The organism is Segatella copri (genome assembly GCF_026015625.1).
GTDB lineage: Bacteria > Bacteroidota > Bacteroidia > Bacteroidales > Bacteroidaceae > Prevotella > Prevotella copri_H.
The window spans coordinates 3,246,199-3,361,541 of record NZ_JAPDVG010000001.1 but is presented as its reverse complement, the minus strand read 5'-3'; the positions used below and the strand labels follow the sequence as shown (position 1 = coordinate 3,361,541).

Below are 115,343 nucleotides of genomic sequence, written 5' to 3'. Positions count from 1 at the left end.
TACGCTCGATAGATACTACTTCACCGGTATCCTCATCAACGAAGTCCTCATTCCAACTCTTCAAAACACGAGCAGCAAGCTTACGACCAATAGCAGCCTTCATATTCTTCTTGTTAACCTTCACCTCCTCCGCAAGATCAAAAATCTGAAGAATATCCTTATCCTGTTCGTAACCAATAGCACGCAACAATGTGGTTACAGGCAACTTCTTCTTACGATCGATATATGCATACATTACATTGTTAATGTCAGTTGCAAATTCAATCCAGCTTCCCTTGAAAGGAATGATACGAGCAGAATAAAGCATGGTACCATTTGCATGAACCCCCTGGCTAAAGAACACACCAGGAGAGCGATGAAGCTGAGAAACAACAACACGCTCAGCACCATTAATCACGAAAGTACCATTATCGGTCATATATGGGATAGTACCAAGGAACACATCCTGAATAAATGTACCGAAATCCTCATGATCAGGATCAGTACAATACAGTTTCATCTTAGCCTTCAAAGGTACACTATATGTAAGACCACGCTCCAAACACTCATCAATAGAATAGCGAGGAGGGTCGATATAGTAATCCAAGAACTCAAGAACGAAATTGTTACGTGTATCGGTAATAGGGAAGTTCTCAGAGAACACCTTATACAAACCGTCATTCTTGCGTTCCTCAGGCGGAGTATCCAACTGTAAGAAGTCCTTGAAAGACTTTAACTGCACATCGAGGAAATCCGGATATGGATACGGATTATGCACGCTGGCAAAATTTACTCTGTTATCAACAATTTTTGTAGCCATTAGAAGTTATTAAATGGGTTTTATTAATAATATAATAAAAGACACAAAAAGGTTAGGACTCACCTACTTGGAGAATCCTAACCATTTATATAAAAAATGTATTACTCTAATTACTTGAGCTCTACCTTAGCACCGGCCTCTTCGATAGCCTTCTTAAGGTTCTCAGCCTCGTCCTTAGCTACACCTTCCTTGATTGTAGAAGGAGCACCGTCTACGAGATCCTTAGCCTCTTTCAAACCGAGACCACAAGCCTCCTTAACAGCCTTTACAACCTGGAGCTTAGCGCCACCAACCTCAGCGAGGACTACGTCGAATGTAGACTTCTCCTCAGCTGCAGCTGCACCACCAGCAGCAGGACCAGCAGCTACAGCTACAGCTGCAGCAGCAGGCTCAATACCATACTCGTCCTTGAGGACTGTTGCCAACTCATTAACTTCCTTAACAGTAAGATTTACTAACTCTTCTGCAATAGCTTTGATATCTGCCATTTTATTCTAAATTTTATTTTTGTTTATACTATAATTAATGATAACATTGTGATTGATTACTCAGGACGCTCGCCCAATGTCTTAAGCACACCATGAATAGTGTTGCTTCCTGATTGAAGAGCTGAAACAACGTTCTTTGCAGGTGACTGGAGCAAAGCAACAATCTCTGCGATAACTTCGTTCTTGCTCTTGAGAGCTGAAAGCTCTGCAAGTTTGTCTGCGCCAACGTAGAAGCTTTCCTCTGCATAAGCAGCCTTCAATGTTGGAACATCTTCCTTGTCATATTCCTTCAACAACTTAGCTGGTACATTAGCTGTATTAGCAAACAATACAGCAGTAGTACCCTTCAAGCAGTCATAGAGCTCAGAGAAATCGATATCTGAAGCCTCGAACGCCTTGTGAAGCAAGGAATTCTTAACAACAACCATCTTAATCTCGCTCTGGAAGCACTTACGACGGAGTGCACTTGTCTTCTCTGCATTCAATCCTGTAACATCTACAAGATAGAAATGAGGAAACTCCTGCAACTTCTGTCCAAGTTCAGCGATAATAGTATCTTTAACTTCTTTCTTCATTTTACAAAACTTTTAGAGTTATTCAACTGATTTAGGATCAATCTTGATACCCTTACTCATAGTGCTAGAAATAAAGATACTCTTGATATATGTACCTTTAGCAGCAGCAGGCTTCAGCTTGATAACTGTGTTGATGAACTCCTTAGCATTTCCATAGATCTGCTCAGAAGTCATTCCAACCTTACCGATTGAAGTATGGATAATACCAGCCTTATCAACCTTAAAGTCAATCTTACCTTGCTTAACTTCCTTTACTGCCTTAGCAACATCCATAGTTACAGTGCCACTCTTAGGGTTAGGCATCAAACCACGAGGACCGAGTACACGACCCAAAGGACCAATCTTACCCATACAAGAAGGCATTGTGATGATGACATCAATATCTGTCCAACCACCCTTAATCTTCTCAACGTATTCGTCAAGACCTACATAATCAGCGCCTGCTTCCTTAGCAGCAGCTTCCTGATCAGGAGTACAGAGTGCGAGCACACGAGTAACCTTACCTGTTCCGTTTGGCAATGAAACAACGCCACGAACCATCTGGTTAGCCTTACGTGGATCAACACCTAAGCGTACATCAATATCAAGAGATGCATCAAACTTGGTAGTGGTAATTTCCTTTACCAACTCTGAAGCCTCCTTCAATGTGTATGCCTTCCCTGCTTCAACCTTATCAGCTACTGATTTTTGATTTTTTGTCAGTTTACTCATTTTTCTAATTGAAGTTTTAAATTATTTACCAGGGAAGTCCCCTTTTACAGTAATACCCATACTTCTTGCAGTACCAGCGATGAGCTTCATAGCTGATTCTACAGTAAAGCAGTTCAAGTCCTTCATCTTATCCTCAGCGATTACCTTTACCTGATCCCAAGTAAGAGAAGCAACCTTCTGACGATTAGGCTGAGCAGAACCTGACTTGATTTTGGCAGCCTCTTTCAATTGAACTGCAGCAGGTGGAGTCTTGATAATAAAATCAAAAGACTTGTCAGTATAATAAGTAATAACTACTGGCAACACTTTACCTGCTTTGTCCTGGGTACGGGCGTTGAATTCCTTGCAGAATCCCATAATATTAATACCCTTAGAACCCAATGCAGGTCCTACTGGAGGTGAAGGATTCGCAGCGCCACCTTTAATCTGTAATTTGATTAATCCAGCAACTTCTTTAGCCATTTCTTTGTTAATATTTAAAATTGAAACTTATAAGGAATAACAATCTCGTAACAGAATCCTATTCCTTTTCTACTTGCATAAAACCTAATTCCAACGGAGTTTTACGTCCGAAGATCTTAACCGTAACTTTCAGCTTATGCTTTTCAGCATTAACCTCTTCAACGATTCCGCTGAAACCACTGAATGGACCTTCCATAACCTTAACGGTATCATTAACCAAGTAAGGACAATCAAGATTCTCCTCGAACTCAGTCTCCTCAGCAGAACCCAGCATACGATTGATATCGCGCTGTGGAACTGGTGTTGGTTCATCCAAACCTCCAAGGAAACCCAAAACATTAGGGAGGAAACGCAACGTATGCGCAACATCTCCCTTCAGTTTGGCCTCCACAAAAACATAACCTGGAAGAGAGACCTTTTCTTTAACGACTCTCTTTCCATTACGCACAGTTGCATGCTTCTCAACTGGTATCAATACCTGAGAAACATTTGCTGCTAGTAAGTCATTGTGCTTCATTTCAGCTTCGATGTATTCTTTCACCTTAGCCTCTTTACCACTAACGGCTTTAAGCACATACCATTTATTTCCTGCGTCTGCCATTTCCTTAAAAAATTAACCTGGATAAACTACACCCATAAAGGCTTTGAAAATAGAATCCATCGCGAACACAACAAGTGCAATGACTAGGGAAGCAGATAATACAACCATTGCACTATGAGTAAGTTCGGCACGTGATGGCCAAGTAGTCTTATGCGCAAGTTCATCGTAACATGCCTTGCAATAATTTACTATTTTATTCATATTATCTTCTATTTAGCACGGGTTGAAGGGCTCGAACCCTCGACACCTGGTTTTGGAGACCAGTGCTCTACCAACTGAGCTAAACCCGTAGAAAGACTCCCACTCCCTTAGGAGGGGAGTCTGATATATATAGCAAATTAGATAAATCTAAATTACTTGATATCGTCGAGAATTGTTGTAATCTGACCAGAACCTACTGTACGACCACCCTCACGGATAGCGAAACGAAGACCCTCGTTCAAAGCAACCTTGTAGATCAACTCTACCTCAATCTCTACGTTATCACCAGGCATTACCATCTCAACTCCCTCTGGAAGCTTGATTTCACCTGTACAGTCCATAGTACGGAGATAGAACTGAGGACGATACTTGTTACCGAATGGAGTGTGACGGCCACCCTCTTCCTTCTTCAATACATAGATAGAAGCCTTGAAGTGATCGTGAGGAGTAATAGCACCTGGGTGTACAACTACCATACCACGCTTAACCTCAGCCTTATCGATACCACGGAGAAGCAAACCTACGTTATCACCAGCTTCACCCTCAGCAAGGATCTTACGGAACATCTCAACACCAGTAATAACTGACTTCTTGTCCTCACCAAGACCGAGCAACTGAACTTCGTCACCTACCTTGCAACGACCTGTCTCAATACGACCTGTAGCAACAGTACCACGACCTGTAATTGAGAATACATCCTCGATAGGCATCAAGAATGGCTTATCAATCTCGCGCTCTGGCTCCTGAATCCACTCATCAACTGTATCCATCAAAGTCTCAACAGACTTAACCCACTTCTCAACACCGTTCAAAGCACCGAGAGCAGAACCACGTACAATTGGAGTATCCTCCTCGTAACCATACTGCTCGAGGATCTCACGAAGCTCCATCTCAACGAGCTCAAGCATCTCCTCATCATCAACCATATCGCACTTGTTCAAGAAAACAACCAAACGAGGTACGTTTACCTGACGTGCAAGAAGTACGTGCTCACGTGTCTGTGGCATAGGACCATCAGTAGCAGCACAAACCAAGATTGCACCATCCATCTGAGCAGCACCAGTAACCATGTTCTTTACATAGTCAGCGTGTCCAGGACAATCAACGTGTGCATAGTGACGCTTTGCTGTCTCATACTCGATGTGAGCAGAGTTGATAGTGATACCACGCTCTTTCTCCTCAGGAGCATTATCAATCTGATCGAATGACTTAACTGCCTCAGATGTACCGAGCTTCTCGTTCAATACCTTAGAGATAGCAGCGGTCAGAGTAGTCTTACCATGGTCAACATGACCAATTGTACCAATGTTAACATGCGGTTTGGTACGCACGAATTCTTCTTTAGCCATAGCTTTTCTTTTTATTTATATAAATGAATAATCTGTTCCTCTACCATCCTAAGCATCTAGAACGATAGAGCTGTAACTGAGAGTTGAACTCAGGACCTCTTCCTTACCAAGGAAGTGCTCTACCACTGAGCTATTACAGCAAGTTAATAAATTGAGCGGAAAACGGGGCTCAAACCCGCGACCCCCAGCTTGGAAGGCTAGTGCTCTATCAACTGAGCTATTTCCGCTTATCAAAGAAAGTGGGTAGTGATGGATTCGAACCACCGAAGGCATAGCCAGCAGATTTACAGTCTGCCCCATTTGGCCACTCTGGTAACTACCCAATTTTCTTTTTCTGAGCCTCTTGTCGGATTCGAACCAACGACCCCGAGATTACAAATCACGTGCTCTGGCCAACTGAGCTAAAGAGGCAATCTTTACAGCCGCAATACGGCTAAATTTCCATCTATCGGAAAACGGCTGCAAAGATACAACTATTTTTTGAATCAACAAAATTTTTTCGAGTTTTTTTTATCGATTCCTTGATTTTTCTTTAAATTTGGTCAATTGAACCTTCATTGAGTCCACTGCCTGGTCAATTCCTTCCTCAAAAGTGTCACATGTCTTTTCTACGAACAACTTGGTTCCAGGGACAGCAACTTCCAGATGAACTTCCTTATTCAAGGCAGTAGCAGGCTTCACGACCTTTAATTGCACCTCTACTTTCTGTATGTCTTCAAAAGTTTTTTCTAACTTGGCGACTTTCTTTTCGATAAACGCCTGTAACTTCTCGGTAGCGTCGAAGTGAATCGACTGAATCTTAATTTCCATAGTTACCTCCATTTTTTTTAAAAGGTTACGCCCGAGGATGGGCTTCAATATAAACTCGTTTCAACTGTTCAAACGTTGTATGCGTATAAATCTCGGTCGTCGAGAGTTTCGCATGTCCTAACAGTCTTTTCAAACTTTCAATTCCTGCACCATGATTCAACATTGCAGTAGCAAACGTATGCCTCAACACGTGCGGACTTTTCTTTTTCAACGAGCAAACCCTTGCGAGGTTCTCCTTCACGATTTCTCTGACTTGAGCCGGACTCATCCGTCCGCCCTTATCCGCAAGCAAAAGAGCTCCAGACTTAGCCATCACCCTTTGTGCTCTTAGAGCCAAATATTCTGAAAGAGCATTTTTAAGCTCGTCACCAAAAGGAACTATACGTTGTTTGTTTCCCTTACCCGTAATCTTTATCTCTTTTTTGATAAAGTTCACATCGTCAACATCAAGTCCTATCAACTCTGACAATCGCATCCCCGTCTCATAGAACAATATTATAATAGTACGTGCGCGTACATTATTATAATCATCGCCCCACATTTTCCTGTCAAGCAACTCATCCATCTCATTTTCTTTCAAGAATTGAGGTAGCGGTCTACTTTCCTTAGGTCCTTTGAGGCTATGAGCGGGATCCGACTCCACATAATGTCTGACTAAAGCAAACCGATAGAACATTTTCAAAGCACTCAACCGGCGATTAACCGAGGTTGCCTTATTTCCTGCATCTATCATATGCTCCATCCAGTTGCGAATCATATCAGAATCAACAGATTCCCAAGTGAAGGATTCAGACAAGTTCCTAGCATACTGCTCAAAGAGTTTCAAATCTTCGCGATAGTTTTCTACCGTCCTCTGCGACCTGTTCAGTTCAGAGCGCAAATATTCCAAGAACTTATCTATACTCAACATAACGTCGTACCTTTTTCATTTCGGCAACGAAGTTACGAAAATTATTTTAAACTACCAAATTTTTTGAGGATTTTTTACTTTTATTCCTCGTTTGCACGCAACTGCTGTACGTAGATGGCGTGTTCCATCTTGAGACGCTTCAAAACAGAAGGCTTGTCATACTGCTGACGAGCACGAAGCTCCTTAACAACACCTGTCTTTTCGAATTTTCTCTTAAACTTCTTGAGAGCTCTCTCGATGTTCTCACCGTCTTTAACTGGTACAATAATCATTTTTTTGCTTTTAATTTATTATGTTAAACTTATGTTATTCAATGCGAAATATGGCAATGCCACAATTTGCGGGTGCAAAATTACATCTATTTTATCAAACTACCAAGTTTTTCTTCAACTTTTTACTCTAAAATGTTCATTTTATGGGTTTTGTAGCATTTTCAAGCCATATTTTCTCCTCTTCATCAAGGAAAGGAGACAATTTTTCATAAACAGAATGATGATAAGCATTGAGCCAGTCAATCTCTTCAGGCAACAACATATCAACATCTATAGGAGTGGTATCTATAGGACAAAGAGTAAGAGGCTCTATCTGCAGGAATTTACCGAACTCAGTAGACATGTAGTCTGAAATCAGCACCGTATTTTCTATTCTTACGCCGAACTTACCTGTCAGATACAAACCAGGCTCATCCGTCAAGGTCATTCCAGCTCTCAAAGGTGTAGGCATCCACTCCATTCTTATTTGATGAGGGCCTTCGTGCACACAGAGATACGAACCTACTCCATGGCCTGTACCATGCAAGAAATTATATCCTTCACGCCACATACACTCTCTTCCTACAGCATCCAACTGTGTTCCTGATGCCCCATCGGGGAATTTAACCAATTCCAACTGAATATGCGCTTTCAGAACCAAGGTATAAACATGCTTCATCTCTTCAGATACAGGTCCCAAAGCAATGGTACGGGTAATATCAGTAGTACCATCCTGGTATTGAGCCCCAGAGTCTATCAGGATCAAGCCTTCCGGTTTCAGAACGCCATCTGTTTCAGGAGTTGCCTCATAATGAACAATTGCTCCATGCTGCGCATAGCCGGCAATCGTATCAAAAGAAATATCTCTGAACAGTTTCTGTTCGGCACGTAGCGACGTCAATTTCTCATCAATGGAAATTTCTGTTTGTCCGCCAGCCTCAACAGCAGGTTTCAGCCACTTCAGGAACTTAACCATAGCAACACCATCTTTAAGCATCGCACTACGGTAGCCCTCTATTTCTGCTTTATTTTTCACAGCCTTCATAGCCGGAATAGGAGAACCTGCAGCAACAATTTCCTGGCATTTTACAGCTTTCCACAGATAATAGCTCGTTTCATTTCCATCTAACAGGATATTATATTCCGAATATGATTCAAGGCATTTTTCCACCTTATTATATTTATAGAGAGAAACCTGATTGTCTTGAAGATACTGTTTTACTTCAGGAGATAATTTATTATCATCCACGAAAAGAGAAACTTTATCGCTCTCAATCAACAAATAACTTACAAATACAGGATTGCAATGAACATCCGTACCACGAAGATTCAATGTCCAAGCAATATCATCCAAAGCAGAAACGAGCATACCATCTGCATGAAGTTCTCTCAAAGACTTACGGATACGGGCCACTTTAGAGGCTAGCGTCTCTCCAGCATATTCCAATGGTTGAATTTCTACAGGATTTGCAGGAAGCGAAGGACGATTCTCCCAAATCTGTTCCAAAGGGTCCAAATTAGTTCTAAGCGTAATTCCACCGAGTTTACGGAGAGAATAGCTTAAATCTTTAACATAATTATAAGAGTTGACCATGCCATCAAGTCCAACCTCAGGAGATTGTACATTCTGCAATTCTTTTCCCAACCATTCTGCGATAGTAGGCGTGCCTTCCATTTTCAGCCTCATCAGCTGATATTCAGTACCTTCCAACTGTTCTTCTGCAGCCAGGAAGTAGCGGGAATCAGTCCATAAAGCTGCCGATTTCATTGTAACGACAGCAGTACCAGCCGACCCGTTAAAACCAGAGATCCACTCTCTTCCTCGCCAATGGTCGGCAACATACTCGCTCTGATGAGCATCTGTACTAGGGAAGATGAAAGCAGAAAGATGTTCACGCTTCATCAACTCCCTCAATCTAGCTAAACGTAATTCGATTTCATTCATAATTGTTATGCAATTTAATGTTTAACTTAACTCAAAATAATGCATTTTGCTAATTAGAGATTACAAAGATAACATTTTTAAGAATTAACAACAAATTTAAGCGCAAAAATATGCACGATTTACATTACTTTTTATTAATTTTGCGGTCGGAAAGTAAAAAGAAGGAGTTTTACAAACTTTATTCCAGATACATTCCGCTATTTTTCAGAGAAAAAGATTATAAACATTTAAATAAGAATTGTAGTTATGAATTTTTTAACAAATGACAAACTCGTTATCGTCGGTGCAGGCGGTATGATCGGTTCTAACATGGTACAGAGCGCTTTGATGCTCGGTCTTACTCCAAACATCTGTCTTTATGATATCTTCGAGCCAGGTGTACATGGTGTTTTCGATGAGATTCAGCAGTGCGCATTCCCAGGTGTTAACGTAACTTATACTGTTAACCCAGAGGAGGCTTTCACTGGTGCTAAATATATTATTTCTTCTGGTGGTGCTCCTCGTAAGGAGGGTATGACTCGTGAGGATCTTCTTAAGGGCAACTGCAAGATTGCTGCTGAATTTGGTGACAACATCAAGAAGTACTGCCCAGAGGTTGAGCACGTAGTTGTTATCTTCAACCCAGCTGACGTTACAGCTCTTACTGCACTTATCCACTCAGGTTTGAAGCCAAACCAGTTGACATCACTCGCAGCTCTCGATTCTACTCGTCTGCAGCAGGCTTTGGCCCTCGAGTTCGGTGTACAGCAGGATAAGGTTACTGGCGCTCACACTTATGGTGGTCACGGCGAGCAGATGGCTGTATTTGCTTCTCAGGTTAAGGTTGACGGCAAGCCATTGGCAGAGATGGGTCTTTCTGACGAGCGTTGGGAAGAGATCAAGCACCACACAGTACAGGGTGGTTCTAACATCATCAAGCTCCGTGGCCGTTCTTCATTCCAGAGCCCAGCTTACAATGCAGTTAAGATGATCGAGGCTGCTATGGGTGGCGAGAAGTTCACATTGCCAGCAGGTTGCTATGTAAACTGCGACAAGTGCGGTTTCAAGAACGTAATGATGGCTATGCCTACTACTATCGACAAGACTGGTGTTCACTTCACAGAGCCTACAGGTACTGAGGAAGAGCTCGCTAGCCTCGCTAAATCTTACGAGCACCTTTGCAAGATGCGCGATGAGATCGTAGAGCTCGGCATCGTTCCTCCAGTAGCTGAGTGGAAAGAGATGAACCCTAACTTGTAATTCTCCGCTTCGGATTTTTAGAAGTTAACTCGATAAGGGCTGAATCGTGAAAATGCTTCATGATTCAGCCTTTTTTCATTTATTTTTCCCCTATAGCGACCATTTATCCCCAAATACGCCATATCGTTACATTTTTCTGTAAATCAGGTTATACGAATTTGGCATTATTTTTGTAATTTTGCACACAGAAATAACAAATAAAAAAGGATAATAGAAAATTATGGAATTGATAAAGAACAAATCATTCGGGGGCGAGCGCCCTCTTTTCGGTGCTCACGATGTACGTTTAGAAGATATTACGATTACAGATGGCGAATCGGGCATCAAGTGCTGCCAAAACATAGAATGCCACCATTCCAAGTTTTATGGCAAATACCCTTGGTGGCATGTGGACGGTTCCCTTATCACAGACTGCTACTTCGCCCCAGAAAGCCGTTCGGCCATCTGGTATAGTGATAATATGGTGATGAAAGACTGCACCATCGATGGACCTAAGTTCTTCCGCGAAATGAAGAATCTGGATTTGGAGAACGTAAACATCACAGATGCTGATGAGACTTTCTGGAAGGTAGATGGCTTGAAACTGAAGAACGTAAAACTCCACGATGGAACTTATCCATTCATGTTCTCCAAGAATATCTATGTAGACGGACTTGAGAGCGACTCTAAATATGTATTCCAATACTGCAGAAATGTGGAGATTCACAACGCAAAGATTACAACCAAGGACAGTTTCTGGGAATGCGAGAATGTAACCGTCTATGATTCGGAACTGAATGGTGAGTATCTGGCCTGGCACAGCAAGAACATCAAGTTCGTACGTTGCCACATCAGCGGCGAGCAGCCTCTCTGCTACATGGACCATGTAACTCTGGAAGATTGCACCTTTGATAAGGAATGCGACCGTGCCTTCGAGGATTGCACCAACATCGATGCACAGATCAAGGGAAGCATCACCAATATCAAGAACCCTATCTCCGGAAGAATCGAGGCAGACGAAGTGGGAAGCGTAACATATACTGAGTTTGCCAAAGCGCCAAAGGGTGCATGTGAAATCACAGATAAATCGAAATAGTTTAAGAGGTAATTACAGAAATGACAACAATCAAGTAAATTACTTATTGTTCCCATAACTAATTATTCTTACACTTAACTGAAATCTCCGTTCATAGACATTGAACGGCCGTTCAAAAGCTTTGAATGTACGTTCAATGTCTTTGAACGGAGATTCAAAGTCTATGAACGAAGATTTCAATTAGGAGGAAAAGAGAATTATCCTATATAGATAGAAGAAACAACATAGATAGAAAACAAATATGAAATACAATTTTGATGAAATCATCGAACGTCGTGGAACCAACTCATACAAATGGGATTTGGTGAAGGAAGACGGCGTTATTCCGATGTGGGTAGCAGATATGGACTTCCAGACAGCTCCCTGCATCATCGAAGCCCTGCAGAAGCGTGTAACTCATGGCATCTTCGGCTATACCCTCGTACCTGATTCTTATTACGAGGCTATCATCAGCTGGTTCTCCCGCCGCCACCAGTGGAAGATAGAGAAAGACTGGATTCTCTATACTTCAGGCGTTGTACCAGCCATTTCTTGCTGTCTGAAAGCCATCTGCATGCCTGGCGAAAAGGTATTGGTACAGACACCTGTCTACAATTGCTTCTTCTCCTGCATTACAAACAGCGGCTGCGAAGTAGTAGAAAACGAACTGAAACGTGTGGGCAACTGCACTTATGAGATAGATTTCGAAGACTTCGAGCGTAAATGTGCCGATGAGAAGACCACAGCCTTCATCCTCTGCAATCCTCACAATCCAGCCGGAAGAGTGTGGAAGAAAGAGGAACTTGAGCGAATGAACGACATCTGTCTCAAGTACGGGGTAAAGGTCATCGCAGATGAAATTCATTGCGAGCTCATCATGCCAGGCTATCAGTATACTCCATTTGCCAGCATCAGCGAAGCTTGCCGTGACAACTGCGTAGTATTGAATTCTCCATCAAAGTCATTCAATATTGCAGGACTTCAGATAGCCAACATTATCTGTCCGGATGCAACATTGCGCCGCCGCATCAACCGCGCCATCAACATCAACGAGGTTTGTGACGTAAACCCATTCGGCGTTATCGCTCTCCAGGCAGCTTACAATGAGGGAGAAGAATGGTTAGATGAATTGAACCAATATCTCTACGAGAACTATCAGGCAGTAAAGGAATTCTTCAATACCGAATTGCCACAAGTTCGCGTTACCCGCCTTGAAGGCACCTACCTGGTATGGCTCGATATCCTGCCATTCGAACTGTCAAGCGACGAGGCTTATGAAAAGCTGATGAACGATGGCAAGGTATTCGTCAACAGTGGTACGATGTATGGCAGAAAGGCTGGTCAGGGCTACCTGCGCCTCAACATCGCCTGTCCTCGCAAGACCCTGATGCAGGGCCTGATCCGCATTGCTCGGGTTCTCAGCCAGTATATGGATGAAGAGGATTTAAGCGGATGCCCTGCATAAAAGAACGAGGAAAGAGAAAAGATTTCTAAATAAAATGTTTAAAACAAGATAAGATGGAAAATGAAGTTTTGAAAGCCATTAAGGAGAGAAGAAGTATTCGTCGCTTCAAGGCAGATCAAATTACCGACGAAGAGTTGAAGACGGTATTGGAAGCCGGCACATGGGCAGCAACAGGTCATGGAACCCAGGAGCCTTTCATCATTGCCGTTCAGAATCCTGAGATTTGCGCCCAGCTTCGCAAGATGAACGCAGAAATCATGGGTGTAGAAAGCGATCCTTACTATGGAGCGCCAACCATCGTTATCGTTCTGGCACCAGAAAGCAACGTTAACGGTGTGAAAGATGGCAGCCTTATCTTAGGAAATATGATGCTTGCTGCCCACTCTATCGGTCTTGCATCATGCTGGATTAACCGTGAAGACGGCATGTTTGCATCAGAAGAAGGCAAGAAGCTGATGAAGGACTGGAATCTTCCAGAAGGTTTGATGGGAGTAGGAGCCTTAGCCTTGGGTTATGCTTCTGCGCATCCTCATACCGTAAAACCAAGAAAAGAGGATTACTACCGCATTATCAAATAAAGGCAGGATGCCTGGTTTACGGCACATACATTTACAAGAAAAGGTCTCATGAAGAAAAACATTCATGAGACCTTTTCTTGTATAGGATACTATAAATTACAACTTTACACTTGCCAAGACCTTATCTGTAGCGCCAGCCAAATGAGCCACGAAGGCACCAGCCTTATCGCCAGCCTGTTTCAGGAAGGCCTCATCATTCATCAGAGAACCCATCAAGCTCGAGAAATCTTCATAGGTATTGATTTCAAAACCTCCACCCGACTTCAGTAAGCCCTGAGCCTCCTGAAACTTTTTGTTGTTCGGACCAAAGATAACCGGCATATTCCATACGGCAGCCTCCAGGGTGTTATGAATACCTACACCAAAGCCACCACCGATATAAGCCACATCACCATAGTTGTACATACTGCTCAACAATCCGAAACAATCGATGATCAAGACATCAGCCTCCGCTGCTTCTTCAGGAGTAGTTTGCGTATAGCGCACCACCTTCTTGCCCTTTATCAGAGAAAGAATCAACTTCAGATGCTCTTCAGCGATGACATGAGGAGCAATCAGCAGGCGCCAATCCTTATGCTCATTAAAGAAAGGTATAAAGATATTCTCATCTGGTGGCCAAGAACTACCGGCAACAAATACCTTGAAATCATGATGAGGTACATCAGCAGACTGAGATGAAGCTACTCCTGTTCTGAAAGCCTCGCAAATCGGCAATTGCTTGGCAGCCTCCTTTATCTGGAGAACACGGTCGAAACGGGTATCGCCTACCACATCCACAGCCGTGATGCCTATACCTTCGAGCAATCGCTTACTCTCTTCGTTCTGTACGAAGAAACGGGTAAAGCACTTCAGCACTCCAGCATAGTTTCTGCCATACCATTTGAAGAACACCTGATCCTCGCGGAAGATACTGCTCACGCTATAAGTAGGAATGTTGCGATGCTTCAGGATATGAAGGAAATTAGACCAGAACTCATACTTGATGAAGAAAGCCATCACAGGACGTACCAGTCTAAGGAAACGGATGGCGTTCAACCGAGTATCCACCGGCATATAACAGATGATATCAGCTCCCTCATAGTTCTTGCGCACCTCATAACCTGAAGGAGAATAGAAGGTAAGCAAAATCTTATACTGAGGATAGTCCTTGCGGATACGTTCCATCAAAGGTCGTCCCTGTTCAAACTCACCGAGCGATGCAGCATGAAACCAAATGTACTTAGCGTTAGGATCCACCTTCTGCTTCAATATTTTGAAAGCCTCACGCTCACCACGCCACATCTTGCGCACCTTTTCATTGAACAGACTTGCAATGGCTATGCCCCAAAGGACGAAATATATTACGATATTATAGATCATAATATTTCTTTATATTGGTTACTATCTATAAATACGTGAACTCTCTGAATAGCCTTCAGCAACATGCTGCAGAAAGCCATTCAGAGAGAAATTATTGTGAATTAACCCAAAACTTCGATTGCCTTGCGAAGACGGCGCAGAGTTTCCTCCTTGCCAAGGAAGGCAGAGATATCGAACATTCCCGGGCCCTTACCCTCACCTACGAGAGTCAGACGGAATGCGTTCATCACATCACCCAGCTTATAGCCCTTATCCTCTACCCATTTCATCACGACAGGTTCCTGACCTTCGATAGAGAAATCCTCAATACCTTCAAGCACATCAGCAAGTTCTGTCATCTGCTGTGCAGAATATTCCTTCCAGCGCTTCTTGGCTGTCTTAGCATCATACTCTGTAGGAGCAATGAAGAAGAAAGAACACAATGGCCACAGTTCATATACAAAGTTCACACGATCCTTCATCATGTGTACCACCTGCTTTACGCGGTCCAGAGTTTCCTCTACACCATTGTTGGCAACAATAGGGGCAAAGAGGTTAGCTATTTCATCATCGCTCTTCATCAGAATGTATTCGTGGTTGAACCAGATTCCCTTCTTGAAGTCGAACTTGGCACCAGCCTTAGAGCAACGTGAAATATCAAAAGCCTTCACCAGTTCATCAAGAGAGAAGATTTCCTGTTCTGTACCAGGATTCCAGCCGAGGAGCGCCAGGAAGTTGACTACAGCCTCTGGGAAGTAGCCACTCTCACGATAACCGGAAGAAACCTCGCCAGTCTTAGGATCATGCCACTCCAGCGGGAATACCGGGAAACCGAGGCGGTCGCCATCACGCTTACTCAGCTTACCTTTACCTTCAGGCTTAAGAAGCAAAGGAAGATGCGCAAAACGAGGCATGGTATCTTCCCAACCGAAAGCCTTATAAAGAAGTACGTGCAAAGGCGCACTAGGCAACCACTCCTCACCACGGATTACATGAGAGATTTCCATCAGGTGGTCGTCTACGATATTTGCCAGGTGATAAGTTGGCAATTCATCAGCACTCTTATAAAGTACCTTATCATCCAGGATATCACTCATTACCTTCACATCACCACGAATCATATCGTTCACGTGAATTTCCTGTCCCGGTTCAATCTTGAAACGTACAGTATACTGCTTTCCGTCAGCAATCAGCTTATCAACCTCTTCCTTAGAAAGAGTCAGAGAGTTGCGCATCTGCATACGAGTATGAGCATCATACTGGAAATTCTGGATTTCGGCACGTTTTGCTTCCAACTCCTCAGGAGTATCAAAAGCAATATACGCCTTATCATTATCCAAGAGCTGCTGAACATACTGCTTATAGATATCACGACGTTCACTCTGGCGATAAGGTCCATGCTCTCCACCGAAACTTACACCCTCGTCAAACTGGATACCCAGCCACTTGAAAGATTCCAGGATATATTCTTCGGCTCCAGGCACGAAACGATGAGAATCTGTATCCTCAATACGGAACACCAGCTCACCTCCATGTTGGCGAGCAAACAAATAATTATACAGAGCGGTACGAACACCGCCAATGTGCAATGCACCCGTTGGACTAGGGGCAAAACGCACCCTTACTTTTCTATCTGCCATGTCTTTTTATAGCTATTTTCAAATTTTTCTGCAAATTTACATCTTTTTTTGCGATTTTAGCCGTTTTTTTTCGTATTTTCGCACTGTAAAACGAAATAAGTAAGAAAAAAGTAGGAAAATGAGCATATTTAACAACCCAGAAGAGAACTATTGGCGCAATTTCGCCACAAAAACGGTTTTGATATTAATTACCGTTGCTATCATTGTTTGGTTCCTTCCTCGCAACGAAGGAAGGATGTTCAGGTACGATGTTGGAAAGCCATGGATGTATGGTTCCGTCATCGCAAAATTTGACTTTCCGATCTATAAGACCGATGAAGCCATCAAGCGTGAACAGGATTCGCTGATGAAGCAATTCCAACCTTATTATACTGTCAATGAATCCATCGGCAGCGAACAGGTGAGCCGTTTCCTGCACGACTTCAGCCAAGGTGTACCAGGTTTGCCAAAAGAATATGTGGGACTCATAGCCCACCAGCTTCAGCGCCTTTATCAGACCGGTATCATCGCTACCACGGAATATAATCGTATCTACAAAGATTCTACCAGTATGATACGAATTATCAACGGAAAGAATGTGAAGAGCGTACCTATCGGTTCGTTCTACTCTACTATTGCCGCTTACGAACGCATCTTCTACGATGAGAAACTGGCAACCCAGCGACAGCTTTTATCCCGTTGCAACCTCAACAATTATGTTGAAGCCAACGTCATATACGATAAGGGAAGAAGCGAGGCAGAGAAAGCCGACATGATGAGCAGCATTCCACTGGCAAGCGGAATGGTGATGAGCGGACAGAAGATTGTGGATCGTGGTGAAGTGATTACGAACAACACCTATCGGGTGCTCAATTCATTCGATAAGGAGATGAAGCGCCGCAGCTCTACCCAGGAAGAGCTGACAACCACTATCATCGGACAGGTACTGTTTATCTTCATTCTTGTCATGCTGTTTACCTCTTATCTCTCACTTTTCAGAAAAGACTATTTTGATAAGCCGCGCAGCATTACCATGCTTTATGCGATGATTACGCTGTTCCCTATCTTTGTGTCACTCATGATGAAACACAATTTCTTCAGTGTCTATATCATCCCATTTGCCATGGCGCCTATCTTCGTACGTGTATTTATGGACTCGCGTACAGCCTTTATCAGCCACGTTACGATGATTCTTATTTGTGCAGCAGCGGTAAAATACCAATACGAGTTTATCATCGTACAGCTGGTAGCAGGTCTTGTTGCTATTTACAGTTTGCGTGAACTCAGCAAGCGCTCGCAGATATTCATCACAGCCCTGTTGGTAACTATAGCCAGCAGTGTAGTATATCTTGCCCTTCAGCTGATGCAGGACAACCAGGTGTTCAACGTAGATGCCAGCATGTATACCTACTTTACCGTAAACGGCATCTTCCTGCTACTCTCTTATCCGCTCATGTACATTATAGAAAAGATGTTTGGATTTACATCTAATGTTACACTTTTCGAGTTGTCAAATACCAACAAGGGATTACTCCGCAACCTGAGTGAGATTGCTCCAGGCACCTTCCAGCATTCTATCACCGTAGGTAACCTGGCAGCAGAGATTGCCAACCGCATCAGAGCTAACAGTCTCCTGGTACGTACCGGAGCACTCTATCATGATATCGGTAAGATGACTAACCCTGTTTTCTTCACAGAGAATCAGGCGGGCGTTAATCCTCACGACCAGTTAAGCGACCTTGAGAGCGCACAGATTATCATAAGCCATGTTTCAGAAGGTCTGAAGATGGCAGAGAAAGTTGGTCTGCCAGGCATCATAAAGGATTTCATCACTACTCATCACGGAACGGGCATCACCAAGTATTTCTATATTAATTACTGTAATGCTCACCCTACAGAGGTGATTGACAAGTCGCAGTTCCAATATCCTGGTCCGAACCCATTTACCCGCGAACAGGCCATCCTGATGATGGCAGATACGGTTGAAGCGGCTTCGCGCTCTCTGAACGAATATACTGAAGAAAGCATCAGTAACCTCGTCAATAAACTCATCGACGGACAGGTGGCAGATGGTTTCTTCAAGGAGTGCCCTATCACGTTCCGAGACATTGCTCTCGCTAAACAAGTACTCATCGAACGACTCAAGGCTATTTACCATACCCGTATTTCGTATCCTCACTTAAACGTAAGACAGAATGCCGGCAAAAAGACGAGTCAGGAGTCTAAAGAACAAGAGTAAAGATACAATTCGTGAAGTTCTTATGCCGTAAAGCGTATAAACGGATATACAAAAAGGTAAAACATAACCGATAAAAGCCCTTTTTCTTGCACAGTTTTTTAAATCTGTGCAAGAGAAAGGGCTTTTTGCGTTAATATGTTTTAAATATTTAATAAAACCAATAGCGAAATAGAACATTATAATTACCTTTGCGGACGTTTTTATTTAATATTATTAAGATGAAGAAACTAAAATTAGTTGGTTTGGCCATTGCGATGGCTTGTGCAACCCCATCTTTTGCAGGCGGTTTGCTCACCAACACCAATCAACATGTAGCATTCAACAGAATGATGAGCCGTGAGGCTTCAATTGGTATCGACGGTGTTTATTATAATCCAGCCGGAGTTGTATTCATGGGTGAAGGTCACCATCTCGCCATCAACTGGCAGTTGGCTTACCAGACACGTAGCATTGAAAATGATTATGCTCTGTTCACAAACAATGTGAACAATCCTATTACTCCTCGTACTTTTAAGGGTAAAGCTTTTGCGCCTGTCATCCCTTCATTCCAGTATGCTTATAATAAAGGTAGATGGTCACTCCAGGCTAGCTTCGCCCTCACGGGTGGCGGTGGCAAGTGTACCTTCGATAATGGTCTTGGCTCTTTCGAGAAGATTGTAGCTGAGACAGCAATGGCTGCTTGCGATTTGGCAGGTGCTGTGGATAAGGTTGCAGCAAAGTATGGCGTACCAGCTGTTTTTACTAGCGATAAGAATTTCGGTAAAGAAGGCAAGTATAGCTACAACAGCTATATGCACGGCCGCCAGTACTACTATGGTCTCTCTCTGGGTGCAGCCTATAAGTTCAGCGACAACTTCAGCGCATTCGCAGGCGTACGAGGTGTCTATGCATCTACTAACTACTACGGATATGTAGAAGATATCAAGGTAGGCAACATGCCTCTCTATAAGGTGCTCGACCCAACCAAGGAAACAGCTGCCAACATTGAGTTGAGCTGTGACCAGAGCGGTGTGGGCTTCACTCCTATTATTGGTGTGGATTTCAAGACTGGCAAGTGGAACTTCGCTGCCAAATATGAGTTTAAGACTCGTATCCGCCTGAAGAACAAGTCAGTAAACCAGGTACCTAGTATCGGTAACCTGCCAGACAACCTCCGCAACGCCTACATTGCAGGTGGTGTACCAGAGGCTGCTGCAAATGCCATCATCGGCAACCCAGATATTCAGGGAGCCATGGGACAGTTGAAGACCGAGTTCGACACCAAGCTCGAAAAAGCTATCGGCGAATATGAAGATGGCAAGAAGATTGCGGGTGATATTCCTGCTTATCTGGCACTCGGTGTTGGCTATAGCCCTGTTGATGCAGTTAGAGTAAACGTTGGTTTCCACTGGTTCGATGACAAGCACGCTACATCTTACAACAACCGACAGGAGAAGTTAAAGCGTGGTACATTGGAGTACAACGCAGGTGTCGAGGTAGACGTAAACAAGAAGATTACCTTGAGTACTGGCTGGCAGAACACCAACTATGGTTTGCCTGATGAGAACCTTGACACACCAGCTTCAAAAAGATACATGGACGACAAATCATTCGTTGTCAGTTCAAACTCTGTAGCAGTTGGTGGTGTATACCACATCAACAAGAAGATGGATTTGAACGTGGCTTACTTCCACACCTTCTATCAGCACAAGAAGACTTCAGAGAATGTAGAACTAATAGGAAAGACCTACAGTTCTGACTACACACGTAACAACAACGTATTCGCAGTAGGTCTTGACATCAACTTCTAAACATAACTACAAATATCATAATTAAAAGGCTACCCGTTCTTGCAACAAGTAACGGATAGCCTTTTTCATTTTATTTACCAATCATATTTTCTTCCATTCTGCCAGAGAAAAGGATGTCCAGGAAACTACAATGGGTCTACATCATAATAAATCTGCAGAGCTCCATATCTCGGATCCTTTCCCATCTGCTGTTGAGCAAACTTCAGATATTCTCTTACCTTCTGCTGATCAATACCATTTTCCAGTTTGATAACAATCTTTCGGATGTTCATCGTCTTAACCCTTGCCACAGCAGGTTTATCGGGTCCCAACACACGCTCGCCAAACCAGCTTCTCAGCGTTTTGCTGAGCTCATGGCTAGCCTGTTCGCATACCTTATCATATTTATGTTTTACATACACATTAATCAGGTGGAAGAAAGGTGGATAATGAAAAGTTCTTCTCTCCTCCAGAATACCCTGATACAAGCCTTCATAATCATTATGCACCACCTGTCCGATGACAGGCAAGGTAGGATTCTTGGTCTGTAGAATCACCAAGCCACGTTTACCTTTTCTTCCAGCTCTACCACTCACCTGTGCCATCATCATGAAAGCATGCTCGTAGGCACGGAAATCGGGATAGTTGAGCATCGAATCAGCATTCAGGATGCCTACTACACTCACCTTATCGAAATCGAGACCCTTAGAAACCATTTGCGTACCTATGAGAAGATTCGTTCTGCCTTCAGAGAAGTCTGCGATAAGACGTTCGTAGGCATTTCGTGTACGTGTTGTATCCAAATCCATTCTGGCAATCTTGGCTTCCGGAAAGATTTCCGCTATCTGGTCTTCTATCTTCTCGGTACCAAAACCGCGTCCCATGATTTCCGTACTGCCACAGTTAGGACATTCCGTAGGAACCGGATAAGTGTAACCACAATAATGGCAAGTCAGCAGGTTGATACTCTTATGCAACGTAAGCGAGACATCACAGTTCTTACATTTCGGCACCCAACCACATACCTTACATTCAACCATCGGCGCAAAACCACGACGATTCTGAAAGAGGATTGCCTGTTGCCCATTCTTCAAAGCCTCTCTTACTGCAGCCAAAAGCTGTGGAGAGAAAGGACCGCTCATCATCTTACGGCGGCGCAAGTCTTTTACATCTACCACCTGAATTTCCGGCAACTGAATACCTTTGTATCTTGTCTTCAGTTCTACCAGTCCATACTTACCTTGCTGCGCATTATAATAACTCTCCATCGAAGGCGTAGCCGTACCCAATAAAGTCTTTGCCCCATACATTTTGGCAAGCACAATGGCAGCACTTCTGGCATGGTAGCGCGGAGCGGGATCCTGTTGTTTAAAGGAAGTCTCGTGCTCTTCGTCTATGATGACGAGTCCCAAATTCTTAAAAGGCAGGAAGACGGCACTTCTTGCACCCAGGATTACATCATAGGGATGATCAGAGAGTTGTTTCTGCCAGATTTCTACACGCTCAGCATCACTATATTTAGAGTGGTAGATGCCCAGCCGGTCACCGAAAACTCTATGAAGGCGCTCCATGATTTGTACGGTCAGAGCGATTTCCGGCAGAAGATAGAGCACCTGCTTATGCTCCTCTATGGCTTTTCTGATAAGATGAATGTAGATTTCCGTCTTTCCGCTGGATGTCACACCATGAAGCAATACAACATCCTTTTTCATCATTTGCATCAGGATTCCATTATAGGCATCTTGCTGAGCCAAGGAGAGAGGTTTAATCAAATCAAGATGAGATTCTCCATTCGTATTCAATCGTCCTATTTCCAATTCATAAGTAAAGAGAATTCCCCTGTCGATAAGCGCCTTGACAACAGCAGCCGTACAATGGCTCTCGTTCATCAGTTCTTCCTTGGTCACTTTTTTTATGCCTTCTCTAGGCGTATCTCCATCAAGACTGTCCCAATGTGAGAGACTCAGAAAGGTGGTTAATGTTTTGGCTTGCTTCAAGGCTCTTTGCACCAGGTTGAGCGCTACATGAAGTGCCTGCTCACTACGGTACGTACTGGCAAGTTCTACATAGAGTTCCATCTTGGGCTTGAATTTCTCTGTAGACTTCAGACCACCAGGCATAGCTGCATTGTAGACATCGCCTAACGGAGCCATATAATAATAGCCAATCCATTGCCACAATCTCATCTGCTGAGGCAACAGCGAAGGCGTATTGTCAAGTATCGCCTCGACAGGTTTGCAGGAGAATGCAGGCTTATCATCATGCAGCCGGGTAGCCATTGCGATATATTTCTTACTTTTCCCAAGAGGAACCAGCAAGCGTACCCCAGGCACAACTTTCCCTTCTATCCCATCAGGGACAGAATAAGTAAAGGTTCCGTCGAGCGGAAGGGGTAATATCACATCTACATACTTCATATCTAATATTCTTTAACCTTGAAATATCCACCATTCAGACTTTCGACTTGCAAAGTTAGCAAAAAAAAAGCAGATACCCATCATCGGATACCTGCTTTTATATATTTTAAGATGTACTAGGCGAGACCATACGATGTTCTCACACATAATCTGTCCTGTTCTTTTACAAGATTAGAACCAATAACCCAAAGCAATCTGCCAACTGTTATTCTTACTGTTACCATTCACAATCTTTTCGCTTGTTTCCTCCCAGGTAACATCTGCAGTCTTACCGCAAGCGATGTTATAGTTTGCAGAGAGCTGGAGATGGCTCAGCAGGGTAACACCCAAACCTACGTTTACACTGAAGTTTGTTTTCTTCAGAGAATAACAGCCTGATTTATTCCACTCGAAGTTCTTGTCACCAACGTTGATACCCCACTGTGGACCAGCGAAAACGAAAACATTAGCCAAACTGCTCAAACCGAAGCCATAACGTACGTTTACTGGGATATTAAGAGATTTCTGAGTCATCGTTGTCTCTGCATCATTTACAGATACCTTAGCTTCCTTCTGATCGTACAAGGCAGCAGCATCAAAACTCAAGCCAACAACAGGGATAGTAACCTTTACCATTGGACCTACAAAGAAACCAGTCTTGTTAGATGCATCGAATACATCGTTACTCAAAGACATGTTAGTAACATCCAAACCGCCCTTCAAACCAAACTTAATCTGGGCATTTGCATTTGTAGCAAACATCATGGCTGCTACAACCATTAATACTGATAAAACTTTCTTCATTCTATATTTACTTTAATTCTAATATAAATTAATGACGCTCTCTACGAACCGTTACCCTAGCTGAGCCACCAGAAGAAACATAGCTTCCTCCTGATCTGCGTTTTTTAACAGTAGAAGTCTTAGCTGGTTTAGATGCAGAACCACTTCTTCTGTTACGGCTTTTCTTCAGAGTCTTGGCATCCATATTCTTTTCTGCCTTGGCAATACTGTCAAGAGAATCCTTCCGAGCCTGATTACCCCAGATATTCTTCTCAAAGGCAGCCAACTCAGCTTCTATGCGTTTCTGTTCCTTCGCCATGGCAGTATCCGAAGGACAGTATTGTGCCAGGGTATTGCCCTGCATATTATTGGTCTTGTAGATTTTACCCTGATACAGATTCTTGGTAAAATAATCTTCTGCGCTCATCACAGCAGCATTGTTCACATTACTGGTCATCAGCTGCTGCTTAGCCAGGAAAGGAGCCAAATCATCATACTTCACCCAGAAGAGCGGATACTTGTTTCCTACATCTCCAAAGTCATCATTACGGGTCATGATAGGGCACAAAGCCAATACCTTGGTATGGAAAGAAGCTGTTTTCTGGTCATAATAAGAAGTCTCCTTCACATAGTACGATTTCACTTCTGCTGACGGAATATCGCTGTCATCAATATGCACCTTTCCATTATCAGTCTTCTCGTAGTAGATATGATAATTATCTACGAATGCTTTCGGAGTAAGACGGTTGGCGGCAGAAAAATCTTCATTACCATCCATACGATACTGATAAACAGGCACTCTACCCGTAAACATCAGTTTAAAGATATAGGTAAAGAGATTCATCTTACCATCTGTTGGCTCTACAGGATAATACAAGGCAGCATTGGCATCATCTGTGAGATTGAGTTCACGATAGATGTCTCTTCTCCAAACCACGTCCTCATCCATCGGAATGGCTGTAGGGAAATAAAGTTTGGCACGCAAGGTCATATTATCAGCATTCGACTGTTGTGCCTTTTGCTGAGCCTGCTTTCTGCGAGCCGCTGGCTGTGCCATGATGCTCTGCACCATTCCCAAAAGCATGAATATGAATAATATCTTTTTCATTACATTGAACTTTGAACATTGAACTTTGAACTTTATGATAAGTAAAGCCGTTGAACTCTTCACTTACTTCACTTACCTGACGATAACTTCCATTGCTGCCGGCAGATTTCGGGTAATTCCATCAGGACCTACAGCCTTGATATGCGAGATATAGAAGCGTCGGTTTCTTGACAGTTTTCTGAACTCTTCGCGCTGTCGTTCTGAGAAATTGGAACCCGCCGAAGCCAAAGGTATGGCATTTCCCATATTATCGAAGAATACGGTTTCGAAGCCCAGTACCTTAAACGGAATATCAAGGAGTCCGTCATCTATGGCTGCATGAATGCCTGGAGCACCCATCAGAGCACCTTTCGATAGAGCACCACCTCTAAATCTGTCTGTACCCATCGCAATATAAGCTGTTGGGTCAGGAAGTTTTCTTACATGGAATACGAATGGAGGCAGACTTCTCACCTGTCCCTTATCGCGGGCTGTCACATGGATGGTAACATCCTTACCCACCGCTGAAGGTGTAGCCACGAAATGACCATTGCCCTTAGCTACGAAAGAACCGCCTGTCATGGTTGCAGAGATAGCATTTGCCGGAACACCAGGAACGCTGATGCTGATAGGATTGGCATAGCCTGCATAGAGCACATTCATCAGGTCGGCAGCAACGGTAGCTGTATTAGGAACAGGCAATACGGTGTATTTCTGAACGAAATTGCGTCGCATCATCTCGCCATTCTTGCCTCTCATCAGAATGTAACCGCCAAACTGATGCTCACCTACGCCACCTGCCACAAAACTGTATCTGCCATTCTCGGCATTAAGCCTACTACCATTCACATAGATTTCCGGGCGCTGTGTACTGTCTATTGCAGCCATCACCACATGCGAATTGAAACGTTCACCGGCATAGAGGGTTGTTTTCTCTGGAATAACGAATGCATCGAGTTCATTCACATTCAGTTCTACCAGATCTATATTTTTCTTCTCCTCATCCGATTTCTTCCCATCATCGGCAAGACTTTTCTTGATTTTCTCGACAATAGACTTGCCTTTGACACCGAATTCCTCATCTGTAGGAGTATTCAGCGCCAACATAGCCATCAGGATGACATACATCAGGTTAATCATCTTCTGGCGAGGCGAAACCGGTCTTTTCTTGATTGCCATGGATATAAATTTGCTTGATTCTATTTATTTTCTTCGTCTTTACTCTTCACTTGTTACATGAGGAGCCGCCACACGCATATTGATGGTCATGGCATCAATCATACGGGTATAAATTTTGTTCAACTGTTCTATCTGCTTTGCCATCATCTTGGTCTGCTCATTGATCTGGTCAATGGTACCAATCTGCTGGCTGGCACTTTTCAGCTGCATCTCGTATACCCTGCTGATACCTGTCAAGGTACGGTTCAGATTCTCCATCTCCTCGCTGTCACGAGTCAGTCGGCTACTCTGTTCGTTTACCTTACTCAAGGTTTCTACCAGGCTCTTCAACTGTTCTACGTAGCTGTTCTGAACTTCCACCACCTCAGGATTAAGTGGAGTCAGTTCTGGCGCAGCAGTCATTACAGGAGAGACAGGAGAAGAAACCTGAGGTTGAATGGTTTCAGAACGATTCTTGGCAGTCATCATTTCTTCAGCCGACACCTTTCCTTCCAGATACTCCTCTGTAGCATGGGTAGGCAGGTCTCTACCTTCGGCTGTCTTGTCGAAAGGACGGTCGAAAGCAGAAAGGAAGAACACGAGAATCTCCGTTCCCATACCTAAGAAAAGCATGAGATTGGCACCAGGAAGATGGGTCAACTTAAAGAGGGTACCAGCGATTACGATAGAGGCACCCCAGCTGTAAGCATAGTTAAGGAATGTCTGACCCGGCACACTATCCATCCACTTCTGTAAGCGGTATACGATATTGAATTTGCTATAATAGCTCATATTATTTATCTCCTATTCTTATTCTTCAATGGTTTCTGTTTTCCGCTAGCCGTAGTAGCAAGACTTCTCACACAACGGAATCCGATGTATGAGCGAGGCTGATTCTGGTACTCGAAAGTGCGCCATGCCGAACGGATAAACGACTCTGGGTCTTTCCAGGAACCACCTCTTACACTCTTCTTCTTCAAACGGTAAGGATCTTCTATGGCAGCATTATACTGTAAAGTTGGGTTAAAATCGCTCATTGCGTCAACACCCGCCTCTGTATAAACGGTACTTGTCCACTCTGCCACATTACCAGCCATATCGTAAAGTCCATTAGAATTTGGCGAATAGATAGCCACCTTGCTGGTTATCAGGTTGCCGTCTTTGGTATAGTTGCCCCTGTCTGGTTTGAAATTGGCGTAAAAACAACCATCCCCGTTCTTCACATCCGCATTGTCCCAAGGAAATTCATTCTGGTTCTTGCCTCTTGCAGCATATTCCCATTCTGCCTCGGTTGGCAGACGGTAACGCTGCACATATCTTGCTTCAGGACCTAAGCCCTTCAACAGATAGTCTGTTCTCCAGGCACAGAAGGCATTTGCCTGTTCCCAGGTAACACCGACTACCGGATAGTCATTATACGCAGGATTGCTGAAATAACTTCTCAGATAGGTTTCATTCTCTGCATTTCTGAAGTCGTTTACCCAACAGGTAGTGTCAGGATAAACATTCACGATATAGGTATTCAGGAAGTCCCATGGTCCTGAAAGCGGACGGTTGATGGTCTCACGCACCACTCTACCCTCATCATCATAATAAGCGGTATCTTTTGAAATCATCACCACCTCGTCCGGATTTATCTTCACATCGGTGTTGAAGGTACGTTCCTGGGGATTCAGACGGAACTTACGCTGAGCCGCAGCTGTATAATCATAGATTTCGTATTTATAGTTGAGCTGGCGCCAGTCGATGAGTTTTTCTCCTGTAACCGGATTGGTTTCATACAAACTTTCAAAAGCTCTCTGCTCATCCTCATTAGGTTTCTTAGGCAGCGCTTTCTTCCAGTTTACATGAGGTGTAACCGGATCGCCATTCTTATCTTCAGTAATCATGTAAGTCTCGTCGCCTCCATAAGCAGGATCAGCCAGACGGGTACGAAGAATAGAATCGCGCACATAAGCCACAAACTGCTTATATTCTGAATTGGTGATTTCGGTATCATCCATCCAGAATCCATCCACCGACACATCCTTGCGTGGTGTTTTCATTCCCCAGAGTGAGTCTTGGGTCTCCATTCCCATTTTCAGGAAGCCACGGTTTATCTTTACCATACCATAAGGGGCTGGCTCTACAAAGCTTCTACCGCTCACGCCAACCACCTCGCCACCTCTGCCTGCAACAGAAGCTTGCTTGGCACCGAAGCAGCCGCTCAAGGTGAGCAATATAGCGAATGCACTAAGGAGCAATATACTTTTCTTCATTGTTTTATGATTCTACTATGTTCTTATTTCTATTTACATTATAATATTCTGACGCTCTGATGACGTTTTCTGCCTTTCTTGGTCAGGTTGATATCGGTCTGATACCCTACAAAGAGTTCATGACTGCCATTTCCGGCACTGAGTTTAGAGGTGTATGCCTCGTAACTGTAACCAAGCACTACCCCATGGAAACTACCGCCTACCAGCACGGTTACCGATCTGTCCGGACTATAGGTTACTCCACCATACAACATCCGTTTTTCATATTGGTAAACCAATCTTCCTGTCAGGTCGCCTCGCCATGTGGTACCATCTGTTGTAACAAGAACAGACGGCTTTATTGTTAAGAACGGATTTCTCAGTCGAATATTGTATCCACCTGTCAAATAATATGTGGCATCTATTTTCAATTCGTTGGTCTCACCTAGATTTATCGTAGGCGATGTAAGATGCTGGGCAGAAAGTCCTACATACCAGGCCTTATGCTGATAATACAGACCCAGACTCAAATCCATTCCGCTTCCATTTACGTCTGAAGTAGAAAAGGCAGGGTCACCACTTTCTCCCAAATCCACCTTGCTTCCATCAAACTTCTCACTCAGCATACCTCCTTGTACACCCACGCTCAGCGTTCCACCCAGGAGTTTATTCTGCAAAGCATATTGTAAAGCCAGCCGCTGATGAGTAAAAAGACCAATCTGGTCATTCTGTAACGATAAGCCTACTCCATGCCGGTGATTGAGCAAGAAGAAAGGCATGTCAGCCGCCACCTGAAAGGTACGGGGGTTATGTTCGAATCCAGCCATATCAAGTGCGTAGGCCGCCGCAACATTAAGTTTCGACTGCTTACCCACAGCAGCAGGATTGAATGATGGTTCCAGGTCAAAATAATGACTGAAGGAAGGATCATACTGTGCCCTCATTTCGAGCACCCCCACTAGCAGAATCCATATAATGATAAATCTTTTCAACACAATAAGATAACGGAATTTCTTACACATTATTATATATAAGCAAGAAACAAAAGATGAAAAAGGCTACCCTCTTATAAGAGAGCAGCCCTATCATCGAGATTAATACTCGTCATCATTCCAGAGGAATATTAGGGCTGAATACCAAGCACTTATAGTCTTCCAACTTTTATATTGAACATTTTATTAAGGAGTAAAAGTCGCTAAAAGGCTTTTCTAAACCTATCTTGCAACTCCTTGATTCGCTCTAAAAGTTTTTCGAAAGATAAAGTCTGACCATAGATAAAGTGGTTACACATCTCTGCATAATCACCCTCCCAATCCTTCATCAACTCTTGCCTAGGAACGAAATCAATCTCACTCGGCATCAACTTAGAATAATCTACATAACCTACAGCATAGTATATGGAACGATGCTTAACAATACGCTCATACAAGTCCATATCCTGCAGGGCTTGTTTGCCAAATTCTGTATCCATCAAGCGTTCTAAATCATAAAGATGCCTAGACATTCGGACATAACGAGGAGACTGTTTCTGAAACTCCTCACATAGCAAGAATGCCTTCTCCAGGAATGTTCGTGTAGGCACAACTGTCCTTATAGTAGCTGTAGCCGCCTCATCTTCTCCAGGGAAAGTCTGCTCAATATATGATGAAATCAAACGGTCTTCCGTAGGCTCGTTCATAGACAAGCAACTAATCTCTATCTTTACTCTTGGCGGAATATACTCTATCGTATGACCAAGCATAGACTCATAATGAACGAGAATGACAAATGGATCCTTATCACTTGCAACAGGACTTGCCTTACCATCCTCATCAATTTCCTCTACTACATTTTCTATATGGTATCCTTCCACACCAAGTTTCTTTAGATTTTCATCCAACTCTGCAGAAACTGTATCAAGAAAATACCTACGTGCCTTCTTGCGAAGTTTTTCACGCTGATTCTTTGTCGTCTTCTCTATACCGAAGAATTCATGGTTTACAGATAAGTCTATATCCTCACTGAATCTTTCTATCAAATTCCATCCTTTACTGAGACTTGTACCTCCCTTAAAGATGAGTTGATCTGCACATGAACATTTGAAAAGAGCGTTGAGCACCACAGTTACCCACCAGTCCTTTTCAATTGCAACCTGATTAATACGAAACTTCTCTTCCGCACGTTGCAACATTGCTATTCGTTCATCTATTGTGTGATTTAACCAAAGTGTCATAATGCTCGTTTTTATCTATTATATCAGTTATCAGCTTTCTCATCCATACTGGCATGAGAGTAAGATCTTGTACAAACAAGTCTTTATGTTCCTCTTCATTGACCAATTTTCTAATGGTAGAGAGTTCTTGATTACCTACATTCTTTTGTCCTAATGTTCTAAGAGCTTGAACAAGAAGCGCTGCCAACACTGTCTGAAAAGCAAAGTTCTTAGGAACACTTCTTTTCAACACTATAGTTCGATTACCAAGAGTCAAGACTCTTCCACTTCCCGAGGTCAGATAAGTATATTTGGTAGGCACCTGTGTTGAGAGTCCAAGTTTGTTGAGCGCTGTAACTCCTGAAGGTTGTATTTGTACCTTATCTCGCTGGGCTATAGCCATCACCATTTCATCTATAGATGGATAGACTATCCCAAATCGGGTATTCTTAGGGCGAAGATAAACCCCATTAGCTAATCGAACTATATTTCCCTTTTTTTCTTCTACAGAAAGTGCACGACTTACCACCTTCTCATTATCATTGATGTCAGAGAAGTCTGAGATGAAGAGAATCTGCCCTTCACTTGTCTCGTATATACGGTTTGCTATTTCTGCCATATCGTTTTCTTTCTTTAATGGTGCAAAAATACAAAAAATCAGCGATATGTGTAACACCCCGCCGATTTAATTAACTTTTTTTATGTAGAAAACTTTGCAAATATTTTCCACAATCACTTATTTTTATTCACTCTTAGCTGTCTGTGGTACTCACGGCTCTTGCATTGTAGTTCTTCCTTATGACTGGCATAATATCGACGTTGATACTCTTTTTTCGTGGCAGTTTTTCACTCTTTAAGAGACATACAGGCAAATTCTCCGAATGAATCTGGATACTGCTTGATTATTGCAGTAAAGACTGCGGACAAGACCTGCACGACAATGGAGTTTCCGGCTCGCCAATATAGAGAATAGTCAGAAGTCTTACGATGACGACCATTTATAAACATAAGTTTCGCTATTTGTTCTTTTGTGTAACCTTCTTTACCTCAAATCCGCAACCTATAGGTTTTAGTGGGATTTTGCTTGCAAAGCGACAAAATTCATTTTATTGTACATATTTCTTGCACAACAGAAATGTCGCAGACACAAAATCCCCTTACCCCATAAAGCGACTTGAGGTAATACGCTGGTTTAACCAGAAAAGCATGGTCTTTAACCAAAGTCTGTCTTGAACAGGTTGGCATAAGCATTGTTGTCTGAGTAAATGTTCAATACATGCCTACGTGATGTCTTAATCCATTTCGCAGGAACAGAGATGAACTTGAAAACAAAGGTCTTGATTCTGCTGGTGGCACGCAATCCAAATTCATGGGTTTTCAATCTCTGCATAATAGCTTTGTAGAAGTTTCTGATGAGAGCTGTCATAAGCAGGAATACAGTATTCTGTGCCATGAACGATTTTGGCAATCGATTCCAGCCAAAGTCATTGTTCATGTCATCGAAGATGCGTTCCTTGCCACCACGAAGATTGTAGAATTCCACGATGTCTCTTGCACTCGACTTGTAATCGTTAGTCAGTATACATCTGTAGGTATATTCGCCTTCCCAAATGTCAAGGTCTCCATCTATTCGCCTTTGTCTCTGTATGACAAGACGATACGGTTTTCCTTTCCATTTCTCAACAAGGATAGAATTCAACTCAAACTCAATACCGTTGATTTCAACAGTTTTCCATCCAGTTAAGGCAAACATGGAATCGTAGAAAGAAGAGCATCTGTTGGCACGAATATAAAAATGCCTGCAATGAGCCTCTACCATATCTACGATTTCCTCCGAACATGAGCCGCAATCCATGCGGGCACGAGAAATATATATTTCCGAAGCCTCCAATCGCTTGAAGATTCTTTCCAAAGTTTCTTTTTGGTTGAAGCGCACGTTTGTGTTGCCGTCTCTATTTTCAATACCAACAATCATGTCGTTAATGACAGCTACACCTGGACTATAGCCCAAGAACTTCTTGTAGGTTGGTTTTGCATCATACTTCTCTGTTTCAATGAACTGATGGTCAAAGTCAAAATCATACTCTTGACCGGATTTCAATTGACCAGTAGCAAGCAGGGCATTGACCAGTAAGCAGTTCATCTTGTCTGCAGTATTGAAATCATAGGATTTGCCAGAAGCAGACTTATAGGTGATGCTCTTAAAAGTCAGTTCTTCGATAGCACGTAATATGGTGTCTGCGCTGCAAGTGCGAAGAGTTGGATGAAGAGACAAATGTTTCATCAGGTGAGTTGTAACATCCTCAATACATGAGCCACCACAAAGATATACGCACATCAGAGAGCGTAGAATCTCGCTATATTGATAACCAAACATAGTGCATCTCAATCCCAAGGTGGAATCTATGGTTTGAGCTAAAAGAGCATCAAATTGCTCCATAATCGAAAAAATTCCCCCAAAAGGAGTGAGTTTCTCAGATTTTATTTGTATCTTTGCCATGTCATATTAGAGTTTTGCTTGTCTTCTTTTCGCAACACTAAGGTAAGTGAAAATTCTGACATGGCAAAATCCTGGGCAACTTTTTGTTGCTCAGGCACTTATAAATAATGTCAAACTATAGTGTTGCGGAATTAAGGAATATGAAAAAAACAGAAAAAAGCAAATCGTAGTTTTGTGTATAGCTTTAGTTTGCATCTTCATCTTGGTGTTCTCATTGTCCCATAAATCAGCTACAAAAGGTAGCGCGAATCCTCCATTAACAGATGTTTTGACTGATAGCATTTCTCAGATTGTCTCGGCTTGTCCTGGTGAAATTGGTGTGGCGGTTATTATTAATAACACAGATACGGTTAGTGTTAATAATAAAAGCATTTATCCTATGATGAGTGTATTTAAGGTTCATCAGGCATTAGCTCTTTGCAATGATTTTGACAAAAAAGGCCTTTCCCTTGATACCTTGGTAAAGATAAATAGGGAAAAACTTGATTCAAAGACATGGAGCCCTATTATGAAAGATTATTCAGCACCAGTTATATCGTTGACAGTAAGAGATCTGTTGCGCTATACTCTTTCCCAGAGCGACAATAATGCAAGCAATATCATGTTTAAGAATATGCTCAATACTGCACAAACAGACAGTTTTATAGCGAAACTCATACCACGTTCGAGTTTTCAGATAGCTTATACAGAAGAGGAAATGTCCGCTGACCATGACAAAGCTTACTCTAATTACACATCTCCTCTTGGTGCTGCAATGTTGATGAATCGTTTGTTTACAGAAAGTCTTATCAGTAATGAGAAACAAGATTTCATTAAGAATGCATTGAAAGAATGTAAAACAGGTATAGATAGGATAGTAGCTCCACTTCTTGATAAAGAAGGGGTTGTAATAGCACATAAGACAGGTTCTGGTGATGTCAATGAAAATGGTATTCTTGCAGCTCAGAATGATGTAGCCTATATATGTCTGCCTAATAAGGTCTGCTATACCTTAGCTGTATTTGTTAAGGATTTCAAGGGAAATGAATCACAAGCGTCACAATTTGTTGCGCATATATCAGCGGTAGTATATTCTTTATTAATCAATACTGCGTTAAATTAATATTTAATCGTCTGTAAATCAATAACTTATATTAAGAAATGCTTATGAAAACTTAACTGTAAAAAGTTGGTCAAGTCGCTGATTTTCAGTAACTTTGTAGATCACGACAAATACAATATTACATGAATACAGGACTTGACCAATATATGGATATCTTTAAAGATGCAGTTGAAGATTCAGCTGCAAAGATAACAAAAAGTTTCGAGAAAATACTCATCGAGGTGATAATTTTGTTCATGGTAATACCAAGAAAGATAAATTTCACCCAAATGGGGAGGTATGGCTTGCATGTTGAGCAAACCTATCGCAACGCATTCGGCTTGAAAAAGTCGAAGTGAATTGATTGGCTCAAACTTAATGTCTCACTTGCCAAGCGCTTCTTGGGTAAACAGGGAAGATGGGCTATTGCCATTGATCCCAGCTACATCAGTAAAGCTGGCAAGAAGACTCCACATATCGGTCGTTTTTGGTCGGGATGTGCACAGTCTGTTAAACATGGTCTCGAAATCATGGGTATTGGCCTCATTGATATTGATGCCAAAGACTGCATGATGTTAAAAGCACACCAGTCGCTAAGTAATAAAGAACTGAGTCTTAGAAACAAGACTATGGTAGATTTCTATATCGGCGTCATTAAGCGTTATCGCAAGGAACTTCTCAAACTCTCAACCCTCATAGTTGCAGATGCTTACTTCTCTACAAGTACATTTGTTAATGGGATAAAGAAAGAAGGGTTCTCTATGATAAGCCGCTTTCGTGACAATGCTTGTCTCTTTTATGTCTATGCTGGTCCACGTACTGGAAAACGTGGTCGCCCAAAGACCAAGGATGGCAAGATTGATATGAAGAATCTTGACCTCACTCGAATGGAGAAGATGGAGATGAAAGATATAGAAGGAACAGCTTATACTTTGATAGCCTATTCCAAGGCACTCCGGTGTAAAGTTAGACTTGTCATCTGGCAGATGCCGAATGGCAAGAAGAAACTATTCTTCTCTACAGACACCTCACTTTCGGGTGAAGAGGTACTTCTTTATTATAGAACCAGGTTCCAGATTGAATTTTGCTTTTATGACAAGAATAACATTATGAGAAGTGAATGGAAAAGTATTATTGAAGATCAGAACTTTAGGAGAATGCTTCTCCGTTCGACTTCTCATAATGATAACTATTTCTTCAGACCTCTGAGCCAATCTCTGAGATTTTTATTGTTTTCCCAAGATTTATCAGCCTCTCGGTTAGGTGTGAGATCTGTATACGCCTTTTCGAACGCCTCACGTTTTGCTTTAGAGTCTGCACGAGCATAAATGTCCGTTGTTTGAATAGAGACATGTCCTAGCAAATCTCTAATATAAATAAGGTTGACTCCAGCCTGTAGAAGATGCATAGCTCGACTATGACGTATAGAGTGACAACTAATCCTTTGCGGAATAAGTTCTGGAGACACCTTCCTTGCCATGTTTGCATAAGTACAAAGAATGTATGTGATACCCTCACGCGTTAGCTTTTCATTTCTGCCATTATAGAAAAGTGGAGACGCAGCTTTGTTGCAATCGTTAAGATGATTCTCTTCCATATATTCACATAGAATTGACACCTGTTCCTTTACAAGCGGTACTATTCGTGCTTTGCGTCCTTTTCCGAACAGACGTATGGTATATGGCTCATGGGTTATGCGCACACTATCCACAGTAAGATCTGCTATTTCAGAGACTCTTGCTCCCGTATCATACATTAGTGAGAGTAAAGCGAGATTTCTTCGGCCTCTCCAAGTTGATGTATCAGGCTGAGCCAGCAACAACTTGATACCTTCTATTGTCAGGTAGTTAAGTGTTGTCCCTGATGTTTTTATGGCTTTAATAGTTAGGATCTTTTGCCATTCTTCTATCATTTCTATGACGCTATATTGCAAGTAATGACAAAAAGAATGAATGGCAGCAAGCCGATAGTTACGTGTCGCTGCAGAGCATTTTCGCTTGTTAAGTAGCCATTCGAGATACTCGGTTACACTTACTCTCGTGAGATGTTTCAATTGCAATTTTTCAACTGTGATTCCTTTAATATCTTTCATGAAGTCAATAAATTGTACAAATGCATCTCTATAGGAGGATATGGTGTTAGGGCTTACATTACGCTCATGAGGCAGGTATTCTACCAGAAAGCGGCTTAAATGTTTGGCAAAGTCAGTCGTCGTAGTCATAGGCTTTACATATCTTTGGATAGACAAAAGCGTTGATTTCAGAACATTGCTCTTCCAATTCTGGATACATGTTGCATGTGAGGCGAACATACTGCTCTGTCGCTTTCAGCGAGTGATGTCCCAGGCATGTTGAGAGAATTGGCAAACTGGCATACAAGTCCATTCCTTTGTGCCCCATCTGTACAAGAGCATGTACTGCATTCGTATGTCGCAGGTCGTGAACGCGTGGTCCATGATGATTCCCCTTATGGGGAATTCCGCATGTGTCCAGCAATTTGCGCAGATGCTGATATACACTATTAGCCTTGATGCTAGTCCCGTCCGATTTTACAAACAAAAAACCATTTCCTGCAGCTATGTCTTTGATGGGCATATTGTTTCTATACTCCATATAAGATGTAAGTACCGTCTTCATCGACTCACATAAAGGTACGATCCTTTCACTTCCGTTCTTGGTTTTATCTAAGCGAATGTAACCTTCATCCAGATGAACATGTTTGTTGCGGATGGAAAGAGCCTCAGATATACGCATTCCTGTACTATATAGTAAACGAAGAAGAGCTGGCATGGCTATGAGAGCTGTACCCATGCGTATGTCATATAGTCTATATTCGTCCGCTGCAGAAAAGATTGCGCCAATCTGCTCCTTTGTGAATATATACGGAGTAAAATCAGACTTCGGTTGCTTGGGCATTCGTGGAATGAAGCATACACAGCCACACCTGCACATCAGTCTTGTCAATTGACACCATACGGAACATTTGGAATATAAAGTTCTGTCACAGTCCGCCACACGTGTAGCTCTCCACTTTTTGAAGAACACCTCTTTGATATGAGGATCCTTTAGGCACTCTGCATTGGCAAAGTCGTCAATCTCTTTCAATATCCATCTGGTACGCAACGCACTGATTCCTGCAGATATTTTAATGTCAAGAAGATGATTCATATATGAGGCTAACACGCTGGAATATTTAAATTGCTCAGCCATAGAACGCACCTCCTCTCTGTTTGTAAAAGGCATCTGGAACTGGCGGTACAGGAATGGCACACTCTATCAAAGACTTTATGTCAATCTTAAGATAAGTGAGAGTTGTTTCCGTACTGCGATGCCCTAGCGATTCGGATATGACAGGTAACGTCGTGCCTTTCTCAAGCATGACGCTTGCAAGAGAATGACGTAGAGAATGTGGACCATGATGCTTGGCCGATACATCTATTCCGGATTTACAGATGATGTTGTTTATTGCAGAGCATACCATACTTTTGGTTGCTGGCACATAAGGTGCCTTGCAAGAAAGAAATACATTCTGTGAAACTGTCTGAGGTCTTCCATGCTGCAAGTAATCTATGATGGCATTACCAACATCCGCAAGCAATGGCAACTCTATGACCTTTCCGGTCTTATGCATCACAAGGGTTAGTACATTGTTGTCCCAGTCTATATTAGAGAACTGTAGGTTGGCTATGTCCGAAGCTCGCAACCCCAAACGTGATGCAAGTAATAACATTGCATAGTTTCTCTTGCCAACGCCGCTGCTTCTATTCACGGAGTTCTCTACTATATTTACCTCTGCTGCTGTGTAAAACGAAGGAATACGCTCTTTCTTGCGCAGCTTATATGTGTCAAACAGACCATCAAACCTTCCATCTACAATATGCTCCGCTTTCCAGAAACGAAAGAGGACACGCAGGGCAGAAACTATGTTTACCTTGTTGGTCGGATGGGACGAGACAAACGACAAGATGTGTTTATCCGCAATCTCGGACACACTGTTGACACCACTGAGATTGAGATGAGTTAAGAACTCGCTTAGATACAAACGATAGTCATTTATAGTCACCAGACTTCTACGAAGAGAAGTAAGATGGATGATGAGTTTTTCCATCTCCATGCCAATCTTCCCATCGAGGGTATGGAAAACAGGAGTGAAACAACGCTTACGTATAAGCCCTAACGAAAGCATATCGTCAAGGACTTGAATACTGCGAATCATTTCACGCTCCTGGTGACGAATCTCACCATAATGATGACAGGTTGACAGGAACTCTTCACCAATAGAAGGGGAATAATTCTCAATGTCGTGAGCCGACATGTAGTGGACGATGCCTTTACGCCATAGACATTTATACACAGATATTCTATTCTCTGTGTAACAATGGTCTTCAAAGTACTTGATGCATCGATCCATTAGGACTTGAATCTTTACTTCTTGCATAATATATAATATTTAGTTTTGGGGCTTATGCCCTATACTGTAATATAACGTTATGAGAAGTATTTATGATAAGTTTTTGCTGTAAAATTCATATAATCAACAATTTTTCACAGGTCAAATCTGTCTAACTTGACATAATGATATTCTTGTCATAAAAGTAATTATGAGAAGCTTTACATAATTACTTTCGTGACGCCAAAGGCTATACTGGTCTTATGGACTGCCAGGCTCGCGATAAGTGGAAACTCGATTTTGCTTTCAATGCTTCGTTCACATCACTAAATGTTGCCAAGGTAACTATGAAGGAGATGGGAATGGAATATTCTATGTCTTCATTCAAGTCACTGATGACCAACATTTATCTGGTGAAACGAATTTTTAAAGCATGCGGGTACATCCCGAACCGAACTTTAATTAGCAAGATTTTCAAAGATCTCTCGTGCTTACAGCGTATAGCTGCTTAGCACATTATTGAATTATTAACGAACTATTGTACAAAATCAAGTCCGTTTCATTGCAAAATACTGCATAAAAGACTATAATTCAACTGTTTCAAAGATCGAATTGCCCTTTTTTATTGGACAGTAGTGAAATCGATTGACAAGACATGGAATCAGATTTAGCTATCTTTGCATCCCAAATGCATAATATAAAAGTACGCTACCACATTGTGGGAAAACAAGAAGAGTTGCAAGAGATATATGACCTCTATCAGACTTTCATACAGAAAGAACGCCCTGCTATGGAAGAAGACGAGGCCGATGATTGGGAAGGAAACATCATCTTAGCTCTTGGTGTGGACTATGGGACTTGCAATCTCTGTGGTAATATCAAGAAATGCGAACTTTCAGAAGGCTTTCTCTATATAGAAGCGGAAGAACTCGCATTGATTACTGACTTCCGCGTTCTTCTCAAAAATCGTTTCAAGGATTTGGAAATCTATTTCGCTACAGAAGATCCAGAAAACGAAACATATGTGACTAATGATGCAGATGGCAAGTATTTTCACGACCTGCCTGATGATCATTTCATAGCTCCATTAGATTATTGACGTATGGGACCAAAAACATTTCTAGCAGCTCTAATGTGCCTAATCATCGTAGCCCTCATGTGCTCACCCATTTTCCTCGTATGGCACGGTTTTACTATGGGCGGTTCAGTAATAGTCAGAATAGCATTTATCGTGATAGGGCTCATTCTATTGCGTTTATTCAAGCCAATTTCTAATCTTACTGGCAAGGACTACAAGATATTCTGATAGTTTCGACTATAAAGGCTACAAATTTGATCGAAGGTGGTATCACTCTGTTTAGCGTGATACCACCTTCTTTTGTTTGGCATTCATATCAGGAATGAAGCAGAAGCCAAGTTTGCTTACTACAGTCGCAAGGTTGTCTGGCAAGAATTCTGCATAAACTCGCTCTGTGACGCCTGTTGAAGCGTGACCTAACAATCTGCTTATCTCACTGATTTCAGCTCCGTGTGCAAGCGCTAAAACTGCCCAGGTGTGTCTTGATACATGGAAAGTCAAGTCTTGATTCCATTTTAAATCATGAGATATACAGCGAAGCGAAGTATTGATGGTATTATTCCAGGAATTTCTACGACGGTATATCGCCTCATGGTCATTTATATCGAAGTTCTCTGGCAATAGATCAAAAACAAAGACTTTGTTTCTACCCTTCCATTTTTCAAGAATACGAATGAGTGGTTCACTCAAAGGTATGGTGTTTCGGTTTCTCGTCTTGACTTGTATTTTACTGATGAAATTCTTGTTGAAATCAATGTCTTTCCATCGGAGCGTCATCACATCAACCATTCGCATACCGCAAGCATGGAAGGCAAACAGCCACATCTCCAAAAACTCTTTTCGTCGAGGCTGTTCGATGGTATTATAAACGGAAACTAACTCAGCAAGTCTCTCTTCAGTGAGATACTTGATATTCCTCTCTTCTTCATCAAGCCGGTCCTCTTCTTTCATATACAAGTCCTGGAGAGATACATTAAGCTGATGAGAGATATAACCTAACTGACAAGCATATTCACACGCCTGAAGAATCGGACATAGAGTCTTGTTGACTGTTGTTGCTTTCTTTTTTGCCAAGAGTCGATACTTACGGAAGTCAAGCAATAAGTCTTCACTAATATCTGAGACATAAATGAATTCCTTATGCTCACCATATGTACCTTTGTGTTCAAGCAACAGGTATTCCTCAAACTGATTGAGATATGAAATACCATTCTTGCAAGTACTGAAACCTATCTTACCTTTCTCATAACGTTTTTCCATCAACTCTTTAGCAAACTCTATGAAGTCTTTTCCTTCATCAGGTCGCAAAGCATTGTCATTGTCTTCGAGAAAAGATCGAATCACATCACAAGTAATATGTTGATGCATTTCATAATACTTATGTATCTTCACATCTATGTCTTCGATACGCTTATGAAGAGCATGATTATAATACTTATAGTCAATATCAGTCGTGGCACGTATTTCACCAATACCGCAATAGCCTTTCTCATTCCATTCCTTTACTGACACACTTATACCAGTTGATTTACGAATAGAATCAGCATGCCAATTGTATTCTATATACAATGGATACTTTTTACCAGACTGCACCATCTTTGGTATACGCAGTCTCAATCGTCCTTTCGGATAAAGTCTTGAAATTCTTCCCATATTAAAATACCTTTTTATTAATTATGGCACTATGTACGCGAAGATAGTAGAAAAGTTTATCATATCACTCCTTTTTTATAAACTTCAGATGATTTTAGTATGAAGTAAGGAGAATAATAAGAGAAGAAAAGATGAAATTAACCGATCAGAAAAGAAAGAATTTCAGGATATACCGATTATTGATCATTTAATTATGTAAAATAAGGCCATTAGAACGGTAAAATTGGCGGTAAAAGACGGCAAAAAGCCATATAGGAATTTCATGAGAAATCACCTATATGGCTCATTTCCATTATCTTATACTGATAATCGTAATCGATGAACGATTAGTACTCGTCATCATTCCACAAGAAGTCATCCTTTGAAGGATAATCTGGCCAGATGTCTTCGATGCTTTCGTAAACATCGCCTTCGTCTTCTATCTCCTGCAAATTCTCTAGAACTTCTAGAGGCGCACCAGAGCGAGTTGCATAGTCAATCAACTCTTCTTTTGTTGCAGGCCATGGTGCATCTTCAAGCTTTGAAGCCAATTCAAGTGTCCAATACATAGCTCTATAATTTAACGTTTCTATTATTTTGGCTGCAAAAGTAATACTTTTATTTTAAATTCCAAATATTTATGGAACAAATTTACGCACAAATCAATAATTTACATTAAAATTCTGCTTATATTTGGTTTTATCGAAGAAAACTATACCGCAATCAACCAAATTAAAGGTCAAAATCGTACGATTATCTGTTACAAGTCGGAGCCATACTTTCCCATATTCTGCATCGAGATTGATGTCTGTAACTACTAAAACCGTATCATCAGACACATTCCAGAGAAACTGCTGGAAATCCTCTCTCTTTAGCAGGGAAGATGCAGAGAGTTCTACTACATTAGGATAAACAGTTCTGATGCGGAAGAGAAGACGTTTCTGTTTGGAGGCATCTTGGGGATAGGAGGAGGAGATTTCAGAATGAGTCTGACAATAGATTCTGAGAAATCCCTTTTCGTTAACCACCTTGCGCAGGAAAGAATAGGCTGTAGGTGATTGTACTCCGAATCCTCGGGTACGAGGCATCCGTAGCATACGCTGACCTAAACTAGCAAACTTCTTTTTAATTCTTTTCCTATTCATGCTGCAAAGATAATAAAAATCTGCGAAATTCCAGACCGAACAGGTCTAAAATCTGTGAGCATCTGTGAAATCTGTGGGAAAACAAAAAAGCCTCAGAAATCTTTCGAAATCTGAGGCTCTTGATAAAAGGAGGCGGCTACCTACTCTCCCGCATTGCATTGCAGTACCATCGGCGCAAGTGAGCTTAACTTCTCTGTTCGGAATGGGAAGAGGTGGGACCTCACCGCAATAACCACCTGATAATGGGTTATGACGTATTTGCACACAAGCAAAACAAGATAATGAACTGAAAATACAGTTGAAACTATGAACTTTCTAAAGAAAGTGTTCGGGCAATTAGTAATGCTCGGCTTTGACATCGCTGTCTTTACACCTGCATCCTATCAACGTCATCGTCTCTGACGACCCTCAATGGAGTTCTCATCTTGCGGCTGGCTTCGCACTTAGATGCTTTCAGCGCTTATCCAATCCAGACTCAGATACCCAGCGGTGCGCCTGGCGGCACAACTGGTAAACCGGAGGTCTGTCCATCACGGTCCTCTCGTACTAGTGACGGCACCACTCAAAACTCCCACGCCCACGATAGATAGAGACCGAACTGTCTCACGACGTTCTGAACCCAGCTCGCGTGCCACTTTAATGGGCGAACAGCCCAACCCTTGGGACCTTCTCCAGCCCCAGGATGTGACGAGCCGACATCGAGGTGCCAAACCACCCCGTCGATATGAGCTCTTGGGGGGGATCAGCCTGTTATCCCCGGAGTACCTTTTATCCTTTGAGCGACGGAGTTTCCATACACATCCGCCGGATCACTATGCCCCAGTTTCCTGCCTGCTCGGCATGTCTGCCTCCCAGTCAAGCGCCCTTATGCCATTGCACTCTTTGAGGTCGGTTACCAATCGACCCGAGGGCACCTTTGGAAGCCTCCGTTACGCTTTTGGAGGCGACCACCCCAGTCAAACTACCCACCAAGCAGTGTCCGCGTATCACGCGTTAGACCTCAGACAGCCAAAGGGCCGTATTTCAAGGATGGCTCCACGAAAGCTGGCGCTCCCGCTTCAAAGCCTCCGGCCTATCCTACACATCGGATGACCAAGGTCAATGCTAAGCTGTAGTAAAGGTTCACGGGGTCTTTTCGTCCCATCGCGGGTAATCGGCATCTTCACCGATACTACAATTTCACTGAGCTCATGGTTGAGACAGCGTCCGGATCATTACACCATTCGTGCAGGTCGGAACTTACCCGACAAGGAATTTCGCTACCTTAGGACCGTTATAGTTACGGCCGCCGTTTACCGGGGCTTCAATTCAATGCTTCCTCTTGCGAGTGACATCTCCTCTTAACCTTCCGGCACCGGGCAGGTGTCAGGCTGTATACGTCATCTTTCGAGTTTGCACAGCCCTGTGTTTTTGTTAAACAGTTGCCTGGACCTATTCTCTGCGCCTCGCTCATCACGAGGACCCTTTATCCCGAAGTTACAGGGTCAATTTGCCTAGTTCCTTAACCATGAATCTCTCAACGCCTTAGTATGTTCTACCCGACCACGTGTGTCCGTTTGCGGTACGGGTGCCGCATGGGTTAAGCTTAGCGGATTTTCTCGGGAGTATGATTACCCACACTATTGGATTCTTCCGAAGAAGACTCCATACTATCAAGTTCAGCTCGGACGGTGGATTTGCCTGCCATCCTCAACACCTACACTCTTCAACGGGGACTTCCGTCGCCCCGCGGTGGTTTCACTGCTCCGTCTCCACGTCGCCCCATGCGGCAGTGACGGAATATTAACCGTCTCTGCCATCGCCATCGCCGTTCGGCTTAGACTTAGGACCCGACTGACCCCGGGCTGATTGGCATTGCCCGGGAAACCTTGGTCTTACAGCGGGAGGGAATCTAACCCTCCTTATCGTTACTTATTCCTACATTTGCTTTACTCACCGCTCCAGGATAACTTACGTACACCATTCGACGCTGTGAGTATGCTCCCCTACCGATACTTTCTTAAATGCTATCCCGCGCCTTCGGTGTCTGCCTTATACCCGATTATTATCCATGCCCGGACCCTCGACTAGTGAGCTGTTACGCACTCTTTGAATGAATGGCTGCTTCCAAGCCAACATCCTAGCTGTCATAGGGACCAGACTTCGTTAGACTAACTCAGGCAGAACTCCGGGACCTTAGACGGCGGTCTGGATTCTTCTCCTCTCGGGGACGGACCTTAGCACCCGCCCCCTTACTGCCGGACTGCAAACCGTGAGCATTCGGAGTTCGTCAGGACTCGATAGGCGGTGAAGCCCTCTTGTCCTATCGGTCGCTCTACCTCTCACGGTGACCATCCGACGCGGCACCTAAATGCCTTTCGGGGAGTACGAGCTATCTCCAAGTTTGATTGGCCTTTCACTCCTACACTCGGCTCATCCAGAAGCTTTTCAACGCTTATTGGTGCGGACCTCCATCCCGTGTTACCGGGACTTCATCCTGGCCAAGTGTAGATCACTTGGTTTCGCGTCTACCCCCACTGACTATGCGCCCTATTCAGGCTCGCTTTCACTGCGGCTACGTGTCTCATGACACTCAACCTCGCCAGTGACGGTAACTCGTAGGATCATTATGCAAAAGGCACGCCGTCACATCGTAAGATGCTCCGACCGCTTGTAGGCGTATGGTTTCAGGAACTATTTCACTCCCCTGCTCGGGGTTCTTTTCACCTTTCCTTCACAGTACTCGTTCGCTATCGGTCTCACGGGAGTATTTAGCCTTACCGGATGGTCCCGGCAGATTCGCGCAGGATTCCTCGTGTCCCGCGTTACTCAGGATACCGCTATGCTGCATTTCGCTTCACATACTGGACTATCACCGTCTATGGTCACATTTTCCAAAGTGTTCTGTTCACGATTTGCATACAATGTTGCGGTCCTACAACCCCGCTGGCGCCTTGCGACGTCAACGGTTTGGGCTGTTCCCCGTTCGCTCGCCACTACTGGGGGAATCATTCATTTATTTTCTCTTCCTGCAGGTACTAAGATGTTTCAGTTCCCTGCGTTAGCTCTAACACTTAAGTGCTAGTAACCGTCCTTCAGACGGCTAGGTTGTCCCATTCGGAAATCTCCGGATCAAGGGTTATTTGCACCTACCCGAAGCTTATCGCAGCTTATCACGTCCTTCATCGCCTCCGTGAGCCTAGGCATCCGCCATACGCCCTTTCTTACTTTCTTTACGACTGTATTCTTGTTACTCGTTTCCGAATAACGAATAAGTAGCTCATACTTTCAGCTGTATTCTAACAAAGTGAAATCTCATCTTGCGATTTGATTTACTTTAGTCTGAACTAAAGTTCATTACTTACAGTTTTGCTTGTGTCAATATGTCAAAGATCTTCTTGCCTTAAAAGGCATGGTGGAGATTGTGGAGTTGAACCATTTTGCTTGAGCCATCCCTATATATAACGTATAAGGAATCCCAGTCTCCTGTATTTGATTAAACAGATGGTGCGTACAAGAAGAGAAGCGAACTTTTAAGTCCTGTTCCTAAATCTTCTATAGGAAATCCGTCTCTCCAGAAAGGAGGTGTTCCAGCCGCACCTTCCGGTACGGCTACCTTGTTACGACTTAGCCCCAATTACCAGTTTCGCCCTAGGCCGCTCCTTACGGTCACGGACTTTAGGCGCCCCCGGCTTTCATGGCTTGACGGGCGGTGTGTACAAGGCCCGGGAACGTATTCACCGCGCCATGGCTGATGCGCGATTACTAGCGAATCCAGCTTCGTGGGGTCGGGTTGCAGACCCCAGTCCGAACTGAGACAGGCTTTAAGGATTTGATCCATTTTGCAAGGGACCGTCTCTCTGTACCTGCCATTGTAACACGTGTGTAGCCCCGGACGTAAGGGCCGTGCTGATTTGACGTCATCCCCACCTTCCTCACACCTTACGGTGGCAGTGTCCCCAGAGTGCCCAGCTTAACCTGATGGCAACTAAGGAGAGGGGTTGCGCTCGTTATGGCACTTAAGCCGACACCTCACGGCACGAGCTGACGACAACCATGCAGCACCTTCACAGAGGCCCCGAAGGGCGTCATTGTCTCCAAATCCTTCCTCTGCAATTCAAGCCCGGGTAAGGTTCCTCGCGTATCATCGAATTAAACCACATGTTCCTCCGCTTGTGCGGGCCCCCGTCAATTCCTTTGAGTTTCACCGTTGCCGGCGTACTCCCCAGGTGGGATGCTTAATGCTTTCGCTTGGCCGCTGACCTGTTCAGACCAACAGCGGGCATCCATCGTTTACCGTGCGGACTACCAGGGTATCTAATCCTGTTCGATACCCGCACTTTCGAGCTTCAGCGTCAGTTGCGCTCCAGTGAGCTGCCTTCGCAATCGGAGTTCTTCGTGATATCTAAGCATTTCACCGCTACACCACGAATTCCGCCCACTTTGTGCGTACTCAAGGAAACCAGTTCGCGCTGCAGTTCAGACGTTGAGCGTCTACATTTCACAACACGCTTAATCTCCGGCCTACGCTCCCTTTAAACCCAATAAATCCGGATAACGCCCGGACCTTCCGTATTACCGCGGCTGCTGGCACGGAATTAGCCGGTCCTTATTCATAAGGTACATGCAAAAAGTCTCACGAGACTCACTTTATTCCCTTATAAAAGCAGTTTACAACCCATAGGGCCGTCATCCTGCACGCTACTTGGCTGGTTCAGACTCTCGTCCATTGACCAATATTCCTCACTGCTGCCTCCCGTAGGAGTTTGGACCGTGTCTCAGTTCCAATGTGGGGGACCTTCCTCTCAGAACCCCTACTGATCGTCGCCTTGGTGGGCCGTTACCCCGCCAACAAGCTAATCAGACGCATCCCCATCCATCACCGATAAATCTTTAATCTCTTTCAGATGTCTTCTAGAGACGTCATTGGGTATTAGTCTTACTTTCGCAAGGTTATCCCCAAGTGGTGGGCAGGTTGGATACGCGTTACTCACCCGTGCGCCGGTCGACGCCTATCGGAAGCAAGCTTCCAATATCGTTTCCCCTCGACTTGCATGTGTTAAGCCTGTAGCTAGCGTTCATCCTGAGCCAGGATCAAACTCTCCATTGTAAAATATCATTTTTACTTCATTTCTTCCGAAGAAGAAAGTCGGTGTTTGTTGTCTGTACTTAGGACGAATATCCTTTTTCGTTTATTGAAGCTTAGTAAACCTGACTTGTCAATTTCTTGACGGTTCGTTTCTTTTACCCAGTCAACTTTCTTATTTCTAAGAAGTTAACCGCTTCTTGTACTACTTGTCTGTTTATGTAAAATCTTTCAAAGAACTCTTTCTTTTGTTGCTAAGAGAAAGTGTATTTCTCAAAAGCGAGTGCAAAAGTACTAACTATTTTTCATTCCACCAAATCTTTTCGCAAAAAAGTTGCTTTTTCAGTTAGTTTTTAACATCTATAAAGACTTTATACAAGAGATTTTAGCTGCTTACATTATTGTATATATGCGCTTGCCTATGCACACACTTAGGCGTATACGCAAGCGTATACTATAATAATTGTTAATGATTGAACATTCGCAAGTTTGCACCACACGCTCTGAAAGGGCGTGTGAGACGAAACTTGAAGAAAAATTGCTAATGATTTCACATTAATTCACGTTTAGAAGTTTACGCTTACCCATAGCCATTAACTTTATTTCGCTGATAATATTTTAACGGATTATACATCAGGGATACCGATTAGGCTGGGATTTTAGGAGTTTCTGCAGAAAGAAATCATAAAAAAAAGAGGACTCTCTAAAAAAGATACCCATTTCGGAATCGAAAATAAACGCTTAAAATATGTAAAAACGGAGTGGATTCTTAAAATATGTTTATAAAAAAGCAAGAAACACCCTTCACCACCCTTCACCTATAACTATTTGACACATAAAACGTTAAATAAAAAGGTGAAGGGTGAAGGTTTGAAAACTCTTTTTTATATATACGCGCGGCAAGGGAAAATTAAAGGGGTACCCTAGGGTCAAAAATCGGAAAAACCCTAAAAAAGAATATAATATAAGATTTAAAATATACCCTTCACCCTTCACCTCGTTGCCACAACCCAGTTTCAATATCTTCGTCATCGGAGTACCTACATTTGTCATCTTGGTTTATCCTTCGGAGATATTCTGCTATCTTTCGGAGATATTTTCTTATCCTTCGGAGATATTTTGCTATCTTTCGGAGTTATGTTCTTATCCTTCGGAGATATTCTGCCGAATGATTCCATGATTTTTTCGCACTTTATTTCCCGAATCCACGCAAATCGCACAAATCGCATAGGTAGAAAACGGAAAAGACGTATCTTTGCATTCGAAATAAAACGAATAGCGTATGAGACTGGTAGAAGAAAGAGAAGATAAGAGATTAAGATGGCAATGGCAGATCAGTTTCAATCGCAAGGAGACTGACATGAAGTCAGACATCACCATTGTTCCTAGCGGCAACTATCATATCCAGATAAAGGGGCTGAAACAGAACGACATCATCAGAATATACGGAGCCTCAGGTGTCCTGGCGCTTCAGAAACAGGCAAAATCTGATACAGAACAGCTTCGCACACCAATAAATGGGACTGTAGCCGTAGAGGTAACACGAGGCGGAAAACAGATAGCCGTAAAGAAGATAGCCCTTAAACAAAGGAATGAATGACGTAAAATTACGGAATAAATGTTAATAAAGCGCAGAGATTATCGTTCGTTTCAATAATTGGCATTATCTTTGCGCTTATTATATTATTCAATAGACCATAAATAACAAAAGAAAATAGAATTATGACAGAAAAGGAAATGTACAATCTGATAAATAGTCAGAACAACCAGCAGAGCAATGGCTTTGCTGTTAATGAGAAAGAGCGAGGTATAAGCGGTGTTTTCTCTGCTTTGATGCGCAAAGTGTATACATGGATGACCTTAGCTCTCCTGATTACGGGTGTTACTGCCTATGGTGTGGCTAGCAGTCCTACCCTGCTGATGACCTTGATGACAAGCCGCGGCTTGCTCTTTGGCCTGATTATCGCAGAGCTCGCCCTGGTATTCATCATTACTGGTGCCCTACAGAGACTCTCCCTGACTACGGCCACCCTACTCTTCATCGTCTACTCGGTTTTGAATGGTGCCATGCTTTCATCCGTATTCGTAGTTTATACGATGACCAGTATTGCCAAGGTATTTTTTATTACAGCCGGCACATTTGGAGCAATGGCTTTCTATGGTTACACAACCAAGAAGGATTTGACCTCTTTAGGAAAAATACTCTTCATGGCGCTGATTGGTCTGATTATTGCTACCATAGTAAACATGTTCTTGAAGAGTTCGGGATTTGATTACATTTTGAGTTACGCCGGCGTAGCCATCTTCGTTGGCTTGACCGCTTGGGACAGTCAGAAAATCAAGCAGATGCTCCAGACACAATACGACATGAGCGAGGGCGCACAGAAACTGGCACTCATCGGAGCCTTGACCCTGTATCTCGATTTTATCAATCTCTTCCTCTACTTGCTCCGCATCTTCGGAAGCAGCAACAAGGAATAATGAAAACGAGAACCGGGAATAAAGTAAAAAAACAAAGAATAACATACATAACGAGAAAGGTTGGCTTGCCCTCAACGGGTTGGCCAACCTTTATTTTTTTTAATTCCTAGAAAAGGTAAATGCTAGAGTTATATTCTCTTCAAAAAGTTCTATGGTGCAAAGATAGAAAAAAATCGAGAACCATGGTTTCAAAATAGTAAAAATAAGTTTCAAATAGACAAAAAGTGTCTTTTGACATTTTTCAGTGTGCCGCTGATTTTTATAAACTACCTATACACCAACAACTTATGCATTTACTCTATATTTATTAGGAGAGCAACCAAAAGAGGCAAAAAAAATACTCTTCTAAACGTAGAAATAGAATTGAATCCCGATTTGATGGCGATTTCCGGCAAAGGATAGTTCGTTGACTTCAACAATTTCTCTGCATATTATATACGATAAGTATTCACATAATCATAAAACGTCTACCCATTCTGCCGGTTAAAATAGCGACTCAGATAAGTACGGTTCGTACCAGCAGCCAGCGCCACATCAGACAATTTCAGTTTCGGATTGAGATAGATTTAATCTTCCTCGAACAACCGCTGCACCTCAGCAGCCATCCCCGAAACATCAACTTCGTTCTGCTCTAACGGTACAATTTCAATATCGCTCAACTCTTCTATCACTGACTCATGCCTATAAACAAAATAATCTATCAGCATCCAGAGTATCAGAGAGCTTACCATATAGATATTGTCGTAATCCACTTTAATAACGAAACAGCTCAGCATCCATAAATGGCTCCCCAGACAGAAAGCACATAAAACCAGATGATATTATGGGTAAAAATATAGAACACCGGCAACAAGAGGAAAGGCAATTCCAGCATTAAAGCTTTCAGCCATCTGAACCAGCCCGGCTTCACCAGGTCCATCAACACAAAGCTGTAGAACGGAATAATCATCGTATCCAACGAAGACGTAAGATACCACGCATGCTCGTTGTCAAAACCATAAATCAGAAAGAAAACCATGTCCTTTACCAACTGCAGGTCGACCACGATCATGAGCCACATAATCATCCGAAAGAGCATCTCCTTTCCTTTTCTCCAAAACAGGAAAGCCATCATGGAGAAGAACATCATGCTCATACCATAAATAAAGCTCGTTACCGAATCCATGTCTACTTTCTATATAAATAAACAAAAAGGCACACCTATGGAAAGATATTCTAACATTCCAAAGGTGTGCCATGATATAAATTAATGCCTTATATAATAAGGTGTAGTATTAAATGAAATAACCTAATTAGTCGATTTCCTCATCGGCCTCGTAACCACCCATCTCACGGATAGCATTCTTCAGCATCGTGTACTGCTGGTAGAGATGGTTCACAGGCTCTTCACCCTTAGTATAATCGTGCATAGGTGCCTTGAGGAAGAAACTCAAGAAACGCTGGATTCCGAAACGGCCTGCACGAGCTGCAAGATCGCTCAACAATGTAAGGTCGAGCAGCAATGGAGCAGCAAGGATAGAGTCACGGCAGAGGAAGTTAATCTTAATCTGCATTGGGTAACCCATCCAGCCGAAGATATCGATATTATCCCAACCCTCCTTGTTATCGTTACGAGGTGGATAATAGTTGATACGTACCTTGTGATAGTACTGAGTATCTTCATCGTTACCATGACCATAGAGATCTGGCTGAGCTTCCGGTTTCAGGATTGTCTCAAGAGTAGAGAGTTTACTAACCTCTTTGGTATGGAAATTAGCTGGTTCATCGAGAACGAGACCATCACGATTGCCGAGAATATTGGTAGAGAACCAGCCATTCAAGCCGAGACAACGGGTACCGATTATAGGAGCGAAGCCACTCTTGACAAGAGTCTGGCCTGTCTTGAAGTCCTTACCGGCGATAGGCATTTTGGTCTTCTCTGCGAGTTCCCACATAGCAGGAATATCAACAGTTGTATTAGGAGCACCCATGATGAAAGGAGCACCCTCTGTCAAAGCAGCATAAGCGTAGCACATGGATGGAGCTACATGCTGGCGGTCGTCAGCCTTCATTGCAGCCTCAAGTGCTGCCAATGTACCATGAATCTCCATATCTACAGGAACGTAGATTTCGGTAGATGCTGCCCAGATAACAACGATACGGGCACAACCGTTCTTCTCCTTGAAGTCGCGGATATCCTGACGAAGAGCCTCTACCATCTCCCAGCGGGTCTTGCAATCCTTCACATTATCGCCATCAAGACGCTTTGCATAGTTCTTGTCGAAAGCAGCCTTCATTGGTACTACCTTCTCCAACTCCTCGCGTACAGGATTGATATCTTTCTCCTTCAATACCTCAGCATACATAGCTGCCTGATAAGCATTCTGCGGATAAACATCCCAAGTACCGAATACGATATCATTAAGGTCTGCAAGAGGAACGATGTCCTTATAGTGCAAATATTTCTTGTCTGCACCCTTGCCAACACGAATCTTGTCGTACTGAGTCATTGAACCTACTGGCTTAGCAAGTCCCTTACGAGTCATGAAAACACCGGTCATGAAGGTAGTAGCTACTGCGCCACAACCAACAACCAAGATTCCCAGCTTACCTTCTGCTGGTTTAACATTCATTTTTTCCATCTTCTAGAGGTTTATTTTATATTAAGTTGATTATAATCTAAGAATTGTGTCTGCAAAGATAACAAAAACTAATTGAACCGATGTGGTTTTCGTAGACTTTTTTTCAATAATTTACAATAATTAGCTTAAAATGGATAAAAAGGCTATTCTGCATCAAAAGCCAAGTGTAAAATATTTGTATGAAAGAAGGTAATACATGCATATTTATTCCATATTTATGCATAACAAAAGACAAAATAATGTTATTTTATGCATTTTTCTTTCATTTTATTTGGTTATTTACAAAATATATTGTAATTTTGCAGCCGTTAAACGAATAAAAATACAGCATATGAAGGCAAAGAATAGCAGATTGGAAACTTTGAAGATGCTTATATCAAGTCAGGAGTTGAGTTCGCAAGACCAACTTTTGGAGGCTCTTCACAAAGAAGGCTTTAAGATTACGCAAGCTACATTGAGCCGTGACTTAAAACTGCTCAAAGTAGCAAAGGCAGCATCTTCGAGTGGAAAATATGCGTATGTCCTGCCCAACGATACATTATATAAGAGAGTATCAAACCATATTCCAGTGAGCAAGATGATGGTGAATACCGGATTCCAATCAATCAACTTCTCCGGGAACATGGTCGTGATCAAAACACGTCCGGGATATGCAAGCAGCATTGCCTATAACATAGACAATAGTGATATTTCTCAAATTCTTGGAACCATCGCCGGTGACGACACGATCTTCCTGGTTAAAAAGAAAGGTACCACAGAAGAGGAAATCATCAATGCACTAGCAGAGGTAATTCCAGACGTTCACCATAAATATGTATAAGGTGGTTGAATTTTTATGCAAAACATGCACCTTATTATATATATAAAGAAAGAATATTAAAACAAAAACATTTTAAGATAGAAGAGAAAAAATGGAAGAAGCAGAAGTTAAAGTAATGGTGGCTGACGAAAGTCACATCAAGTACATCGACACCATTCTGACTACAATTGCAGAAGCTGCAAAGAAGCGTGGTTCTGGTATCGCCAAGCGTTCACCAGAGTATGTTGCCACCAAGATGCGCGAAGCCAAGGCGGTCATCGCACTCCAGGGCGAAAAGTTCGCAGGTTTCAGCTACATCGAAACATGGGGCAACAAGCACTATGTTACCACATCAGGTTTGATCGTTCACCCAGACTTCCGTGGTTTGGGATTGGCTAAGCGTATCAAGAACCTGACCTTTACGCTTGCCCGACAGCGATGGCCTCATGCCAAGATTTTCTCTTTGACATCCGGTTCGGCTGTCATGAAGATGAACACCCAGCTGGGTTATCTTCCTGTTACTTTCGCCGACCTGACCGATGATGAGTCATTCTGGCGTGGTTGCGAGGGTTGCATCAACGTGGATGTCCTCCATCGTACCAACCGCAAATACTGCATCTGCACCGCCATGCTCTTCGACCCAGAGGAGCATCTGCCTATCAAGCTTCCTCAGGAAGTGATTGAGAGAATCCGCAAGATTGACGGTCCTTCTGCAGAAATCTAAATCCTTATATATAATAAGGTGTTGGCAAGAATGCCATCTAAATATTATTCATCCATATTAAACATAAAATAAAATGGCAAATAAAAAAGTTGTAGTCGCTTTTAGCGGCGGTCTCGATACATCATACACAGTAATGAAGTTGACCCAGGATGGCTGGGATGTTTATGCAGCATGCGCTAACACAGGTGGTTTCTCTGCCGAGCAGTTGAAGACCAACGAGGAGAACGCATATAAGTTGGGCGCCAAGGCATACGTCACTCTCGATGTTACCCACGAATATTACGAGAAATCATTGAAATACATGATTTTCGGTAATGTGCTCCGCAACAACTGCTACCCTATTTCAGTATCTTCTGAGCGTATCTTCCAGGCTATCGCCATCGCTCGTTACGCCAAGGAGATTGGTGCTGACGCCATCGCTCACGGAAGTACAGGTGCCGGCAACGACCAGATTCGTTTCGACATGACCTTCCTGGTTATGGCTCCTGGTGTAGAGATCATCACATTGACTCGTGACAAGGCGCTTTCTCGTAAGGAGGAGGTTGATTATCTGAACGAGCACGGCTTCTTTGCAGACTTCACCAAGTTGAAGTATTCTTATAACGTAGGTATCTGGGGAACCAGTATCTGCGGCGGTGAGATTCTCGACCCAACCCAGGGTCTTCCTGAGGAGGCTTACCTGAAGCACGTTACTGCCAAGGAAGAAGAGGCTGAACTGAAGATTACCTTCGAGAAGGGTGAGATTGTGGCTGTCAACGGCGAGAAGTTTGATGATAAGATTGCTGCCATCCAGAAGATTGAGGAGATTGGTGCTTCTTACGCCATCGGTCGCGACTGCAACGTGGGTGACACCATCATCGGTATCAAGGGTCGTGTAGCTTTCGAGGCTGCGGCTCCTAAGCTCATCATCGAGGCTCACCGCCTGTTGGAGAAGAGCACATTGAGCAAGTGGCAGCAGTATTGGAAGGATCAGGTAGGCAACTGGTACGGAATGTTCCTCCACGAGAGTCAGTACCTGGAGCCAGTAATGCCGGATATCGAAGCGATGCTGACTTCTTCTCAGCGCAACGTAAACGGTACAGCTATCCTGAAACTCCGTCCATACAGTTTCCAGACTGTTGGTGTCGATTCACCAGACGATTTGACCAAGTCTAAGCTCGGTGAGTATGGTGAGATGCAGCACGGTTGGACAGCCGAGGATGCAAAGGGCTTCATCAAGGTAAGCTCTACCCCACTCCGTGTTTATTATGGTATGCACCCTAATGAGGAAAGATAATATGGTAAAAGTAGGTATTTTAGGAGCAGCTGGTTATACAGGAGGTGAGTTGATTCGCCTCCTTATCAACCATCCAGAGGCAGAGATTGTATTCGCCAACAGCGAGAGTAACGCCGGCAACCTGGTGGCTGAGGTTCACGAGGGATTGTATGGCGAGACCGACTTGAAGTTTACCGCCGAGATGCCTTTCGACCAGGTAGATGTTATCTTCTTCTGCTTCGGTCATGGCAAGAGCGAGGCGTTCCTAAAGGAGCACAATGTTCCGGAGAACGTGAAGATTATCGACTTGGCACAGGACTTCCGTCTGGCCCCAGAGACTGTGGTTGCCACCCAGCAGCCAACCCCAGCCGCTCACGATTTTGTATATGGTCTTCCAGAAATAAATGAATCAAAAATAGCCGTAGCTCAGCACGTGGCAAACCCAGGTTGTTTTGCAACCTGCATTCAACTTGGTTTGTTGCCTGCTGCTAAGATGGGCCTCATCAACAGCGATGTATCTGTCAACGCCATTACAGGCAGCACCGGCGCAGGTCAGAAGCCAGGCGCCACTACCCATTTCTCATGGCGCAACAACAACATGAGCATCTACAAGGCATTCAACCATCAGCACGTACCAGAGATTCGTGAGAGTCTGAAGCAGACACAGGGTTATCTCGATGCAGCCATCGACTTCATCCCTTACCGTGGCGACTTCGCCCGCGGTATCTTCGCTACAGAAGTGGTAAAGACCGACAAGCCTATCGAGGAAATCGTGGCAGGTTACAAGGAGTTCTACAAGGATGCCAAGTTTACTCACTATGTGGATAAGGCAATCGACCTGAAGCAGGTGGTGAATACCAACAAGTGCCTGGTTCATGTGGATAAGTATGGCGATAAGCTCCTGATTACTTCCTGCATCGACAATCTTCTGAAGGGTGCCGTAGGTCAGGCTGTTCAGAACATGAACATCATGTTTGGTCTCGACCAGACAGCAGGTTTGAAACTCAAGCCATCAGCATTTTAGATAAAAGAATTCGGAAGAACGGATGAAAAATCATTCGTTCTTCTATCATAAAAAATAGTTTGTAATAAGATAACTCTATGAGTTGTCTTTCTTAAAACATAGATTTAACATGAAACTTTACGACGTATATCCTCTTTTCGATATTAATATTGTAAAAGGTAAGGGCTGCAAGGTATGGGACGACAAGGGTCAAGAATACCTCGACCTCTATGGCGGTCATGCCGTTATCAGCATCGGTCATTGCCATCCTCATTATGTGGAGATGCTCACCAACCAGTTGAACAATCTGGGTTTCTATTCCAACTCTGTCATCAACAAGTTGCAGGTGAAACTCGCAGAGCGTCTGGGCAAGATAAGCGGTTATGAAGATTATCAGTTCTTCCTCATCAACTCAGGTGCCGAGGCAAATGAGAATGCCTTGAAGCTGGCTTCTTTCACCAACGGAAGAACCCGCGTGCTTTCTATAGAGAAGGCTTTCCACGGCAGAACATCCCTTGCCGTAGAGGTAACAAATAATCCAAAGATCATCGCTCCTATCAATGATAATGGTCACGTAACCTATCTTCCTATCAACGATTTGGAGGCTTGGGAGAAGGAACTTGCCAAGGGCGATGTATGTGCTTGTATCATCGAAGCTATTCAGGGCGTAGGTGGTTGCAACATGGTAACTCCTGAGTTTGCTCAGGGCTTGCAGGCAGCCTGCAAGAAATACGGCACCTTCCTGATTTGCGATGAAATCCAGTGTGGTTATGGCAGAAGCGGTAAGTTCTTTGCACACCAGTGGTTGGGCATCAAGCCAGATCTCATCACCGTAGCCAAGGGTATCGGTAATGGTTTCCCTATGGGTGGCGTATTGATTTCTCCAGAGTTTACTCCTGTATATGGTCAGTTGGGTACAACCTTTGGTGGCAACCACCTGGCATGTACTGCCGCTCTCGCCGTTCTCGATGTATTTGAGAAGGAGAACCTGGTACAGAATGCGCATGAAGTTGGTGAATATCTCATCGCCCAGCTGAAGGAGTTGCAGAAGCGCAACAGCCACATCACAGAGGTTCGTGGCCGTGGTTTAATGGTAGGCGCCGTACTCGACATTCCTCACAAGGAAGTTCGCAGCAAGCTCATCCACGAGCAGCACTGCTTCACCGGTTGCGCCGGCACCAACATCCTCCGTATCCTCCCTCCATTGGTATTGACCAAGGAGAATGTGGATGACTTCATCGAAAGATTGGAAACTGTATTGAAGGAAGTATAAACCCATTGAGATAAGAATATAAAGAAAACTCAACCCATAAAAGAAATAGGAATCACTCCTATCGTGAGCAGCAAGCCCTTTGCGGTTTGCTGCTTTTTTGTTCCCCTTATAGGAAATCATCTTAAATGTCTCTACTTTCGAATAAAAGTAATAAAAGATATTTATAGTCGATTCAGCTCTGCATTACCGACACCAGTTCCCTTGTACTTGCTACGTGTGGTATTGAACTTATAGCGAAGGGTGAGTTGCAGGTCTCTAGTACCTCGCTTAGATACTTGCAAGAGTTCCATCTTTTGGTTATAGAGCAAGTCGGCATCCCAACATTTATAAAGCAGGTCGTTGCCTTTTATTTCCAAGGTAAGGGCATCCTTTAGGAATGACTTACTGATGCTGACATCCAGTACATGCTGCTCTTTGGCAAGATATACGTTCATCGTGTTACCCTTGCTCTGATAGCGATAATCCACGTTAAGGGTGATGCCGCATGGCAAGGAGAAGGCATTGTTGAAGTTGCCCATGAAGATAGGACGGTTCAAGCGATAAGATGCCACATCAGTATGGAGGGTGAACCAGGGCTTCTGCATGCCCAAGTTGATTTGTGGCGCCCAAATGCCTATCTTTGGAGCGGCACTGATGTAGGCGGTCATGCTCTTGAGACTCTTCACGTTCTTACGACTTATCATGGTAATAGCTTCGTCCTCAGGAATTTGCTCTGCCCAATAGATGATGGCATTGCGAGAGTCCTTGTAGTTGACCATAAACTGGATGAACTTCCATACACCCGATAATTCCACTCTGTGATTGGTTTCGTTGTCGAGATAAGGATTACCAGTCTGGCGAGTAAATCGATTCATATAAGATACATTGTTGCTCAGTTGACTATATGAAGGACGAGAGGTCTTTACCGAATAGCTCAACTGTGCCATTACCTTGCCTATCTTCGCACCATAGCTGATGGTAGGAAAGAGGTTGCGGAAGGAGCGACTCTGCTCGGGCTGATAGATGCCTGCATCATAATACTTGAATCTTACATACTCGTATCGCAATCCTGCCGTGATGTTTCCTATCGGGGTGAGGTGCGCATATTGGATGAATGGACTTGCCGTCTGCTCCTCCAACTTGCTATAAGAGTTGGCGAGGAGGTCGGTGCGATTCACTTCGTAGTCATCGTTGCGACGGGTATGGATATACTCAGCTCCATAGGAGAGATTACCTCCTAAGAGAGGAGAGGTAATTACGAGTTTGGTGGCTACCATCTTATTGCTCACACGATTCTTGGAGTTGATGTTACGAGAATCGTGCTCCTGGCTCTGTTCATCGCTATAGGCATAAGCCCTGTTTGTACTGAAATAGAGGTCGGTATTCAGGTCAATAGTGGTCTTGCCCCAAATGCCGTTGTAGTAGGCATTCAATTGATGGCTAGGGTTGTTCTTGTCGACCGTCAGACCATCGGTTTTGATATAGTCGTAAAACTTACCGTCGGCAGTTACCTGACTATCGAAAAAATCTTTTGAGCGAGAATAGCCTGGCGAGGTCAAGGTGTATCTCGCACCAATGGAATGATTGGCATTGAAATCATAGCTAAAACCACTGATAAGACGATGCGATTCTATACGACCTGTTACTTCGTTGTTGTTATGCTGTTGCCAAAGCGTATCTACATGTACAGTCTGTTCGTAGGAGGCCTTTTGCATCCATGTTGCATCAGAGAACTTATAAGTGGCAAAGAGATTCAGTCCATTATGACGATAGTTCATGTTAACCTGTTGGATGGTATTGTCATGCTTATTGTACCAATACACAGAGCGAGTATCAAAGCCGAAGCCTTCGCCTTTCTTCTTGATGGTTTTGATTTTGATTACCGCATTTACCGAAGCATCGTAGGTGGCTCCAGGATTCTGGATGACTTCCACACTCTTGATGTCGGAAGATTTGATGTTATCCAACTCACTGATGTCTTGCATCTTCCTGCCGTTGATATATATAATAGGTGTACCCTTGCCGACCACCTCATATCCATCTTTCTTCTTCACGATACTCGGAACATGCTTCAATACATCTTCTGCCGTACCCATCTTGCCAAGCACAGTTCCTGCCACATTGGTCAGCAGTCCTTCGTGGGTCTTCTTATATTGAGGAAGATGAGCTTTCACCACCACTTCGCCAAGTTCTTTGGAGAACTTATCAAATAGGGTCGTGTCGGAAATCTGTTCGCCGTTGATGTTCTGTGCCATCATCTGTGTTATGGCAATGCCACAGAAGGATGCTACTAACGCAAGTCTTTTCATTTTTTTACTATTCTTTATGTTGTTACTATTCTTATTTGTTGCAAAATAGCAAGGCAACGGCTATGCCAAAAACATAAACGACTGATTATCAGAATATATAGAAAGAAAGTCCATAAAAGGACCTGTCTAAATACTTGACACGGCTGTCTAGTTATTAGACAGAAAACCCATCAAAAAGGTTACGATGCTACACCATCTCCTTAATATATTCATGGTATTATTATTGTATTCTAGCAGCAAAAGACAGAAAAACGATGAGATAGCAAAATATATCACATTTTTATGAGGGACTTTTTAGAAGATTAACACACTTTTATGAGGGACTTTTCGAGTTATCCATACACTTTTATGAGGGACTTCCTACTTTTTCTGTCTTTTGCTGTATCTTTTTGTATTTCAATTGGCTCTATTTCCAACTGATCAAAAATTATTTTATCTGAATTGCAAATTTCATTCTTGAATTTAGAGATATTTTTATTAGAAGCATTATTCAAATATACGACAATTCTATTTTGAATAGGTCTGATACCAACAGCAACCCACCCAATTTCGTCTCGCAATGCAGCTTTCTTAGCAAAAGATACTTGCAATTTAGCGTTTAATTCTTTTAATTCTTGAAGAGAATAAGTACAAGATACAAATGTCACATTTAAATCTGTGCCTAGTCTTTTCTTTATATCTTCTATTCCTTTTGGACTTCCATTTTTGACCATGACAATAAGTTTATTTGCCTTGACATATGAGCCTCCAAAATATTCTGGTGTTATTATGTCATCAGATGTTGTGTTGTTTTCCCTTACTGCAACATTTGCATAAGAATCATATAACTTTTCATTAAGTTGTTCTATGTTGCTTGCATAAGAAGGACTACACTTATTACTATTCTCTGCACAAGAAGAGATAAATCCTAAAAGGATTAAAGAGAAGATTGTAAAGTATAAATTCTTACTATTCATAGTTGATAAAATTTAATAATACTAAAGCATGGGTTAGTTCCACCCATCGAGTCGGACTCATCGTAAAAGCATTCGAGCCCGCTTCTTTCAGGGGGGCGAATTCGACCCCTTTAAAATTAGGGTTGTTCAACTGCTCTCAAAGTCCTAAGTACTCCAAGGTGTTTTTGGAACGCAACCAATTCTTTACCACATCTTTGGGCTCAACGGGATTCTTCTGCCTTGCTATATCGGTAATGCAGATGTAATCAACACCATCCTTGGTTAGCGTCTTTATCGTTTGGTTTCTTACTATAATCTTTGCCATAAGATATTTGTTTTTGCATTCATTTTTAGATTTTTGCGTTGTCGGTTTCCCGATTGCGAATGCGAATATACGAAAAATATCGCTAAAATGAGAACAAAAGAATAAAAAACGGATGAAATTTCGAAATAAGACTTGGTTTTTAACGGTTGTTATAGCATTGGCGCACGTTTATTGTAGTATTAAGATTGCAAAGACTATAAATATCCGCTTCAAGGGAAACGAGTAGCGTATAATGACAAGACCTCGCAGAAGGCCCTTGGATTGATTCACAACTATCGCATGGGACTGGGTTATGCCATTGCTGATAACCACCAGCTATCCCTGGCATATACAGGAAAATGGGATAGCAGCCATCTTCATCATGAAACGATGGGAACAAACACATCCCAGCAACAGGGCAATGAGCATATTTACCTGCACAATGTAGATGCCAGCTACAACCTGCCCTTTGGACTACAAATAGGCATATCCTATCTCAACTACCAAAACCCCAGCCAGCAATATCTGGAAGGAACAATGCTTGACGAAGAGCGTATTCTATACACAAACAGCAAGCAGGTAATAGACAAATGGCTTTTCACCGCCGATCAATCCCACTCTTAATGCATCGTGGAAAGCCAATCCTGGCAACAAACTCAACTTATCCTTCAGTTCCAGCTCACAGTTTCCTAGCTATTGGTCAACTATGAGCAGCATTTACTATGCCTCTACCTATATGGAGATATGGGGAAATCCTCATCTCAAGCCTTACTCTACATACGAGACCAACCTGATGTGGACAATCAAAAGTCGCCATACATTGATGGCATTTGCAGAGTTCCAACCCAACTATTCTGTGCAGTTGCCTTATCAGACTACCGACCACCTGGCAGTCATAATGAAGGAGACCAATTTCGACTATAACCATACTATAGGCATTAGAGCATCGACGACTTTCGGTATAGGCAATTGGATGAATGGAAGTGTTTCGGCAACAGGAATCTACAGACATGACAAGAGTAACGATTTCTTTGACTTGCCCTTCAATCGCAAACATATCTCTGCCATTCTTGCCGGAAATCTATCCGCCCAGCTTAGCCGAAGCCATCACATCCATTTCATACTTAACCCATTCTATCAGTCGAAAGCCATTCAAGGACTCTATGACATCAAATCAGTCTTTCTCTTGATTGCTATGTTGAGATGGGCTTCCGATAATGATAAATGGAGCATTGTGGTTAAAGGCAGCAACATCTTCAACGAGGGATTCTCTACAAAATCAGTACAAGGCAATCAAGACTACCACATGAACATCAAGCAAGATTGGGCATCTGCCTCCATCTCCATCATCTATAAGATAGGCAAGTACAAGGAGAAGAGAACCAAGGACGTGGATACTTCCAGAATGGGAGTAAACTAGCGAATTTCTTAAAAAATCGTCAGTAAACAAGCATACTTTCTTAAAAAATCGTCTATAAACTGCTCTTTTTTCTGATAAAATTACGCTAAAATCAGCCGAATAGCTAAAAATGAACTATTTATGAGTTTTTCACCTCAACAGAGGTAATGATTTAGCAACAGTTCTAAATTCTGCAATCTGCATACGTTTGCTGCCTAACAACTCTTTTCGGCTGCAAAAATACAAAAAAAATAATGAATCTAAGAATTTTATTAAACAAAAAATATCAAACAGAGTAATATGTTGCAAAAAGCACGGTCTTACTAGTAGTCTGTAAAGTCTAAAAGTTGAGTAAAACGTCGTTCGTCACATACTGATGATTGATGAAATATCACACGTGCCTTACTAAACTTTTAGACTTTACAATCTACTAGTTGTTTATTTTGCGAAATACGTATTTACAACATTTGTTGTTGTATTTTGCAATTTTAGCAACTTGTCGGTAAATTCTAAAACTTTAAACTTAACAGGGAAAGTTTTTGTACCCTTTCCTTCTGATGGAAAAATAACATAAAATGTTTCTACGTTTTCCTGCTGTATTAAGTATGGCTTCTCTATAGTATGAGTCTGTCCATTAAAGGAGAAACTAGTTGTGTATGTCGTATCTTTGAATATAAGATTCGAAGTATAAGACTTTCCTTTTGGCAATTGCAACTCCCATTTTTTACCTTTTAAGCTGTCGATTTTAAATGATTGTGCATGAACTAATTGCCCATTTAGGAACAATAGAGAAATAAAAAAATATTTAAAAATTAACTTCATATTTATTTAATTACTTTATACCTGTTAATACTATATTATAATCTTGTAAAAAATACCCAGCATTAACTGAGTACATACAAGCAAGCTCAGGGTCCATATAAATAGCAGCACCCGTATTGGAGTTATATCCTACACATAACACATTATGGGCAGAGCTTTCTATTTGGCTATTTACATCAGTCATGACGGGATGCTTGGCATCTATTGCAGACTTATAATTTGTAAATGTTTGAGTTTTAAAGAAATGTGTTACAAAAGGCTCGATATAATCCAAAGAAACACCATCAATCAAAGGATTTGAATTATATGTTTGTGTATAATATAGAATATACGCTCCCTCATTTACTGTTCCACCAAAAACTTTATTGTTTGCATACTCCATAATTGATGTTACGCAGGCATTAGGTATTTGCTTTGCCATTGTTGTTGGCAAACTACTTTTGACAAAGACATCACCTTTTTGTTTTGAATATTTTGTCGGGTTATAAATTATTTGAGTGGAAATCTGTTCTTTCGACACATTGTCTGGCTCGATTAAATCAGTCCCTTCACATGCGACCAAAAAAGTCACAGGAATAAAAAATAACAAATGTTTTATCTTCATATACATTTTCCTTTCCAAATGGTTTCGTCATTCAATTCTTGCACTTGTAGCAACCATTTTTAAACCTACAAGATTCTATATTTTTTTGCAAATTTACAAAAAAAATATTTTAAGTGTTGAAAAATTAAAATTATTTATCCTTTTTAACAATATATCTTTGTTTGCCTAGAAATATCTTTTTAAATTTTGACGCTACAAAGATAGCGTGATTTTTCTGACATATCCAAATCCTGAGCAACTTTTTGTTGCTCAGGTCTTTAGATTTTTTCTTCTTTATTTATCTTCGGATTTAAGGTTCTTCTATCTTTTGAGATATTCCATTGCTCCTTGAACCATTCAACAATAGGCTGTCTATTGATACACAGAAACAATTGGTTCGGTTTGGTAGAATCAGAGAACACCTTGATTTCTGCATTCTCCACATTGAACTTTCTTCTGTGCTTCTCGGAATAGAGTGAACCGCTAAAGTTGAGTGCCTTTCCAGCAAGGAGCACACTAATTTGTTCAGCCGTGAAGCCTATCCTCTTGCACAAACTTTCTATTTGCAAGTATGCCTCCAACATCGGGAACCAACGCTTGGCTTTGCGGATGATGTTGTTGAGCATCGTTACCTCCGTGGAGTGCTTGCTTTTCAAATCTACGACCTCTGCTTGGTGTTTCTGTTGCATCTCGCCGAGTTGTTGGGTGTGGCTGTCCTCCATTCGCTGTATTTTCTCATGGAGTTCGTCAATGTATTGCTCTCGGTTTGTCACAAGCTCGCACAACTTTCGGTTGTGTTGCTCCACCTCCTTCAATTTTCCACTACCTAAAAGAGAACCAATCTTCGACACAAAGGCTGTCTTGGCTTCCATCTTAGCAGCCTGTAGCTTCTCCGTGCTGATTTCACTCTTGGTTTGTTGTAGAAGTCGCTCTGCTTCCTCCACATCGGATTGCAGCAGTTTCATGCAGTTTTGAAGTCTCTCCGTCTCTCGCTTGATGTTACGGTAATACTGTGCCGTGGAGGTATGCCTCGCATCCGACCCACGGACACCTCGCTTCAAGCCATACTTGCCCATGGCTTCAGCATAGCTGTCGTGATAGCCAACCATCTTGTCACGGTTGAGCACATCATCGGCACACAACCTCACGACATTGGCTTTCTTGCGGTATGTCCGCTTGCCCTCTTCCGTTGTCTTGTTCTTCGCCTTTCTCCGTTCGCCAGTCACTATCGGAACGATGGAGGCGTGGAGATGTGGCGTGTGCTCGTCCATGTGGAGAACCACCGACACGACATTCTCCTTGCCGAACGTGTCCTGCAACCACTTCAAGCTGTCGTTGCACCAATCGTCAAGCTGATCATTGGCTGCGATGTTCATCATGTCCTCGTGCGTTCCAGACAGCACGGTTCTAATCACCCTCACCTGGTCATTGGTTATCTTGCGCTTGATGCCTGCCGTCTTGATGCGGTGGGCGATGGCTTCGTCACGACCATACACACCGCTCGGCATCTTGACAAGCTCACGGTTGAGGTGAGTTCTCGTAGGGTCAGCGTTGTCGGGTATCACCTTGCGCTCTATGTGGTCTGACTCCCTTGCGTCAGAGCTGCCCTTTGCCTTCTTGAAATCCAAACTGAAATGTCCCATAATAAACTTGTTTTTGAGTTGTACAAATCCGCTTGCCGCATTGCGTCCTGCGCATGGCTCACGGGGTTTCAAAAGGGGATGCCCCTTTGCTCAAATGGGTGTTTTTAGCGGTGGCGTGCCACTGCGTCAAGAAAACGCCCTATTGAGCTATGGCTTTTCCGTTCAGAATAGCCATTGGAGCAGGAACCGCCTACATACCTAAGGCTGCGCCTTTCTTCCGAGGTGGAGCAGTCCGCTTAACAGGCTGTACTTGGTGTACCGACTGTTTGGATTTCACTCCGCACAGATAGTCGTTCAAGTCGTTGTACTCGCTGTACAAGTGGGATGCATCCCTCACACGGTAGCTGAGGGCGTTCTCGATGGCAAGCGTTGCCTTCCGCCCTGCCTCGTCGTTGTCGAGCAGACAACTGATGCGCTCGTAGCCGTGGAGTGCGTCAACAGCCTTGTCCACATTGCTTGTGGAGTTGAGTATCACGTAGTCCTGCGCTTCCAATGACGGACAAGACGGAAACTTCTCCATGCGCAACGAGAGAAAGGAAAGATAGTCCATCATGCCCTCGAAAACATAGCAAGAGTATCTTGGCTCGCCTTGCTGTCGGATATGTGTGATGTCCTTGGGGGACATGCAACCCTTGAAGAATCGGTTACGAACCTCGTAACCGCCCGACTTGTTCTTGAAGCCGATGGCGAAGTAGTTCTTGCCATTATGCGAGAAGTGGAGTTCCACACATTCCTTTCGGGCTATGCACAGGTCAATATTCCGCTCGCTCAGATAGCGCAGGAGTGCAGGGTGGTTGAGCTCCCTAACCTCCAATCTCTCAAAACTCGGCTCGGAAGCTTGCTGAGGGAAAGAAAAGTCGGTCGGGCGTACATGGGGCGCTTGCTTCTCCATCTTGTCCAAGAGATATGGCAAGTTGTCTGATGCGTAAAGGTATGACGCAAGGGTGATGATGTTGCCGCCCTTGCCCATTCCGAAGTCGAACCAACTGTTCATCGTGGTGTTCACCTTAAAAGATGCCTCGCTTTCGTTTCTCAGCGGTGACTTGTACCAAAGGTTTGCACCCTGCTGCTTGACAGGGCGGTGTCCCAAACTTTGCAGATAGTCTGCAATCTTGATTTGCTTTGCTTCTTGAATGTTCATGTCTTACTGTGGATTAAGTGGTGTATATATTTCTGATGAATTGTTGAAAATAGTATGTATTGATATGATAACCAAAGGCTTATCTTCTCAACAAACTCTCAACAAATGGTTCTTTTCAACAAAATCACTGGGCAAAAGAGAAAGACAGGCATTAGCTGTCATGTTTTCTCTTTTCAACAGTCTCTTTCTTTTGTTGAGAGATTTGTTGAGAAAATGTTGAGCCTTAAATACTTGATATTCAACACTTTTTTCATCATATTCAACAATTCAACAAAATTATATGCTATTTAGCTTGTCCCTCGTTACAGTGTAGAACCTGCCCACACGTTTTGTTGGCGAGTAGTGACCGCTGTTGTTGTAGGTGTACTCGTATGAGGTGTAGGTGAGGGCGTTCTCTGAAGGTTGCAGCTTCCAATTGTCCTGCACTATCTTTCGCACAAGGTGCTTCTCCGCTTTCACGTGGTTGCATTGCAACAAGGCGATTGCGTCATTGAGGCAGAACTGCAAGCTGTCGGTCTGGGTGTTCTCCATGACCTCAAGGAACAGCTCCGACATTTCCACCTCAAGCCTGTTACGGTTGCAGCGTATGATTCTCCTCAGAGCATCGGTCGCTATCTGTTCGGGGGCGAACCACATTCGGCTCTTGTGCTCTGTGGATAGCGTTCTGCCTTGCAGATGGAACAGAAAAGCGGGTATCTCCGCCTTCAGTTTCTCCAAGAAGTCGGTATCGTCAGATTGCAACGATGAAATCTTCCTCACCCAATATCGGGTCTCGCCCTCGTCAATGATGACAGGGAGTGATTCGTTGTTGGAGCACAGCACGAACTTGGCAAAGAAGGAAATCTCGTTCCTGTCCTTGCCCTTGGCTTCCACCTTGTACGAGAGGGTGGTGCTGAGGTTCTTCAACCGCTCGGAATCCTCCCTGCGACTGAGCAACACCTCGTCCACGACAATCAGCAGCTTGCCAGCCCAATCGGAATTGAACTGACTGCGGAAGTCCTCGTTGGTGTTGAATGTCACGTTGTCTTGGAACAACGCTTTCAGAAAGTTCAAGAACGTGGTCTTGCCTGTGTTCCTCTCCTCTGATACGAGCAGCAGAATGGGCAACTTTTGCACAGGTTTGAGATAGAGTAGTTGCAGGTAGTCCATGCCAAGCTCGTATTGCTCACCAAAGATGTGACTTACCAACTTCTTGATGTTCGGAAAGTCCCCTTGCATTGGCTTGTGACTTATCGGCTCGTATAGATTGAGGAAACCATCTATCACCGTGCGATGGTTCACATGTTCTGGAACGGTACAGAAGCCGTCATACTTGTGAACGTACTTGATGAACTCCTTGCCGTAGTCCTGACGCAAGGTTTCCATGTTCCAAGGAATGCGCTTTCTTACCTTTCCACCACTGATGTTAGGTTGGTCAACCACCTTGTACAAGGTAGTGCCAACACGGATGAACACCTCGTTTGTCGGAGGTGCAGCCTGTGGCTGTTTGCTTCCCACAGCCACAGGCTGATTGTTGTCGTTTGTCTTGCTCATAATCTAACCTTTGTGAGTTGATAAAATTAAAGTTGCAAAGGTAAGGGCGGAAAATCAAAACGCAAAACACAAACCTACGCAGAATGGAGAAGTTTGCACCGGCAATGTTAAAAGATTGGAAATCAAGGTGCTTGATGTAGCCTTTCGGGATAAGATAGAACGAAAAATCCCGAAGAAAGGCTTGCTGGTAAACCTTTCCTCGGGATGAACAAAAATGTATTCCTGCATGTCATACGTTTTATATGTCATACGATAAAACTGTAAAACGTTTGACATCGGCAGTTCTTCGTTCTTCACAGAAATGCTTGATACGACAGTGAATCAGTACGTCAGCAAGTCTATACGACAGTGAATAACCGATGCCTCAAAGATGCGAGTTTTTCAGCTAAAGTAATTAGTCCCTCCGTAGAGTTGCAGGACAATGGCTGTTTTCTCTTTTGCTCCGTACAGCCTCTTGAAGATGGCATTACGAAGTTGCATAGCCCCATTAGAGGTGAGACGGAAGCAAATGGCAACAACCATAGGGAATCCATACAATGTTTGCCAAATACCCTTGGAAGTTTCTTGTCTTTGTTGGACTTCCGACATAGACAACATGCCTTCTTTATATATGACTTGTATCACAGAGTTGAGTTTTGGGGCGGTAACATGAAGCATATTGACCAATTCTCCCTCACTCATCCACAAGTTCTCCAAGTTGGACGGAATGGAAAGTATTCCATTTCCGTCCACGGTGATTACAGTCCTTTTCATACCATTCCTCCCATAACAGGCAAGTGCCCCTTGATTCGACTTTCAAAGACTGCTATGTCATGGTCAAGTTTGTTGCTTGTCACCTTGGCGTATATCTGCGTCGTGGTGATGTTTGTATGGCCAAGAATCTTGCTCACGCTCTCTATCGGCATACCATATTCCAAGGCTAAAACAGCCCAAGAGTGGCGAGACACGTGAAATGAAACCCGCTTCTTGATGCCACACATTGCAGCAACTTTCTTGATGCGCTTGTTGATGTTGCTAAGATTGCCGATATTGAATACGTGGCTTCCTTTTCTGAAAGACTTGTATCTCTCAATAATCTGCATGGGAATATCCATCAACTTGATTTGAAAAGGTACACCAGTCTTCTGACGCTTGGACACAATCCAAGGAGCACCGTTTATCATGCTGATGTTATCTTCCGTCAAGTTCTTGATGTCGATGAAAGAGATACCTGTCCAACAACCAAAGAGAAAGAGGTCTCTCGCAAATGCCATATTCGGGTCTTCCAACTTCATCTCTGTCATGGCGGTAAGCTCGTCCAAGGTCAAGAACTCACGTTCCTTGTGATCTGGGTCAACGTGGTACATGGCAAACGGATTTCTTGGTATCTTGCCGTTGTAGTGAGCTGCCGTTACGATATGTTTCAGTGGTATGGAGTAAATCCAAATAGAGGACTGCGCAAGTCCTACAACATTCTTCAAGTACAGACAATAGTCACGAATGAACTCCTCTGTAAGCTCATTCATGGACATATCGCTGCGCTTGTACTGATACTTGATGAACTCGGCAACATACTTTCTTACCGTCAGATACTTGCGGTAGGTGTTCTTGGCTCTGTCCTTGCCTACACGCTTGGCAAAGGCTGCGTTCTCCTTGTCAAAGGCTCTGAGCAAGGTCTCGTACTCTGTGCCTATGCCTTGGTAGGCATTTCTCACCATCTCAGCTGTAACGAACGCCTCACGGTCGGAAAGGCGTTGGTAATGCTTGGCGATTTGAGCCTTGATGTTGTCAAGCGCAAAGTTCACCTCCTTGGCTTCCTTGCTCTTGCCAATGGCTCTGTTGCCCTTGGCATCCCAGATAGCCTTGGTCACGCTCTGCTTGCAACTGAACTGTGCGATAGTTCCGTTGATTGTCACTCGTCCCATGATAGGGACAATTCCGTTTCTCTCCTTGCTTCCATTTATATAGAAGACTGTCTTGAAAGTGCATCTCATAATTCTTACTTTTTTGTTCGGTGCAAAATTAAACTATGAGAGCTGCATGACAAAACCAAAACTTACGCAGAATGGGGAAATATGAACCGTCACCGTTAAAAATGCTTATTAGGGCGTTTCTGCGAGGTAATGATTTGAAAGCGTTTCTATTTCATCAATCTGCGTTTTCCGCATTTCCTTGTCTGTGCCACTTAAAGCCAACGGCTGCCACAACCACTTGAAACTCAAAATAAAAGCATCATTCTGCTATTTTTTGCTTTTTTAGGCGTTATTTTCTGAAAAAAGTAGTATCTTTGCACCGTAATTGCATTTTAACTATAAGACGACAATGAAAATAACAATTATCGGAGCAGGTGCTATGGGCGGTGCCATGGCTGAAGGACTCTTGCAGAGCGAGAAGTTCACTCCATCAGATATTACGGTATCTGACCATAACCAACCAGTATTGGATCACTTCGCAAACGAAGGAGCCAGCGTAACTCTCGACAACCAGTTGGCTTGCCACGGTGCAGACATCGTATGTGTGGTAGTAAAGCCATGGTGCGTAGAGAAGACATTGAAGGGTATCAAGGATGCACTCAACTACAAGAGTCAGAAACTCGTAGTGGTAGCAGCCGGTGTGCCATCAGCCAACATCAAGGAGTGGCTGGACAAGGATGGTATCACCCCAACCTTCTTCCTCGTGATGCCAAACATCGCCATCGCCTACAAACAGTCGATGACCTTCATCACTCCTATAGATGCATCTGCCACAGAAATCCAGCAGATTACAGAAATCTTCGATGAATTGGGCGAAAGCCTCATCATGGAAGAACGTCTCTTCCCAGCAGCTACCGCTATGTCGTGTGCCATCGCTTACGCCATGCGCTATGTAAGAGCCAATGTAGAAGGCGGCGTAGAGATGGGCTTCAAGGCAAAGGATGCCCAGAAGATTGTCTTGCAGACCATCAAGGGTGCCGTAGAGCTGCTTCAGGAAACTGGCGAACACCCAGAGGCTGCCATTGATAAAGTAACAACTCCTGGCGGCTGTACCATCAAGGGCCTCAATACCATGGAACAAGGCGGCTTTACCAGCGCAGTAATCAATGGTTTATTGGCAGGAAAAAAATAAGAAAATGATACAATGAATGCTGCACAGATTACTTTATTTGTGCAGCATTTTCGTTTTTATAAGCACAAAGAGTTTTAAAAACGTAAGTTTTTTGAGCCGTTTTAAATATTTTTCGTATCTTTGCGCTTACATTTCGAAATTGCCCATCAGCAACTGTTCGATGTATTATCAAAGCAAACAATAAAAAGAATATTTTATGGACGAAGCAATCAAACAAATCGGTGAAAGGCTGAAAGGTCTCCGCGAGGTTCTCAATATTCCTGCCGAGGAAATTGCAGAACTGTGCGAAATCAGTCTTGATCATTACCTCAAGATAGAATCCGGTGAGGCGGATCCTTCTGTTTATCGCCTGTCAAAAATCTCTAAGCGATACGGCATCGACCTTGACGTATTGCTCTTCGGCGAGGAACCTCGCATGAAGGGATACTACGTTACCCGCAAGGGACAGGGACCGGAGATAGACCGCAACAACCAGTATAAATACCAGAGCCTTGCCGTAGGATTCAAGGATAGAAAGGTGAATCCGTTCATGGTACAGGTGGATCCGTTGCCAGGCGACAAGAAACCGAACAAGAACGGACACGACGGACAAGAATATGATTATGTGATAGAGGGACAGCTCGAAGTAACCATCGAAGAGAAGGTGATGGTGCTGAATCCGGGCGACAGCATCTACTTCGACAGTAGAAAGTCGCATTGTTTCCGCTCACTCAACAATGAGCCAGCCAAGTTCCTTTGTATAATTATCTAGAAGAGTAACTATGATCGAGAGATTTCTAAAACAGACAAAATTTACTTCAGAGCAAGACTTCAAGGAGCATCTGGAGTTTATCATACCAGAAGATTTCAACTTTGCCTACGACGTGATGGACGAATGGGCAAAGATCAAACCAGACCACGTGGCGCTGCTTTGGGCAAGTGAACGTGGCGAAGAAATCCGTTTTACATACAAGGACCTGAAGGAGCAGAGCGACAAGGCTGCTGCTTACTTCCAGAGTCTCGGCATCGGTCACGATGATAAGGTGATGCTCATTCTGAAGCGTCACTATCAGTGGTGGCTCGCCATGCTCGGTCTCCACAAGTTGGGCGCCGTAGCCATCCCTGCCACCCACATGCTTACCAAGCACGACATCGTTTACCGCAACAATGCAGCAAGCGTGAAGGCTATCATCTGCTGCGGCGATGATTACGTGGTAGAGCAGGTTAATCAGGCTATGCCAGAAAGTCCGACTGTCAAGACATTGATTAGTATCGGTCCGGATATCCCTGAAGGTTTCCACGACTGGATGAAGGAATGGAACGAATGTGCTCCTTTTGTTCGCCCAGAACATGTAAACTCTAATGAGGATACCCTGCTGATGTACTTCACATCGGGAACCACTGGCGAGCCAAAGATGGTGGCACACGATCACCTCTATGCCCTCGGTCATCTGACCACGGGTGTATATTGGCACAATCTCCACGAGAACTCCATCCATCTTACCGTAGCCGATACCGGTTGGGGTAAGGCTGTATGGGGCAAGCTCTACGGACAATGGTTTGCCGGAGCCACCGTCTTCGTCTTCGATCACGAGAAGTTTACGGCGGATAAGATCATGCGCCAGATTGAGAAGTATCACATCACCTCTTTCTGTGCCCCTCCTACCATCTACCGCTTCATGATACAGGAAGATTTCTCCAAGTATGACCTCAGCAGTCTTGAATACTGCACCACAGCGGGTGAGGCAATGAACCCATCCGTGGCAGAGACCTTCCAGAAACTTACTGGTGTTCAGATTTACGAGGGCTTCGGACAGACTGAGACCACGATGACACTCGGAACCTTCCCTTGGATCAAGCCAAAGCCAGGAAGCATGGGCAAGCCAAACCCACAATATGATGTTCACATCCTTCGCCCAGACATGACGGAATGCGAAGATGGTGAAAAGGGCGAGATTTGCATCCGCATCGGCGATGACAAGCCTATCGGCCTCTTCAAATATTACTATCGTGACGAAAAGCAGACCAAATCGGTTTGGCATGATGGTTACTATCATACGGGCGATATGGCTTGGCGTGATGAGGAAGGCTACTTCTGGTTTGAGGGCAGAATCGACGATGTGATCAAGAGTTCGGGTTACCGCATCGGTCCTTTCGAGGTAGAGAATGCCCTGATGACTCACCCAGCCGTAGTAGAGTGCGCCATCACCGGTGTGCCAGACCCAATCCGCGGTATGGTAGTCAAGGCAACCGTCGTACTGAAGGATGAATACAAGAGTATGGCGGGCCCTGACCTCATCAAGAAGTTGCAGGATCATGTGAAGCATGAGACTGCCCCTTATAAATATCCTCGCATCATCGAATTCGTCGATGAACTGCCAAAGACCATCTCCGGCAAGATTCGAAGAGTAGAGATTCGAGAAAAAGACAATAAAAAATAAAAAAGAATGCGCTGGGAGGGCAGGTTTTGTTTCCTGCCCTCACCCAGTATGTCAACATAAAAGAATTTATGAGACGAATAGTAGTAAAGGTGGGCAGCAACGTACTGACCCGAGAGGATGGACATTTGAACGTAACTAGAATGTCGGCTTTGGTTGACCAACTGGCTTGGTTGAGAAGGCACGACTACGAGGTGATACTCGTATCTTCTGGTGCCGTAATGGCAGGAAGAGGCGAGCTTCAGGTAGACCACCAGCTGGACAGTGTAGAACAGCGACAGTTGTTCTCTTCGGTAGGTCAAGGCAAGCTGATTAGATTGTATTACGACTTGTTCAGAGAATACAACATCAAGGTGGGACAAGTATTGACCATGAAGGAAAATTTCCTCGCCAAGGAACAATACCAGAACCAAAAGGCTTGTATGGAACTGATGTTGGAGAACGGCGTGCTCCCTATCGTGAATGAGAACGATACCGTGTGCCTCACCGAATTGATGTTCACCGATAATGACGAGTTGTCAGGCTTGATAGCCAGGATGCTGAATGCCGATGCCTTAGTTTTACTTTCCAATGTGGATGGCATCTACAATGGCGACCCTTCCCTACCGACCTCCCGCATCATCCCTTCAGTATATTACGACCGAGACGTGAGCGAGTATGTGAGTGACGAGAAAAGCAGCCATGGCAGAGGTGGTATGATCTCCAAGTTGAAGACCGCACAGGATGTAGCCAATGCGGGCATCAAGGTCATCATCGCCAACGGTAACACGCCCAACATCCTCATCGACTTGAAGGAGCATCCGATGGAAACCCTTCATACTGAGTTTGTGGCAAGACCGCTAAACAAGTAAAATCATTAGGGATAAGAAATACAGAAACCTAAAAAAGCAGCAAGCCTATTTATAGACTTTGCTGCTTTTCGTTTTTATTATGAATAGTTGATACGTTATTCCAATACCAATACGTGGCTCGTTCCATCGGTCTGGCTGAATACATTCAAGCCGACTTTCATCAGATAGTCACCGCTGTACTGCTTGCCATTGCACTCCAAATCAGATTCCTTTCCAGGCATCAGATTGGTCTCCTTTACGGTATAAACCTTATCGGCATCCAATCCCTGCATCTTCACATTCATCATAGGCTCCTTGTAGCGTGGATGCAAGTCGTAAGCAAAGAGAACGGCACGCTGCTTGTCCTTACTTACATAGTTAATGGCACAGTGGTTGCCTTCGTATGGAGAAACCAGGCGATACTGGTCGCCCTCGAGAATCATAGGCTTCATGCTATCGTAGTTCTTAACAGCATTCTGCACAAACTTGTATTCATCACCAGAAAGCGACTTGAGGTCGATATCAAAGCCCAACTTACATGAACTGCAAACATCGGTGCGGAACTTCACACTGGTATTCTTGTTCCAGTTAGTTACATGCGAACCCATGGTCTTGGCTGGGAAGAACTTTGACAGGCTCCACTGGATGTAGAGGCGCTCGTATGGATCAGTATCGTCTGAACACCAGAACTCAGTGAAATACTTCAGCATCTCGTAATCCATTCTGCCGCCACCACCAGAGCAGAGCATCATCGGCAACTTAGGATACTTGTTATGAATACGGGTAAGCACCTTGTAGATACCACGGACATGATCGATATAGAAATTACCCTGATTCTCCTTATGATATGGAGAATAGATGTTGGTAATCACACTGTTGCAGTCCCACTTGAAGTAAGCCACATCCGGATTCTCCGTCATGATACGATCCACGATGCCGAACACATAATCCTGTACCTTAGGATTACTGATATCAAGTACCAGCTGGTTGCGGTAATAATAGGTATCACGCTTTGGCTGCATGATCACCCAGTCGGGATGCTTCTCAAAGAGTTCACTCTTAGGATTCACCATCTCTAGCTCAATCCAAATACCAAACTTTACACCAGCCTTTTTGGCATCTCTTACCAATCCAGGTATGCCATCAGGCAGCTTACTCTTGGTAGCCTCCCAGTCGCCGAGACCTGCATGGTCGTCCTTACGAGGATACTTGTTGGCAAACCAACCATCATCAAGCAAGAACATATCTACACCCAGGTCCTTGGCATCCTTCATCAACTCAGCAAGACTCTGCTGGTTGAAATCGAAGCCTGTATTCTCCCAGTTGTTCAAGAGCGTAAGGCGATCTTCCATACCCATGTTTACCTGATACTGGCGAGCCCAATTGTGCAAATTACGGGAAGCCTCACCGATACCATTATCGCTCATGGCAAAGATAAACTCAGGGGTAGTGAACGTATCACCAGCCTTCAGTTTATAATTAGAGGCGTATGGATTAATGGCAGGAATAACACGAAGGGCTCCCACGTTATCTACCTCGAAGGTAAAGCGGAAGTTGCCAGGCCATCCGATGGTTCCAAGCATCACCTTGCCCTCATTCTCCTTGGCAGGCTCATCGAATCCCAGTTCAAAGAACGGCTCCTCCTGCATGGCTGCACGGGTACCCAACTTGGTATCAACAATTTTCTTACCGGCAGTCAACTGGCAAGTTTCAGGCTGGCCTTCCTTAGCCCAGTCGCTATGATAATTGGTAACGAAATACTTGTTTGCCGTGAAATAAAGCATTGTAGAGCTATATCTCCAAAGCGTAACCGGAGCTTTCTCCTTATGAGAAATTTCGCTCCATGCCTTGATGACGTTCTCCTTAGGATAAGCTGCATAGTGGAGTTTCACGGTCAGCGGATACACCTTGTCCTTAAGCGTGATGATGGTCTCAACACCTCCACTGATAGCCTTTTCTTCAGAAGACTGATAATACAAATAGGTGGTCATATTACCATCTGCATGGGTCACTGCCACTGCCGGCTCGAAGAAATCTTCAGCACCAGAGGTTGCATAAACCTCATGACCTCGCTGGCAGACGGAGCCATCAGAAGCCGCATATACATCCCACTTCAGATGATTGTAATCAGAAGGATTCTTCAACTTGTCACCCAGATACACTTGGTAGAGGCGACCCTTAGGAGAAACTTGCATCACGAGGTCGGTCTTGTCGGTTGACACTCGGATGGTCTTTTGAGCAGATGCCATGATAGATGTCATGCACATCGCTGCGATAATCATAAATACCTTTTTCATCGTTCTTTGGTTTTTACGTGATTGCTTTGTTATAATTAAACGCTATAATTCTTTCGTTATTATCTTAGAATTTGATTCCTGCAGAGAATTCCACCGTGAACGGACGGAGATAGCTACCACTCATGTACTTGCCGTCATATTTGCCAGCTTCCTGCTTGGTAATCAGCTCAGAGCCGCTAATGGTACCCTTGGCACCCTTCTCGTTGAAGATATTGATGACACTCACGCCAAGGCTCAGTTTCTTGTTCACATTCCAGTTGATTCCGCCGAAAGTCTCCCAGTGACCATTGAAGTAGAGTGCCTCCTGAAGGTTGGCATAGGTCTTACCGAAGTAACGGAAGCTCAACCAGGCATTCAGATTCTTGGTGATATCATACTTAGGGTCCAACTCGATAAGAACCTGAGGAATCTCCTTGACAATCATATTGTTGGCATTCACACCCATAGACTGACCGTCACTGAACGTTACGCTCGCATTATAGTTCTTATACACCGGCTTCTGATAGGTGAAGAGTGCATGCATGTGGAAGTTCTTGAACGGATTGATTTCTGCCGAGGTTGTCCAACCCAAAGTCTGGATATTATAGATGAGCAACACGGTCTTGCCCTCTGTAGTGCCAGGCTTGGTAAGATTCTGCTGGTCGATATTGTTCGACTTTGATATGTAGGTCACCATTGAAGAAAGGTCAATCCAATCATTCTTGTAGAAAATACCACCACGAATCAGTGGGATGGTTACTCGCTTATACTGCTCCTCGGTAGGACCTGTACCTGCATACTCGCTGATGCGTGGGAAACGGGTGGCGATGGTAGCATCGGCTGTCAGACCAAACTGGCGGGTCAGGTTATACGTCAACTGCAAGGTGGCTGCATAATTCAATTTATCCTTGGTTACGTTCTTTGCTTCGATGCTGTGCTCGGTAGCAACAACAGAACCATCAGCAGCAGTGGCGTATGTTTTATAGTTACCCATGTGGAATCCTGAGAAACGTGGAGTAGAAATCTGCTCGGCAGACATGCGGTAGTACTCCAATCTACCACCATAGAACACCTTGAACTTAGGACTTACCTTCCATTCGTCGGTAAAGTAGAGTGCCAACTTGTTCTCTGAACCCTTGGTGTATTCTGGACTCAACTCATTATAACCGAAAGTCTCAGAACGATGAGCCGTCTGCGTAGGATCAAGGGGATTGACATATTTCTGGCTCAATGTGCGTGGATAAGCTTCTACGGTGCCTGCCCACTGGAACGAAGACGAATAGTAATTGAGATGGTAATACCACTCGTTCAAACCAATCATTAACTTATGGTTGTTCAACTGCTTGGAGATTTCGGTAGTCAAAAGCGCATTGCTAACCTTACCAACATGCAACCAGGTGCGACGGCCTTCTATATAGCCACTGTAGGCAGATCCATCAGAAAGCTGATAGCCATCAGCCTCGCTCACCTGAGAGATGGTACTTCCTCCGTAATCCACATAATTGGCACGTGGAGCATTCATATACTTGGCGTTGAATTTCCACAACCATCCATTATCAAACTGATACTGGCTGATGAGGGCTATTTCGTTGGCATGATTCTCACTGCCATCGCTCATATTCCATGTCTCCATCTTTCCTGACTTTGTATTCAAGTATTGGAAAGAACCTTGACGCTGCACGTATGAGTCCATACCAGGGTCAAAGCCATCAATCTTCTTGATACTTCCGTCGCCAGAATAGATAAATGGGGCTGCATTGGCAAAATTGCCAGGGTTCTTGCTGTTGGAATACTTATATAATAAGGAGACACGTCCCTTTCCATCATTCAAGATACGAGTGATACCGAAATGATAAAGTTGGGTACGGTCGGCATAATCAGTAAAGCGAAGCTTGAAACTACCTGGATCGAAATTCTGATACATACTGGCAGTATAAAGCCAATTAGAACCGATTCCACCAGACAGGTTGAGATCTACATTCTGCATACCAAAATGGTTTGCCTTATAGTTAAGCTTGCCCTTGAACTCTTTCTGTCCCAACTCGCTGAAAGAAGAAACAGCGTACGCAATATTACCTGTAGCAATGGCAGACTCAGATGGAGTCATCAAGTCGGTACCTTTCAATGAGGCATCGCTTCGCCAATGGGCAGAGAGTTTGTGTACGGAAGAAGAGTAAACGGCAGGAAGACCGTTTTCATATACGGTTACATCCTCGCTTGGCAATCCTATCTGGATTTCACGAGGCTTGTTGGCATCAGATGCGTTGAGCATCACATTACGCTCTTCCTTTTTCTCCTTGTTTTCAGAATCGTCAGAAGGAAGTGCATACACTTGGCTTGCAACTGACATCGCTACCAAAGCCATAGAAAATGTACGGATTCTTAAGTTCATAATTCTACAGTTGTTTATTCTTTGTTTGACATGATTTCACTTGCTACCGAATGCGATTCGATTGCGGTTGCAAAGTTAAGGAGATTTTTCAGACATTAGCATCATGTGTAGGTTATGAGTAGATAAACATTAGGTTTGTTAAGTCTATAACCTTCTAATAATCAAGCTATCAAAGATATTAATACTTTTTAATAGAGTAGATGGTAAAAAGAGAAATAAATGTAGTATCTTTGCAGAAAAATACAATTATAAGGCACTCTAATAGCCTATCAGATAGTAACAATAACAATTAAAAAGATAGTTATGAAAGTAGTATTGTGGTTCTTAATGATGTTTATGCCATTAATGGCAAATGCTTCTTCCGTAAACGAGGAACAGCTGTTCCATCGTTTAGACAGTTACATCGCTCAGCGAAGCAAGTTTACCCAAAGAAAAGAAGCGAAACTGCTAAGACTCAAAAAGCAACTATACACAACTTCCGACAAGCACAACCAGCTTAGGCTCTATAACCAGATCTACAGGGAGTATTATACCTACCGTTACGACTCTGCCATGACATACGCCAAGAAGGGCTACCAGCTGGCAGAACAGCTTCAGGATGATTATTTCATCAACCTGAATAAAATCAATCGTGCGGCAGTGCTGTCAACAAGCGGTTTCTACAGCCAGGCAGAAGACTTAATGCTAGCAATGGATGTGGAGAAAATGTCACCTAAGTTATTGCAATACTATTATTATACCTTGACTTGGGTATATAACTACTGGGAAACTTTCTGCAACAAGTCGGAGTTTCAAGAAGGATTAGAAGCCAAGAAACGTTTTTATTTAGGCAAGACTCTTGAGCATATCGGCAACAAGGAATCCGCTCTTTATTACTATCTTTCAGGAGAATTAGAATATCTAAAACAGCGTACCAGCAAAAAGATGCTTCAGTTCTACATAAAGGCGCTTTCAGCCAGTCCCCTGAACAGCCGTGTGTATGCCTCATCGGCTTATTGCATAGCCCGCTATTATTATGATACCGACCAAAAGGATTTATACGAAAAGTATATTGTAGAAGCAGCTATTTCAGACCAGATATGTCCCTTGAAGGAGAATCTGGCCCTTCAGGAGTTTTCCACCTATCTATATAATAAGGATGCCTCCTATGCAAAGAGGGTTGCCAAATACCTCTATTGCTCCATGGAGGATGCCCAATTCTACAACAACCGTCTCCGCATGGTTGAGATTTCACGCATACTTCCCCTTATCACAGAAACAAACCATCAGGCAGAAGTACGCAAGAACCGCATCGTAACAGCATCTCTCGTCATCGTGAGCATCCTGTCGCTAGGATTCCTTGCCATGGCTTTCTTTGCATTCAAGATGAACAAGCGTCTAGCCAAGAGCCGTAGGGAGATAAAAAGCCAAAATACGCTCTTGGACGGACTGAACCAGAAGCTGCTCAACACCAATAAGCGAAGAGAGACCTATATGCATTTATTTATGGACATCAGTGCCGTATATATCAGGAAATTGGATGATTATCGCAAATTGGTAAGCCGCAAAATCAAGGCAAAGCAAACTGCCGATCTTCTGACTGCCATCAACAGCTACAAGTTGGCAGAAGAAGAGGCTGCCAACTTCTATATTCGCTTCGACAAGGCATTCATTGACTTGTATCCGAATTTCGTGGAAGAGTTCAACCAACTGCTGTTGCCAGAAAAACAGATTGTTCTCCCTGCCCCTAACAGTCTCACCAAGGAACTGCGTATCTATGCACTGATGCGACTGGGAATTACGGATGGTCAGGAACTAGCCACCCTCCTGTTCTATTCTACGCAAACCATCTATAATTACAAGGCAGCCATCAGAAAGCGAGCCAAAGACCTCACCACTTTTGATGCAGCCATCAACCGACTATGCAATGTGATAGGCTAATAAATGGCAGAAAGTTGAGGAACAGCCTCAACTTTCTGCTAGATTCTTTTGTACATGCAAGAAATAATTGTACTGCTTAAACTAGCCAGAGAATATGGTTGCTTAAGTAAGAGAATGTGGTTGCTTAAGCTTACGGATACAGAATCTCGGGTTAACGGAGATAGCTTCTTGAGTTAGCGGAGACAGTTTCTTGGGTAAGAGAATACTGCTTCTCGGAGTTTGCCACTAGGCTCAGCAGCTCTGCTGAGCCTAGTCAGCAGGTCTGCCGACTGCAGTCAGCACATCTGCTGACTATAGTGACAACACCTATAAACGTACGAATACAATTCTCTTGTGATACAACATCATCAACAATATATAAGAGAATAAGGAACGTTCTTCATAGAACTATCTTTTGACATTTAAAGATAAGCAAGAGGGCAGTGCAGACAAACTTAAAAAGAACAGAAGCAAGGCAAAAAGAAAATTTTTCCTTTAAATTTCTGGGTTTTATTTTGCTATTTCAAGAATTATCCTTATCTTTGCAGTTGGAATCGAATCACACTATTGTGAGGACTTCCATATTTTTGATGGTTAAATTAGCGTTTGCTATTCGGTCATGCAAATTGGAACGTAGGAAATTTCAAAAAGAGCATTAGAAACGACAGATAGTGAACGTCCGCTATATCGTGGGCGTTACTTGTTGTTCTAATCAGCTTTTCCTACGGCTGCAATTTGGACAAGTTTCGTCCACGTGTTTGTATCCGTAGGTTATGTAGAACGATGGCTTCGCAATCTATCCAGTCAACTAATTTAATAACATTAAAAGCTTAGCTATCGGCATAACGGGCAAATTTTATGAAAAAGATACATTTTTCTCTTTTGGCGATTCTTTTCGCCTTGTTTGCAATGGTGTCTTTCACTGCTTGTTCTTCAGATGACGAAGACACGCCTTCCACAGAAGATGTCCAGACATACATCATTGGAATGTGGCAACCTACACATGTAACAGGCTATGACTGGGATGAAAATGACAAGCCTGCTAAAGTAGATAAGGACATAGACATTGATGATGCTATCTCTTTCGAATTCAAGCAAGGTGGCACTTTCAATGAGTATTTTTGGACTGGAAACAAATGGAAAATAGATTGTTCCGGAGAAGCCTATACTATCTCAGGCAACAAATTAACTACATACGAAGAAGATGGCATCAACGTTTTAGATGTGTATACCATACAGAGTATTAATTCGACAACTATGGTTTTAAAATACAATCTGGATGGCAACGCCTCATATCCTAGTACTATCACATTCAAGAAGATTAAATAATCAAAAGATAGCATCATAAATGGCAGAAAGTTGAGTATGTACCTCAACTTTCTGCCATTTTCTTTTGCATATTCAAGAAATAGTTGTACCTTTGCCATGACATAAAAGTTGTAACACTAAAGATGTAATGGCGTATGAAACTAAATAACAGGAAATTAGCAAATCCTTTCATCTACCAAGGTTATGAAAGTCCCGAGTATTTCTGCGACAGAGAGGCTGAAACAAAGACTTTGATATCGCACCTGAAGAATGGAAGGAACGTTACCCTCATTTCTCCTCGAAGAATAGGAAAAACAGGGCTTATAAAGAATACATTCTATCATCTGGATAAAGAAGAGAAGGATACAGCATGCCTATACCTTGACATATTCGCCACTAAGAACTTGCACGACTTTGTGGAACAATTTGGCGTAATGGTTATCAATGACATCGTCCGCAAGAACTCCTCATTCATAGAGAAAACCATCGCCTTCTTTAGTGCCTTGCGCCCTGTACTCAGCATGGATCCATTAACTGGTGAACCTAGCGTATCTATCACAATAGAGCCATCCCAAGAGGACATCACTATCCGCAGCATCTTCAACTATCTAAACGAGAGTGGGAAAGAGGTATATATCGCCATCGATGAGTTTCAGCAGATTGCAGAATATCCAGAGAAAGGCACAGAAGCATTGCTACGTTCTTATATCCAGTTTGCCCAACATGTGCATTTCATCTTCTCCGGCAGCAAGCATCATCTGATGGCTGAGATATTCGGCTCTCCGAAACATCCATTTTACCAAAGCACTGAGATGATGGGACTGAAGCCATTGGATTGCAGCATTTATTATGACTTCTGTCAAAACTTCTTTAAGCAGAAAGGCGGTAATCTATCGAAGGATGTTTTCGAACAAATCTACCACCAGTTTAATGGCCATACCTGGTATATTCAATGCATCATGAATCGCCTCTATGAAACGGAGCTTACCATTTACTGTATTGAGCAAGTGAATGCCGCCTTACTCTCCATCCTACAAGGCAGGGAACCTCAATTCGAAAACCTGGTTCAGTTCTTCACAGAGAACCAGTTCTCGCTTCTGAAGGCTATTGCCAAGGATAGCATTGTTGCCCAGCCTACCTCAGGCAAGTTCATCAAGGAGCACAAGTTGAATGGAGCAAGCAGCGTAAAGGCTGCCCTAAAAGTCCTAGAAGACAAGGAATTGGTATATAGGACAAATAAAGGCTATATCATCTACGACAGATTCATGGATTTGTGGTTAAAGAGAATATAAACAAAAAAATGTGCTTTAAACGTGCGGAATGTGTCTAAAAAAGACAGATTCCGCACGTTTAAAGCACATTTCTCTCCTAGAAAGCCGTACATCTTACAATGATTATGACCATGGGATTATCCGACAATCCTTATGCTCGGGATGGTCAGTCGGTAGTAACAATGGACGACTTGTTTGTTCTTTGGTAAGCAAAAGGTTGTATCATAAATGAGAGGGTGTGCCATTAGTCTATGACACACCCTCGAAACTTCCTCCAAGAATTTAAAATTAATAGTTGAAATATACTTTCCCATAAAGAGCTGTGAGAGCAAACCATTCAAAATTATCTACTATAAATTGTCCATCACCTAATGATACTTTTTGAGCTCTAATCGTGCCATTATTCATCCAACGTCTAGCACCAGAATGATATTCTGCTACTACATAAGGACCTTCATACTGACCTATTCTAGCACAAACACGTATCTTGACTCTCACAAATCTTCCATCCTGTGCTTTCACATACCCACCAACCACACTCGTTTGAGATATTGGTGGAGTTGGAGCACCAAAGCCATAAGATTGAATTGAAGGTACCGATGGAACAGAAGGCACATTAGGAACCAATGGACGTCCTGTATTAGCATCCAAAGGTACATACTCAAAAGCCTGAGCACTCATGCCTAACGAAAACGCAGCGAACAAAGTCGCCAATAACACTTTTTTCATAATTTTATTGTTTAACAATTAACTTAATACACAAATTAATAAATGGTTATTACTTCTTCATCAAATCATACAGAAAATATTTATCGTCACCATAACGATGCAACATTATAGCTACTATTCCAAAATTCGGCAAATTTGTAAACGTAATCCAATACATATTATTTTCAGAATCATAAGCTTCTACAACACCATCCTGATTGATATTCGTCAACCATAATTTGAGAATCGTCCCATCCGTATTAAACGTATAAATCCCCTTTTTATAATCAGGAGGATTTGTATAAGTTATTACGGTCTTCAACTTTATCAATTCACTAAAGTCGCCATTCCCTATTCTAATGCTAATATAATTACTATTCCAAGTAATCGCATTAGCAAATAAGCTCGCCATTCCTAATAGCATAGATAACAACAATTTCTTCATATCTTTAATTATTATGTTCATAACCGACAATCAATTTACCTATAAAACTTGTCACCAGTTTTTCCTTTACATAGCCCTCTGAAGTCTTTTACCATTTCGCCCCACATCATTCATATAATAGGACCCTTCTATATTTTCCTATCTTGCATGCACTATAGAATTGCGCAAATGGCGACAAAAATCGACAATCAGAACTGAATTCTTAGTAAAACTCAATGTATACTTCCCATCAAGTTTCACTTTGTCAATATCATCAGTCTTTGAATACTTCAACTTCTTCTGGAGTTCATCACAAAAGAAACTATAAGCAGAAAGATTATACCCTTTAAAATCTGAGCACTTTTTCATTTGACTTATCTCCTTTAATAGATGAAGACAAACTTTGCTAGAATATTCAATTCACTTTTCAATCCATTATATACCATTAGCATCCTCATATGCCATTAGCTTCTTTTGGCTTCAAAAAGTTTATTATCACATAAACACAAAAACGTGGAGCCAGTCTGTCGCCCGTTCCACGTGTTGAGGCCTTCGCATTGCCCTATTAGTCGAAACGAGCAACGCTGAAAGCCCCACGCAAAAGTGAATATATAGTACACCATATCGCGCCATGCGCTTTAGCACACAGCGACAATTAGGATATATATAATACACCCCAGGGGCGTCCTCGTTACTTTGTTTTTGACTAATAGTTTGAAGTTGCGAAGTTCCAACACGTCAAACACAAAGCGTTCAGTACGCCTTTATGTATATGTATCAATCCCTTAGCCTCCACCCTTAGGGCTTCCAGCTTGGATATGACACCGCAAAAATAAGAAATAATATCGAAACCTCCAAACTTTTATCGAAAAAAGTGAAGAGAAAGATTGCTTTTTTCAAAAGAAAGCACTATCTTTGCACCATAATTATATAAAAACAAGGAATATGGGAGCAGTATATGTAATACAAGGAATATTGATTTACATTTACGCCTTTGACCATAATCCACCGCACATTCATGTACGAAGTGGAGAAGGTACTTTTACGATTACTATCAAAGACAGAATCGTAGAAGGACGTGCTAAATCAAAGACGATTCGTCTGATTAATGACTTTATCGACGAACATGAAGATGAAATCATGGAGCTTTGGGGTAAAGCCCAAAGAGGAGAAACAATAAAGAAAGTACAACGATAAAAACAAAAGACTATGATTTTAACGATTAAAGATGTAGACTACTTAGGAGATTATACTCTTCTTTGTACTTTTAATGACGGAGTAAAGAAAAAGGTTGACTTAACCTCGCTCTTAAAATACCCAGCATTCAGCGAGTTGAAAGACAAAAACAAGTTCATTCAATTCGGATTAGACCAAACAATATTTTGGGCTAATGGTGCCGATATTGCGCCAGAATATCTCTATGAGCATGGAGTAACAGCAGACAACTAAACAACATGAAATCGGACAACGTATAGTGGAACAGAGCGGAGCATCACGTGCTGAATATGAAAAGCATGTGATAGAGGTCGCTTAGGCCGCTCTTACAGAGGAATTCGGGAATGGATCTCATATACGAACATTGCCAACTACAAAAGATTCCATCTGACGTTCAACGACTTACAAATTCTTCAGACAGTGTCTGAGGAATTCAACAATCCAATTCAACAGGCACTGCCTGCTGAATTATCTCCGCACTTTCAAAAAGGGCAGACACCGCCTGCCCAATTCTAACTACGCCTTCTTCCTTGGTCTCATTACGAGCGTCTTATACGAGTAGAAGACAAGAATGCACGTGAATGGTATGCAAAGGAGGCACCATTACAAAAAGGTCAGGCGCTGCCTGACCTTTTTAAATCTCATTTTCCGTATAACTATACATTTATCTATAAAATCATCACTTTTTCTTGCATAAAGTTTGCAATTTCCGATATTTATGCTTACCTTTGCCGTTGTTAAGAGGGAACTCGTAACACATTACAAAATATCTTATCATAAAAATAAGAAAGGAAATAGCGAATGGAACTGAAAGAGACTTTCCAAAAAGTGAAGGCAGCTAGCAAAACACTTGGTTTGCTAACTGATGAACAACGTAATGAAATCCTGCAGGCGGTGGCTGACGCTATCATCGCAGAAACTCCTGCGCTCCTTGCAGCGAACGCAGAAGACTTGGCGAAGATGGACAAGGCGAACCCGCTCTACGACCGATTGCAACTCACAGAGCAGCGACTCCAGGATATTGCTTCGGATATGAGACACGTCAGTACACTGCCCTCACCGCTCGGAAAAGTTCTCAAAGACAAGACGCTCGAAAATGGTTTGCATCTGCAGCGAGTAGCCGTTCCATTCGGAGTTATCGGCATGATTTACGAGGCTCGTCCTAATGTGACTTATGATGTTTTCTCACTCTGTTTCAAGAGTGGAAATGCGTGCGTACTGAAAGGTGGAAAGGATGCAAACGCCTCAAACTCAGCGGGTGTCGAACTTATCCACAGGGTGTTGATAACTTTTGGTATTGATCCGAATGTTGTTACATTGCTCCCTGCTACCCATGAAGCTACCGGCGAAATGCTGAATGCCGTGGGCTATATTGACCTCTGCATTCCTCGTGGAGGAAAGAAGCTCATCAACTTCGTCCGTGATACTGCCAAAGTTCCGGTTATCGAAACCGGAGCCGGTGTGGTACATTGTTACTTCGACAAGGATGGCGACCTGGAGATGGGCAAGCGCATCATCACCAATGCCAAGTGCCGAAGAGTGAGCGTATGCAATGCGCTCGACTGTTTGCTGATTCACGAAAGCAGATTAAGCGACCTCCCTGCCCTCTGTGAAGGACTCGCCGAGAAGCAAACCAAGATTCATGCAGATGCCAAGGCTTACGAAGTCTTAAAGGGACACTATCCAGACACCTTATTATATAAGGCAGAGGAAAGCGATGCAAAGATGAAAGAGGCTGATGCCAACGTGAAGAGTATCTGGAACACCGAATGGCTCAGCATGCAGATGGGAATCAAGGCCGTGGTTTCAGAAGATGAAGCACTCGACCATATCGCCACTTACGGAAGCGGACACAGCGAGAGCATTGTTTCCAACAATGAAACTGCCCAGAAAAAGTTCCAGGCGATGGTAGATGCAGCCTGCGTTTATGTGAATGCTCCAACCAGTTTCACCGATGGCGCACAGTTCGGATTGGGCGCAGAAATTGGCATCAGTACCCAAAAGCTTGGAGCACGCGGACCAATGGCGCTAGAAGAAATTACCACCTACAAGTGGCTGATTACAGGAAATGGACAAACAAGGAAGTGAAGAGTGAAGAATTCAATAGCTTTATATTAGAAATAACAAATAAAAAACGAAATAACAATGAAGACATTCTTTAATGTTGAAGACCTTGGCGACCTGAAAGCAGCGCTCGCCGAGGCACAGGAAGTGAAAGCAAACCGTTTCGGTTATCAGGAGTTAGGCAAGAACAAAACCTTGCTGATGATATTCTTCAATAACAGTCTCCGTACCCGACTGAGTACACAGAAGGCTGCGATGAACCTGGGCATGAATGTTATCGTACTCGACGTGAACGCAGGTGCATGGAAACTGGAGACAGAGCGTGGCGTTATCATGGATGGCGACAAGAGCGAGCACCTGCTGGAGGCTATCCCTGTGATGGGTAGCTTCTGCGACCTTATCGGTGTTCGTAGCTTTGCCGGTTTGAAAGACCGAGAGTATGATTATGCCGAAACCATTGTAAACCAGTTTGTAAAGTACAGCGGCCGCCCTGTCTTCGCTATGGAGACTGCTACCGTTCACCCACTCCAGGCATTCGCCGACCTCATCACCATTGAGGAGCATAAGAAGGTGGCTCGTCCTAAGGTAGTCCTGACCTGGGCTCCTCATTGCCGTGCCTTGCCTCAAGCTGTACCAAACTCATTCGCCCAGTGGATGAATGCAGCCGATGTAGATTTCGTGGTTACTCACCCTGAGGGATACGAACTCGATCCTAAGTTCGTAGGCAATGCCAAGGTAGAGTACGACCAGAAGAAGGCGCTGGAAGGTGCAGACTTCGTTTACGCCAAGAACTGGAGCTGTCCGGGCGTGAAAGACCCAGCACAGTATGGCGAAATCCTGAGCAAGGATATGAGCTGGACCATCGACGAGGAGCACATGAGCTGGACCAACGATGGTTGCTTCATGCACTGTCTGCCAGTTCGCCGTGGCTTGATTGTAACCGATGATGTCATTGAAAGCAAGAACAGCCTGGTGATTCCAGAGGCAGCCAACCGTGAGATTTCAGCCGAGGTTGTCATCAAGCGCATGCTCGAATCACTCTAAAGCAGGAAATAAGAAAAAGATAGGGGGAAGTAAAGGAAAACAAGCCTTTATTTCCCTCTTTTCCGTTCTATCCAGCCTGTTCCTATCCCCATATCTCGGTATTTTTATCATTTCATCCTGTCTGTTTTCTTATATCTCAGATATTATCCGTACCTTTGCTGCCGAAAAAAAGAAAAACGAGATGGACAAATACATAATACTTTCACCAGAAGCTAAGGGTTCATTCAATGATCGCCTTAACTTTCTGTATCTAAAACTAGGTAACTTTCTCGATACAGAGAAACTGGAAAACCGTACCTTGCAATATTGTAAGGTATTCCTCAGCGACGCCCAGAACCAGATAAAAGAGTTAGAAGAATCTCTCCTTTATCAGGAGTTTCTGAAAGGCACAAACCTCACTATCGTGGAACAGACTCCACTGAATGGCAGCAAGGTGAGTCTGCTGATCAAGACAACGGACTCCCAGACTCCCATTCTCTTCCACAGTCTTCGCCTTACAGAGGAGGAGGCTAAGGGAAAGGATTCGTACGAACAGACCCGTCTTCTCTTCAATAAATACCTGAAGACTATCGAAGGTACGGATATGACAATGGAACGCAACCTGATTCGCACCTGGATATACGTCACCAACATCGATGTAAACTATCAAGGCGTAGTAGAAGCCCGTAATGACATCTTCGATAAAGAGGGATTGACAGCCGACACCCACTACATCGCCAGCACAGGTATCGGTGGCGCCACTCCGGTACGCCATGCAGCTGTAGCCATCGACTTCCTCACCATCCCCCATATCAAGGAAGAGGACAAGAAGTATCTTCAGGCACTCGAACATCTGAATCCTGCCCATGAATATGGAGTAGCCTTCGAACGAGGAACCCGGCTTACGCTACCTACCCATACTCTCCATCCAGAAGGAAGCCAGCAATTCAAGCAACAATACTTCATCTCCGGTACAGCCAGTATCGACAAGCATGGAGATGTGGTCTATGAAGGAGACATCGTGCGCCAGACCGGCAGACTGCTTGAGAACATCGGCGCCCTGCTGAAAGATGGCGATGCCACGATGAATGATATCCAATACTTCATCATCTATCTGCGCGACATCTCCGACTATCATACGGTTGACAGACTGATGCAGCAGTTTTATCCACAAATCCCCCGCATCATCGTGGAGGCAAAAGTATGCCGCCCCGGCTGGTTGATAGAAATGGAATGCATTGCAGAGAAGGAATTATGTTCTACAGAATAAGGAATTATAAAGATTCCGTTATCTAACCTTTGTCGGAATCCTCTTATCACTCATGATTTCATTTCCTGCCGCACGGGCATCCAGCTCTACTGGCTTGGATGTGAAATCAGGGGTATTATAGGAATCCAGCAACTCATCGTAATACTTCTTCGGATTGCGCTGTGGCAAGAGGAACGGCTTGCTTACATTGCCCTTGTCATCAATGCAGGCAAGATAAAGACGGGTATAGAGACCGTCACCGCGACGGGATGTAAAGACAAACCAATGGGAATCCTTGCTCCAGTTGTGCCAGCTATCTGTATTCCTGCTATTGGCAGCCGTCATTGGTCGCGCCTGTTCCGTCTTCAAATCCAGCAACCAGTTATCCGCTTCCTTATGCCAGATAGGGAAACAGCCATAATCACTCATCGTAAACATGATGTACCTGCCATCATACGAAGGACGGGGATGGGTAGCACTCTTGCCCAATTCGCGGGCATTGAAGATGGTATCCACCTGGTTGCCAAACTTACCCGTAGCCGCATCGAAACCAATCTTGCAGATATTATACTTGATATTCTTATACCCGCTTGGGATAGGCTCTGCTGTAGAAGAGCAGAAATAGAGCGCCTTGCCATCTGGTGAGAATACCGGATAAGTCTCGTAATGGTCTTTCGTCATCAGGAGCGAATCCAATATCAACTCATGGGGTGATGGCTGATAAACGAAGACATCTGATGCCTGGTCGAAAACTTCAATTCGCTCATCCTTCACGGCATGGAAACTCTGATGGGTGGTATTGGTACTGTAGGCGCAATACTTGCCCGACGGATGCCAGTAAGGATAAACCATCGAACCCTTCAGGGAATCATTCTTCGCCTTCAGCCACTCCCGCTTACCGTTCTGAGAAACCAAGGTAGCACCATGGTCACCACGCACATGGAAGGTAAACTGGTCAGGATTGGTTCTGTTTGCCGTATGACAATTGAGACAGGCACCCGGTGCTGCGGTATTCTCTAGAATTGCCGTTTCCTCAAAGTTACTCAAGTTGCGCTGATAGATGCCCAATTTGCCATACACCTCATAACCAGGAGCGATGCGACGATAAGTCACCCCCCAGTCATCAAGAGCGTATGGACTGACATGGATATCGAAGTCCTTATACTGCGTCCAGTTACCCTTCTTTTCCACATAAACAGTAACTTTCAAATCTCCACCCCTATTTTGAGCAAGCAGATGATGCCATTCATCGATATCGAAATTTGCGTAGTCGCCTTCACTTTGAAGTTCACCTATCTTTGATCCTTCTACCACTACATTAACAGATTCCGCATCTATATCCTCCACATTGAAGTTGAGAGGAGCAATCGTTGCGGGCACAGTAACTCCAATATAATCAGGATAAATCTTTGGAAGTTGATTTGCTTGGATGGGATTGGTGGGCACAAGAATTCCCGGTTTGGACATACAAGAGCCAAGTCCCAACATGCCCCCCATGAGCAATAATTCCATAAAATATTGTCTGATATTCATCATTAATCTATATTATAATCATGCCAAATGTCCAATCAGCAAGAATGCCAACTTAACATTTAACACTTAACATTTAACATTATCAATTAACCTCTTTCATTCCCTCCTTCTTTCCGGCAGCCTCATCAGCTCCTTGCACCATCACATAGTGCCAGGCATTGGATACATACGGCTGCTGACCAAGTTGAGGATCCTTCGGATTCTGCATATAGAGCTGGATGAAGTTGAGCGTATTGTTCACGTTCTGTGCATCCACACTATACGGAATTGTACGCGGATCGCTATGCGTCTTCATCCAGTTGCCGATGAGAATCTCCTGGAAGGTACGTGGAATATGGTCGTAACCCACGAATCTGCCCAGCGGATAATACTGCATGAACTTCTCCATATCGCGCTGCAGGAGTTCGTAGCACATCAGATATTCGTATGCCATCTTGTTATGGTTATCATTCAGGAAGAGCAAACCCAGCATCTGGTCCATCTCCCGGTCGCTGAAGAGGAAGTCCTGCTTTTTCTCACGATACTTGCGCAGCTTGCCATAGATAGGATGTCGGTTGATAGCCTTCTCATTACCTAGCAGCGCCATCGTCTGATTCGCCCAGTTACTATAGAAGAGCGTTTTCTGCAGTCGGCGGAGCAGCTTGGCTGCTACCTTATAATTACCGTTGATGATATCGCACTCTATAATCCTGCGGGTCAATCGGGCACTCTTGCGATAATTAGGTATCGCTTCCTGCGCCTCGAACATATATCTTTCGGCATCATTCACCATACCCAGGCGGAAAAAGATTTCTGCAGTAGATACTGGCGAAATCATATCGCGGGTAAAGGTAGGGAACAAGCCCTCGCCTCCATTCTGATAGAACTCGAAAAGGCGGTCGGCAAGCATACCCTTCTGGCTCAAGGCAAGATTCACACACGAAACACTGAGCGGTGTGGTTGCCGGTTTCTTCTCTGCCTTCTCTATAATCTTATCCCACTGTTCGGTGCGAACCAGAAAATCATAATCTATCAGTTCGTAGGTCATTTCATCAAAAGATGCCTTGATACCAAACCATGAAGCCACAATCACCAATACATAGCTCAACACTATGACCACTTTGGATTGCTGCAACTTCTGCAAGGATTTCTGGCGGCACGGAATCATCCCCAGGAAAGGAATCACTACTGCCCATACCATCACAACAAAAGGCAACGGAGATATGGCACCCGGATAGCGATAATAATTAAGTCCGGCAAAGATGCGATACAAAGGATATTGCAAAGTCTGCGTGGTCAGCAGGATCCAGGCTATGGTAAGCACAAGGATGCAGACTGAATAGCCTATTCCGGAAAAAACATTTCCCTTCTGCTTGGCATTCTTCAGCGTATCACCTATCATCAGGGCGGCATAAAGGAATACCACCGGTCCCAGGAACCAATAAACCAATGCCGTGCTAACCAGTTCGAACACCACCTTTACTAACCGGTTGTGGAATCGGTTATGAATCCATCCTATTACTAAGGCTCCGAAAAGTGCAACGACAAAAGAGAGCAACACATTCTGGTCGCCCATGGCACACCATAAGGCGATACTTGGAAGGAAACTCAGGAGATAACCCGGGAAATCATGCCTTGCTCCATATTGTTTCATCAGTCCCCATACGGCAGTCTGAATGCCCATCAGCAGCAAAGCGATGATGGCACCGCCCAATACAGGCATATAATAGAACTGTACCAGAAACTCACTGATATAGTCAGCCAAACCTCCCGGCAGCACAATGCGCTCCAAAAAGTAGCCGGAATCAAAGAGAAACATCTGATACTGTTCCTGAAAGCAGAGTCCGCCTACGTATGGCACTGCCCAGAATATCACGACCGCCACACCGAAGAGCAGCGACAGCAGCGGTTTCCAAGTTTTTATCATCAAATTCTTCATGAGATTATATTTTAAATTCATGTTCTTTCCACAACGTCCGTGGACGATTTAGGACTTTCCTTATACCCGTACAAAGTTACAATAAAATATTGTAACTTCCAAACAAAAACATACAATTCAACAAGATAGTACAGAAGAAAAGCAATAAAAGTCAAATCCTACTAACGTAATGTTACGAAAAGCCCCGATTGCTGGACGGCAGTCGGGGCTTAGCCTTATCGATATGATAATCATGACGATTACCAAACTTACTCATTTACTAAAGACTTTCAAGCCATCTTTGACCAGCTTTCGTCTTAGACCAAATAACTAACCCTGCGCCAATAGCACTAGCCAAGGCAAATATAATTGTCAACATTTCCATATCTATATTATTTAAGTTTCACCTTAAGAATTTCGTTACCAAAATAAGCAAATAGTACCGTTGCCGTGAAACCAAAACTAATGCACAGATAATTAAAAATCCCCATCTCATCTCCCATAAACAATGGAGACAAGCCGCCAACAACAACACCGCTGCACATCAACTTGGATAAATCAAAGAAATAACCAGCTAACATTTCTCTTCTGATTACGCTCTGAAATCTTATTTTTAGATAAATTTTCATCCATTCCCTATATTCTAAAATTTGCTGCAAATGTACGATAAATAATTGTAACCTCCAAATATTTTTGCAATTATTTCGCTTGATACAACACAAAAGTATCAACTATGAAACGGCAGTCAGGACTTAGCCTTATTCCGCCAAAAGCTCTTCACTCTTTACCCACTCTTCACCTCTCGGAATGCCGATAAACACAGGAGATTCCGAGAGGTGAAGAGTGGGTGAAGAGTGAAGAGTATTTCTTCGTAAGCCTTGTATAAAAACGAAACAAAGGCATTTGGGATAGCTGTTCTAGGCAAACAACCCACTAGCAACTAAAGCGCCAGTAGACTGTCTGCGGTTTGCCAGTTAACTGTCTGTATTAAACAGCCTTCTTTTTACCAATTCACAGCAGGTTTAAACAAACAAATAAGAGTAGCATTCAGCAAATCAAAAAAAGAAAAGCCCCGACTGTATCACTACAGCCGAGGCCTAACCTTATTTATATTATAATCACAACGATTATTTCACATACCTATTTTGCTTTTTTCTTGAAGACATAGAACCATGCAGTACCATTCTCAGGTAATTCTGCAGCAGTCAATACCAACTTATCATCGCTGGCTACTAATACATAATACTTCTGGAATACAGCATTGCCACCATTCACGTTTACACCCATAGGGATAACGAAGTTGTCATTGGTTGCAGTTGGGAATGAGATAGTACCCTTATCCCAGGTTGGGTCCTTGTGCTCCAATACACTTACAGAGATAGGAAGCTTGACGCCATCAGAACCGATTGCCTGCTTGTTAGTGATGTCGATAGTGAACCATGCACCGCTACCGTTACGGGCTACGCCACCAACCTTCTGACCAGCCTGACCATCAATATCAGCACCATAGTTTACAGCCCACCACTGAGGCTTGTTGCCACTACCGAAAGGACCATTGCCCCATACAGCACCGGCAGCTTCGTTCCATTCCCAGGTAGTAGTTCCATCACCATCTTCGCCACCAGCGAGATACTCAAGAAGTTCTGGCTTGGTAGTTAAAGCCTCAACAGCGAAAGAACCAGCATTGTAAGTCTCCTGAGTGCCATCAGCCTTGGTATAAGTCAAGGTAATATTAAACTTACCTTCCTCTACAACCATCAGCTGATCACCATTCAGAGAAGCTGTACCAGCAGCCTCATCGGCACCTTCCTTAGTAATAGCCCAGTCAGAAAGCACGCCGTTACCATTCTCAACAGTGAAGACATTACCCTTTTTGCCTTCCTTGACCTCCTGAATAACCTTTACCTTGCCTGCATCAAAAGCAGTACCGAATTGTACAGGCTGGCCATCGAACTCACCTACAGTAGAAGTATAATTACCCTCAGAACCAGTTACGCAGAGACGCTTCTGAAGTTCTGCAGAGAGATAAGTAATCTCATCCACGTTCACCGTGAAGTCCTTGGTAAAGTCAACAGCCACATTCTTGCAGTGCATAGTAATGGTGTTGGCACCTAACTTGGTAACATAGATGGTATCGTATGCCTTGGAAGAGGTTACCTTACCTTCTGCCAACTGGTCTACCGACCACTGGCTTGTGATAGGAGAATGATTCTCGATGATGATACGGTTGCTATTCTTACCATTCACCTGAACAGGTGTTACCTTCGCATCAACGCTCTCTGCTGTTACATTCTCAGAGAAACCTGTGCTACCAGAATCGGTAGAAGGATCACAAGAAGTATAAAGCAATGTCAGCATAGACAAAGCAAAAAATATCTTTTTCATATACTTATTCATTTAAAAGATTAAAGAATTGATTACTTCCAGCCCTGATATTCAGAATCAGCACCAGTCCACCCTTCATTCTGCTTTACGGTACCCAAAGCTACCTGAGTCTCAGGCATCTTCTGGAAACCGGCTGTAGCATTGTAACGGGCAGTATAACCTCCATTGTGTGGAGTATTCGTATCAGGCTGTCCGCAATAATAGATAGCAACGCCATTCTGCTTCTCAAGAGCAGCAGCGGCAATATGCCAACGACGAAGGTCGTTCCAGCGGGTACCCTCGCAAGCCAACTCCCAACGGCGCTCGTTTCTCAAAGCTTCCTCTGAATAAGCACCAATCGGGTTCAAACCTGCACGCTTACGCACCTCATTGATACCAGCCACATCCTTCTTCAACTCACTCTGCATCAACAAGACATCTGCGAAACGGATGAGTACCAGATCGTGGATATTATTCAACTGCATATTCTCCTTTCCCGAAGTATCCCAGTTGCCTGGGTACATCACATTCTCGAAAGTACAAGAATAGCCATCCTCCAACTGATCATTCTTACAGGTAACAGGAGCCCACTTCTTGGCATAAAAATCAGTTTCCTGAACAAAGTCGGCCCAACCACCTTTCTTATATGTCTCTACCTTAGACCAGTCCTGGATAGAAGCATCACGGCGTACATCATTAGGCTCGGCAGCAGCCCAATCCTTTACCAAATTTGGAGCTACAGGACCAGCACCCCAACCCTGACCGAATGGGAAGGTGTTGCCATAAGCCTGACCGCCACGAACACCAAAGTGAAGTGCATAGCCATTGGCATAACCAATCGTTGTACTCCAGGAAGCGAACTTATTGAACTTGATAGAGAACAAAGTCTCTGGGTTCTGAGAAGCATCATCCTCAACCCACTTGAAGCCCTGACCCTTGGTATAATCATAATCTTCTACAGTGCATCTGTTGGTATAAGCCCAGAGATTCTGATACTTATCCACCAAAGTGCGACCAGAGTTAGCCACACAGTCATCGATGGCTGTAATGACATCCTCCTTAGACAAAGTAGTTCCATCAGGAAGTTCCACAGAAGTCAGAGGATTGTAAGTAGTGCTGGTCAGATCAGCCAATGTAGAACCATTGCCAAAGAAACCAGAATAGAACAACCAGGCACGACCCAGCATAGCCTCAGCAGCATACTTATCTATATGGCCATCAGTGCTCTTAGCAGCAGGCAAGAGAGCGACAGCATCACGAAGATCCATCAGAATCTGCTTCCAAGGGTCTTCAATATTACCTTGGGTGACAGCCTCAGAACCTGGTTTCAGACGCATAGGTACATTTCCGTACATAGAAGCCAACTCATAATAATAGAAGGCACGCAGGAACTTAGTCTGTCCCATCAATGAGTTTTTGGTATCCTCATTCATAGAGGTATTAGGAAGAGCCTCTATCAGGGTATTGGCACGGTTGATACCCTTGTAACGAGCCTCATAGAACACGTTGGTCATATCGGCATTGTAGTTACAGAGCAAATCATCTGCCTGCATCAACTTATCGTTGACACCACCACCACCGAGCATATCATCACTAGCCAACTGGGCATAGTAAAGGAAACTCATCTGAGGGTCTGCACAAACCTGGTTCAAATTCTGGTAAACACCAGCCAATACAGCCTCACCATCCTCCTTGGAAACAGGGAAGGTACTGGTAGATAACTCGCCAACATTCTGCACATCATTGATGTCGCAGGACGCCAAGCTAAGTACCGCCATGGCTGAAGCCAATAATATATTTAACTTTTTCATTGTGAATTCAATTTTAGATTAGAACTTTACATTTACACCAACCATATAGGTACGAGGCTGAGGATAGTTACCTACATCAACACCTGTTACCCATGAGTCTGAGCCGATAGCTGTACCATTCTCTGGATCCATACCCTTATAACCGGTAATGGTAAAGAGATTCTGGGCTGCGAAATAGAGACGGAGCTGCTGGAATGGGCTGCTCTTCCAAATCTTAGTGAAATCGTAACCCACGGTCAGATTCTGAAGACGGAAGTAGCTGGCATTCTCAATGTAAATATCAGAAATGGTCTGCCAGTTTGGACCTGCATTCATGTGGGCGAGCAATGGATACTTGTTGGAAGTTCCCTCACCATGCCAGTAGTCATACACCTCTGTAGTGAAGTTCTCGAACTCACCATCGGTGAACTTACGGAATGAACGAGCCACCTGCTGACCGAATGCTCCAAAACCTGTAACAGAAAGGTCGAAGCCTTTGTAAGATGCACCGAGAGTGATACCCATGGTTACATCTGGATGTGGATCGCCAAGCTCTGTCTTATCGTCATCATTGATAACACCATCGCCATTTACATCCACAAACTTCAAGTCACCTGGTTTGATACTGGTACCCTGCTTAGAGTTTGCGGCATTGCCCTTGCAGTTCTTGTCAAGGTAAGCCTGAACGTCTGCCTCATTCTGCATCACACCTTCTGTCTTGTAGCCCCAGAAGTAACCGATAGGATGACCTTCCTCGAAACGAGCCATATAACCGGTATTCTGAGCCAAGAGGTCCTTACCGCCATTGTTGTATGTCTGGTTAGACTTCACCTCTGTAACCTCATTGTGATTGTAAGCCATGTTCCAACCTACGTTGTACTGGAAGTCCTTGCCAATCTTGTCATTCCAAGTGAGAGAAAGCTCAATACCCTTGTTCTCTACAGTACCGGCATTCTTCATCTGGGTAGAGAAACCGGTTGTTGGATCTACAGGAACTGCAACCAGCAAGTCCTTGGTCTTCTTGTTATACCAATCCAAGGTGAAGCCCAGACGTCCACTCAGGAAGCGAGCATCCAAACCGATGTTCAACTGCTCAGAAGTCTCCCAAGTCAAATCCTCATTAGGCAGACGGGAAGGAGCTGCACCTGAAATATACTGGTCAGGATTACCATTGAAGGTATAATAGCTACTTGTATCGTATGCGAAAGCACCCTGCCACTGGAAGTTGTTAATGGTCTGTGCATTACCATTCTGTCCCCAACCAGCACGAAGCTTCAGGAAGTCGAGCCATGAAACAGTCTTTGCCATGAACTTCTCGTTAGAGATAACCCAACCAGCAGATACAGATGGGAAATAACCCCAACGCTCACCTGGAGCGAATTTAGAGTTACCATCGGCACGCATGATGGCAGAAAGCATATACTTCTCATCAAAGTTGTAATTAACACGACCGAAGTAAGACATACTGCGAGAATCATCACAAGGAGTACCAGTAACGGCAGCAGCATTATTATTCTTCATATAGGTCATGTAAGCATGAGTCATATCGCCAAACACAGAATTAGAAGATGTAGCATTCAAGGAGAAACCGAAGTCAGGACGGCTCTCACCATACTCTGTACCTACCAGAATGTCGAAGTTGTGCTTCTTCTGCAAGTCAAACTTATAACTCAAGGTATTGGTTGTACTCCATCCCCAACTTGTACCAATCTGATTTGTAGCCTTATCCTCTGTTCGGAAATTGTCCGCATTGGTTCTGTTGGCATCGAATACAGGGAGGAAGGTACGCCAGGTATAAGTATTCTGGTTGTAGTTCAACTGACCACGATATACAAGATTCTTGATTGGCTGAATCTCCAAGTAACCAGTAGCATGCAAGTTATGATTAATACTCTTGTTGTGACCAGACTGCTGATTCAACATCTTATAGATAGGGTTAACAGAATAAGAGTTGTATTTATCCACCCAGCCTTTCAAATCTTCGGCTGTGGTATAATTGCCATCGGCATTATACATAGGGATAGCAGGGTTAGCACGGAGCATATTGGAAAGCTCATTGCTATACTGGTTACCAATCTGGATACCCTGATTCTGCTTGTGCTGATAGTAGATATTCTCACCAATCTTCACAACATCCATGCCCTTGTCATTGCGATAGATGACATGCTCTGAATTGATGCGGAAGGTGAAACGGCGGTAGTCTGACTTAACAACATTGCCAAACACACCATCCTGATACTGATAACCGGCACCCATAGAGAAAGTTGAACGGTCGGAACCACCTGTTACATTCAAAGCATGACTTGTTGTAACAGCATTCTTGTTGCGGATAGCCTCTACCCAGTTGGTTCCTTCGTTAGAACCATCCATATAAGAGTTGTAGAGGTCTTCGCCCATAATGCTCTTCCAATCATAGCCACTTTCACCACTGTTGAAACGCACCTGATCCATTACCTCCATATACTGTTTGGCAGTAAGCATCTTAGGCATTCGATATACGTTAGCCCAACCTACGTTACCATCGTAAGATACCTGAATCTTACCCTGCTTACCCTGCTTGGTAGTTACAAGGATAACACCATTGGCTGCGGCAGAACCATAGATGGCACAAGATGCGGCATCCTTCAAGACGTCGATACGCTCGATGTCGGCAGGGTTCAAGTTATTGATATCACCTGCTACCCCATCAATAATATAAAGAGGAGCTGTGTTGCCGTTGGTACCGGCACCACGGATAGATATCTTAAAGCCATCACCAGGCTGACCGGAAGCTGCCTGAATGTTGACACCAGGAGTCTGGCTCTGCAAGGCGCCGAGCACCTGTGTGGTATTCATCTTCTGAATATCATCACCCTTTACCTCAATGGTAGAACCGGTAACGAGCTTTTTCTTCTGGACACCATAACCTACAACAACGACTTCATCAAGAGTCTTGTCGTCAGTCTTCATTGTGATTTTGAGACTAGACTGGTTACCCACAGCAATTTCCTGTTTCTGGTAACCGATATAGGTAACTACAATAGTAGAACCAGGCTTTACGTTCAAGGTAAAGTTACCATCAAGATCTGTAACGGTACCATTACCAGGGTTGCCCTTTTCTACTACACTTGCACCGATAATAGGACCTTCTGCATCGCTCACATTACCGGTTACTTTCTTTGCCTGCTGTACAGCATTTACGCTCTGACTAGGAGATGCCGCCCATGCTTCAGTCGTATAACTCAAGCCTAACGATGCTAACGCTCCCACAAGCAGCATTGATTTTTTTAAGTTCAAATTCATACTTTAGTACTTTCTAGGTTGAATAGAATTAAACGTTTGTTGACTCTGACTATCAAAAATAGTCATTTTTCTAGTTCCCGACATATCTTTCAGATACGAAGGAAACAAACAGGTTAAGTTGAATTCATCTTCATAATGGTTATTGTTTATGTTTATATTGTTTATTGTTGTTTCATTTCATCATCAATCTGAAGTCATTTTTAGTATTACTATAAATGGCAAACAGATTTTCGATTGCAAAGTTACATTTCTTTTACGAAAAAAGCTGATACTATTTTGCTGATTTTAAGTATTATTTTGATTTTAGTTATTTTTTTTAATAAACCCCGACAAATACTAAAGATTTATTAACCTTCTGTGTTTTTCTTACACTTATTATATATGTATGTTTCGTTAACTCTGAGCAAAAAAGTATTACCTTGCCGCTATTGAGCAGCAAGGTAATTACGTACAGGATTGGCATACATCTCGAGAATTCTCTCTCTCAAGTAAGCTTCATCCTTATTTGGAAGGTCAATTTTCGCAAGCTGACCAGCCATATATTTTTCAAATTTTGCCTTATCTTCGGCAGTATATTCTGCCTGATGAGCAGTTGAGTTTTCAAGCAAATCAAGAGCCACATAGTTGCCCGGATAGAGGCGGTAGTTCTTGAATATCTGCTCATCCATGTAGGCGGCTACCTTATTATATATATCCTGCTTAGGCATATCAGGATCAAGACTGTCCAGATAATCATCAAGACATGGAGCTGCATGATAATGCACATGACCCTTATAACCGAAGATACCGGTCTGCATGCTTACCAGGTCATCCATAGGTCCCTTCTTCCAATCGGCATTATCGCGCTTCTGCTGGAACTCCTTTGCCTTCAGGAAATCGCATGGATCATATTCGTAACTGATAGAGAGCGGTACGAGATGAAGCTGTTTCAGGCGGTCGATAATGCTGCCCTCGCCACCCATCGACATCATCTGCAAAATACTCTTCTGGGTGCGGTCATTACTGTCCTTGGCCCTACCCTCGCGCTGGGCTATCCAGATGTTCTCGTTCTTCTCCTTGATGGCAAAATGCATATAGTCGGAAAGGCGCTTGCTCGACATCAGCATCTGGCGCATGCTCAGGGCACGCTCTACGATAAACGCCTTGTTGACACGTACCAGGTCCTTGACCCAAGGAAGAGAAAGGAGATTATCACCGATGGCAATCTCACAGGTGGTCTTAAAACCGTTATCGATAAGAAGGACATCGAGGATGGCTGAATCGAGCACGATATCACGGTGATTACTGATGAAAGTATAATTACGGGTATTATCGAGCGATGTACAATCCATCTCGCAGCCTGTTGCTGCCTTCTTCAGAATGCCATGAACAAAATCGTAAGCAAAAGCCAGCTGGAAATCCAGATTGGTCTTACATGCCTTCAACTTCTGGGCAATCATTTCGAAAGGTACTTGTGGATAGAGATAGGCAAGCACTTGTTTAAACTGATCGTTAGAAAGCAAACGGTCGAATACCTCTGGGAGATCTTCAGGCTCCCAAGGACGGATGGTATCAAATTCTTGAGGGATATTCATAATATATACCTATTAATATATATATGGCTCTGCGAAAAAATCGCAGAACCATATATGAGTTTGTTATTCTAGAACTGATTCTCCACAATTTCGCTGAGCACATCCTTGATATCAAGACCTGCTGCACGAACCTGCTGAGGAATGAAACTGGTAACGGTCATACCTGGAGTGGTATTGATCTCCAGCATGTTCACCTTGTCTTTACCATCCTTATCCTTAGAGATGATATAGTCGATACGGATGATACCGTTGGCATGAAGAATGTCGTAGATGCGTGATGTAGTCTTGGCAACCTCTTCTGCAGTCTCTGGAGAGAGACGGGCTGGAGTGATTTCCTGTACCTGACCGTTATACTTGGCATCGTAATCGAAGAACTCGTTGGTGGTAACCACCTCTGTAGCCGGCAGTACAACAGTCTTCTCGGCTGTCTTGTAGATACCCTGTGAAATCTCTGTTCCATCAAGGAAGCCCTCGATCATTACCTCATTGCTCTCCATGAAAGCCACACGGAGGGCTGGAGCCAGCTGGTCAGCATTCTTCACCTTGCTCACACCAAAGCTACTGCCGTCAGCAGCAGGCTTTACGAAACAAGGCATACCGATGCGCTTGGCAATCTCTTCTTCATCATAAGCTTCACCGCGACGGAGCAAGATACTGTCTGCTACGTTTATACCGAAACCGCGCAGATAATTATTGAGCACATACTTATCAAAAGTCATTGCCTCTACCAGAACACCGCTTGTAGAGTATGGCAGATGGATGAGGTCGAAGTAGCCCTGCATCACACCATTCTCACCAGGCTGTCCGTGGATGGTGATATAAGCATAATCGAAATAGACATGCTTGCCGTTCATAACGAAAGAAAAATCGTTCTTGTCAATCTCGATAGTCTCACCATTATCCAAAGCGACATGCCAGTCGGTGCCCTTCACATCGACGAGATAAATATTGTAGCGCTCTTTATCAAAGAAAGAGTACAAACCCTGTCCTGAGCGCAATGATACGTCGTGCTCAGAAGAATCACCACCACATACGATGGCTATCGTTCTCTTGCTATTTTCCATAATTACTAAATATTTTTGAATGTATCTTGTGTGGTGCCAGCGATGAAGCCGCGCCACTTTTCTATTAATTGTCTAAAATCTTCCGGCCACTCACTGTCAAAATCCATCTGCTGCTTGGTTGTAGGATGCACGAAGCCGAGTGTCTTGGCATGGAGAGCCTGACGCGGACAGAGTTTGAAGCAGTTCTGGATAAATGCCTTGTAGCTGCTACTGCGCTGACCTCTCAGAATCTCTGTTCCGCCATACGTTTCGTCCATAAAGAGCGGATGACCGATATGCTTCATGTGAGCACGAATCTGATGGGTACGGCCTGTTTCAAGCACACACTGCACCAAGGTAGTATAACCGAAACGCTCCAACACCTTGTAATGCGTAACTGCCGTCTTGCCTATTCCGCTGTCCGGATCGAAGACCTTCATACGGAGGCGGTTCTTCGGATCACGGCCGATATTGCCTTCTATGCGACCTTCATCTTCTACAATGTTGCCCCAAACGAGCGCATTGTAACTGCGATGGGTAGTCTTGTTGAAGAACTGCTTACCCAGTGCGGTCTTTGCTGTAGGAGTTTTTGCCACAACGAGCAGTCCGCTGGTATCTTTATCAATGCGATGCACCAAGCCCACTTCCGGATCATTGGCATCAAACTCAGGCATATCCCTTAAATGCCAGGCTACCGCCTGAATCAAGGTTCCATGAAAGTTGCCCGCACCCGGATGCACCACCATACCTGCTTCCTTGTTGACCACCATCAGCTGATCGTCTTCATAAACCACATTGATAGCGATTTCTTCAGGTTTGATACTCGTTTCATGACGAGGACGGTCGAGCATCAGAGTAACCAGATCATTAGGGCGCACCTTATAGTTGCTCTTTACCGGTTTACCATTAACATGGATGAATCCGGCATCAGCAGCCTGCTGAATGCGGTTACGGCTCTGATAGGCCATCTTATCAGCCAGGTACTTATCGATACGCACCGGATCCTGGTTGGCATCCACCTGAACCTTCCAGTGCTCATAGAGTTCATCTCCTCCTTCACCAGAAGCAGCGTTTCCTTCCTCCATCTGGAGTTCATCATCCAGTTCGTCCATATCTCCTGCATCATCAAACCCGAAGTCATCCTCTACAGGAGCATATACCTTATTATATATATAATCTAAAAATATCATTCGTATTACTATTGAATTCTTCACTTTTCATTTCTCCTACTCCACCACTTCCTTCTGATGGTGTTCATGCGAAGGAGCAGGCTCTGTGGCTTCCGTACCAGGAACCACCTCGAAGTTGTCTTCATGAGTTTCTCCGCTCATGTCACCTTCGCCTTCCATCACATCTTCTTCGCCGTGATAAACCGGATCTACCACATCGATGGAATCATCAACGCTCCGTTTACCATTACCAACCTGTATGACAAGCACATCATCGATAGAAACCTTATCACCAGCTACAACATGCTTACCCTTAACGAGGATACCATAAACCCAATCCTCTTCGCCAGGAATATATTCAGGTGTACCCAGTTTGAATCCCATAGCAGTAAGTTTAGCCATTGCCTCTCGCAACGAACTGTTGTCAATGACATCAGGAATGGTGATACGTGGAGAATGATCAGAATTGATGGTAACATAGATTACATGTCCCGACTTTACCACTTCTCCGAAAACCGGAGTCTGCTCCAGAATGACATCAGGCGGCAAAGAGCGGACATATCCCGTATCCGTTACAACAATTTCCAATCCCGCATCGTCGAGGATATGTGTAGCATCATCGATATTCTTATATCGAATATCCGGCACACGGATGGCCTCACCATGATGGGTATAGATATCAATGCCGTACTTGACACCGGCACAGAGCAACACCAGCACCAGAATCATGGCACCGATATTCCCCCAAAGGTACTTACTCTTAAACTTATTTATAAACTCTGATGAAGTCATATATTATTTTTTGGTGCAAAGATACAAGTATTTGGGGGAAGAACAAAATAAAAAGGAAAGTTTTTGCACTCTCACCACCTATTTTATGATATAAAAACAAAACATCTTTGTTCCCAAAAGAGCAATCTCAGAAAAGAAAGGGACGTTATAAACAACAAAAAGCAGCAAAGAATACATCCTTGCTGCTTTTAATGTCATCGTCAACAGACGAATCTTTCCTCGGAATTACTTTCCGTGGTGCTCGTCAGATACAGTTAACTTCTTACGGCCATGAGCACGGCGAGAAGCCAATACGCGACGACCATTCTTAGTTGCCATACGCTCACGGAAACCATGCTTGTTTACGCGACGACGATTGTGAGGCTGAAATGTTCTTTTCATTTTTCTTATTTATTTTTTAATTAATATTCTTCACAAAAGTGCAAAACACGCCCTTTTTGGGCTGCAAAATTACGCATATTTTCTGAAATAACCAAGAAAACTACCAAATTTAGCTTAAATATTTATGTTTTTTTCGATATTTCCTTTGATTTTTCATGTTTTTGCCGTAACTTTGCACTCGATTTTGAGATTATTATAATAACATTCAAGATAAACAAGAAATGATTAATTCACAGGAAATTAAGATTGGTACTTGCATCCGCATGGATGGCAAAGTATGGGTTTGCATCGACTTTCAGCACAGAAAGCCAGGTAAAGGTAACACCGTAATGAACACAAAATTGAAGAATGTTGCCGACGGTCGTGTATTGGAACGTACATTCCAGGTAGGTTTCAAATTGGAGGATGTTCGCGTTGAGCGCCGCCCTTACCAGTACCTCTACGAGGACGCTACTGGTTGCATCTTCATGAACCAGGAGACTTTCGAGCAGGTGCCTATCGCTAAGGAGAACGTTACTGGTGGCCAGTACATGAAGGAGGGTGACGTTGTTGAGGTGGTTACTGATACAACTGATGGTACTATCCTCTTGGCTGAAATGCCAGTGAAGACTACTTTGAAGATTACTCACTCTGAGCCAGGTGTAAAGGGTAATACTGCTACCAACGCTACAAAGCCAGCTACATTGGAGACTGGTGCTGAGGTTCGTGTTCCTTTGTTCGTCAACGAAGGCGAGACTATCCAGATCGACACCCGTGACGGTAGCTACCTCGGTCGTGTAAGCGAGTAATACATCCTCCAACAGGAAGATTGTGCTCTTATTGAGTAAAACTAACCCTTAATAGTAAGAAGAATGAAATATTCCATCATAGTACCTGTATTTAATCGTCCTGACGAAGTGGACGAACTTTTAGAGAGTCTGACTCATCAATCAGAGAAAGACTTCGAAGTTGTCATCGTTGAGGATGGCTCACAGACTCCCTGCGAGGATGTGTGCAAACGATATGAGCACATGATGGATATACATTATTACTATAAGGAGAACTCTGGTCCGGGCCAGAGTCGCAACTATGGTGCCGAGCGCGCCAAGGGTGAGTATCTTCTGATACTCGACAGCGACGTGGTCTTGCCAGAAGGTTATCTGAAGGCTGTAAGTGATGAGTTGAGCCGTGAGCCAGCCGATGCTTTTGGCGGTCCCGACAAGGCGCACTCATCATTTACAGATACTCAGAAAGCCATTTCTTATTCCATGACTTCTTTCTTCACCACCGGTGGCATCCGTGGCGGAAAGAAGAAGATGGATAAGTTTTATCCCCGTTCATTCAACATGGGCATCCGCAGGGATGTTTATCTCAGGTTGAATGGCTTTTCCAATATGCGTTTCGGTGAGGACATTGATTTCTCTATCCGTATCTTCAAGGCAGGCTGCCGTTGCCGTCTGTTCCCTGAAGCATGGGTATGGCATAAGCGCCGCACCGACTTCCGCAAGTTCTGGCGACAGGTCTACAACAGTGGCATCGCCCGCATCAACCTCTACAAGAAATATCCAGAGAGTCTCAAACTCGTGCATCTCCTTCCTATGGTCTTCACTGTGGGTGTAATAGGCACGCTGCTTCTGCTCTTCTTCGGCTTTCTGCCATACATGCTTGGCACCGTTCACGTATTCCCAACCTTGGGCAATGCGATGGCAGCATTGGGCTGCATCGGTCTCGCCGGCATCATTCTCTATACCATCGCACTGTTTATCGACAGCAGCAGAGAGAATCACAGCGTGAAGATAGGCTTGCTGAGCATTCGCGCTGCCTTCACACAGCTGATGGGTTACGGATGCGGATTTCTTTCTGCATGGTGGAAGAGATGCGTACTGGGACAGAGCGAATTCTGCGCATACAACAAGACTTTCTACAAATAAGACTTCCCCGCCAAAAGAGAAGCCAATAATAATCTACTAATCAGTTATTATTATGGCAGAGAAACTAACCATTGCCAATTGGGCAGAAGAAGACAAGCCTCGCGAGAAACTGGAGCGCTTGGGAGCCTCAGCTTTATCCAATGCCGAGCTCTTAGGTATTCTGATTGGTTCGGGATCTACTGACGAAAGTGCCGTAGACCTGATGAAACGCATTCTGAAGGATTGCGACAACAACCTGAACCAGCTAGGAAAGAAGTCTATCAGAGAACTGACGCAATATAAAGGAATGGGACCCGCCAAAGCCATCACCATTCTTGCAGCCTGCGAACTGGGCAAACGCCGTGCTCTCGATAAGATTGGCACACGTCCCGACTTAGGCTCATCCCTTGCCATCTACAACTATATGCTTCCGAAGATGCAGGATTTAGACACAGAGGAAGCATGGCTCCTGATGATGAACCAGAACTTCAAGCTCATCAAAGCGAGCTGCATCTCAAAAGGCGGCATTACAGAAACGGCAACCGACATCCGGCTCATCATAAAAGAAGCGGTGCTCAACAACGCTACCATTATCGCCTTCTGCCACAATCATCCCAGCAACAATCCTCAGCCAAGCAAAGCCGATGATGTACTTACCCAGAAGATTGCCAAAGCCTGCGAAATCATGCGCCTCTTCTTTATGGACCATGTCATCATAACCGATGGTGCCTTTTATTCATATCACGATAAAGGTAAATTGTAGTCTATTTGGGGTATATTAGACCTTCTGCAAGAAAAAAACAGCTTTTCTTTTTGTTTTGTCTGCAATAATTATTATCTTTGTAGGCAAAAACAAAGATTATTATGACACAAGAAGAAAAGACAAAGATAGAAGAAAAGATCGTAGATGTGCTTAAGACCGTTTACGACCCAGAGATTCCTGTCAACATCTGGGACCTCGGTATGATTTATAAAATAGATGTGAAGGATGATGCCACCGTAGATCTCGACATGACCTTCACAGCCCCTTCATGCCCTGCTGCCGACTTCATCCTGGAGGATGTAAGAAGCAAGGTAGACAGCGTGGAAGGCGTAAAATCTGCCAATGTGAACCTTGTATTCGAACCGGCTTGGGATCAGAGTATGATGAGCGAGGAAGCTCGCGTAGAACTCGGTTTTGAATAAAGACAAAGCTGTTGAATTCTTCACTCTTCATTCTTCACTCTTCATTTAAATAGAATCGCTTATGAAAAATGTATATTTTCTCTCAGATGCGCACCTTGGCTCATTAGCCATTCCGCATGCCCGCATGCAAGAACGCCGTCTGGTCCGTTTCCTGGACAGCATCAAGACGAAGGCTGCGGCAGTTTATCTCCTGGGTGACATGTTTGACTTCTGGAACGAATATAAATATGTCGTACCAAAAGGCTATACACGCTTCTTAGGTAAGCTCTCGGAGTTGACCGATATGGGAGTGGAAGTACATTTCTTTACGGGTAACCACGATCTCTGGACCTATGGCTACCTGGAGGAAGAGTGTGGCGTTACCGTACATTACAAGCCTCAGACCATAGAGATATACGATAAAGTATTCTATCTGGCACATGGAGACGGACTGGGTGACCCAGACAAGAAATTCAAGTTTCTGAAAAGAATGTTCCAGAATCATACTTGCCAACGCCTCCTTAATGCGATTCATCCTCGCTGGGGAATGGCTTTGGGCTTGAACTGGGCTAAGCATAGCCGACTGAAACGTGCTGACGGAAAGGAAGAGCCTTATATGGGCGAAAAGAAGGAGTTCCTGGTACGCTTTGCCAAACAGTATATGCAAGGCCACAAGGATATAGATTACTTCATGTTCGGCCATCGCCACATTGAACTGGATCTGATGTTGAGCAAAAAGACCCGACTGATGATTCTGGGCGACTGGATATGGCAGTTCACCTATGCCGTGTTTGATGGCGAACACATGTTTATGGAAGAATATGTGGAAGGCGAAAGCCAACCATAACAATAAAGGGCAGCTTTATGAGCTGCCCTTTATTGTTATCGCTGTATGCGACCTCCTGAAGAAGTCATGTTATTGATGATTTCTTCTTCTGTAACCAGATTCTGATCACCCGGAACCGTATTCTTTATCGCGCTTGCTGACAGTGAGAAATCCAGGCAATACTGGTTCTTGTCGCCCCACTTCTGATGGGCATGAATATAGGCAGCAATGAAGGCATCACCTACCCCCATCGGGTCAACAATCGGCTCAATATCATAGATTCTTGTAGTATAGAGCTGATCTTCTACAGCATCATAGAGCAAGCCGCTCAAGGTATGATGACTGCTGGCAATCTGATTTCTTACCGCCATCACCATCTTCTTACACTTAGGGAAGAGCTGATGCATCTTGCGGAAATACTCCAGATAAGCCTCCTTGTCTATCTCATAGTCTGCATCCAAAGCCTCGAAAGGAATATGAGGCACACCGCTGGCTATCTCCCACTCATTCTGGTCACCAAAGATGATGTCGCTATACTGCATCATCTGGAATAGCACATCATGAGGCTCCAGACCATATCCCCAGAGATTCTTACGGTAATTAATGTCGCAGGAAATGGTCAACCCGTCAGAAACAGCAAGTTTGATGGCATCCATAGTTGATTCCATCGCATCGCGGCTGATAGCACAGGTAATGCCGGAGCAATGGAATACAGCTGCATCAGCCAGCACCTTTTCCCATTTCACCATTCCGCGCTTCAGCGTATAGAAAGAAGAATTCTTGCGGTCGTAAACCACACGGGAATTGCGCATAGCTACAGCTTCTTCGAAATAATAAGTTCCGAGACGTTCGCCGCCACGCACAACATGAGAAACATTCAGACCGTACTCTCTGAGATGCATCAACGCCGCCTCACCCATCTCACCGTATGGCACACGGGTTACATACTCTACATTATCGCCTAAATAAGCCAAAGAAATGGCTGCATTAGCCTCACTGCCACCATAATTGCCAAACATATGATGTCCCTGAAATAAACGTTGATAACCAGGCTTAGAAATCCTAAGCAATATTTCTCCGAAAGTTACAATCTTTGTTTTCATAATTCTAAAAATTTAAAAAGGTGAAGACCATTCACTTATGTTTCTAGTCTTCACCTTATTATATATAGCGTATGATTACTTGTTAGCAACCAACTCCATTGTATCGCGAGCGATAACGATCTCCTCGTCGGTAGGAACTACAACTACCTTCACCTTACTGTCGTCAGTAGAGATGATAGCTTCCTCACCACGAACCTTGTCATTTACTTCCTTGTTAATCTTGATGCCAAGATACTCCAGGTTCTTGCAAGCTTCCTCGCGCAGGTCGGTCTGGTTCTCACCAACACCTGCAGTAAATACGATTGCGTCAACGCCACCCATAGCTGCAGTGTAAGCCCCAATGTACTTCTTGATGCGATACTCGTACATGCGGAGAGCCAGCTGAGCCTTCTCGTTACCCTCGTTGGCAGCGTTCTCGATGTCGCGCATATCAGAAGAAATACCTGTAATACCGAGCACACCACTCTTCTTGTTCAGGAAGTCAGCCATCTCCTGTGGCTTCATGTTCAACTTCTCCATCAAGTAGGTAACGGCAGAAGCATCGATATCACCACAACGTGAACCCATCATCAAACCAGCCAATGGAGTCAAGCCCATTGAGGTATCCAATACCTTACCGTTCAATACAGCAGCTACAGAGCCACCATTACCGATGTGGCAAGTGATGATCTTAGAGTTGTTCTGGTCGAGACCGAGAATTTCGCAAACACGCTTAGAAACATAGCGGTGAGACGTTCCGTGGAAACCATAACGGCGTACGTGATACTTCTCGTACAACTCGTAAGGAATTGCATAGAGGTAAGCGTAGTCAGGCATTGTACTGTGGAATGCGTTGTCGAATACGCAAACCTGAGGAGTGCCAGGCATCAAAGAGTCTACGGCACGGATACCCTTCAGGTGACCTGCGTTGTGAACAGGAGCGAGGTCGCAAAGTTCCTCGATACCATCCTCTACGCTCTTGTCAACGATAACGCTCTCCTTGAACTTGTCACCACCCTGTACGACACGGTGTCCTACAGCGTCGATTTCTTTCAAATCCTTGATAGCGCCGATTTCCGGGTCGAGCAAGCACTTGAACACGAAGTTCACACCTTCCTTGTGGTCAGGCATGTCGTGCATGATCTGCTTCTTCTCGCCGTTAGGCAATTTCACCTTGATGAAAGCGTTATCAAGACCGATACGCTCTACACCACCCTGTGCCAATACAGACTCATCGTCCATATTATATAATTTGTACTTGATAGATGAACTACCACAGTTCAGAACCAATACTTTCATAATGTTAAATGTTGAATGTTAAATGTTGAATGTTGAATTAAGCCTTCTTAGCGTCCTGTGCCTGGCAAGCTGTGATGGCTACCATGTAGTAGATGTCATCAACAGAGCAACCACGAGAAAGATCGTTAACAGGACGGGCAATACCCTGAAGGATAGGACCGATAGCGATGGCACCACCCAAACGCTGAACGAGCTTGTAGCCGATGTTACCAACCTCGAGGTTAGGAACTACCAAAACGTTAGCCTTACCAGCTACGTCAGAACCTGGAGCCTTCTTGGCAGCTACCTCAGGAACGAGGGCTGCATCTGCCTGAAGTTCACCATCGAGATGAAGCTCTGGGAACTTCTCCTTAGCAATAGCTACGGCATCCTTTACCTTGTCAATGATATAAACGCTCTTGCCAGTCTCCTTGTTGATAGCATCCTTTGCGCTACCCTTTGTAGAGAAGCTCAACATGGCAATCTGTGGATCAGCAATACCTGCCACTGACTGAGCTGTATGAGCTGTAGTATAGGCAATCTGAGCAAGTTGGTCTGCTGTAGGGTTTGGAGTTACAGCAACGTCACCCATTACTACAATGCCATCCTGACCATACTGCTTCTGGTCTGAGATGAGCAACATAGCACCACTTACGCAAGTGATACCTGGAGTGCACTTGATAATCTGAAGAGCTGGACGGAGAGTATCGCCAGTAGTGCTCAATGCACCAGAAATCTGACCGTCAGCGCCCTCAGTCTTGATAATCATACAACCGAGGTAGAGGTTGTTCTTAGTTACGAGTTCACGAGCCTGCTCTACAGTCATGCCCTTCTTCTTGCGAAGTTCAGCGAGCTTCTCAGCATACTCCTCAGTCTTAGGGTTGTTTTGTGGATCAACGATAGTAGCCTTGTCGATGTTGTTAAGACCCCACTGAGCAGCGAGATTCTTAATATTGGCAGGGTTACCGATGAGGATGATGTCTGCGAGATCATCAGCCAAAACTTTATCGGCTGCTTTCAATGTACGCTCCTCTTCTGCTTCAGGGAGCACGATGCGCTGCTTGTCAGCTTTAGCGCGAGCTACGATTTGCTGTAATAAATCCATTTTACTTTTTAATATTTTATATATTTTGTTGTTTCCTAAGTAGATCTGTCAAAGTGTTAGGTGATGTTATCTTGTTTTTCACCTTTTTGCCACATCGACTTTGCAAAAGTACACATTTTCTTTGAAATAGCAGCGATTAAAATGTGTAAAAAAAGCTAAATCGGGAGATTATTCATATCGTAAAGGTTTACGTAGCAGGAAAAGTGATGAATTAAGAGTAAAGAGTGAAGAATTCATGTGCTTTCGTGCTTCACTATTGAATTCTTCACTCTTCACTTAACTTATATCATTTCCTGTGTCAGGATGCTTTCCAGTTCCTCGGCAGAGAGTCGGAGTTTGAACTCGCCCTTGATGGCCACGCTGATTCGTCCGGTCTCCTCGGATACAATGACGGCGATGGCATCACTGCTCTGTGATATTCCTAGAGCGGCACGATGGCGGAGTCCCAGTTCCTTCGGAATATCGAGGTTATGACTCACAGGCAGAATACATCCGGCTGCCATGATGCGCTTATTGCTCACCACCATGGCTCCATCATGAAGCGGCGAATTCTTGAAGAAAATATTCTCTATCAGCCGCTGGTTAATCTTGGCGTCTATCTCCTCACCCGTATCCATGATGTCCTTCAGTGGAACGCCTCGCTCTATAACGATAAGAGCACCTACGTATTTCTTTGCCATACTCATACACGCCATCACAATCGGCATGATGGTCTCCTTGTTAGCCTCCTTCTGGCTCTCCTTGCTGGAGTGGAAGAAGCGAACCAGCCGGCGCATACCTTTCTGCGAACCGATTTCATAGAGGAATCTACGGATATCCTCCTGGAAGATGACGATGAGGGCGATGACTCCCACGCTCACCAGTTTATCCAGGATAGAACCCAGCAGGCGCATTTCCAGTATCTGACTCACAAAGAGCCAGATTAGCACGAAGAGCATGATGCCCACGAAGATGTTCAGTGAGCGCGATTCCTTCATCAAACGATAAACATAGAACAGCAGCGAGGCTACCAGGAGAATATCGAGAAAATCTTTGATGCCAAATTCTATCATGTACGTCCCTCCTTCATTGCTTCTATTATCTTCACAGCCTCAGCAGCTTCTTTCACATCGTGCACTCTGAGGATGCTGGCGCCCTTCATCAGAGCGATGGTGTCGAGCACGGAAGTTCCATTGAGCGATGTCGTAGCATCTCCACCCAGCAGCTTGTATATCATACTCTTGCGGGAGATGCCTACCAGAACCGGAAGTTCCATCACGTTCAACTTCTCCATCTCATTATAAATCTGATAATTCTGGATGAGATTCTTGCCGAAGCCGAAGCCCGGGTCGAGGATGATGTCCTTGGCTCCCAGGTCGCGCAACTGCTGCACCTCTTTTGCAAAGCCCTTCATCATCGTTTCGAGTGTAGGCTGCACTGACATTAATATATAAGGTACCTTCAGTTCGCCCACCACACGGAACATTTCAGGATATTCCTCCTGTCTCTGCTCCAGCGGTACATTGGCGATGCCTGTAATTCCACCTTCTGATACATCGTTGATGATGTCAGCTCCCCACTCCTCGATACACTTACGCGCCAAGGTAGGGCGATAGGTATCTACGGAGACGGCAGCATCCGGTTGCTCCCTGCGAACGATGTCGAGAGCGAACTTCAGGCGTCTTCCCTCCTCCTCTTCCGATACTTCATCGGCACCGGGACGGGTGGAGAAAGCGCCCACATCAATGATGCTTCCACCTTCTTCTATAATCTGATTAGCTCTCTGAGCTATCTCCATTTCTGTCTGTTTTCTACTGCCAGAGTAGAAACTGTCGGGCGTAACGTTCAGGATGCCCATCACCTGAGGGGTACTCAAATCCATCAAGCGCCCCTTGATATTGATTGTATATTCCATCGGATTATAACTCCTTAAGCCACTTTTTACCTGGCTTTGTGTAAGTCCAGGCAATAAAACTTAGGCTAAAAATTGAGCAAACTAAAAAGAACAATGCCAAATAGCTCATAACACTACAATTCCTTAAGCCATTTTTTACCGGGCTTAGTATAAGTCCAGGCAAGAAAGCTT

At 43.7% G+C, this 115,343-nt stretch carries 95 protein-coding genes, 5 tRNA genes, 3 rRNA genes and 3 pseudogenes (1 of these 106 running past the window's edge); 35 read left to right on the top strand and 71 right to left on the bottom strand.

Annotated features, from left to right (window positions below):
- From rpoB to ONT19_RS13885, 17 genes are all read right to left on the bottom strand, one after another.
- Positions 1-799: the beginning of a DNA-directed RNA polymerase subunit beta gene (gene rpoB, locus ONT19_RS13965; protein WP_022122142.1), read on the bottom strand. The gene continues 3,014 nt to the left of window position 1, outside the view; 799 of the gene's 3,813 nt are visible here — the first part of the coding sequence; its start codon is at positions 797-799; the stop codon falls past the left edge of the window.
- Positions 800-909: 110 nt separating this feature from the next.
- Positions 910-1,287 carry a 50S ribosomal protein L7/L12 gene (gene rplL / locus ONT19_RS13960; protein ID WP_006848843.1) on the bottom strand — a complete coding sequence of 126 codons (378 nt, stop codon included), beginning with the start codon at positions 1,285-1,287 and terminating at the stop codon, positions 910-912.
- 56 nt (positions 1,288-1,343) lie between these two features.
- Complete coding sequence (gene rplJ / locus ONT19_RS13955) at positions 1,344-1,862, bottom strand: 50S ribosomal protein L10 (protein ID WP_153113689.1); 519 nt, start codon at positions 1,860-1,862, stop codon at positions 1,344-1,346.
- A gap of 18 nt (positions 1,863-1,880) precedes the next feature.
- On the bottom strand, positions 1,881-2,573 hold the full coding sequence (rplA, locus tag ONT19_RS13950; RefSeq protein WP_022122140.1) for a 50S ribosomal protein L1: 693 nt from the start codon (positions 2,571-2,573) through the stop codon (positions 1,881-1,883).
- 21 nt (positions 2,574-2,594) lie between these two features.
- Entirely contained in the window at positions 2,595-3,035 is a 441-nt protein-coding gene (gene rplK, locus ONT19_RS13945) for a 50S ribosomal protein L11 (RefSeq protein WP_006848846.1), read from the bottom strand.
- 58 nt (positions 3,036-3,093) lie between these two features.
- Positions 3,094-3,636 carry a transcription termination/antitermination protein NusG gene (gene nusG / locus ONT19_RS13940; protein WP_006848847.1) on the bottom strand — a complete coding sequence of 181 codons (543 nt, stop codon included), beginning with the start codon at positions 3,634-3,636 and terminating at the stop codon, positions 3,094-3,096.
- Between the two features lie 12 nt (positions 3,637-3,648).
- Entirely contained in the window at positions 3,649-3,837 is a 189-nt protein-coding gene (gene secE / locus ONT19_RS13935) for a preprotein translocase subunit SecE (RefSeq protein WP_006848848.1), read from the bottom strand.
- Positions 3,838-3,853: 16 nt separating this feature from the next.
- Positions 3,854-3,926, bottom strand: a tRNA-Trp gene (locus tag ONT19_RS13930).
- 63 nt (positions 3,927-3,989) lie between these two features.
- On the bottom strand, positions 3,990-5,186 hold the full coding sequence (gene tuf / locus ONT19_RS13925) for an elongation factor Tu (RefSeq protein ID WP_022122139.1): 1,197 nt from the start codon (positions 5,184-5,186) through the stop codon (positions 3,990-3,992).
- Positions 5,187-5,254: 68 nt separating this feature from the next.
- A tRNA-Thr gene (locus ONT19_RS13920) sits at positions 5,255-5,326 on the bottom strand.
- A 14-nt stretch (positions 5,327-5,340) separates the two neighbouring features.
- A tRNA-Gly gene (locus ONT19_RS13915) sits at positions 5,341-5,413 on the bottom strand.
- Positions 5,414-5,426: 13 nt separating this feature from the next.
- A tRNA-Tyr gene (locus ONT19_RS13910) sits at positions 5,427-5,508 on the bottom strand.
- A 15-nt stretch (positions 5,509-5,523) separates the two neighbouring features.
- Positions 5,524-5,597, bottom strand: a tRNA-Thr gene (locus ONT19_RS13905).
- 99 nt (positions 5,598-5,696) lie between these two features.
- Positions 5,697-5,996 carry a ribosome hibernation-promoting factor, HPF/YfiA family gene (gene hpf, locus ONT19_RS13900; RefSeq protein ID WP_022122138.1) on the bottom strand — a complete coding sequence of 100 codons (300 nt, stop codon included), beginning with the start codon at positions 5,994-5,996 and terminating at the stop codon, positions 5,697-5,699.
- A 25-nt stretch (positions 5,997-6,021) separates the two neighbouring features.
- Entirely contained in the window at positions 6,022-6,903 is an 882-nt protein-coding gene (gene xerA, locus ONT19_RS13895) for a site-specific tyrosine recombinase/integron integrase (RefSeq protein WP_264953417.1), read from the bottom strand.
- 83 nt (positions 6,904-6,986) lie between these two features.
- Positions 6,987-7,178, bottom strand: a complete 192-nt coding sequence (gene rpsU, locus ONT19_RS13890; protein ID WP_006848852.1) for a 30S ribosomal protein S21 — start codon at positions 7,176-7,178, stop codon at positions 6,987-6,989.
- A gap of 136 nt (positions 7,179-7,314) precedes the next feature.
- On the bottom strand, positions 7,315-9,102 hold the full coding sequence (locus ONT19_RS13885; RefSeq protein ID WP_264953119.1) for an aminopeptidase P family protein: 1,788 nt from the start codon (positions 9,100-9,102) through the stop codon (positions 7,315-7,317).
- A 246-nt stretch (positions 9,103-9,348) separates the two neighbouring features.
- Here ONT19_RS13885 and ONT19_RS13880 point away from each other — a divergent pair, with 246 nt between their 5' ends.
- The 4 genes from ONT19_RS13880 to ONT19_RS13865 all read left to right on the top strand — a co-directional run bounded on the left by ONT19_RS13880 (position 9,349) and on the right by ONT19_RS13865 (position 13,438).
- A complete protein-coding gene (locus ONT19_RS13880) occupies positions 9,349-10,341 on the top strand; it encodes a malate dehydrogenase (protein ID WP_117586705.1) in 993 nt (330 codons plus the stop codon).
- Between the two features lie 220 nt (positions 10,342-10,561).
- Positions 10,562-11,416: a DUF3737 family protein gene (locus tag ONT19_RS13875; RefSeq protein ID WP_118152775.1), complete on the top strand. Its 855-nt coding sequence runs from the start codon at positions 10,562-10,564 to the stop codon at positions 11,414-11,416.
- Between the two features lie 241 nt (positions 11,417-11,657).
- On the top strand, positions 11,658-12,860 hold the full coding sequence (locus tag ONT19_RS13870; RefSeq protein WP_264953118.1) for a MalY/PatB family protein: 1,203 nt from the start codon (positions 11,658-11,660) through the stop codon (positions 12,858-12,860).
- Positions 12,861-12,913: 53 nt separating this feature from the next.
- Positions 12,914-13,438, top strand: coding sequence for a nitroreductase family protein (locus ONT19_RS13865; RefSeq protein ID WP_117586702.1), 525 nt, complete (start codon positions 12,914-12,916; stop codon positions 13,436-13,438).
- A gap of 96 nt (positions 13,439-13,534) precedes the next feature.
- Here ONT19_RS13865 and ONT19_RS13860 read toward each other — a convergent pair whose 3' ends face one another.
- Entirely contained in the window at positions 13,535-14,794 is a 1,260-nt protein-coding gene (locus ONT19_RS13860) for a 3-deoxy-D-manno-octulosonic acid transferase (RefSeq protein WP_264953416.1), read from the bottom strand.
- Positions 14,795-14,898: 104 nt separating this feature from the next.
- Complete coding sequence (gene gltX, locus ONT19_RS13855) at positions 14,899-16,416, bottom strand: glutamate--tRNA ligase (RefSeq protein ID WP_022122130.1); 1,518 nt, start codon at positions 16,414-16,416, stop codon at positions 14,899-14,901.
- A gap of 118 nt (positions 16,417-16,534) precedes the next feature.
- Between gltX and ONT19_RS13850 the strand changes: the two genes are divergently transcribed.
- Together ONT19_RS13850 and ONT19_RS13845 are read left to right on the top strand one after the other, a co-directional pair.
- Complete coding sequence (locus ONT19_RS13850) at positions 16,535-18,634, top strand: HD family phosphohydrolase (protein WP_117727218.1); 2,100 nt, start codon at positions 16,535-16,537, stop codon at positions 18,632-18,634.
- Positions 18,635-18,852: 218 nt separating this feature from the next.
- Complete coding sequence (locus tag ONT19_RS13845; RefSeq protein ID WP_118415819.1) at positions 18,853-20,424, top strand: OmpP1/FadL family transporter; 1,572 nt, start codon at positions 18,853-18,855, stop codon at positions 20,422-20,424.
- A 125-nt stretch (positions 20,425-20,549) separates the two neighbouring features.
- Here ONT19_RS13845 and priA read toward each other — a convergent pair whose 3' ends face one another.
- The 10 genes and pseudogenes from priA to ONT19_RS13795 all read right to left on the bottom strand — a co-directional run bounded on the left by priA (position 20,550) and on the right by ONT19_RS13795 (position 32,755).
- Positions 20,550-22,820: a replication restart helicase PriA gene (gene priA, locus ONT19_RS13840; protein WP_264953117.1), complete on the bottom strand. Its 2,271-nt coding sequence runs from the start codon at positions 22,818-22,820 to the stop codon at positions 20,550-20,552.
- Between the two features lie 171 nt (positions 22,821-22,991).
- Positions 22,992-23,603 carry a porin family protein gene (locus tag ONT19_RS13835; RefSeq protein WP_119237482.1) on the bottom strand — a complete coding sequence of 204 codons (612 nt, stop codon included), beginning with the start codon at positions 23,601-23,603 and terminating at the stop codon, positions 22,992-22,994.
- A 28-nt stretch (positions 23,604-23,631) separates the two neighbouring features.
- Positions 23,632-24,690 carry a gliding motility protein GldN gene (gldN, locus tag ONT19_RS13830; RefSeq protein ID WP_119237488.1) on the bottom strand — a complete coding sequence of 353 codons (1,059 nt, stop codon included), beginning with the start codon at positions 24,688-24,690 and terminating at the stop codon, positions 23,632-23,634.
- 72 nt (positions 24,691-24,762) lie between these two features.
- Positions 24,763-25,659 (bottom strand): annotated as a pseudogene (gldM, locus tag ONT19_RS13825) (gliding motility protein GldM); the annotation flags it as partial.
- Between the two features lie 228 nt (positions 25,660-25,887).
- Positions 25,888-26,619, bottom strand: coding sequence for a gliding motility protein GldL (gene gldL / locus ONT19_RS13820; RefSeq protein WP_118085877.1), 732 nt, complete (start codon positions 26,617-26,619; stop codon positions 25,888-25,890).
- Between the two features lie 5 nt (positions 26,620-26,624).
- Positions 26,625-28,085 carry an SUMF1/EgtB/PvdO family nonheme iron enzyme gene (locus tag ONT19_RS13815; RefSeq protein WP_117587694.1) on the bottom strand — a complete coding sequence of 487 codons (1,461 nt, stop codon included), beginning with the start codon at positions 28,083-28,085 and terminating at the stop codon, positions 26,625-26,627.
- 38 nt (positions 28,086-28,123) lie between these two features.
- Complete coding sequence (locus tag ONT19_RS13810) at positions 28,124-29,086, bottom strand: PorP/SprF family type IX secretion system membrane protein (RefSeq protein WP_264953116.1); 963 nt, start codon at positions 29,084-29,086, stop codon at positions 28,124-28,126.
- A 173-nt stretch (positions 29,087-29,259) separates the two neighbouring features.
- A complete protein-coding gene (locus tag ONT19_RS13805) occupies positions 29,260-30,276 on the bottom strand; it encodes a nucleotidyl transferase AbiEii/AbiGii toxin family protein (RefSeq protein ID WP_264953115.1) in 1,017 nt (338 codons plus the stop codon).
- On the bottom strand, positions 30,245-30,874 hold the full coding sequence (locus ONT19_RS13800; protein WP_203041052.1) for a DUF6088 family protein: 630 nt from the start codon (positions 30,872-30,874) through the stop codon (positions 30,245-30,247). The genes ONT19_RS13805 and ONT19_RS13800 overlap by 32 nt, the downstream gene beginning before the upstream one ends.
- A gap of 594 nt (positions 30,875-31,468) precedes the next feature.
- The gene (locus tag ONT19_RS13795; protein WP_217762389.1) at positions 31,469-32,755 is read right to left on the bottom strand and encodes an IS1380-like element IS942 family transposase; all 1,287 of its coding nucleotides are present in this window, start codon (positions 32,753-32,755) and stop codon (positions 31,469-31,471) included.
- A gap of 130 nt (positions 32,756-32,885) precedes the next feature.
- Between ONT19_RS13795 and ONT19_RS13790 the strand changes: the two genes are divergently transcribed.
- A complete protein-coding gene (locus tag ONT19_RS13790; protein ID WP_264953415.1) occupies positions 32,886-33,857 on the top strand; it encodes a CfxA family broad-spectrum class A beta-lactamase in 972 nt (323 codons plus the stop codon).
- Between the two features lie 509 nt (positions 33,858-34,366).
- A pseudogene (locus ONT19_RS16355) lies at positions 34,367-34,993 on the top strand (transposase); the annotation flags it as partial.
- Between the two features lie 32 nt (positions 34,994-35,025).
- On the opposite strand, the gene ONT19_RS13780 reads toward ONT19_RS16355, so the two are convergent.
- Genes ONT19_RS13780 through ONT19_RS13770 form a run of 3 tightly spaced genes read right to left on the bottom strand, consistent with a single transcriptional unit; the run spans position 35,026 to position 38,246 of the window.
- Positions 35,026-36,057 carry a site-specific integrase gene (locus ONT19_RS13780; protein WP_264952112.1) on the bottom strand — a complete coding sequence of 344 codons (1,032 nt, stop codon included), beginning with the start codon at positions 36,055-36,057 and terminating at the stop codon, positions 35,026-35,028.
- Positions 36,041-37,045, bottom strand: coding sequence for a tyrosine-type recombinase/integrase (locus tag ONT19_RS13775; RefSeq protein WP_264952113.1), 1,005 nt, complete (start codon positions 37,043-37,045; stop codon positions 36,041-36,043). The genes ONT19_RS13780 and ONT19_RS13775 overlap by 17 nt, the downstream gene beginning before the upstream one ends.
- Positions 37,038-38,246 carry a site-specific integrase gene (locus tag ONT19_RS13770; protein WP_264952114.1) on the bottom strand — a complete coding sequence of 403 codons (1,209 nt, stop codon included), beginning with the start codon at positions 38,244-38,246 and terminating at the stop codon, positions 37,038-37,040. Before ONT19_RS13770 ends, ONT19_RS13775 begins: the two co-directional genes overlap by 8 nt.
- Positions 38,247-38,880: 634 nt before the next feature.
- Here ONT19_RS13770 and ONT19_RS13765 point away from each other — a divergent pair.
- Positions 38,881-39,324, top strand: coding sequence for a hypothetical protein (locus ONT19_RS13765; RefSeq protein ID WP_147337160.1), 444 nt, complete (start codon positions 38,881-38,883; stop codon positions 39,322-39,324).
- A 258-nt stretch (positions 39,325-39,582) separates the two neighbouring features.
- Here ONT19_RS13765 and ONT19_RS13760 read toward each other — a convergent pair whose 3' ends face one another.
- The 6 genes from ONT19_RS13760 to ONT19_RS13735 form a co-directional block, all read right to left on the bottom strand.
- The gene (locus ONT19_RS13760) at positions 39,583-40,956 is read right to left on the bottom strand and encodes a tyrosine-type recombinase/integrase (RefSeq protein WP_264953114.1); all 1,374 of its coding nucleotides are present in this window, start codon (positions 40,954-40,956) and stop codon (positions 39,583-39,585) included.
- 326 nt (positions 40,957-41,282) lie between these two features.
- Positions 41,283-41,504: a DUF2795 domain-containing protein gene (locus ONT19_RS13755; RefSeq protein WP_006848869.1), complete on the bottom strand. Its 222-nt coding sequence runs from the start codon at positions 41,502-41,504 to the stop codon at positions 41,283-41,285.
- Positions 41,505-41,597: 93 nt separating this feature from the next.
- On the bottom strand, positions 41,598-42,080 hold the full coding sequence (locus tag ONT19_RS13750; protein ID WP_147330183.1) for a hypothetical protein: 483 nt from the start codon (positions 42,078-42,080) through the stop codon (positions 41,598-41,600).
- A gap of 127 nt (positions 42,081-42,207) precedes the next feature.
- A 5S ribosomal RNA gene (gene rrf, locus ONT19_RS13745) occupies positions 42,208-42,320 on the bottom strand.
- Positions 42,321-42,396: 76 nt separating this feature from the next.
- Positions 42,397-45,293 (bottom strand): 23S ribosomal RNA (locus tag ONT19_RS13740).
- A 344-nt stretch (positions 45,294-45,637) separates the two neighbouring features.
- Positions 45,638-47,169, bottom strand: a 16S ribosomal RNA gene (locus tag ONT19_RS13735).
- The 16S, 23S and 5S rRNA genes sit together here, the layout of an rRNA operon.
- 1,258 nt (positions 47,170-48,427) lie before the next feature.
- On the opposite strand from ONT19_RS13735, the gene ONT19_RS13730 reads away from it, so the two are divergent.
- On the top strand, positions 48,428-48,745 hold the full coding sequence (locus ONT19_RS13730) for a hypothetical protein (protein WP_264953113.1): 318 nt from the start codon (positions 48,428-48,430) through the stop codon (positions 48,743-48,745).
- Positions 48,746-48,867: 122 nt separating this feature from the next.
- Positions 48,868-49,626, top strand: a complete 759-nt coding sequence (locus tag ONT19_RS13725) for a Bax inhibitor-1/YccA family protein (RefSeq protein ID WP_264953112.1) — start codon at positions 48,868-48,870, stop codon at positions 49,624-49,626.
- Positions 49,627-50,192: 566 nt separating this feature from the next.
- On the opposite strand, the gene ONT19_RS13720 is transcribed toward ONT19_RS13725, so the two are convergent.
- The 3 genes from ONT19_RS13720 to ONT19_RS13710 all read right to left on the bottom strand — a co-directional run bounded on the left by ONT19_RS13720 (position 50,193) and on the right by ONT19_RS13710 (position 52,247).
- Complete coding sequence (locus ONT19_RS13720; RefSeq protein ID WP_147347520.1) at positions 50,193-50,378, bottom strand: hypothetical protein; 186 nt, start codon at positions 50,376-50,378, stop codon at positions 50,193-50,195.
- 17 nt (positions 50,379-50,395) lie between these two features.
- Complete coding sequence (locus ONT19_RS13715) at positions 50,396-50,791, bottom strand: hypothetical protein (RefSeq protein ID WP_153137780.1); 396 nt, start codon at positions 50,789-50,791, stop codon at positions 50,396-50,398.
- Between the two features lie 127 nt (positions 50,792-50,918).
- On the bottom strand, positions 50,919-52,247 hold the full coding sequence (locus ONT19_RS13710) for an inositol-3-phosphate synthase (protein ID WP_118081929.1): 1,329 nt from the start codon (positions 52,245-52,247) through the stop codon (positions 50,919-50,921).
- Between the two features lie 331 nt (positions 52,248-52,578).
- On the opposite strand from ONT19_RS13710, the gene argR reads away from it, so the two are divergent.
- From argR to ONT19_RS13685, 5 genes are all read left to right on the top strand, one after another.
- The gene (gene argR / locus ONT19_RS13705; protein WP_006847530.1) at positions 52,579-53,067 is read left to right on the top strand and encodes an arginine repressor; all 489 of its coding nucleotides are present in this window, start codon (positions 52,579-52,581) and stop codon (positions 53,065-53,067) included.
- 91 nt (positions 53,068-53,158) lie between these two features.
- Positions 53,159-53,770: a GNAT family N-acetyltransferase gene (locus tag ONT19_RS13700; RefSeq protein WP_117587359.1), complete on the top strand. Its 612-nt coding sequence runs from the start codon at positions 53,159-53,161 to the stop codon at positions 53,768-53,770.
- A 73-nt stretch (positions 53,771-53,843) separates the two neighbouring features.
- Complete coding sequence (locus tag ONT19_RS13695) at positions 53,844-55,046, top strand: argininosuccinate synthase (RefSeq protein WP_118254421.1); 1,203 nt, start codon at positions 53,844-53,846, stop codon at positions 55,044-55,046.
- 1 nt (position 55,047) lies between these two features.
- Positions 55,048-56,049, top strand: coding sequence for an N-acetyl-gamma-glutamyl-phosphate reductase (gene argC, locus ONT19_RS13690; protein ID WP_117662207.1), 1,002 nt, complete (start codon positions 55,048-55,050; stop codon positions 56,047-56,049).
- A gap of 109 nt (positions 56,050-56,158) precedes the next feature.
- Positions 56,159-57,301, top strand: a complete 1,143-nt coding sequence (locus tag ONT19_RS13685) for an aminotransferase class III-fold pyridoxal phosphate-dependent enzyme (protein WP_153137781.1) — start codon at positions 56,159-56,161, stop codon at positions 57,299-57,301.
- Between the two features lie 161 nt (positions 57,302-57,462).
- Here the strand turns inward: ONT19_RS13685 and ONT19_RS13680 are convergent, their stop codons facing one another.
- From ONT19_RS13680 to ONT19_RS13670, 3 genes are all read right to left on the bottom strand, one after another.
- Positions 57,463-59,589 (bottom strand): outer membrane beta-barrel family protein, encoded by a 2,127-nt coding sequence (locus ONT19_RS13680; protein ID WP_215651284.1) that lies wholly within the window; start codon positions 59,587-59,589, stop codon positions 57,463-57,465.
- A 332-nt stretch (positions 59,590-59,921) separates the two neighbouring features.
- Positions 59,922-60,545: a hypothetical protein gene (locus ONT19_RS13675; protein WP_264953111.1), complete on the bottom strand. Its 624-nt coding sequence runs from the start codon at positions 60,543-60,545 to the stop codon at positions 59,922-59,924.
- 136 nt (positions 60,546-60,681) lie between these two features.
- Entirely contained in the window at positions 60,682-60,849 is a 168-nt protein-coding gene (locus tag ONT19_RS13670; protein ID WP_228113722.1) for a KilA-N domain-containing protein, read from the bottom strand.
- Positions 60,850-61,110: 261 nt separating this feature from the next.
- Here ONT19_RS13670 and ONT19_RS13665 point away from each other — a divergent pair, with 261 nt between their 5' ends.
- Both ONT19_RS13665 and ONT19_RS13660 read left to right on the top strand, forming a co-directional pair.
- Complete coding sequence (locus tag ONT19_RS13665) at positions 61,111-61,452, top strand: hypothetical protein (RefSeq protein WP_151200580.1); 342 nt, start codon at positions 61,111-61,113, stop codon at positions 61,450-61,452.
- The gene (locus ONT19_RS13660; RefSeq protein ID WP_264953414.1) at positions 61,436-62,248 is read left to right on the top strand and encodes an outer membrane beta-barrel family protein; all 813 of its coding nucleotides are present in this window, start codon (positions 61,436-61,438) and stop codon (positions 62,246-62,248) included. The genes ONT19_RS13665 and ONT19_RS13660 overlap by 17 nt, the downstream gene beginning before the upstream one ends.
- A 417-nt stretch (positions 62,249-62,665) precedes the next feature.
- Here ONT19_RS13660 and ONT19_RS13655 read toward each other — a convergent pair whose 3' ends face one another.
- The 7 genes from ONT19_RS13655 to ONT19_RS13625 form a co-directional block, all read right to left on the bottom strand.
- On the bottom strand, positions 62,666-63,049 hold the full coding sequence (locus ONT19_RS13655) for a hypothetical protein (RefSeq protein ID WP_106812876.1): 384 nt from the start codon (positions 63,047-63,049) through the stop codon (positions 62,666-62,668).
- 10 nt (positions 63,050-63,059) lie between these two features.
- Positions 63,060-63,653, bottom strand: coding sequence for a C39 family peptidase (locus tag ONT19_RS13650; protein ID WP_022328649.1), 594 nt, complete (start codon positions 63,651-63,653; stop codon positions 63,060-63,062).
- A gap of 257 nt (positions 63,654-63,910) precedes the next feature.
- Complete coding sequence (gene mobV, locus ONT19_RS13645) at positions 63,911-65,275, bottom strand: MobV family relaxase (RefSeq protein WP_254970822.1); 1,365 nt, start codon at positions 65,273-65,275, stop codon at positions 63,911-63,913.
- A gap of 190 nt (positions 65,276-65,465) precedes the next feature.
- Complete coding sequence (locus tag ONT19_RS13640) at positions 65,466-66,416, bottom strand: toprim domain-containing protein (RefSeq protein WP_254970823.1); 951 nt, start codon at positions 66,414-66,416, stop codon at positions 65,466-65,468.
- Between the two features lie 276 nt (positions 66,417-66,692).
- A complete protein-coding gene (locus ONT19_RS13635) occupies positions 66,693-67,949 on the bottom strand; it encodes a primase-helicase family protein (protein WP_228114161.1) in 1,257 nt (418 codons plus the stop codon).
- Between the two features lie 381 nt (positions 67,950-68,330).
- Positions 68,331-68,702, bottom strand: a complete 372-nt coding sequence (locus tag ONT19_RS13630; RefSeq protein WP_117664364.1) for a hypothetical protein — start codon at positions 68,700-68,702, stop codon at positions 68,331-68,333.
- Positions 68,699-69,922, bottom strand: a complete 1,224-nt coding sequence (locus ONT19_RS13625) for a site-specific integrase (RefSeq protein ID WP_089544308.1) — start codon at positions 69,920-69,922, stop codon at positions 68,699-68,701. Before ONT19_RS13625 ends, ONT19_RS13630 begins: the two co-directional genes overlap by 4 nt.
- Positions 69,923-70,250: 328 nt before the next feature.
- On the opposite strand from ONT19_RS13625, the gene ONT19_RS13620 reads away from it, so the two are divergent.
- The 4 genes and pseudogenes from ONT19_RS13620 to proB all read left to right on the top strand — a co-directional run.
- Positions 70,251-71,033 (top strand): pyrroline-5-carboxylate reductase family protein, encoded by a 783-nt coding sequence (locus ONT19_RS13620; protein WP_264953110.1) that lies wholly within the window; start codon positions 70,251-70,253, stop codon positions 71,031-71,033.
- 196 nt (positions 71,034-71,229) lie between these two features.
- On the top strand, positions 71,230-71,784 hold the full coding sequence (locus tag ONT19_RS13615) for a helix-turn-helix domain-containing protein (protein WP_006847542.1): 555 nt from the start codon (positions 71,230-71,232) through the stop codon (positions 71,782-71,784).
- Positions 71,785-71,794: 10 nt separating this feature from the next.
- The gene (locus ONT19_RS13610; RefSeq protein ID WP_153080071.1) at positions 71,795-73,453 is read left to right on the top strand and encodes an AMP-binding protein; all 1,659 of its coding nucleotides are present in this window, start codon (positions 71,795-71,797) and stop codon (positions 73,451-73,453) included.
- Positions 73,454-73,521: 68 nt separating this feature from the next.
- A pseudogene (gene proB, locus ONT19_RS13605) lies at positions 73,522-74,289 on the top strand (glutamate 5-kinase); the annotation flags it as partial.
- 107 nt (positions 74,290-74,396) lie between these two features.
- On the opposite strand, the gene ONT19_RS13600 reads toward proB, so the two are convergent.
- Both ONT19_RS13600 and ONT19_RS13595 read right to left on the bottom strand, forming a co-directional pair.
- A complete protein-coding gene (locus ONT19_RS13600) occupies positions 74,397-76,577 on the bottom strand; it encodes an alpha-galactosidase (protein ID WP_264953109.1) in 2,181 nt (726 codons plus the stop codon).
- A gap of 64 nt (positions 76,578-76,641) precedes the next feature.
- On the bottom strand, positions 76,642-78,921 hold the full coding sequence (locus ONT19_RS13595) for a TonB-dependent receptor (protein WP_264953413.1): 2,280 nt from the start codon (positions 78,919-78,921) through the stop codon (positions 76,642-76,644).
- A 330-nt stretch (positions 78,922-79,251) separates the two neighbouring features.
- On the opposite strand from ONT19_RS13595, the gene ONT19_RS13590 reads away from it, so the two are divergent.
- The 3 genes from ONT19_RS13590 (at position 79,252) to ONT19_RS13580 (ending at position 83,447) form a co-directional block, all read left to right on the top strand.
- Positions 79,252-80,868: a DUF6377 domain-containing protein gene (locus ONT19_RS13590; RefSeq protein WP_264953108.1), complete on the top strand. Its 1,617-nt coding sequence runs from the start codon at positions 79,252-79,254 to the stop codon at positions 80,866-80,868.
- An 837-nt stretch (positions 80,869-81,705) separates the two neighbouring features.
- A complete protein-coding gene (locus ONT19_RS13585; protein ID WP_153085338.1) occupies positions 81,706-82,176 on the top strand; it encodes a lipocalin family protein in 471 nt (156 codons plus the stop codon).
- Positions 82,177-82,310: 134 nt separating this feature from the next.
- Positions 82,311-83,447: an AAA family ATPase gene (locus ONT19_RS13580; protein ID WP_153085337.1), complete on the top strand. Its 1,137-nt coding sequence runs from the start codon at positions 82,311-82,313 to the stop codon at positions 83,445-83,447.
- Positions 83,448-83,714: 267 nt separating this feature from the next.
- On the opposite strand, the gene ONT19_RS13575 is transcribed toward ONT19_RS13580, so the two are convergent.
- Together ONT19_RS13575 and ONT19_RS13570 are read right to left on the bottom strand one after the other, a co-directional pair.
- Positions 83,715-84,155: a hypothetical protein gene (locus tag ONT19_RS13575; RefSeq protein WP_264953107.1), complete on the bottom strand. Its 441-nt coding sequence runs from the start codon at positions 84,153-84,155 to the stop codon at positions 83,715-83,717.
- Positions 84,156-84,204: 49 nt separating this feature from the next.
- Complete coding sequence (locus tag ONT19_RS13570) at positions 84,205-84,579, bottom strand: hypothetical protein (protein ID WP_203055292.1); 375 nt, start codon at positions 84,577-84,579, stop codon at positions 84,205-84,207.
- Between the two features lie 924 nt (positions 84,580-85,503).
- Here ONT19_RS13570 and ONT19_RS13565 point away from each other — a divergent pair.
- From ONT19_RS13565 to ONT19_RS13545, 5 genes are all read left to right on the top strand, one after another.
- On the top strand, positions 85,504-85,755 hold the full coding sequence (locus ONT19_RS13565) for a DUF4160 domain-containing protein (protein ID WP_153085334.1): 252 nt from the start codon (positions 85,504-85,506) through the stop codon (positions 85,753-85,755).
- 12 nt (positions 85,756-85,767) lie between these two features.
- Positions 85,768-86,007 (top strand): DUF2442 domain-containing protein, encoded by a 240-nt coding sequence (locus tag ONT19_RS13560; protein WP_153085333.1) that lies wholly within the window; start codon positions 85,768-85,770, stop codon positions 86,005-86,007.
- A gap of 567 nt (positions 86,008-86,574) precedes the next feature.
- The gene (locus tag ONT19_RS13555) at positions 86,575-87,861 is read left to right on the top strand and encodes a glutamate-5-semialdehyde dehydrogenase (protein ID WP_264953106.1); all 1,287 of its coding nucleotides are present in this window, start codon (positions 86,575-86,577) and stop codon (positions 87,859-87,861) included.
- 57 nt (positions 87,862-87,918) lie between these two features.
- Positions 87,919-88,881 (top strand): ornithine carbamoyltransferase, encoded by a 963-nt coding sequence (locus ONT19_RS13550; RefSeq protein WP_022121112.1) that lies wholly within the window; start codon positions 87,919-87,921, stop codon positions 88,879-88,881.
- A gap of 181 nt (positions 88,882-89,062) precedes the next feature.
- Positions 89,063-90,130 (top strand): Rid family hydrolase, encoded by a 1,068-nt coding sequence (locus ONT19_RS13545; RefSeq protein ID WP_217755585.1) that lies wholly within the window; start codon positions 89,063-89,065, stop codon positions 90,128-90,130.
- Between the two features lie 18 nt (positions 90,131-90,148).
- On the opposite strand, the gene ONT19_RS13540 is transcribed toward ONT19_RS13545, so the two are convergent.
- From ONT19_RS13540 to rpmH, 11 genes are all read right to left on the bottom strand, one after another.
- On the bottom strand, positions 90,149-91,606 hold the full coding sequence (locus ONT19_RS13540) for a TolB family protein (RefSeq protein ID WP_418858787.1): 1,458 nt from the start codon (positions 91,604-91,606) through the stop codon (positions 90,149-90,151).
- 118 nt (positions 91,607-91,724) lie between these two features.
- Positions 91,725-93,581, bottom strand: coding sequence for a DUF6057 family protein (locus ONT19_RS13535; protein ID WP_264953105.1), 1,857 nt, complete (start codon positions 93,579-93,581; stop codon positions 91,725-91,727).
- 350 nt (positions 93,582-93,931) lie between these two features.
- Entirely contained in the window at positions 93,932-94,120 is a 189-nt protein-coding gene (locus ONT19_RS13530; RefSeq protein ID WP_264953104.1) for a hypothetical protein, read from the bottom strand.
- 559 nt (positions 94,121-94,679) lie between these two features.
- On the bottom strand, positions 94,680-95,924 hold the full coding sequence (locus ONT19_RS13525) for a hypothetical protein (RefSeq protein ID WP_153094881.1): 1,245 nt from the start codon (positions 95,922-95,924) through the stop codon (positions 94,680-94,682).
- A gap of 32 nt (positions 95,925-95,956) precedes the next feature.
- On the bottom strand, positions 95,957-97,714 hold the full coding sequence (locus ONT19_RS13520) for a RagB/SusD family nutrient uptake outer membrane protein (protein WP_153094880.1): 1,758 nt from the start codon (positions 97,712-97,714) through the stop codon (positions 95,957-95,959).
- 18 nt (positions 97,715-97,732) lie between these two features.
- A complete protein-coding gene (locus ONT19_RS13515) occupies positions 97,733-100,975 on the bottom strand; it encodes a SusC/RagA family TonB-linked outer membrane protein (protein WP_264953103.1) in 3,243 nt (1,080 codons plus the stop codon).
- A 425-nt stretch (positions 100,976-101,400) separates the two neighbouring features.
- A complete protein-coding gene (locus tag ONT19_RS13510) occupies positions 101,401-102,549 on the bottom strand; it encodes a 1-acyl-sn-glycerol-3-phosphate acyltransferase (RefSeq protein ID WP_117694657.1) in 1,149 nt (382 codons plus the stop codon).
- A 68-nt stretch (positions 102,550-102,617) separates the two neighbouring features.
- Positions 102,618-103,613, bottom strand: coding sequence for a D-alanine--D-alanine ligase (locus tag ONT19_RS13505; protein WP_006847565.1), 996 nt, complete (start codon positions 103,611-103,613; stop codon positions 102,618-102,620).
- Between the two features lie 5 nt (positions 103,614-103,618).
- Positions 103,619-104,677 carry an RluA family pseudouridine synthase gene (locus ONT19_RS13500; protein WP_153089130.1) on the bottom strand — a complete coding sequence of 353 codons (1,059 nt, stop codon included), beginning with the start codon at positions 104,675-104,677 and terminating at the stop codon, positions 103,619-103,621.
- A 141-nt stretch (positions 104,678-104,818) separates the two neighbouring features.
- Positions 104,819-105,553, bottom strand: a complete 735-nt coding sequence (locus tag ONT19_RS13495; protein ID WP_117728010.1) for a PASTA domain-containing protein — start codon at positions 105,551-105,553, stop codon at positions 104,819-104,821.
- Between the two features lie 225 nt (positions 105,554-105,778).
- Positions 105,779-105,934 carry a 50S ribosomal protein L34 gene (rpmH, locus tag ONT19_RS13490; RefSeq protein WP_004351099.1) on the bottom strand — a complete coding sequence of 52 codons (156 nt, stop codon included), beginning with the start codon at positions 105,932-105,934 and terminating at the stop codon, positions 105,779-105,781.
- Positions 105,935-106,155: 221 nt separating this feature from the next.
- Here rpmH and efp point away from each other — a divergent pair, with 221 nt between their 5' ends.
- From efp to ONT19_RS13465, 5 genes are all read left to right on the top strand, one after another.
- The gene (efp, locus tag ONT19_RS13485) at positions 106,156-106,722 is read left to right on the top strand and encodes an elongation factor P (RefSeq protein WP_022121096.1); all 567 of its coding nucleotides are present in this window, start codon (positions 106,156-106,158) and stop codon (positions 106,720-106,722) included.
- Between the two features lie 63 nt (positions 106,723-106,785).
- Positions 106,786-107,844 carry a glycosyltransferase gene (locus ONT19_RS13480; protein WP_264953102.1) on the top strand — a complete coding sequence of 353 codons (1,059 nt, stop codon included), beginning with the start codon at positions 106,786-106,788 and terminating at the stop codon, positions 107,842-107,844.
- A gap of 52 nt (positions 107,845-107,896) precedes the next feature.
- Positions 107,897-108,586 carry a RadC family protein gene (gene radC, locus ONT19_RS13475; RefSeq protein WP_006847571.1) on the top strand — a complete coding sequence of 230 codons (690 nt, stop codon included), beginning with the start codon at positions 107,897-107,899 and terminating at the stop codon, positions 108,584-108,586.
- A 101-nt stretch (positions 108,587-108,687) separates the two neighbouring features.
- Positions 108,688-109,008, top strand: coding sequence for a metal-sulfur cluster assembly factor (locus ONT19_RS13470; protein ID WP_006847572.1), 321 nt, complete (start codon positions 108,688-108,690; stop codon positions 109,006-109,008).
- A 61-nt stretch (positions 109,009-109,069) separates the two neighbouring features.
- Positions 109,070-109,834 (top strand): UDP-2,3-diacylglucosamine diphosphatase, encoded by a 765-nt coding sequence (locus tag ONT19_RS13465; protein ID WP_118254383.1) that lies wholly within the window; start codon positions 109,070-109,072, stop codon positions 109,832-109,834.
- A gap of 35 nt (positions 109,835-109,869) precedes the next feature.
- Here the strand turns inward: ONT19_RS13465 and ONT19_RS13460 are convergent, their stop codons facing one another.
- The 5 genes from ONT19_RS13460 to folP form a co-directional block, all read right to left on the bottom strand.
- A complete protein-coding gene (locus ONT19_RS13460; protein WP_153113827.1) occupies positions 109,870-110,916 on the bottom strand; it encodes a sugar kinase in 1,047 nt (348 codons plus the stop codon).
- 75 nt (positions 110,917-110,991) lie between these two features.
- A complete protein-coding gene (locus ONT19_RS13455; protein WP_118254380.1) occupies positions 110,992-112,194 on the bottom strand; it encodes an acetate kinase in 1,203 nt (400 codons plus the stop codon).
- A 37-nt stretch (positions 112,195-112,231) separates the two neighbouring features.
- Complete coding sequence (pta, locus tag ONT19_RS13450; RefSeq protein ID WP_118079871.1) at positions 112,232-113,278, bottom strand: phosphate acetyltransferase; 1,047 nt, start codon at positions 113,276-113,278, stop codon at positions 112,232-112,234.
- Between the two features lie 281 nt (positions 113,279-113,559).
- Entirely contained in the window at positions 113,560-114,330 is a 771-nt protein-coding gene (gene cdaA / locus ONT19_RS13445; protein WP_118254379.1) for a diadenylate cyclase CdaA, read from the bottom strand.
- Positions 114,327-115,172 carry a dihydropteroate synthase gene (gene folP / locus ONT19_RS13440; protein ID WP_118200504.1) on the bottom strand — a complete coding sequence of 282 codons (846 nt, stop codon included), beginning with the start codon at positions 115,170-115,172 and terminating at the stop codon, positions 114,327-114,329. Before folP ends, cdaA begins: the two co-directional genes overlap by 4 nt.
- Positions 115,173-115,343 lie beyond the last annotated feature (171 nt).

What these genes read in the sequence shown, in the direction of transcription:
- argC (WP_117662207.1), top strand. Translation starts at nt 55,048, where the DNA reads ATGGTAAAAGTAGGTATTTTAGGAGCAGCTGGTTATACAGGAGGTGAG.
- ONT19_RS13640 (WP_254970823.1), bottom strand. Translation starts at nt 66,416, where the DNA reads ATGAACATTCAAGAAGCAAAGCAAATCAAGATTGCAGACTATCTGCAA.
- pta (WP_118079871.1), bottom strand. Translation starts at nt 113,278, where the DNA reads ATGGATTTATTACAGCAAATCGTAGCTCGCGCTAAAGCTGACAAGCAG.
- tuf (WP_022122139.1), bottom strand. Translation starts at nt 5,186, where the DNA reads ATGGCTAAAGAAGAATTCGTGCGTACCAAACCGCATGTTAACATTGGT.
- ONT19_RS13480 (WP_264953102.1), top strand. Translation starts at nt 106,786, where the DNA reads ATGAAATATTCCATCATAGTACCTGTATTTAATCGTCCTGACGAAGTG.
- ONT19_RS13715 (WP_153137780.1), bottom strand. Translation starts at nt 50,791, where the DNA reads ATGGATTCGGTAACGAGCTTTATTTATGGTATGAGCATGATGTTCTTC.
- folP (WP_118200504.1), bottom strand. Translation starts at nt 115,172, where the DNA reads ATGGAATATACAATCAATATCAAGGGGCGCTTGATGGATTTGAGTACC.
- priA (WP_264953117.1), bottom strand. Translation starts at nt 22,820, where the DNA reads ATGAAGTATGTAGATGTGATATTACCCCTTCCGCTCGACGGAACCTTT.
- ONT19_RS13655 (WP_106812876.1), bottom strand. Translation starts at nt 63,049, where the DNA reads ATGAAGTTAATTTTTAAATATTTTTTTATTTCTCTATTGTTCCTAAAT.
- ONT19_RS13850 (WP_117727218.1), top strand. Translation starts at nt 16,535, where the DNA reads ATGAGCATATTTAACAACCCAGAAGAGAACTATTGGCGCAATTTCGCC.
- ONT19_RS13530 (WP_264953104.1), bottom strand. Translation starts at nt 94,120, where the DNA reads ATGTTAGCTGGTTATTTCTTTGATTTATCCAAGTTGATGTGCAGCGGT.
- ONT19_RS13550 (WP_022121112.1), top strand. Translation starts at nt 87,919, where the DNA reads ATGAAGACATTCTTTAATGTTGAAGACCTTGGCGACCTGAAAGCAGCG.
- gldN (WP_119237488.1), bottom strand. Translation starts at nt 24,690, where the DNA reads ATGAAAAAGATATTATTCATATTCATGCTTTTGGGAATGGTGCAGAGC.
- ONT19_RS13575 (WP_264953107.1), bottom strand. Translation starts at nt 84,155, where the DNA reads ATGAAAAAAGTGTTATTGGCGACTTTGTTCGCTGCGTTTTCGTTAGGC.
- rplA (WP_022122140.1), bottom strand. Translation starts at nt 2,573, where the DNA reads ATGAGTAAACTGACAAAAAATCAAAAATCAGTAGCTGATAAGGTTGAA.
- ONT19_RS13800 (WP_203041052.1), bottom strand. Translation starts at nt 30,874, where the DNA reads ATGGCAGAAATAGCAAACCGTATATACGAGACAAGTGAAGGGCAGATT.
- ONT19_RS13610 (WP_153080071.1), top strand. Translation starts at nt 71,795, where the DNA reads ATGATCGAGAGATTTCTAAAACAGACAAAATTTACTTCAGAGCAAGAC.
- mobV (WP_254970822.1), bottom strand. Translation starts at nt 65,275, where the DNA reads ATGGGACATTTCAGTTTGGATTTCAAGAAGGCAAAGGGCAGCTCTGAC.
- ONT19_RS13650 (WP_022328649.1), bottom strand. Translation starts at nt 63,653, where the DNA reads ATGAAGATAAAACATTTGTTATTTTTTATTCCTGTGACTTTTTTGGTC.
- gltX (WP_022122130.1), bottom strand. Translation starts at nt 16,416, where the DNA reads ATGGCAGATAGAAAAGTAAGGGTGCGTTTTGCCCCTAGTCCAACGGGT.
- ONT19_RS13760 (WP_264953114.1), bottom strand. Translation starts at nt 40,956, where the DNA reads ATGGGAAGAATTTCAAGACTTTATCCGAAAGGACGATTGAGACTGCGT.
- ONT19_RS13620 (WP_264953110.1), top strand. Translation starts at nt 70,251, where the DNA reads ATGAAAATAACAATTATCGGAGCAGGTGCTATGGGCGGTGCCATGGCT.
- ONT19_RS13755 (WP_006848869.1), bottom strand. Translation starts at nt 41,504, where the DNA reads ATGTATTGGACACTTGAATTGGCTTCAAAGCTTGAAGATGCACCATGG.
- ONT19_RS13775 (WP_264952113.1), bottom strand. Translation starts at nt 37,045, where the DNA reads ATGGCTGAGCAATTTAAATATTCCAGCGTGTTAGCCTCATATATGAAT.
- ONT19_RS13865 (WP_117586702.1), top strand. Translation starts at nt 12,914, where the DNA reads ATGGAAAATGAAGTTTTGAAAGCCATTAAGGAGAGAAGAAGTATTCGT.
- ONT19_RS13560 (WP_153085333.1), top strand. Translation starts at nt 85,768, where the DNA reads ATGATTTTAACGATTAAAGATGTAGACTACTTAGGAGATTATACTCTT.
- ONT19_RS13725 (WP_264953112.1), top strand. Translation starts at nt 48,868, where the DNA reads ATGACAGAAAAGGAAATGTACAATCTGATAAATAGTCAGAACAACCAG.
- ONT19_RS13455 (WP_118254380.1), bottom strand. Translation starts at nt 112,194, where the DNA reads ATGAAAGTATTGGTTCTGAACTGTGGTAGTTCATCTATCAAGTACAAA.
- ONT19_RS13670 (WP_228113722.1), bottom strand. Translation starts at nt 60,849, where the DNA reads ATGGCAAAGATTATAGTAAGAAACCAAACGATAAAGACGCTAACCAAG.
- ONT19_RS13535 (WP_264953105.1), bottom strand. Translation starts at nt 93,581, where the DNA reads ATGAATTTAAAATATAATCTCATGAAGAATTTGATGATAAAAACTTGG.
- ONT19_RS13765 (WP_147337160.1), top strand. Translation starts at nt 38,881, where the DNA reads ATGGAATCAGATTTAGCTATCTTTGCATCCCAAATGCATAATATAAAA.
- ONT19_RS13780 (WP_264952112.1), bottom strand. Translation starts at nt 36,057, where the DNA reads ATGACTACGACGACTGACTTTGCCAAACATTTAAGCCGCTTTCTGGTA.
- ONT19_RS13700 (WP_117587359.1), top strand. Translation starts at nt 53,159, where the DNA reads ATGGAAGAAGCAGAAGTTAAAGTAATGGTGGCTGACGAAAGTCACATC.
- ONT19_RS13590 (WP_264953108.1), top strand. Translation starts at nt 79,252, where the DNA reads ATGAAAGTAGTATTGTGGTTCTTAATGATGTTTATGCCATTAATGGCA.
- ONT19_RS13555 (WP_264953106.1), top strand. Translation starts at nt 86,575, where the DNA reads ATGGAACTGAAAGAGACTTTCCAAAAAGTGAAGGCAGCTAGCAAAACA.
- ONT19_RS13505 (WP_006847565.1), bottom strand. Translation starts at nt 103,613, where the DNA reads ATGGAAAATAGCAAGAGAACGATAGCCATCGTATGTGGTGGTGATTCT.
- ONT19_RS13770 (WP_264952114.1), bottom strand. Translation starts at nt 38,246, where the DNA reads ATGGATCGATGCATCAAGTACTTTGAAGACCATTGTTACACAGAGAAT.
- ONT19_RS13585 (WP_153085338.1), top strand. Translation starts at nt 81,706, where the DNA reads ATGAAAAAGATACATTTTTCTCTTTTGGCGATTCTTTTCGCCTTGTTT.
- argR (WP_006847530.1), top strand. Translation starts at nt 52,579, where the DNA reads ATGAAGGCAAAGAATAGCAGATTGGAAACTTTGAAGATGCTTATATCA.
- hpf (WP_022122138.1), bottom strand. Translation starts at nt 5,996, where the DNA reads ATGGAAATTAAGATTCAGTCGATTCACTTCGACGCTACCGAGAAGTTA.
- ONT19_RS13595 (WP_264953413.1), bottom strand. Translation starts at nt 78,921, where the DNA reads ATGGCTTTGGTAGCGATGTCAGTTGCAAGCCAAGTGTATGCACTTCCT.
- ONT19_RS13750 (WP_147330183.1), bottom strand. Translation starts at nt 42,080, where the DNA reads ATGAATAGGAAAAGAATTAAAAAGAAGTTTGCTAGTTTAGGTCAGCGT.
- ONT19_RS13810 (WP_264953116.1), bottom strand. Translation starts at nt 29,086, where the DNA reads ATGTGTAAGAAATTCCGTTATCTTATTGTGTTGAAAAGATTTATCATT.
- ONT19_RS13870 (WP_264953118.1), top strand. Translation starts at nt 11,658, where the DNA reads ATGAAATACAATTTTGATGAAATCATCGAACGTCGTGGAACCAACTCA.
- gldL (WP_118085877.1), bottom strand. Translation starts at nt 26,619, where the DNA reads ATGAGCTATTATAGCAAATTCAATATCGTATACCGCTTACAGAAGTGG.
- ONT19_RS13875 (WP_118152775.1), top strand. Translation starts at nt 10,562, where the DNA reads ATGGAATTGATAAAGAACAAATCATTCGGGGGCGAGCGCCCTCTTTTC.
- rplK (WP_006848846.1), bottom strand. Translation starts at nt 3,035, where the DNA reads ATGGCTAAAGAAGTTGCTGGATTAATCAAATTACAGATTAAAGGTGGC.
- ONT19_RS13460 (WP_153113827.1), bottom strand. Translation starts at nt 110,916, where the DNA reads ATGAAAACAAAGATTGTAACTTTCGGAGAAATATTGCTTAGGATTTCT.
- ONT19_RS13570 (WP_203055292.1), bottom strand. Translation starts at nt 84,579, where the DNA reads ATGAAGAAATTGTTGTTATCTATGCTATTAGGAATGGCGAGCTTATTT.
- ONT19_RS13615 (WP_006847542.1), top strand. Translation starts at nt 71,230, where the DNA reads ATGGACGAAGCAATCAAACAAATCGGTGAAAGGCTGAAAGGTCTCCGC.
- radC (WP_006847571.1), top strand. Translation starts at nt 107,897, where the DNA reads ATGGCAGAGAAACTAACCATTGCCAATTGGGCAGAAGAAGACAAGCCT.
- ONT19_RS13675 (WP_264953111.1), bottom strand. Translation starts at nt 60,545, where the DNA reads ATGAATAGTAAGAATTTATACTTTACAATCTTCTCTTTAATCCTTTTA.
- ONT19_RS13625 (WP_089544308.1), bottom strand. Translation starts at nt 69,922, where the DNA reads ATGAGATGCACTTTCAAGACAGTCTTCTATATAAATGGAAGCAAGGAG.
- ONT19_RS13730 (WP_264953113.1), top strand. Translation starts at nt 48,428, where the DNA reads ATGAGACTGGTAGAAGAAAGAGAAGATAAGAGATTAAGATGGCAATGG.
- ONT19_RS13520 (WP_153094880.1), bottom strand. Translation starts at nt 97,714, where the DNA reads ATGAAAAAGTTAAATATATTATTGGCTTCAGCCATGGCGGTACTTAGC.
- ONT19_RS13600 (WP_264953109.1), bottom strand. Translation starts at nt 76,577, where the DNA reads ATGAAAAAGGTATTTATGATTATCGCAGCGATGTGCATGACATCTATC.
- ONT19_RS13630 (WP_117664364.1), bottom strand. Translation starts at nt 68,702, where the DNA reads ATGAAAAGGACTGTAATCACCGTGGACGGAAATGGAATACTTTCCATT.
- rplL (WP_006848843.1), bottom strand. Translation starts at nt 1,287, where the DNA reads ATGGCAGATATCAAAGCTATTGCAGAAGAGTTAGTAAATCTTACTGTT.
- ONT19_RS13500 (WP_153089130.1), bottom strand. Translation starts at nt 104,677, where the DNA reads ATGGAGGAAGGAAACGCTGCTTCTGGTGAAGGAGGAGATGAACTCTAT.
- ONT19_RS13680 (WP_215651284.1), bottom strand. Translation starts at nt 59,589, where the DNA reads ATGAAAAGACTTGCGTTAGTAGCATCCTTCTGTGGCATTGCCATAACA.
- ONT19_RS13470 (WP_006847572.1), top strand. Translation starts at nt 108,688, where the DNA reads ATGACACAAGAAGAAAAGACAAAGATAGAAGAAAAGATCGTAGATGTG.
- rpsU (WP_006848852.1), bottom strand. Translation starts at nt 7,178, where the DNA reads ATGATTATTGTACCAGTTAAAGACGGTGAGAACATCGAGAGAGCTCTC.
- ONT19_RS13515 (WP_264953103.1), bottom strand. Translation starts at nt 100,975, where the DNA reads ATGAATTTGAACTTAAAAAAATCAATGCTGCTTGTGGGAGCGTTAGCA.
- ONT19_RS13580 (WP_153085337.1), top strand. Translation starts at nt 82,311, where the DNA reads ATGAAACTAAATAACAGGAAATTAGCAAATCCTTTCATCTACCAAGGT.
- ONT19_RS13495 (WP_117728010.1), bottom strand. Translation starts at nt 105,553, where the DNA reads ATGACTTCATCAGAGTTTATAAATAAGTTTAAGAGTAAGTACCTTTGG.
- rpmH (WP_004351099.1), bottom strand. Translation starts at nt 105,934, where the DNA reads ATGAAAAGAACATTTCAGCCTCACAATCGTCGTCGCGTAAACAAGCAT.
- ONT19_RS13540 (WP_418858787.1), bottom strand. Translation starts at nt 91,606, where the DNA reads ATGGGGGGCATGTTGGGACTTGGCTCTTGTATGTCCAAACCGGGAATT.
- ONT19_RS13815 (WP_117587694.1), bottom strand. Translation starts at nt 28,085, where the DNA reads ATGAAGAAAAGTATATTGCTCCTTAGTGCATTCGCTATATTGCTCACC.
- ONT19_RS13465 (WP_118254383.1), top strand. Translation starts at nt 109,070, where the DNA reads ATGAAAAATGTATATTTTCTCTCAGATGCGCACCTTGGCTCATTAGCC.
- ONT19_RS13880 (WP_117586705.1), top strand. Translation starts at nt 9,349, where the DNA reads ATGAATTTTTTAACAAATGACAAACTCGTTATCGTCGGTGCAGGCGGT.
- rplJ (WP_153113689.1), bottom strand. Translation starts at nt 1,862, where the DNA reads ATGAAGAAAGAAGTTAAAGATACTATTATCGCTGAACTTGGACAGAAG.
- ONT19_RS13835 (WP_119237482.1), bottom strand. Translation starts at nt 23,603, where the DNA reads ATGAAGAAAGTTTTATCAGTATTAATGGTTGTAGCAGCCATGATGTTT.
- cdaA (WP_118254379.1), bottom strand. Translation starts at nt 114,330, where the DNA reads ATGATAGAATTTGGCATCAAAGATTTTCTCGATATTCTCCTGGTAGCC.
- ONT19_RS13710 (WP_118081929.1), bottom strand. Translation starts at nt 52,247, where the DNA reads ATGGAAAAAATGAATGTTAAACCAGCAGAAGGTAAGCTGGGAATCTTG.
- ONT19_RS13885 (WP_264953119.1), bottom strand. Translation starts at nt 9,102, where the DNA reads ATGAATGAAATCGAATTACGTTTAGCTAGATTGAGGGAGTTGATGAAG.
- ONT19_RS13635 (WP_228114161.1), bottom strand. Translation starts at nt 67,949, where the DNA reads ATGAGCAAGACAAACGACAACAATCAGCCTGTGGCTGTGGGAAGCAAA.
- ONT19_RS13510 (WP_117694657.1), bottom strand. Translation starts at nt 102,549, where the DNA reads ATGAATATCCCTCAAGAATTTGATACCATCCGTCCTTGGGAGCCTGAA.
- nusG (WP_006848847.1), bottom strand. Translation starts at nt 3,636, where the DNA reads ATGGCAGACGCAGGAAATAAATGGTATGTGCTTAAAGCCGTTAGTGGT.
- ONT19_RS13805 (WP_264953115.1), bottom strand. Translation starts at nt 30,276, where the DNA reads ATGACACTTTGGTTAAATCACACAATAGATGAACGAATAGCAATGTTG.
- ONT19_RS13695 (WP_118254421.1), top strand. Translation starts at nt 53,844, where the DNA reads ATGGCAAATAAAAAAGTTGTAGTCGCTTTTAGCGGCGGTCTCGATACA.
- secE (WP_006848848.1), bottom strand. Translation starts at nt 3,837, where the DNA reads ATGAATAAAATAGTAAATTATTGCAAGGCATGTTACGATGAACTTGCG.
- ONT19_RS13565 (WP_153085334.1), top strand. Translation starts at nt 85,504, where the DNA reads ATGGGAGCAGTATATGTAATACAAGGAATATTGATTTACATTTACGCC.
- efp (WP_022121096.1), top strand. Translation starts at nt 106,156, where the DNA reads ATGATTAATTCACAGGAAATTAAGATTGGTACTTGCATCCGCATGGAT.
- ONT19_RS13845 (WP_118415819.1), top strand. Translation starts at nt 18,853, where the DNA reads ATGAAGAAACTAAAATTAGTTGGTTTGGCCATTGCGATGGCTTGTGCA.
- ONT19_RS13795 (WP_217762389.1), bottom strand. Translation starts at nt 32,755, where the DNA reads ATGGCAAAGATACAAATAAAATCTGAGAAACTCACTCCTTTTGGGGGA.
- ONT19_RS13525 (WP_153094881.1), bottom strand. Translation starts at nt 95,924, where the DNA reads ATGAAAAAGATATTTTTTGCTTTGTCTATGCTGACATTGCTTTATACT.
- ONT19_RS13545 (WP_217755585.1), top strand. Translation starts at nt 89,063, where the DNA reads ATGGACAAATACATAATACTTTCACCAGAAGCTAAGGGTTCATTCAAT.
- ONT19_RS13685 (WP_153137781.1), top strand. Translation starts at nt 56,159, where the DNA reads ATGAAACTTTACGACGTATATCCTCTTTTCGATATTAATATTGTAAAA.